A 101,155-nucleotide genomic window follows, 5' to 3' on the forward strand; every position below is an offset into this window, starting at 1 on the left:
CTTTGTGGTTTCCACGAAGCTACTTTGATGTGTCAGAGTGTTTATAACAGACTGAATCCTGGTAAAAAATTCGTATTAAAATATACAACGGTAAGTGGTGTTGACGGATTCGATGGAAGCCGTAAAGAAGCAGAGAAGGCAGTTGTGAAAAAAATTGACTAATTTTGCAGAATTATGTCAGACGTTAATATTAAAATTACCGACAGAGAAGGGGTAACCCACGATGTCGTAGCTCCTACGGATATGTCCATGAACTTAATGGAAATTATCCGTTCTTATGAATTGGCAGAAGAAGGTACTATTGGTGTATGCGGAGGAATGGCGATGTGTGCTTCATGCCAGGTATATGTAATCAATGATCCTGGTCTGGAACCAATGGGAGATGAAGAAGATGCTATGTTGGGTGAAGCTTTCCACGTGAAAGATAACAGCAGATTGGGATGCCAGTTACATATTGCCGATGTCATGGAAGGGCTCGAAGTGGAAATAGCTCCTTATCCTTAGAAAATATTTTTTAATCTTAATAAGAAACCCGTTCGAATTTTTCGGACGGGTTTTGTTTTTTTTTAAGTTTTAGTACTTATATTTCCTCCTTAGAAATCCATTTTCCAACAGTAGGAGCCTGATAATTTTTCATTTTTTCCAGCAGATCATCAATGGTATCACTGATCAAAAGCATATCTCTGTTGACTTGCTTTAAGAACCCTTTATCCACCATGGTTTGGACCAGTTTAATCAGGTCATAATAAAATCCATCAATATTCAGGATTCCGATCGGTTTTTTGTGAAGTCCAAGCTGTGCCCATGTGATCATCTCAAAGAATTCTTCCAATGTACCATAACCACCGGGAAGAACGATAACCCCATCACAAAGTTCATTCATTTTCGTTTTTCTTTCGTGCATGGTTTCCACGATAATAAGTTCGGTCAGGTTTTTATGAGCAATTTCTTTAGATTGTAGAAAGTGGGGAAGGACTCCAATAACGTTGCCACCTTCTGTTAATGCGCCATCTGCGATCGTTCCCATCAAACCAACATCAGCACCGCTATAAATGAGCTGTATGTCTTGTTTTGCCAGGGTCTGTCCCAGCAGAAATGCCTGTTCCTTGTAAATGTCGTGCGAGCCAAAACTTGAGCCGCAGAATACGGTGATACTTTTCATATTATTTGCAAAAATCTTTTAAATAATTCCTAACTTCAAAATCGGTTAAATCTCCGGCTTTTTTGAAACTTGTACATGCCTGTTCATTTTTTCCCACAGCAAGATATGATATTCCTAGTTTAATATATCCGTCATGAAATCTTGAAATAAAGCGATTATCTTTAATGGAGAGATTATCGAGTTTACTAAGGTTTTCGATTGCTTTTTCAAACTGGTTATTATTATAGTATTCAAAACCATTTCCAATAATATGGTATAAATTTTTCTCTGATGTGTCAGTCAAATCCTGAAACAGTTTTAAGAAATGTCTTTCTTCAGTTACTAACATATCTATTCCATAAGGATTTTGAAAATATTTCTCTGCCTGCATTAATGCCTGCACAAATTCTTTATCATATCGAGGAGTACGCTTGTCAAGAATTTTAATATTAGTAATTTTATTATCTTTTGTTAAAATATATTCCATTTTAAAATATAAATCATTCATATCTTTTGAATTTTCCTGATTCATTAATGGGATTATGAAGTTTTCAAAAGTTTTTTCATGATTAAATATCGGATGAATTACCTGATTGGCAACCATTAAACTATCATTGTTTCTAACTTCAATTTTAGGTTTGAATTCCGGATATTTTTTTATGAAATCTTTTTCTTTTAATAATAATGATATTTCATTTCCTTCTTGTAATATGAGATAATTATCTTCAAACCAGTATTTGAACGCACGATTTTCAAGATTTATCTTGTCATTATAAAATTTAGCTTTGAACTTTTGATTATAAATAACTAATTCATCTTGATTGATTATGTAAAAAAGCTTAAAAGAATACTTAGAATTATTTATTTCTAGATTCTTCCCATCTGGTTGTACAATCTTATCTAAAATCCATTCACCTCTTAATTTCTGTGATTGAGAGTAAGTATTAATACAAATGATCAAATAAAGTAATACCAGTAATTTTTTTTTCATGTTTAAAAAATTAAAAATATCCAAAATCATAAGACTTTGGATATTCAATATAATAATTTTAATGTTCTATTTCTGAGGGATATTCGCTAAAATATCTTTCAGGAAACTCCAGAATTTCTGAGTAGAAGGAATGTTCGCTTTTTCATCAGGAGAATGAGCCCCTCTGATTGTTGGTCCAAAGCTTACCATTTCCATTTCAGGATAGTTGGCTCCGATGATTCCACATTCAAGACCTGCGTGACAAGCTACTACATGAGGTTTCTCACTGAATTTCTCCGTATAAAGCTTCTCCATCAGCTGTACAATCTCTGAACCTGGTTTTGGTTTCCATCCCGGGTATGAACCGCTGAATTCCACATTCATTCCAGCTAATTCTGCTACAGATTTCAATTGTTCTGCCACTGAATATTTTGAAGAGTCTACAGAAGATCTTGTAAGGTTTAAGATTTTAAGTTCTCCTCCTTTCAATTCAACTCTTGCTACGTTGTTGGAAGCTTCTACAAGATCAGCTACGTCCGGGCTCATTCTGTATACCCCGTTGTGAAGAGCTTTTAAAGTAAGGATTACTTTTTTAGAATCTCCTTCGGAAATTGCTTTGTCAGAAGACGTGGAGTTCTCAATATTGATTTGGATTCCTGGTTCTACCGTAGCAAATTCTTCTAAGATGTCTTTCTTAAGAATCGTTACATTTTCTATGAATTCCTGAGCGTTTCTTACAGAAATAATAGCAACACCTTCTCTTGGAATGGCATTTCTCAGACCTCCGCTGTCGATAGAAACCAATTCAATATTCTGGTTTTCCAGTCCGCTGTAAAGAAGTCTTCCCAAAATAATATTGGCATTTCCGAAACCTTTATGAATATCCATTCCGGAGTGTCCACCCTGAAGGCCTTTTACTTCAATTCTTACGATTTGTCCTTTTGGAGCTTCTGCAGTATAATTTTGAGTGATTGTTACGTCAACACCTCCTGCGCAGCCAATATCAATCTCATCATCCTCTTCAGTGTCAAGGTTTAATAGAATTTGTCCTGTCAGTTGTCCTGGTTTTAATCCTAAAGCACCTGTCATTCCTGTCTCTTCATCAATGGTGAAAAGAGCTTCCAATGCAGGATGTGGAATATCTGAACTTTCAAGGATAGACATAATGGTTGCTACTCCCAAACCGTTGTCAGCTCCTAAAGTAGTTCCTTTTGCCTTTACCCAGTCACCGTCAATCTCCATTTTGATTCCTTCTGTTTCAAAATCAAAATTTACATCATTGTTTTTCTGGCAAACCATATCAAGGTGCGATTGAAGCACGATAGATTTACGGTTTTCCATTCCTGCAGTGGCAGGTTTTTTAATGATAACGTTTCCTACTTCATCTACGGTAGTTTCCAGTCCCAGATCTTCACCAAATCCTTTGATGAAGGCGATTACTTTTTCCTCTTTTTTTGAAGGCCTTGGAACAGCATTTAATTTGGAGAAGTTTTTCCAGATTATCTGCGGTTCTATATTAGATAATTCCATTGAAATTTATTTTTCTCAAATTTACGAAATAAAAAATGCTTCCGTGAGATACAGAAGCATTTTTGTTGTATGATTTCGCTTTTATTAACATCCACATTCTCCATAGATCGGAGTAGTAAATGTAGTCCCGTCTGGTTTCTCTATAGTCAGAGTCCCTTCAAACAGTAAAGCTTCTTCGCCTTTTATTTTTTTACCTTTTACAGAAATTTTGTAATCATCATTTTCTATTTCTTTGGTAAGCAATTCATCTACCTCCATATCACTTGAAGAGATAAGATTCAGAGCCAGTCTTTTGCCATCCAGCATCATATAAGCAGTTTTTCCGGCATCATCTGCGTAGATGTATCTTTCATTTTCAAAATCTGCCTTGCTTACACCAAAATAGCAGGAGCATTCTTTGATTTCTTTAGGGAATGGAATGGTTCCCACCAGAATATTTCCTGACGAAGGTTTCACTGAAGCAGAATCTTTAGCAACAGACAAAGTGTCGGCAGAAGCAGAAACCGTTTCTTTTTCCTTTTTGCAGGCTACCAATAAAAATGCGGAAAATAAAATGATTAAATATTTCATGTGTTTGTGGTTTTATTATTTTTTCTTATCCTCTTGCTCTTTCAAGAAGTGTCATCATTAATAAAGAAAGAATTACCAAACTTTCTTCCTCATCATCAATATCAATCAATCTGTCCAGCTGGAATCTTCTTCCAAAGAATGAAGGCATTTTTTTAAGCTTAAAATAAGCTTTCCCATCAATACCAGTTACTGTATAAGATGGATTAAGGAAATACCCTGTAAACATTCCGATGATAGGAAGTTCTCCTACAAAGCTGTCCCAGAATCTTACCCATGCACTGTCTTCCTGAACTTTAAACTTAGGCTGATCTTGGGCATCCAGAATATCATAACTTGCTTTCCAGATAGAACGCATTCCTTTTCTTGCTAATCTACCGAAGTTTTTATTGTCAATGAGATCATTCAAAGAATATGAAGCGTTGAAATCAATCCATTTATTAGCTCTGATTCTGAAAAGTTCTTTAGACTTGCTTTCATCATTGAAAACAACAACATCTTCTTTTAACTTGAACATTTTCTGACGAACATATGCTACATAATTTCCATTCTTGTCAGTAATGTTGAAATCACTTGCTAAAGTAGTGATTTTGAATTTGAAATCCAGAGGATAGTTAAGATTGTTAAGTACCATTTTAGTTAATTTTTTTCATATTTTATTTAAGCCGCAAATATAGAGGTTTTTTTAGAGTTCTCAGGTATGGGAGAAATTTAAAATATCATATTGAGACATTGTGTAAATCGGAATCTAGAAGATATTTTTGTGAAAAATAAAATTAAACGCTGAGTTCGCAAGGTTTGTTTGCAGTTTTTATATGTATTGTTCGCAAAGGCACTTCGTTCAGCTGAGATACAAGTTTTCTTATTGTTGAGTGAAACGCCTTTGCGATCATTTTTTTTAACCTTTAGACATCTTAGTGCGTTCAGCGTTAAAAATTTATTATACTGTATTAAAATTCACAAGCGAAGCGAACCGACGATTCACTATTAATTATCAACTTTAATCCTTATTTTTGTACCTATGGATTACCCAAGTAAAGTATTGGCAAAGGCGGTAGATGAGATTTCGGGATTGCCTGGGATTGGAAGAAAAACGGCTTTGAGATTAGCACTGCATTTGTTGAAGCAGCCCAATTCCAGAGCTGTAAGTCTTGGAAATTCTCTGATTAATCTTGTCAACGAAATAAAATACTGCAAAGAATGTCACAATTTTTCGGATTTTGACATCTGTGAAATATGCAGTAATGAAAAGAGAAATGGTGAATTGATCTGTATTGTTGAAGATGTACGGGATGTAATTGCTATTGAGAATACAGGGAAATACACAGGGAAATATCTGATTCTTGGCGGAAAAATTTCTCCAATGGAAGGAGTAGGGCCCGGGCAATTGAATATTCCAAGTATTGAAAAGAAACTGAATGACGGAAAAGTGAAAGAATTTATTTTCGCATTGAGTGCTACGATGGAAGGAGATACAACGGCATATTACATTTATAAGAAATTTAAAAGTTTCAATGTAAACTTTTCCAGCATTGCAAGAGGAATTTCAGTAGGAGATGAACTGGAATATGCTGATGAAATTTCATTAGGAAGATCTATTATCAACAGGTTGCCATATAACGAAAAAGATTAATATGAGGCTGTCTGTTATTATTGTTAATTATAATGTTACTCAATTGCTCAGAAGCTGTCTTTTGTCACTTCAGAAATATATACAAGAGATAGAGTATGAAGTGATTGTCATTGATAATGCCTCAACAGACAGTTCCTGGAAATATCTTATTCCTGAGTTTCCGAACGTACATTTTATTTCTTCTGAAACAAATGATGGCTTTTCAAAAGCAAATAACAGGGCAATTCAGACTGCAAAAGGAGAATATATTTTACTTTTAAATCCTGATACGGAATTTGAAGGATTTTATATGAAAGAACTGCTGGATTTTGCAGATTCTCAGCCTTCTTTCGGGTGTCTGGGAGTAAGAATGCATGATGCAGGAGGGAATTTTCTCCCTGAAAGTAAGCGTTCTGTTCCGGATATGTTTAATTCTTTTGAAAAGCTGTTTACCAATTTTAAAAAGAATAATTCTAAGTCTTATTACAGAAGCGATCTTGAAGAAAATGCAGTGGCTGAAGTAGAAGTTATGACAGGTGCATTTTTATTGGCTAAAAAAGATGTTTACGAAAAAATAGGAGGGCTGGATGAAGCTTATTTTATGTATGGAGAAGATATTGATCTTTGCTATACCTTCTTAAAAAACGGTTACAAAAACTTCTATTATGGTAAAGTTTCTATTCTTCATCATAAAGGGGAAAGCACCATTAAGAATGAAGTATATCTCAAGAGATTTTATGGAGCTATGCAGATTTTCATTGATAAATATTATAAAAAATCTAAGCCTGTACAATATTCATTTTTAAAGGCAGGATTGAAGCTCAGGTATCATATTGAAAAGATCAAGCTAAAATAAAAAAGCAACTCAATTTGAGTTGCTTTTGTTTTATGTAAGATGATATTCTTCTTATTTTGCCGGTGTTGCAGGAACTTGTGCCGGAGTGGTTGTAGAAGTAGCAGGAGCTGACTGTTTTGCAGGAGCTTCTTTCTTCACTGGTTGTTTTTGTGTAGGGGCTACCTGAGATGGCTTACCTGTGATAACAACGCTTATAAGGATAAGAACGATGATAGTTCCGCCTAGAGTCCATGTTGCTTTTTCCATGAAATCATTGGTTCTCTGTACTCCAAACTGTGCAGATGATGCACCTCCGAATGTACTAGAAAGGCCTCCTCCTTTTGGATTTTGTGCCATAACGATGATTACCAATAAAACGCTGGCAACCATAACAAGAACCATCAATAGTGTAAATATAGTATCCATTAATTCTGATATCTTTTTGAATGGGCAAATTTAATCTTTTTTTACTGAATGACAAAAAAAGATGCCGCCAAATGTTGATAAAAATAAAAACGGCAACAATTGTTGCCGTTTTTTCTATAAAAATTGGATGTTGTTATTTAAAATCAGCATCAGTAGCCTTATTTACTTCATAAGACTTTACATTCATGGTCATATCCATTCCCATCTGGCTTACAGAGATGGTGTATGGCATTTTTACCCCTTCTACATCTTTGTAATTAGAGAATGTTGTTGGAATTGTCATTTCCTGACCTTTAGCTTTTACTTTTTTGGTCTCTCCGGTTTTTAATCCTGTTGCAACACTGTAGTAATACGTTGTATCTCCACCTTTAATTGCGTAAGAATCTTCACCTCCGATTTTCTCAATTCCGCCTAATTTATAATCAGCAGATTTTGCGAAACCTAACTCTTCAAAAAGTTCCGGGTTCTTTTGTTTTTCAGCAATTTCTTCCGGTGTGATGTCAACTTTTTGTCCCATTTGCATAGAGTAACCAGTCTTTCCGTCAAATACCTGCTTCTGAACAACCTGTCCCATTGCTGTTACAGTAGTCAGCTCCTTTCCGCCTTGTGCTTTCACGATTTTAAAATCGATGCTTTGCCCTTGCATAGACATTGAAGCGTTTGTAGTATACGAAGTAATTTTAGCTAAATTAGCTTTTCCTCCGATAGCATTGATGTATTTATCTGCAACAGAAGCCACCGTTACACTTGCATCCACTTTTTGTACAGTTGGTTTTGCAACAGGGTTGGCATCTTTATCAAAATATTTTACAGGATAGCCTAATTTTTCCAGTCCTTCAGAAATATCAGATGCTTTACCTGCAATGAAAATTCTGCTTTGGTTTGGTAAAATTGTAGACTTTACAGCATTTGCAACATCTGCAGCAGTTACTTTATCAATAGATTTCAGGTAATTGGTGTAGAAGTCAGCAGGTAAATCCTGAACTTTCTGGTTTAAAGCAAATCTTGCGATAGTAGCAGGCTGCTCTAAAGACATGATGAAAGATCCTTTCAGTTTTGCTTTTGCATTTGCCAGTTCTTCTGGTTTTACAGTAGAAATTGCATTAAGTTCATTCATGAATTCCTTAACTGCTTTGTCTGTAACCTCATTTCTTACACTCGCGCTTGCAGAGAATTGTGGAGAATACTTGCTTGCTACCATACTTGAATACGCACCGTAAGTAAATCCGTTTTTCTCTCTAAGGTTCATGAAAAGTCTCGCTTCACCACCACCTCCAAGGATGTAATTGGCGATTGTTGCAGGGAAGTAGTTGGCATCTTTCATTTTCAGCGTGTTCAGGTTGTTTAGGGAAACAACAGACTGTACAGCAGAAGGAACATCCACTACATTAATCTCTGTTTTAGCAAGATTGGAAGCTGGCTCTAACTGTGCAATAGGAGTATTTGCTTTTTTCCAGCCACTGAAAGCTTTTTCGATCAAAGGCTTTACCTGATCAAATTTTACGTCTCCAACGATTACTAAGTAAGCATTGTCCGGAGCGTAATATTTTTTGTAGGTATTTTGTACATCAGCCAATTGGATTTTGTTGATAGATTCAACGGTTTCAAACTCACCTCTTGAAGTATTTTTTCCATACATCAAAGCATTAGAAACTCTTCCTGCGATTGAAGATGCATTTTTTTCCTCAGATTTTAATCCTTCGACAGCTCTTTCTTTAGAGTTCTGAATTTCTTCAGCAGAGAATTTAGGATTAATAATAGCATCCGCCATTAAGCCTAAAACTTCAGGGAAATATTTTGAAAGGGAGTTGGCAGAAGCACCACCTGAAGAGAAGTTTAGGTTAGCACCAAGATAATCTACTTTTTTGTTGAAATCATCTTTGCTGATATTGGTGGTACCGTTTTCAAACTGTTCAGCCATAATTTCACTTACTCCTGTTACAGCTCCTTCATTGTATGGAGGTCTGTCCATAGAAAGACTGGCATTTACTCTTGGCAGCTTGTTGTTTTCCACAACCATTACTGTAAGACCATTGCTTAGCTGGAAAGTTTTTGGCTTAGCAATGTTAATCGCAGGAGTAGGTCCCGGTTTTGGCATTGCATTAAGATCTATTTTTTGTGCTGAAACCATTCCTGTAAAGAAAAACGCTGCAGCTATATATGTTAATTGCTTTTTCATTTGTAAAAATTTAATTTTTAATAATCATATAGTAACCTTAAAAGTTGAAATGATTACTTTTTCTCAGGTACGTAATTAATGATTATTCTTTGGTTAGAATTAAGATACTTTTTAGCAGCATTTTGAAGATCCTGTTTTGTGATAGATCTGTAAATGTCGATTTCTTTGTTGATCAAATTCGTGTCACCCATCAATACGTGGTTGGTTGCCAATGAAGCCGCAATTCCCTGGATGCTTGAGTTGGCATTTACAAACTGGTTTTCGTATTGGTTTTGAAGTTTTTGATAATCCTCTTCAGAGATTAACGTAGTCTGAAGTTTTTTGATTTCAGCATCAATGTCAGCCTGTAAAGCCTGTTTTGTAGTCTGTCCCATCGGGATCGCGAAGAATGCGAAAATACTATAGTCTTCAAGACCCTGATTGAAAGCAGCTACCTGGAGTGCTTTTTTGTCCTGATCCACTAATTTTTTATATAAAACCGAAGATTTTCCATTACTTAAATAAGAAGAAAGCATATCTAAAACATAAGCATCTTTCTCTTTGTTGGCCGGAGTTCTGTAAGCGAAAACATAAGCAGGAAGCTGAATATTCGGGTCTGTAGCTGTTACTTCTTTTTCCTGAGTGATAGGAGCATCCTTCGGGAAATCTTTTGGATACAAAGTTCCTTTTGGAATTCCTCCATAATAGGTTTCGATCCATTTTTTAGTCTGTTCAGGTTTGATGTCTCCAGCAACGACCAAAGTAGCATTATTCGGAACGTAATACTTTTTGTAAAACGCCTGGAACTCTTCTAATTTAGCAGAGTTCAGATCTTCCATAGAACCAATTGTTGGCCAGTTGTACGGGTGATTGGTAAATAAATTTTTCTGAATTGTTGTGAAAAGGTTTCCATAAGGCTGGTTATCCATTCTTAATCTTTTCTCTTCTTTTACAACCTCTCTCTGTGTGTCTACACCAACCTGGTTGATGACAGCATGACGCATTCTTTCAGCTTCCATCCAAAGTCCAAGCTGTTCGTTATTGGAAGGGAATGTTTCATAATAATACGTTCTGTCATTGGTGGTGTTGGCATTGTTCTGTCCTCCGTTTGAAGAAACAATCTTGAACCAGTCTCCTCTTTTGATATTAGGAGTTCCCTCAAATAGAAGGTGTTCAAAGAAGTGAGCAAAACCTGTTCTGCCTTTTACTTCATCCTTTGCACCTACGTGGTACATTACACCTGTTGTTACAACCGGCGCTGAATTATCCTGATGAAGAATTACGTGAAGACCATTGGGAAGGTCATATTCTTCGAATTTGATTTGCTGTGCATTCAGCATTAGCCCGAAGAAAGCTACGGCAGCAGCAGAAATAAGTCGCTTTTTCATAGAATTTAGAAATTGTTTGTCAATTAGTATGAAAAGTGAATTAAATGTTACAAAGTTTATAGAAATTTATATGTAAATGTGAGTCGGGTTTCGGGTTTCGGGTTTCGAGATTTGAGATTAAAAAAGAATTAATCCGGAAGTGTTTTCTAATGTGCGGCTAATCATTCACCATTCAATTTGCGAAGCAAAATTGACCATTGACAAATACTATCAGTACAATCTTATTACTTCAAATCCCTAACTTCTCTATGAAAGTTTGAATTCTCCTCTGAATACATTAATTTTGTGTTCCCAAAATTTTTTTGCTGTATGGACTATTTGAAAGGACTCAATGAATCACAATATGAAGCCGTTACCTCTTTACAAGGGCCTCTGATGGTGCTTGCCGGAGCAGGTTCCGGGAAAACGCGTGTACTTACCATGCGTATTGCCCATTTAATACACAACGGAATAGATCCTTTCAATATTCTGGCTCTTACCTTTACGAATAAGGCCGCTCGTGAGATGAAAGACCGTATTGCAAAAGTAGTAGGAGACAGCAATGCAAGAAGCTTGTGGATGGGAACTTTTCACTCTGTTTTTGCAAGAATTTTAAGAATTGAGGCTCATTATCTCGGATATCCTTCCAATTTTACCATTTACGATCAGCAGGATGCTTTGAACGTGATCAAAAAAGTTTTGAAGGATATGAATATCGATGCAGATCTTTATAAGCCTAAAAAAGTTCAGGCAAGAATTTCGACCTATAAGAATAATCTGATTACGGTAAAGGCTTATTTCAATAATCCGGAACTGATGGAAGCGGATGAAAAAGCGAATATGAAATTCATCGGGCAGATTTATCAGAAATATGTTGATCAGTGTTTCAGAAACGGATCTATGGATTTTGATGATCTATTGTTGAAGACCAATGAATTATTGACCCGTTTTCCGGAAGTATTGGCTAAATATCAGGACAGATTCCGATATATCATGGTAGATGAGTACCAGGATACCAACCACTCTCAGTATCTTATTGTAAAAGCTTTAGCTTCAAAATTTGAGAATATCTGTGTGGTAGGGGATGATGCACAATCTATTTACTCTTTCCGTGGCGCTAACATCTATAATATCTTAAACTTTAAAAAAGATTATACCGATGCTAAGACCGTATCTCTGGAACAAAATTACCGTTCTACACAGAATATTGTAAATGCTGCCAATGTTGTGATTTCGAAAAACTTACAGCAGTTTAAGAAAAATGTATTCAGTGATAATGAAGAAGGGGACAAGATCAAAATATACCGGTCTCTTTCTGATGCTGATGAAGCCAATTTCGTAGCAGGAAATATCTGGGAACTGCGTAACCGCGATCAGAGAAAGTACAGCGATTTTGCCATTTTATACAGAACAAACTCTCAGACACGTGCTTTTGAAGACGCACTGAGACGTAAAAATATTCCATATAAAGTGTATGGAGGACTTTCTTTCTACCAAAGAAAAGAAGTAAAAGACCTTATTGGCTATCTGCGACTTCTGATCAATGAAAATGACTCAGAAGCATTGATGAGAATTATCAACTATCCTGCAAGAGGAATTGGAGAAACAACTCAGAATAAGCTGATCGTTTTTGCAGATTCTCACAATATTGCGGTTTCAAAAGTTTTGGAAAATCTTCCGATGTATGCACCGCAGCTAGGTCTTAACAACGGAGTTTTAAACAAACTGAACGACTTTTGGTCTATGATAAAAGCTTTTCAGGTATTGCTGAAAACAGAAACGGCTTACAGTGTTGCTATGGAAGTGGCAAAACGAAGCGGGTTGATTAAGTTTTTAAAAGATGATCAGACTCCTGAAGGAATTTCCAGAGTAGAAAACGTGCAGGAATTGATGAACTCTATGCAGGGATTCATTGAAGAACAGATGCAGCTGGAAGATGGAGATCCGAGTCTTTCTAATTTCCTTGAAAATATTGCACTTTCAGCAGATACTCAGGATAAAAACCTGGAAGATGATATGGTTTCGTTGATGACTATTCACCTTTCAAAAGGGCTGGAATTCCCGGTAGTACATTTGGTTGGGCTAGAAGAAAATCTGTTTCCAAGTTTTATGAGTTCTGCTACCAGAGAAGATCTTGAGGAAGAGAGAAGACTATTTTATGTAGCATTGACGAGAGCTGAAAAACAGGTATTCTTCTCATATGCTGTTTCCCGTTTTCAATGGGGGAAAATTACGGATGCGGAACCTTCAAGATTCTTAAGTGAAATTGATGATGAATATATTGAATTCCTTAATCCGGCTCTTGAAAAAAGGTTTATCAATAATTCAGGGGTGAAATCCAATATTTTTGATGAACATCCTTCTGAAATGAAATCTTTCAAAAAGGTTGAGAAAAAGTCAATTGACAGAGGAGATGCTTCAAAACCTGCTCAGGAAGTAAGGAAGCTGAAACCAGTAAGCACGGCTAAAATTATCAATCCAAGCGGAGCTTCTTCTCAGGATATTGAAGTAGGAGATAAAGTGAGACATGACCGTTTTGGAATTGGGGAAGTTAGCTTTCTGGATGGAACAGATCCTCAGAACATCAAAGCAAAGGTTATTTTTATCCATGAAGGAGAGAAAAATCTGATTCTTAAATATGCTAAACTGACTAAGATTTAATTTAAGAACAATACAATATAAAGTGAACGGATTCAATTTTTGGATCCGTTTTTATTTTTTTTAACACAAAGTCCACAATGTGATCATTTGGATATGATTATTTTTTGTTCGCAAAGGCGTTCCACTTAGCAAATATAAATTACTCTGATAAACGAAGTGCCTTTGCGAACATCAAAAATAATAAGCTGCAAAATGTTTTGCGATCATAGCGTTTTGATAAATATATTTTAAACACGAAGTTCGCAATGTGGTTATCACGATCTGTTAATTTTTTTCGATCGCAATGACGTTTCACTCAGCGAAGGAACTTTTCTCTGCTAAACGAAGTGCCTTTGCGAACATCAAAATAATAAGCTGCAAAATGTTTTGCGATCATAGCGTTTTCTGTTTTAGATCTAACATTCTATAAGACAATGTTTTTACTGGAATGTTCTTGAATTTTCTTGAATTTTCATAACTTTAAATTAGGGAATAGAAAGAAACGATAACTATTTTTTATAAAAACAAAGTCTATTGATTTTGTAGACTAATAAATATATTTTACATTTGCACCTTGTAAAAACATAAATGTTAATCAAATTCTAAACTATGAAAAATAAGAAAACTATTCTTTCGGCCTCTGTTTTATTTTTCCTTGGTGTATTTACTTACGGACAGGAAAAAGACAGCATAAAAACAAACAAAGACAGTATAAAGACCAATAATGTAGAAGAAGTAGTGGTATTGGGGTCAAGAGCAGGAGCGAGATCTAAAACAGACAGTCCGGTTCCCGTAGATGTATTCAATGTAAAAGAATCTTCAATAATCCTTCCACAAACCAATATAGGACAAATCCTGAATGCGGTAGCACCTTCATTTACGTCTACCATTCAGACCAATTCAGATGGAACAGACCATTTAGATCCTGCTCAGCTGAGAGGTTTGGGGCCGGATCAGGTATTGGTTTTGGTGAATGGGAAAAGAAGACATACTTCAGCATTGGTGAATGTAAATGGAACACCGGGAAGAGGTACCGTAGGAACGGATTTGAATGCTATTCCGTCTTTTGCATTAAATAGAATAGAAGTATTGAGAGACGGAGCATCAGCACAATATGGATCTGATGCGATTGCCGGAGTAATCAACCTTGATTTGAAAAGAGATACAGGGAAACTGGCAGGACAGATTAGTTACGGAGGGAATTTAACGCCAACAGCTAATGACCATACCGGAGATTTTGACGGACAGAATATTCAGCTGGATCTGAACTATGGGAATAAAATTGGGACTAAAGGAGGTTTTTTTAATATTACCTGGTCTTCACAATTCAGAAATCCAACTTATAGAGCCGGAACAGAAAATGGTCCTATCTATAATGCTTATAATGCGATTGAACAACGTGCATTGAATGACGGTGTGAATCTTTCTTCCCTTTTTACGAATATTGGTAATACGCCAAACTCACAGCAGCTTGTGAATTACATTCATCAGTATGCCCAGAATGTAAGTTATTTTTCTCAGGGTTTACAAAATGATATTCAGGGAGCGAATACCATTTCTGCGCTGCAAAATGTTTTGAAATCTGCTAACTTTACCAGAGAGCAGCTTAATTATTTTACCGATCAGGAATTGGCTTACAGAGGGCAGTCTAGAAAAGACTTCAATATGCAGGTAGGGCAGTCGAAGCTTAATAATCACCAGCTTTTTGTAAATGCTGAAATTCCTGTAAGTGACAATTGGAAAGTGTATACTTTCGGGGGGTACAGCTTAAGACACGGAACTTCGGGAGGATTTTACAGAAGACCAAGTGAAAGCAGAACTTTTACAGGATTATATCCCAGTGGTTACCTTCCACAGATTGGAACAGATATCCAGGATATTTCACTTGCTGCCGGAATCAAAGGAAAATGGGACGGCTGGAATATTGATTTCAGTAACACATACGGTCAGAATTCATTCACCTATAATATTCAAAACACCGGAAATACCTCCTTACGCTTTGCTTCACCAAGAGAATTTAATGCAGGAGGTTTAAGATTTTCTCAAAATACCATCAATTTAGATTTCTCTAAAAAATATGATGTATGGGAAGGAATTAATGTTGCTTTCGGAGCAGAACACCGTTATGAGAATTTTAAAATTACTCAGGGCGAAGAAGCTTCATATGCCATTTATGATGCTTCCGGAAATGTATGGAACGGAAACTCTGTAAGACCTACTGATTTCTTTGGAGCGGCGCTTCCGGGAGGATCACAGGTATTCAACGGGTTTAAGCCTGAGAATGCTGTGGACAAAAACAGACAGTCGGTGGCAGCTTATGCAGATGTAGAATTTAACTTCACCAACTGGTTATTGGTAGATGCGGCGGCGAGATATGAAAATTATTCTGATTTCGGATCGACATTCAATTATAAATTAGCTTCAAGAATCAAGGTTGCTCCTAATTTCAATGTGAGATTTGCCGGTTCTACAGGGTTCAGAGCGCCATCTATTCACCAGATCTATTATAATGTAACGTCTACATTATTTACGAATAATCAACTTTTGGAGGTAGGAACTTTCAGTAATGATTCCCAGTTGGCAGGACTGCTGGATATGCCAAAACTAAAGCAGGAAACTTCAAAATCGGCAAGTGTAGGATTTACCTACAGAATTCCTTCAGCGGGGCTTAGCTTTACAGCAGACGGATATTTTACAAGAATTGATAACCGTATCATTCTTACTGACCAGTTTTTAAGAGCAAATGTTCCTCAGAAAGCACAGGAAGCTTATGATCAATTAGGAATCAATGCCGCACAGTTCTTTACCAACGCGATTGATACGGAAACAAAAGGACTGGATGTAGTGATTTCACATAATGTAAGATTTTCAGGAATAAAACTCGATAATAACTTTGCCATTAATCTAAATAAAACCAAGCAGGTAGGAGATATTCATTCTGCAGGACTTTTACAGTCGCCGCAACTTGAGAAAGTATATTTTTCTGAAAAATCAAGAGTGTATCTGGAAGAAGCTGTACCTAGAGTGAAAGCCAGTCTTTCGCACACCCTTTCATGGAAAGATGCTACTTTTTATCTGAGAAATACGTATTTCGGAAAAGTAACAGGAGCTGATATTATTGATGTAAACGGAGACGGAATCATAGATTTTAATGAACATCAGCCGATCGGAGATAAGATCATTACCGATATTTCTGCTGCTTACCAGTTTACTAAAAACGTAGGATTGACTTTAGGAGTAAACAATTTGTTTGATATCTATCCAACGAAAAACCTTACTGCTTCTACCAATAACGATCAGTTTATCTACTCACGTTCCACTTCACAGTTTGGACAGAACGGAAGATATGTTTTTGCGAGACTTAATTTCAATTTTTAAATAAAAATAACAGATAGTGCTTATAAAAAAACAGTTCAGAATTTCTGAACTGTTTTTTTATTTATGATCAAATGAATTTTATCTTTCCACAAGTTCCTTCACAGGTTCTCCATAATGATCAGTCACTGTTTTGTTGATCTGAAGCAGTTGATACCATTTTCTGAAAGCCCCTATAAACACAATAAGCATAAGAACCATTGCAGTTACCGCTAATGCTGCCAATAGATACTGTCCTTTTGGAATATAGATAGCGGTCACCTGAATATATCCGGCCCAGAATGTAATTCCGGCCATAAAAACACCAGGGACAGCCGAGCATAAAGCATATTTTCCCCTGTTCATTCTTATCAGCATTGTAGTACAGACGATAAGTCCGCAGGCCGCCAATAATTGATTACTGATTCCAAATAAAGGCCAGATGCTGTTTACGTTTCCAGTATATACCAGATATCCCCAGGCAAAAGTGAAAAGAAGACTGCTGATAATAATTCCCGGAATCCAGTTTTTATCATTGAATTTTGGAACTACAGACCCCAGCATTTCCTGTAAGAAGAAACGTCCCACTCTTGTTCCTGCATCAATGGCAGTAAGAATAAACACAGCTTCAAACATAATGGCGAAATTATACCAATACGCGGTTAGCTGATCCATATACGGGATTTTATTAAAGATATGGGCCATTCCTACAGCCAGAGATACTGCACCTCCGGTTCTTCCATAAAGATCAATCCCTATTTTCTGTGAATAATAATCTATGTCTACACCATGCAGGGCAGGATGTGCTGCAAGAAACGAATCATAAGCTTCCTTAGGCGTGTTGATTGCAAAATAATCACCAGGCATCAGTGTACATGCTGCGATAAGTGCCATCAATGCTACAAAACCTTCCACAAGCATTGCCCCATATCCTACAAAAAGTATTTCTCTTTCTTTATTAAGCATTTTTGGAGTTGTTCCCGTAGCAATTACGGCATGAAAACCGGAAATTGCTCCACAGGCAATCACAATAAAAATAAAAGGAAGTACAGGCCCGCCAATGATAGGTCCTCCACCATTAACGAAAGCTGTGATAGCAGGCATCTGTATGGTAGGGTGAATGACAATGACCCCAATTGCCAGCATGATAATAGTTCCTATCTTTAAATAAGTGGAAAGATAATCCCTTGGTACCAAAAGCAGCCACACCGGTAGTACAGAAGCAATAAACCCATATAAAGGAATGGCGATAGAAATTGTTTTAATATCCCACGAAAACAAATTATTCATAGTGGGATTCTGCATCAGACTATGGCCTCCGATGATCCCTGCAATCAAAAGAATACCGCCTAAGATACTTGCAAACAAAACACTGTTCTTTTTATAGCGCATAATCAGTCCCATGATGATGGCAATGGGCATTGTAATGACTACCGTGAAAAGTGACCAGGAGGCCTCATGCATCGCATTGATACATGCCAGTGATAAACCTGCGAGGGTAAGAATCAGGATGAATAAGATTGCAAAACCTGCTACAGTTCCCGTTGCTTTTCCGATTTCTTTAGAAGCAATGGTTGCGAGACTTTGCCCCTTGTGCCTTACAGAAGCAAAGAGTACAACCATATCATGAACTCCACCTCCCAGTACACAGCCAATAAGAATCCATAATGCACCCGGAAGATACCCGAACTGGGCAGCAAGAACAGGTCCTACTAATGGTCCTGCAGCAGCGATTGCAGCAAAATGATGTCCGAAAAGTACATTTTTATTAGTAGCGACATAATCTTTACCATCCGCAAATTCTACAGCAGGAGTCATATTCTGGTCGTTAAGCCTGAGAACTTTATTGGCAATAAAAATACCATAAAAACGGTAAGCTATTGCAAAAATAAGAACAGATGCAAATATGAGCGTAAGCGCATTGATATTGTTTAAAGATTCCATATTGCGTATTTTTATTGATAAATAATTAATTGATTGGTGTTTTTGTTGTTAATAATTTAAACAATAGCCAAGGTAATTAATTCTCAATGAAAAAATATCAATATGTATATCAATCTAGCAAATTTATTGTCGGAATATATTTTATTATATTGATTTATAGTTATTTAAATTGTAATTGGGTAAGTAAATGTATATTACTTCTTTTGTGAAATAACAAACTCCACCATTTCATCAGTAAGTTTATCCAGATAAGCTTTATCAGTTGTTCCAAAACCATGTACTCCGCCATCAACAATGATCAGAGAGTTTTGTATTTTAGATCTGTTTAATTTTCTATGAAGTTTTTTAGACTGACTTAAAGGAACTATTTTATCATTATTTCCCTGAACAATTAAAGTAGGAACTCCTCCTGAAACAAAATATACGGGAGATAAGGTCTTCAGATAATCAATGGCTCTGTCCTGATCTTTTCTGATGTCATATCCGGAAATTCCTTTTACAAGATTTTCCTGTAAACCAACAATTTTTTTTGACATTAATCCTATTATTCCTACCGGAATTGTTCCTAATCTTGTGTGGAAAAGCTTATTAAGATCAGCCGGACCATAATGATCAATCACATAATTTACTTTTGCAGAATAAGATGAAAGTTCCGGACTTCCCAGATAGGTATTATCAGGAGTATAGGCTGCCAGCAGGGAAAGGTGCGCCCCGGCTGAAGCACCGAAAAGACCAATATTGTTAGAGTCAAGGTTATATTTTTCAGCATTCTTTCTAACCCATCTTACGGCATCTTTGGTATCTTCTAAAGGTAAAGGAAAATGGATGCTGTCACTCAAAAGCGTATAATTGATACTGATGACTGCATATTGTTTGGCCATCAGTTTTTGGATGGTGGTTTCAAGATAATTATCTGCATGAACTACTTTGTCGCCCTCTATCCATCCGCCTCCGTGAACGTAGATCAATACCGGGAGTTTTTCAGCAGTAGTATTTTTAGGAATGTACATGTCCAGAGCAAGAGGTTTTCCTTTTCTGTTGGTCTTGTAGACAATATCTTCAGAAACTTTTGCAATCTCAGGAAATAAAGTACTTTTTACAGGAGGAGCCTTAACTGGGGCTTGTGAGAAGTTTTGTGAAAAAAATAAATTTGATATACTTAAAAATAAAACAAAAAACAGGTTTGTAAAAAACCTGTAGATTGATATGTTGTTTATCGATGAATTCATAATAAATTTTTAAGGATGTGTTATTTTACTAATTCCTCAAAAAGCTTACCAAAAGTAGTATTCAGATCTTTGGATTTTCCCGGATGAGGTCTGGAAGTCTGTACCACAGCACTCCTTACAGCCGTCAGCCAGCGAAAACGCTCAGGAATATCAAGAAGTGCAATAGGGCCGCCGTCTTTATCGCCATTGGCAATTTTCTGAAAACTTTCAAGATTCTGGATAATATCTTCATAATCCAGCTTACTGTGCATGAGTTTGAATTTATCAGGACACAAATAGAATTCTACCCTGATGAATTTTTCCCTTTTGGAAAACATGACCAGTCCGATATTGAAAAATTCCTCTCTTTCAACTTTAGGTACCAAGCGTATTACCGCATATTCATATATTTTATCCTCTTGCATTTTTAGCTTCGTTTATAAAGATTTGAGAATTTTCTAATCTGGTTTTCATAAACTGAAAATAGATCTCACGGATTTCGTCAGGCGTTTCATCAGCATCATTCCAGTGTAGCCAGTCTTCAGGAATACTATTGACAATCTCCCTGAAAAGTGTATCATTCAGTACTTCATGGGCAAATTGATCCGCTTCGTCAAGCATTTTGGCCTTAGGAAGAAGGACATGGTCTTTCACATATTTGAAAGGTGTTTTTGCCGCTGTATCAAAATTCTGCCATGAATGGTGGAAGTAAAACGAAGCACCATTATCGATGATCCAAAGCTCTTTATTCCACATCAGCATATTGGTATTCCTGAAAGTACGGTCAATGTTGGTAATAAAGGCATCCAGCCATACTATTTTTGAAGCTAAAAGCGGATCAACATTTACTCCCGGATCATAAGTGATAGAACCGGAAAGATAATGCAGACCAAGATTCAGACCCTCAGAAAACTTTAGGAGATCCTGTATTTCTTCATCGGCCTCCGTTCTTCCGAAATCAGCATCAACATTGATAAAAACAAGTTCAGGGATTTTTAGCCCTAATGCTTCGGTAATCTTTCCACCCAAAAGTTCAGAGATAAGCATTTTTACTCCATGGCCTGCACCACGGAACTTTAATACATATTTGAAATCATCATCAGCTTCTGCCAGAGCCGGAAGAGATCCTCCTTCTCTCAATGGCAGAATGTAACGCATCACGGTTACCGTTCTTAAATTCTGCATGAAGCAAAAATAAGGTTATTTTTTTATAATCTTTTTAGTGAATTCCTTTTCACCTGCTTTATATTGTAAAAAATAAACTCCGCTGCTCAAATGCTGAAGTGGTAGAATATATCCTGAATCTGTTTTACTCAAACGATAATGAACCATTCTTCCGGATGCGTCTGTAAGTGAAAGTATTTCAATTTTCTTTTTAGAAGTGATGTTAACAAGATTTTGAGCAGGATTAGGATAAATTTGAATAGGATTTTCAATAGCTGTTTCTTCTGTATTTAATGTGCTTACAACAACCAGCTTCGTTTTGGCCGTAGTAGCTCCACATGCATCTGTTGTAAGTTTTACATTGTAATTTCCTCCTGTAGCGTAAGTATGTGTCGGATTTTCCAGGGTAGAAGTCGTTCCGTCACCAAAATTCCATGAATAGTTGGTCGCATTCTGTGTGCTATTGGTAAACTGGACTGTTCCTGCTCCGTTCATCTGATAGGTAAATCTGCTGTGAACATCATCGCTCGTTACATACCATTTGCTAAACTGATCATAAACCTCTGTTTTAACAATATCTTTAACCAATTGAGCCTGTACCGGGCTAAGGTTACCATTAAAAGGAATCTGTGTGGGATCTTTTTTAAATATAATGGTGTAAAATGTATATGCTGCAGCCATAGAGCCAATATAACTAGGATGTGATTGGTCCTGATCATACAATTCAATAGCTGGATTCTGTTCTCGGATCGTTCTCCAGACCTTACCTACGGGAGAGATAATCCCTTCATTATTCATAGCCATTTCCATGTAGCGCGCATAGATCAAATCATCCATTCCCTGATATGTACAGACTGAAGGCCAGCCCGGGCAGACCGTCCCATCTCCATTTTTACGACCCCAGGTCATATAAAATATTACATTTCCACATGCATTTGCATTTTTAACAAGATTTGAAAGTTGAAGAGCAAAAGGATATACCTCGTTTTGAACCTGAGAATAAGGAAATGACGGGAGTTGGCTTTGTTCCTGTAATACGACATAATCCCAGTTTCCCTGGTTAATGGTTGAAGTCACATCCGGATTGCCGGCGTGATCCTGAAGCGTGGACCCTCCCGGTGTGTGGCTGTGATGCTCCAGTACATCACCATTAGACGCAGCAATACTTTGGATGAGGTTAGGCAAATCATTAACGTAAGTATAACTGTTCCCGATAAAGAACACTCTTTTGGTCGTCTGACTCAGGATAAAAGAAAAAGCAATTAAAAATAAAAATAGTAGAGTTTTTTTCATAAATTTCAATTTAGATTAAGGTTATAAATATAAATATTATTAAATAAATTTCAATTATATTATGAATTTGATTATTGAGAAGAATATATACTTAGAAAATAAAGAAACAAAAGGGTTTCTTGCTGATGTTTTTTATAAAGACACTGAAGAAAAACTTCCTCTGATAATATTTGTTCACGGATATAAAGGGTATAAAGATTGGGGAGCCTGGAATCTGATGGCTGAAAAGTTTGCGGAAGCAGGTTTTTTCTTCGTTAAGTTTAATTTTTCCCATAACGGAACTACAACGGATGATCCGTATAACTTTGGAGATCTTGAAGCTTTTGGTCATAATAATTATTCCAAAGAGCTTTCTGACCTTGATGTGGTGATTGATCACTTTAGCAAAGACGCGCGTGTGGATGATGAAAAGATCGTTCTGATAGGCCACAGCAGGGGAGGTGGGATCTCTATTATTAAAACTTTTGAAGATGAAAGGATCAATGGCCTGATAACTTTGGCCAGTGTGGATACTTTAGACCGCTTTCCCAAAGAAGAAGCTTTGGAAAACTGGAAAAAGAACGGAGTTTATTATGCTCTGAACGGGCGTACCCAACAGGAAATGCCTCACTATTATCAGTTTTATGAAAATTATGAACAGAATGTTCATCGTTTTGATGTAGAACGGGCTACAGAAATGGCAAAAGCTCATATGCTCATTATTCATGGGACAGATGATGACGCAGTAGAGGTAAAGCAGGCGGAGCATCTTCATATTCTTCATCCGAATTCTGAACTTTTCTTGATTGAAAATGCCAACCATACTTTCGGAGCAAAAGAACCCTGGACAGATACAGATTTACCCAAAGATCTGAATACTGTAACCGAAAAATGTATTAATTTTATCAAAGAAAAATTGAAATAAAACGTTTAAAACAACGTTATTATAAATTAACCACCATATCAGTATAATTATGAAAAAAATGATTGCAGGCGCATTCGCGCTCTCATTATGTGTTATTTCGTGTAAAAAAGAAGCAAAAACAGAATCTTCAGTAAGTACAGATACTTTGGCTACAGTAATGCCTAAAGATTCTGTAATTACAAAAAATGATTCTGTAGCATCACCACCTCCTTCTGCTCCGGCTCCGGACAATATTATCACCAAAAATGTGGGTAAATATCCGCATGATATCAAATTGTTTGAAGATAAAAGCATCACAGAAAGACTGAAAAAGCTTGCGGGAACTCAGTATGATGAAATGGTAAAGAATTTCGATGTAGAAACTCCTATCACATCCGAAAACGGAATTTATAAATTGTCAGGATGCAAACAGCATGACTGTCCGGGATATGCAACACATATCTACTACGACGCCAAGAATGACAATCTGAATGTTTCTATTGATAAAAACGGAAAGGTAACAGACTTTGCTGAAAAAGGGAAAATAACGGTTTCAGAAACATTGAAAGCAAAATAAGAGGTAAGAAAGAAGTTTGGAGTTATTAACGGTATTCGATATCTATTGAAATCAAAATAAGACTATTTTCCAAAAAGTTAATTGGGATAAAAGTTATTCATAACCCTTATCAGCTTTCAGCTTCTAACTTCCTTCCTAAATAAAAAGAAGCCTGAAATTTCAGGCTTCTTTTTTATTATTTAATTGTCAAAATGGTCCATGCTTCTTCCACTTTACTTTCCAGAAGCAGCTTCTGGGCATTAAGATGAATATTGTCATCCGCATGAAATTCTCCGGCAGGTAATACTTCTGTATTGGCAAGCATTCCAAGGTCATTTCCTGTAAATACTTTACTGTATTTAATAGCATCAGGCAGAAGATCAAAGCCAATTCCTTTTGTTACCAAAGGTTTTGGAACTTCAAAAAGGCTGTTTTCATTACTTCTGGAGTACCAGTTACTGCCTAAACGGGCAACCATATCCAGTTTTTTCTGATCCAGATTTCCGGCTTCATTCAGATATTCTTCTCTGATATGAATTTTCTGAACTTCACAGATCACAAGATTTCCGGCACCACCCTGATCTCCTAATGATTTTACCTCTAAAACTTTGCATTCAAAGTTGACAGGGCATTCTTCAATCAGTTTAGGCTGTACCAGATCAGCATCTTTCATGGTAAGTCCGGCTTTAATAAATTCATTGACTCCGGTTTCATATTCTGTAGATGCTAATGAAATCTGCTGTACAATCGGAAAATTTACGGTTCCAATAACAACTTCCGGTACTTCAAGAACATTTTCCAATGTGTGCTTTGTTGTATTGTCACGTACTCTTCTTGATGGTGAAAAAATCAAAATCGGAGGAACCGTACTGAACATATTAAAAAAGCTGAAGGGAGATAAATTGATGGTACCATCTTTATCCACCGTAGATGCCAAAGCAATCGGTCGTGGTGAAACAGCCGTCTGCATGATGGTCTGAAGTTGTACGGAGGTTATCTCGGAGGGGATTACTGTTTTCATATTTTTGCTTTTAACACTTAACTAGGATTAAGTTAAGTATTCAAATGATATTAAAAAGTATGCTTCGACTATGGCTCAGCATGACACCTCTAATACTAACTGTTTTACAGTTTAATTCCAGCGATGTCATGCTGAGCGGAGTCGAAGCATTTAATGATTAATTTTTTATATTAAAGTGTTGGAATAATTTTACCGGAAACTTCACCGAAGCCTACTCTTACACCATCTTTTTCAGCCCATGCTTTCATCGTAACGGTATCATTGTCTTCAATGAATTTTCTTTCTTCACCGTTGCTTAATGATAAAGGATTTTGTCCTCTCCATGTTAATTCTAGCATAGAACCGAAAGATTTTGGATCACTTCCGGAAATGGTTCCGCTGGCGTACATATCACCCACTTCTACGTTGCATCCGTTTACGGTGTGGTGTGCCAGTTGCTGGTTCATATTCCAGTACATGTGTTTGTAGTTGCTTTCGGAGATTAGGTTTTGGTCTCCGTTTTCAGGCTGAAGATAGACTTCAAGGTTGATGTCATAGTTTTGATCCCCTTCAAATTTTAAATACTCTAAAACCTCAGGATCCTGTACTGGTGATGCTGTTCTGAATGGTTCTAAAGCTTCAAGAGTAACCACCCATGGAGAAATAGAAGAACCAAAGTTTTTCGCAAGGAATGGCCCTAGCGGAACATATTCCCAAGATTGGATATCTCTTGCAGACCAGTCGTTGAAAACAACCATTCCGAAGATGGCATCAGCTGCTTCTTTAGTAGAAATACTTTCTCCCATCTCTGTGTTTTTGTTGATGATGAAAGCCATTTCCAATTCAAAATCCAGTTGTTGAGATGGTCCGAACACAGGCTTATCTGCATCAGCAGGTTTCGTCTGACCTTTCGGGCGGTTGATTTCTGTTCCGGATACTACAATTGAAGATGCTCTCCCGTGGTAACCTACCGGTAAGTGCTTCCAGTTAGGCAATAAAGCGTTTGCAGGATCACGGAACATTTTTCCTACGTTGGTAGCATGTTCGATGCTGCTGTAAAAATCTGTGTAGTTCGGGATGTGAACAGGCATCATCATTTTTACTTTATCCAGGTCGTAGAAAGCTTCTTCTATGGTTTTCTGATCTTTTGATAGAGTTGATCCTTCCTGTAATAATGTCTGAATTTTAGTACGAACAGCATTGGTAACGGGTTTACCCAGTTCGATGAATTCATTGATGGTGTATGCTTCAAAAACATTGTCGTCTAATCCTTCAATATCTTCAAAATAACCAAGATCGTACAAAGTAGCAAGATCAATTACCTGATCTCCGATTCTTGTACAGCATCCGATATATTCTTTGTTAAAAACTGCGACTCCGAAAGGAATATTGTGTATAGAAAAATCCGAGTTTGAGGAATAGTCTACAAATGATTTCATAAGTTTAGATTTTAGTTAGATTTAAAATATCACTGAGATATTTCTCAGAACATTTATTTTGCCTTTTTTGAGTAAGATGCTTCATCTATCCATCTGTCTCTGGTATTGACATCGATGAGATACAGAATATTATCCTGCTGGGTCAACAATAATGTTTTCGTAACAGGCATTGGGATTTTTTTATTTTCAAGCATATCTGCTCTTAAAGAAATAATATTTTTTTTCCTGACGATATCACCGGTGAAAACATTAGAACTGCTTTCTCCTGTCGCTTTATCATCGAAAACTTCTACATAAGTGGCATTGTTCCCTTTGATAATAATAAAGTCCCGTTCCGTATGATCTGCCTCATCTTTGATGAAAACGAATTTTTTGTTGTCAATATTTACATTTTCAAGATGCTGATTGATGCCTTTTCTTTGTTCAAGTCGGTTAAGGATTTCATTCAAAGAACCATATTGTGCCTGAAGCCCTAAAGTTCCTAAAAGGGAAATCCCGATCAAAAGTTTTCTCATATACTGTGTTTTATAAAAAAGTTTTGCCAGAATACTGTATTCTGACAAAACCTATATTTTTTAATGTAAAATTAAAGATTACCTCTTCTTTCCTGCTCTCTTTCTAATGCTTCAAATAAAGCCTTGAAATTTCCGGCACCAAAACTCTGCGCACCGTGTCTTTCAATAATTTCAAAGAATAGAGTAGGGCGGTCTTCTACAGGCTTGGTAAAGATCTGTAATAAGTACCCTTCTTCATCATGATCAATAAGTATACCTAAATCCTGAAGTTTTTTAAGATCTTCATCAATATGGCCTACTCTTTCAGGAACCATATCGTAATAAGCCTCTGGTGGAGCAGAAAGAAACTCTACACCACGTTTTTTTAATTCCGTTACAGTGTGGATGATATCTTTTGTAGCTACAGCGATGTGCTGTACGCCTTCTCCTTCGTAGAAATCAAGATATTCTTCTACCTGAGATTTCTTTTTACCTTCAGCAGGTTCGTTGATCGGGAATTTTGCAAATCCGTTTCCGTTGGACATTACTTTAGACATCAAAGCAGAATATTCTGTATTGATCTGCTTGTCATCAAAAGAAAGGATGTTTACAAATCCCATTACTTTTTCATACCATTCTACAGTCGGGATCATTCTGTTCCAGTCAACATTTCCTACGCAGTGGTCTACATACAATAAACCTGCTTCTTCAGGCTTATAATCACTTTCCCACTTTTCATATCCAGGCATGAAAGCTCCGTTGTAATTTTTTCTTTCCACAAACATGTGAACGGTTTCTCCATAGGTATAGATACCAGACATTCTTACCTCACCATGCTCATCAGTTAATGTTACAGGTTCTAAATACGGCTTACCGCCTCTTTTAGTAGTTTCTTCAAAAGCTGCATAAGCGTCATCTACCCAAAGTGCCAAAATTTTTACTCCGTCACCATGTTTTTTTACGTGTTCGTTGATAAGAGAGTCAGACTTAAGTCCTGTTGTTAATACCAATCTGATTTTTCCCTGTTGAAGCACATAAGATGCGCGGTCTCTTACTCCTGTTTCAGGACCCGCATAAGCTACAGACTGAAAACCGAAAGCGGTTTTGTAATAATGGGCAGCCTGTTTTGCATTTCCTACATAAAACTCAATATAATCTGTACCGTTAATTGGTAAGAAATTTTCTGCTTGAGCTATTTTCTCGGCAAATGTAAGTGTTGACATATTTTCTCTTTTACTTTTATTTTATTGGTATGCAAATTACAAAATTCTTAGACATTGCGAAAATATTCCCTTGGAATCATTGAATATATTTAACATAACGTTAAAGAAGAGTTTACTTAAGTATATTTAAGTTTCTTACGTTTGAAATCGGCTACTTACATTTGTGTTACAAAAGACAAATGAAAAAAATATTTCGAAACATGAAAGCCGTAGAGATTCTCTACGGCTTTCTTTTTATATTGTTTAAATTTTTCTGTTTAACAGCCCTGCATCGGGATTATAATTATCCCATATCTTCCAGGTATTATCTATTTTCCGGATGAAGTAGATTTGGGTACTCAGCTGGTTGACAAAATGCTCTTCTCCAGTTTCTCCCACTTTGAACAGAAGATTCCAGAATTCCTGAGACTCCAGTATTTTCTTGTCTGGTTCATCTGTAACGATATGAATATCAAAAACTTCATAGTTAGATCGGTTGTTTTTAGTAACTAGATGAAAATCCTTATCACACAGTTCTTTACTGAATTGTGACGCTCTTTCCAGAAACGGGGAATCATCAAATACCAGATCTTTTAAAAGTTCAGTATTGTGAGTAGGAAACAGCTTATAAAACTCAAAAGCAGCAGCACAGTAATCATAAACCATCTGTGTAAGATGTGACTGATTATCAGTTTCCTCATTGTTCTGTTTTTTATGTCTTACGGATAGAATATAGTCGTTAAGGTCTTTATAGCCTAAGAAAATACAGATTTTATCCAGTGTTTTCAGAAACCTGAGATCATTATGGGTTTTATCCTGATAATCATTTTCAAAAAAACGCTGCAGGGTCACGTGTGAAATGGTATTTCCGATTTCAAATTTTTTTCCTCCTTTCAGCTCTTCCGCTCCAGAGAGTTCATCTTTAATAATTTCGGAAAGAATAATATAATGGCTTCTCTTCCATTCATTCACATTCCCCAAAACAGAATTCCTTACCTTGGAATGCTTTATAACTTCTTCTCGTATCGAATTATATATAGTTTTCAATTTCCTTGTTTTTGAATGAGTTTTATCAAAAATACTGCCAAAAGATTGGCTTTTTTATATGATTTTGCGGGTGTGGGTTCAAAATATGTTTTGATGTTTTAGATAAAAAATAATTTGGAAATCCTTACCATTTGATTATCAGTGTTTAAATCTCTCGAAGGCTGCTCTCTCCAACATTTCTCTGTCGTCCGGATGGGCAATGCTAATGAGTTCCTGCGCTCTTTGTCTAAGGTTTTTCCCATAGAGATAAGCCGTTCCGTATTCAGTAACAACGTAATGAATATGTCCTCTTGTGGTTACCACACCAGCCCCCTGTTTAAGAAAAGGAACGATTCTGGAAATTCCTTTTTTCGTTCTTGCAGTAATAGCAATAATAGGTTTTCCGTCGTCACTTAATGCAGCACCACGCATAAAGTCCATTTGTCCTCCAATTCCACTGTATTGCATTGTTCCTATAGAATCGGCACACACCTGTCCTGTAAGATCTATTTCGATGGCAGAGTTGATGGCAACCATTTTTTTGTTTCTCATGATGTTGATCGGGAAATTTACTTCACTCACATCTCTGAAGGCAAATACAGTATTATCATCTACATAATCATAAAGCTTTCTGGTTCCGAAGCAGAAACTGGTAATAGTTTTATTATCGTTGTACCCTTTATATTTGTTGTTGATCACATCATCCTGAATGAGGTCTATAACCCCGTCACTCAGCATTTCGGTATGTATTCCCAGGTCTTTGTGGTTGGTAAGACATTTTAAAACAGCATCAGGAATCGTCCCGATCCCCATCTGAAGGGTAGATCTGTCTTCAATCAGTTCAGCTACATTTTTTCCTACGAGCATTTCTTCGGGGCCTACTTTTGAGCCATAATCTACTGTTGGAAGTTCCTCTTCATGCCAAACCAGTTTATGAATTCTGCTGATGTGGATCATACCGTCACCATGTGTTCTGGGCATTCTGGGATTAACAATGGCAACAATGGTTTTTGCGGTATCCACTGCTGCTCTGGCAATATCTACAGATGTTCCCAACGTACAGAAACCATGTCTGTCCGGAGGGGATACTGTGACAATTGCTACATCCAGAGGCAGGATGTTTTTTCTGAATAAAATAGGAATTTCACTTAGGAAGACAGGAACAAAATCTCCTCTGTCAGAATTCACTGCATCACGTACAGGTGTGGAAACAAATAAAGAGTTGATGAAAAAGCTGTCTTTGTATTCCGGTTTTGCAATCTCCACATTGCCTTGTTGAGTAATGGAGACCATTTCTACATTTTGCAATCGGTGAGACTGTCTTGCGAGTTCATCAATCAGATAATTGGGAGTACATGCACTGCCGTGGAAAAATACACGGTTTCCGCTTTTTATTGTATATATTGCTTCTTCTGCGCTGATGTAATTATTCATACTTTATCTTTTTATAGGGTGTTCGTAGTATTTTTTTGCCTCATAAAATACCTCTCTTCTTTCAAAGATAATCTTTATAACCTTACCTATTTCAAATATTTTAGGATATTATACAGACTTTTGTCATGCAGAATGAAACAGGTTCAGTTTAAAAGATAAAGGACCAAATGCATTGGCATTCAGTCCTTTTATTCTTGTTTTAAAATTGATTTACTCTTAATTGGCCGTTTCAGCCATTGTTTTCTGCTTCATACTTCCTGTTTCGGAGAATCTTAAATGCCAACTGAATGATTCTTCAAGCAAATGAGGGGTGTGTCCTCCTATTTCACAGGCTCTGTCAAAATAAGATTGTAATTCTTCCTTATATTCCGGATGAACACAGTTGTCAATAATCTTTTGCGCTCTTTCTCTAGGTGCCAGACCTCTTAAGTCTGCCAATCCCACATCTGTTACCAGAATATCAACATCATGTTCTGTATGATCCGTATGAGAAACCATAGGAAGAACGTGAGAAATATTATTGCCTTTTGAAGCGGCCTGAGTCACGAAAATACTTAAATAAGCATTTCTTGCGAAGTCGCCGGAACCTCCGATTCCGTTCATTATTTTCGTTCCTCCGATATGGGTTGAATTTACGTTTCCGTAGATGTCAAATTCAATAGCAGTGTTGATGGCTATGACTCCTAATCTTCTGATCAGCCCCGGAGTATTAGAGATATTCTGAGGTCTTAAAACGAACTTTTCTTTATATTTTGAAAGATTTCCTAAGACTCTTTCGTAGCATTCTTGAGAAACGGTAATGGATGATGCTGATGCAAAGCTTAGTTTACCGGAATCTATCAGATCAAATGTACTGTCCTGAAGCACCTCGGAAAACATCGTCAGATCATAGAAATTACTGTCTTTGAATCCGGTTAGAACTGCATTGGCCACTTTACCGATACCTGCCTGAAGAGGAAGTAATCTGTCTGTAAGACGTCCCAAAAGAACTTCATTTTCAAAGAATGCAAGAAGATGTTTGGCGATAGCTGTCGTCTTTTCGTCCGGTTCTGCGATATCTGCCGGACTGTCTTTACGGTTGGTAAAGACTATGGCTTCAATTTTTTCAGGATCTACCGGAATACTTTTTCTGCCGATTTTGTTCCATGGCGCCACAATAGGAATAACATTTCTGTATGGATAATCTTCAGCCTGGTAGATATCATGGATTCCATAGACTTCTTCCGGAACTTCAGTGTTGATTTCGATGATTACTTTTTTAGCCAAAGCAGCGAAGGTTACGGAATTTCCCACAGAAGTAGTGGGAACAATGCTTCCGTCTCTTTCAATATAAGCCGCTTCGATAATGGCTACATCAATGCTCTGAAGGTTTTTGGTGTGGAGAAGTTCGGCACTTTCACTTAAATGTTGGTCGATGAAGAGAATTTCACCGTTGTTGATCTTGTTTCTTAAGATAGGATCCACCTGGAAGGGCATTCTTTTCTTTAAAACATTGGCTTCTGCCAGTTTTCCGTCGGTACCGTGACCTAGTGAAGCTCCGGTCATTAAAGTGACTTTAAGGTCTTCTGTTTTTCCTCTTTCTGCCAGTGCCGGCAAAATTGCTTTGCTGTCACCTGCTTTTGTAAAGCCGCTGGACCCAATGGTCATTCCGTCTTTAATGATTTTTACAGCATTTTCCGCTGTGGTTACTTTTTGGTGTAGACTTTCTAATCTGATTCTTTCTAACATGTAATATTGATTTTGTTTTAAACCACCATTACTTAGGATGCGTCATGAAAAATAATGATGGCTAATATGTTAACCATACCTCACAAATTTACGAAAAAAGACGCTTTAAATAAAGGATTTAAAGCGTCTTTTGTATGTATTCAGTAATACTTTTTGAATTAAAAGAAAGTATTGCTATTGTTTTATTCTAACCATGAAGTTTTATAAGAAGGATCTTCTACTTTTAATGCTTCTTCAGTGATTTTTAAAGGACGGAACGGATCTACCATTACCGCATATTCTTCTGTGAATTTTTTACCGATACTTCTTTCCATAGCACCTGGGTGAGGACCGTGTACAATTCCTCCAGGGTGAAGGGTAAAGTCCATCAGGTCAATGTGGTTACGGCTCATAAAGTCTCCTTCTGTATAAAATAATACTTCATCAGAATCAATATTAGAGTGATTGTAAGGCGCAGGAATTGCCTGAGGATGATAATCATACATTCTCGCACAGAATGAACACACTACGAAGTTGTGGCCTTCAAAATTCTGGTGAACCGGTGGCGGTTGGTGAATTCTTCCGGTAATAGGTTCAAAGTTTTTAATATTGAATTTATAAGGATAAAAGTATCCATCCCAGCCTACTACATCAAACGGATGTGTTGCGTAGATAAAATCTGTAATCTGGTTTTCTTTTTTAACTTTAATCAGAAATTCTCCTTTTTCGTCAACAGGTTCTTTGTAAGTAGGAGCAATCATATCTCTTTCGCAGAAAGGAGAGTGTTCCAAAAGCTGTCCGAATTCATTTCTGTATCTCTTCGGAGTATAAATAGGAGAGTGGCTTTCTAATACAAAAAAGACTGTATCATCAGACTTCAGCTCTACCTGATAGATGGTTCCTCTCGGGATAATAAGATAATCTCCGGTAGCGAACTCAAGATCTCCTACAAATGTTTTTAAAATTCCGGTTCCCTGATGAACGTATAAAAGTTCGTCACACTCAGCGTTTTTGTAGAAATAATCCATCGATTTTCTTGGCTTAGCCAATCCCATTTTAAGATCATTGTTCATCAAAAGGATTTTTCGGCTGTCCATGAAATCGTCTTCAGGAGTAACATTCATCCCTTTAAACATTCTTGGGGCAACGTTTTTTTCCACGGCTATTTTTGGAGTGACATCTTTCGGCTCACCGATAGATTTAATCTGTGTAGGGCGGTGGATATGATATAACAGAGAAGAAATACCATGGAAGCCTTCTGTACCGAATAGCTGTTCATAGTAAAATTTATCTTCAGGAGACTTAAAGATTGTATGTCTTTTTGGTGGGATATTTCCCGCTAGATGATATCTCATTTTACTTCGTATGTAGTTTCTCAAATTTAATCATTTTTCATGAATTGGCTTACTCTATATTTTTTCGCTAAAGTTTTGTATTTAAAAAATAATTGTTAGATTTGTCTAACAATTAGAATTTCATGAAGCGAATATTATTTTCTATTACTTTTTTATCATCATACTGTTTTGCGCAGGAGACAGACAGCTTAAGTTTGAAACCCAATAAAAGTCTGGATTCTGCCAGAGTTACCAAAAGAGAAATCAAGACAAGTAACATCGAGGATGTAGTGGTTACCGGTACTATAAAACCAATGAGCAGATCCAAAAGTCCTGTCGCTGTAGAGATCTATAGTCAGAAATTTTTTCAGAAAAATCCCACACCCAGTATTTTTGAAGCCATTGCTATGGTGAATGGGGTAAAACCTCAGTTGAATTGTTCCGTGTGCAACACAGGTGATATTCACATTAACGGATTGGAAGGGCCTTACACGATGATTCTAATTGACGGAATGCCAATTGTAAGTTCACTTTCTACCGTATATGGCTTGAGTGGAATTCCAAATAGTCTGGTGGATAGAATAGAGGTAGTAAAAGGTCCGGCATCATCTATTTACGGTTCTGAAGCGATGGGAGGGGTAATTAATATTATTACTAAAAATGCTTTGACAGCTCCTAAGCTAAGTGTAGATATGATGACAAGTACATGGAGTGAGAATAATCTTGATCTCTCCACAAAATTTAACGTAGGAAAGAATGCCGCTTCATTATTAAGTCTAAATTATTTCAGTTTTCAGGAAAGAATAGACCAGAACAAAGATAATTTTACAGATGCCACGTTACAGAGTCGAATTTCAGTTTTTAACAAATGGAATTTTAAAAGAAAGGAAAACAGGCAGGCGAGTTTTGCGATGAGATATCTGTATGAAGACCGTTTTGGAGGAGAAATGCAGTGGAACAAATCTTATCGTGGCAGTGATCAGGTTTACGGAGAAAGTATTTATACCAACAGAGCAGAGATTTTTGGATTGTATGAATGGCCGATGAAGGAGCATATTGTGACTCAGTTTTCTTACAATTATCATGACCAGAATTCATTTTACGGATCAAATCCATTTAATGCAACACAGAAAGTTGCTTTTGTTCAAACTTATTGGGACAGAAGCTTCGGAAAACATGATATCACAGCCGGACTTACTTTTAAAAGAACTTTTTACGATGACAATACTCCGGGAACATTAGCTTCAGACGGAATCACCAACGCACCGATGAAGTCTCCGATCTGGGGCGCTTTTATTCAGGATCAATGGGAAATTAATGATAAAAATACCTTGCTGCTTGGATACCGATATGATTATGATAAAGTACATCATTCTGTGCATTCGCCGAGGTTAGCATGGAAGTTTTCACCTAATCCTTACCATACACTGCGTTTCAATTTTGGAACAGGATTCAGAGTGGTGAACTTATTTACAGAAGATCATGCTGCATTGACTGGTTCAAGGGAAGTGGTGGTAAAAACTGATCTTAAGCCGGAAAGATCAGTAAACGGAAACCTGAACTATATCTGGAAAATCCCTGTAGGAAACCGTTTGGTGAATCTTGATGCTTCTGCATTTTATACTTATTTCAGTAATAAAATTGTGGGGGATTTTGATTCTGATCCCAATAAAATTATTTATGACAACCTTCATGGATATGGAATTTCAAGAGGTGCTTCCCTGAACATTGATTTTGCATTTCAGTTTCCGCTGAGTGTCAATCTTGGAGTGACTTACCTTGATGTGTATCAAAAATTTGATAATGAAAATCAAAAAGCACAGCAGCTGCATGCCCCAAAGTGGAGTGGGACGTACAATCTGACGTATAAATTTCCAAGCAATCTGACCATAGATTTTACAGGACAGTTTTACGGGCCAATGAGGCTTCCTGTTCTGCAGAATGATTATCGACCTGAGTATTCACCATTCTATTCTCTGGCCAATATTCAGGTATCCAAGAGTTTCAAATCAGGATTTGAAGTGTACTGCGGAATTAAGAATTTATTCAATTTTACACCTAAAGATCCTTTGATGAGGCCGTTTGACCCATTTGATAAAAATGTTGATGATCCTGTCAACAATCCTAATCATTATACTTTTGATACCGCATATGGTTATGCTCCAATGCAGCGTATCAGAGGCTTTCTGGGAGTAAAATATACTTTGAAATGAAAAAAATAACTTTATTTTTAATGTTAGTGCCCTGTTTTTATCTGTCTCAGATGAAGACAGGCACTTTTTCTGAATGGGAGGTTCAGCAAAAAAAAGAATCCAGACCTGTAGTGATTCATCTGTATACAGATTGGTGTGCAGTCTGTAAAATTGAATCTTATCGTTTGAGTAAAGATAAAGAACTGGTAGGAATGATGAATGAACATTTTTATTTTATCAATTTTGAAGCGGAGAAGACGAAGGAAACGATTCATTTTCAGAATCAGGAATTTGAATATCTGCAGAATGGAAATTCCGGAATTCATGAATTGGCGCTGGCATTGTCAAAGAATAAAAATCAACCTGTTTATCCTTTGTGGGTATTCTTGGATAAACATCAGAATCTGGTGTATTACCAAGAAGGGCAGATGACGCCTGAAAAAATGAAGCAGAAACTGTTGGAGATCTCTGCTTTGTAAGATATTGTTTTTTTGTTGGGAAACGCAAAGGCGCAAAGAAATTTTATAATATGCTGTTTTAAGGCGCAAGAAAATCAAAGATTTTTAGCAAGGATTAATCTATATAGTATTAGGAACACACAATTTTATCGAAGATAAAATCCTTGCGTCTTAAAAGCGGGTTAAAAGGAAATATCTTTGCGTCTTTGCGTTGTTCAACTTTAAAAGGTCTTCTTTTTATTTCCCACAGATTACACAGATCGCACAGATTTTATAGCGGGTTGAGCTTTTAAAATTTGTGAGAATTATCCCAATCTTTAAATCATTCAATTTTTAAATCTTTTAATTCTCTCCATCTGCATCTATCAATACTGCCAGTTGAATACAAGGCTCATCAGAACGGTTGCTCCACGCATGATTGGTACCTCTTTGAATGACGATATCTCCCGGTTTTAAAAGTGTTTCGCATTCTTCCATGATGAGGTAAAGCTCACCGGAAAGAATGATAATATAATCCAGTGTTGGTGTCTGATGCATCATTGGATGAGGTTCATTCTTTTTCCATTCTATTCCTAAATCTTTATCAGGCGGAACGACTACATATCGAAAGTAAGTGCCATTTTTTGGAGTTTGCGGAAATCCGGTATTGGGAATTCTGTTTTCAAATTCTAAGCTTGCCGGCATTGTTTGGGTATTCCACACATCAGAAATGATGAGTCCTGGAAAATGTTCTACAGCGTTTTCTACCTGTTGGTCTTCAATAATAATTGATTTTCCTTCTTTAATTCCTGTTACGATTCGTCTTGGTATTTTGTTCATAGATTAATGTTTCATGATAAGTTTATGACCCTGGGTCTGATTATTTTTTAAAATAGAGTGTGCCTGCAGAACTGTGTTCAGAGAAAGGTTTCCTACGAGTTTATGTTGTGGTGGAAGAATAGTTTCGTTCTCAATGAGTTTTTTTATTTCCAGTAAACTGTTTTTATAATATTCGTATTTTTTAATCATACCATAGGTATAATTGGAGATATTCATGATCAGCGTTCCTTTATTGAAAAGAACTTCGTGGGCATCTTTATTAACCAAAGCTGTTACGTCTACGTAAGTGCCGTTAATTTTTAAAACATTAGCAGTCACTTCTGACATGTAATTTCCTACGAGATCAATTCCATATTCAAAAGGCTGATCATTATTGGCTTTTAAAAGGTTTTCAATAAGATTTTCATCTTTGTAATTAATGATTTGGTGGTTTTTTAATCCTAAATTGCAAAGCAGTTGTCTATTTTCTTCACTGCCAACGGTTGCTGTGACCTGTCGGATATTATGTGCCAATAAAAGTTTGATCAAAAATGAGCCAACGCCTCCGGCTGCACCAGTGACAAGAATTGTATTTTCTGGATTTAATTTCAGACGGTTAAAGATCTGCAAAGAGGTGAGTCCTGCAGAAGGAATAGAAGCCGCCTGTTCAAACGAAATATTTTTTGGTTTAAAAGAAACAATAGCTTCAGGAACAGCAATATATTCGGCATAAGTACCATTGCTTCCCATGGAGCCGCTGCCACAATAGACCTCATCACCAATCTTAAATTCTTTAACTTCGGAACCTCTGTCAACAACAATTCCGGATAATTCTCTTCCTAATATGGGAGAACTGATCAGCTTCCGTTCCAATTCATTTTCCAGCATTTGGTAGTCTATGGGATTGAAACCGCTTGCTTTAATCTGAATTAAAACTTCATGGTCTTTAGGTTTGGGCTGTTCGGTAAAACCATCTTCCAGATTTCCGTTTTTATTTAAAATAACTGCTTTCATATGTTTTGATTTGATACACAAATGTAAAGAGGGAATAGTTTATATTTGCTACTAGTTAACTAATGGTAACTAGTTACCTTCATGAAACTATTATGGCAAAAATTATTGAAAACGGCATCGAAAGAGAAGCCAGCTGTACTGAAGAATTGTTCGCAATGCGGGACAGTCTAGATGTTTTAGGAGGAAAATGGAAACTGATGATCTTACGGTATCTGACCAACAGACCTGATCAGATGATTCATTTTAAAAAGCTGGAACGCAATATTGAAGGAATCTCTGCAAAAATGCTGAGCAAAGAATTGAAAGAACTGGAAACCAATCTTCTGATCACAAGAACTATTCAGGATACAAAACCTATCACTGTAACGTATGCTGTGACTGAATATGGGAAGTCTGTTTTTCCTGTGACGGAAACATTGGTGAACTGGGGAATACTTCATAGAGAAAAGATCAAGGAATCTATGAATTCTTCGGAATCTTAGACTTCCAATAAAAAATCCTCAGACCCGGAGTAGGGTTGAGGATTTTAAGAATGCTAAATTGTATCCTTATATTAATTTTTATCTAGCCACGACTGTACGAGTTCAGAATGTTCTTCCACCCATTCTTTGGCAGCTGCTTCTTTATTTTTACTCTGTTCCATCTGAACTAAAAGATCAGCCATATTGGTATCATCAAAATGGATTTTAGAAAAGAATTTTGCCAATTCCGGATGATCTTTACCAAAGCTTTTTCTTGAATATGTTTTAATTTGTTCTGATTCTCCAAATATCTTTTTGGGATCATCAAGAAACTTAAGCTTCATTTTACCAAACATCCAGTGGGGCTGCCAACCCGTTACCACAATCCATTGTTTACGTTGTATGGCATTTTGCAACTCGGTGATCATGGCAATGGTAGAGGAATTGATCTGCTGATAATCCAGTTGATAATCAATAATCGCTTTATCAGTTCCGGTGGTTAATCCTGCCCCTTTTTCAATTCCGATAATTCTGTGATTGAATTGATCCTTATGTTGATTAAGTTCTTCAATAGAATTAACAGGAACATATTCCGGAACAACCAATCCTATACGTCCGTTATCATAATTGGTTCCAAGATGAGTTAATCCCGGAAATTTAGCAAGCTTTTTAGCATGCGTGTAAGGAAGCCAGACCCCCATGAAAAGGTCTGTATCTTCATTATTCATCGAAGCCAGAATCATATCTGTAGAGGCTTTTTGAATAATTACATGATAGCCCTGCTGGTCCAGAATAGCTTTTACAACATGGGTCATGGCAACATCTTCCGCCCAGCCATCTACCATTCCGATGGTGATATATTTAGAGTTTTTTATATTTTCACACGAATTTAATGTGGCAAATACCATCATTAAAACTGGTAAAAACAGATATTTTAATTGTTTCATCTTATTGCTTTTTCTTTACAAATCCCTGGGTAATCCTGTCTAGGATAATGGCTAAAATCACAACGGATAATCCACTTTCAAATCCTAATCCGATATCCAGATTATTAATTCCTTCCAGTACTTTTTCTCCTAAACCACCCGCGGCAATCATTCCTGCAATCACTACCATGGATAATGATAAAAGTATGGTTTGATTGATTCCGGTCAAAATCGTTTTCATCGCTAAAGGAAGCTCTACTTTAAACAAAATCTGACGGTTGGTTGCTCCAAAAGCTCTGGCTGCCTCCACAATGTCTTTTGGAACGGCTTCAATTCCCAATGCTGTTAACCGTACCGCGGGCGGCATTGCAAAAATGATGGTTGCAAAAGCTCCGGGTACTTTACCGATACTGAAAAACAGTACGGCAGGAATCAGATACACAAATGCCGGCATAGTTTGCATTAAATCAAGTAAAGGGCGGATGATTTTGTCTGCTATTTTGCTTTTAGCTGCCAGAATTCCGAGAGGAATAGAAAGGATAAGAGCAGTAATGGTTGATACAAAAATAAGTGCCAGTGTTTCCATGGTTTCTTTCCATAATCCCATTAAAAAGATTAAACTCAATCCGGCAGCAGTTACTACCGCAATACCTTTTCCTGCTTTCCATAGCGCCAGTAATGTAAAAAAGAGAATGATTACATAAAAGGGTGTGTTTGTGAGAATCCATTCAATTCCCATGATAGAGGAATTTCCTACATGTTTTATAACATCAAATACAGGTTTCCCATTTTCTGTGAGCCAATTGATTGCAGTTTCTACATATTGACCTATATCTATAGTTTTATTCATCTTATTGGTTGTTTGCGATTTCTTTTAATTCAATAATTTCTTCTTCGTTAAACTTGGTTGCTTCTATGACAAGAGATAACTGGGTGACAAGGCCTAAAAATTTGTTGTCCTCATCAATCACGGCGATGGCTGATTTACTTCCGGAAATCAACGGCAGCATTTCTTCTACTGTAACTTCAGGATAGACCGAAGGAACATTGCTGTTGATAATTGATTCTACTGTAGGTTCTTTCTTTTTGGCAATTCGGACCACATCGTTAAGGGTTACAAAGCCCAGAAATTTATTTTGAAAATCTACTACAGGTAAATTTTCTAATCCGGTTGCTCTCATTTTTCTTAAAGCTCCTTCCGGACCATCTTTTCTGAATCGTACCACGGTGGCTTTATCAAACATAAGAGATTTTGCAGTGATAATTGTTTTACGGTCTACTTTCTCTACGAAAGCTTTCACATAGTCGCTGGCAGGATTGGTTAAAATATCCTCGGCGGTTCCTATCTGTTCTATGACACCGTCTTTCATAATGACGATACGGTCTCCGATTTTAATAGCCTCATCCAAATCATGGGTAATGAAGACAATGGTTTTTTGTAATGTATTCTGCAGTTCAAGCATCTGATCCTGCATTTCAGATTTTATCAATGGATCCAGTGCAGAAAAGGCTTCATCCATTAGTAATACTTCAGGATCGTTGGCCAAAGCTCTTGCCAATCCTACTCTTTGCTGCATCCCTCCTGAAAGTTGGGAAGGATATTGGTTTTCAAAGCCGGTTAATCCTACAATATCCAGTGCTTTCTGTGCTTTTTCATCCCGGGAAGCTTTGCTTTCTCCTCTTATTTCCAATCCGAAACCTGCATTATCCAAAATAGTATGGTGGGGCAGTAATCCGAATTTTTGAAATACCATACTCATTTCCGTTCTTCTTACTTCCAGAAGTTCCTTATTGTTTTTGCCGGTAATATCATCGTCATTGATGTATACTTTTCCTGACGTGGGCTCATTCAGCCTGTTGAGGCAGCGTAATAAAGTAGATTTTCCGCTCCCTGATAATCCCATGATGACAAAAAATTCTCCTTCATAGATTTCAAAACTTGCTTTGTTGATTCCAATGGTACAGCCTGTTTTTTCAAGAATTTCTTTTTTGGAAAAGCCTTTGTCTAAAAGTTCCTGTGCTTTTTCTTTGTTTTTACCAAAAATAATAGTCAGATCTTCAACTTTAAGTTTTACTTTTCTACTGTTCTCATTTTTTTCCATATTCAGAATTTTTGAATTAATAAATCGTATAAAAAATTGTACACCAATTCATTATACACTGTTGGTTTTAGTTGTTCTGCTGATGACGATAGGATAAAATAATTTGTTAAGCTTATAATGATAAAAGCTTTTAACAAAAAAATAGGTACATACAGACCATTTGGCCATATGTTTATTTTTTAATATTTCAATTAGATTATACTCTAGAAAAAGAGTGTATCATGTAAAAAGAAGTTAATCTTTTACATAGATTCTACAATTAAATTACTGATGAGGTAATTACAGATATGTGTACTGAACAACTTGAATTTCTGCATTTCATCAAAATACAGATCATCGTAAAAAACCTGTGTATCAATTTTTTATGACGATGCAAATTTACGAATTATATATTAAATGGATTTTTTTGGACGTAAGAAGCTGGTTTTAAGTCTGGTTATGGAATGAGAGGGTTTACCGTAATCTGTTCCTTTTATTATTAAAGATAAGGGAATATTGATACGATATATTGTAAGAGGATGATTACAGTATAATCAAAGAAATTACTTCAGTAAAACGGCAATAATTGCTAATATTGCGGGCAGTGCCTGTACAAAGAATATTTTTTTTGTAGCAGAAATTGCTCCGTAAATACCAGCCACTGCTACACAACCTAAAAAGAATAATGCCACATTAGTCTGCCATTGCGGATCTTTGATTAAAAATGACCAGATGAGTCCGGCAGCCAGAAAACCATTATAAAGTCCCTGATTGGCAGCAAGTCCTTTGGTGGGTTTAAACATTTCTGCAGGCAAAGCAGCTTTGAATACTTCTTTTCCTTTTGTTTCCCAGGCAAACATTTCCATCCACAGAATGTAGATATGTTCTATTGCGACTAAGGCGATCAAAATTTTTGCAACAATGTCCATGATTTATTGTTTTTTGGAATTGTAAAACTAAAAAAATAAAGTTAAGTTTGAGTATTAATTCTTACAATGGATCCATTCAAAGCACATTTAAATAAATTTATTACCATCACTGATGAAGAATATATTTCTATTGTATCATTTTTCGAGGTATTGAATGTAAAAAAGAAACAAAATCTGGTGCTGGAAGGAGAGGTCTGCCGAACGATGTATTTTGTTGTGAAAGGATGCCTGAGAAAGTTCTTTATCAATGAAAAAGGGGTAGAGCAGACTACAGAATTTGCCATTGAAAACTGGTGGATTACAGATACATTTGCTTATGAAAGACAGATACCAACAGATTTTTCTATACAGGCAGTGGAACATTCTTCTATTCTGGTAATTGATCTGGAGCGTCAGGAAGAATTGTTAAAAAAACATCCTGCCATGGAACGGTATTTCCGGATGATCTATCAAAGAGCGTATGCCGCTTCAGAGCGTAGAATCCGTTATTTATATGAAATGTCCAGAGAAGAACTTTATATGCATTTCAGTACCTTATATCCATGGTTTATTCAAAGAATTCCTCAATATCTTATTGCTTCCTTTTTGAATCTTACTCCGGAATATCTGAGTGAAATCAGAGCAAAATTACGATCTTAAACCAGTTTAAGATTTTTACGGATTATAAGTCGGAAATTTGTCATGTTATTAAAAGCCAATACAATGACAGATACAAAAAATCAATTTCCACAGCTATTTTTAAGACTTGCTCTTGCTGTAACTATGCTTTCTGCAGTGGCAGACCGGTTTGGATTATGGAGCAAAGAAAATTCATCATGGGGAAATATGGCGAACTTTGAAGAATATACAAGACAGCTGACGTTTTTTCTCCCGGAAACAATGAGTACGTTTTCAGCATATGCCGCTACTTTCTTCGAGATCCTTTTTCCATTGATGCTTATTGCAGGGTTTAAAACTAGAATTGCAGCGTATGGAAGCTGTATTCTGCTGTTGATTTTTGCCATATCCATGACTATTGCTTCAGGGCCTAAAGCTCCGCTCAACTATTCTGTATGGGTAGGAAGTGCAGCCGCTCTTTTATTGGCAGTACAACAACATTATTCTTTAAGTATAGATCAATTAACCAAAAAATAATAATATAATGAGCGCAAGATTAAATATTGCAACAGTAGATTCAGCAGCTTATAAAGCGATGATGGGATTAGAAGGGTATTTACAGACAACTTCTTTAACACACATTCAGAAAGAATTAATTAAGATCAGGGCTTCACAGATTAATAAGTGTGCTTTTTGCCTTGATATGCACACAAAAGATGCGATTAAGTATGGTGAAACTCCTCAAAGAATTTTCATTCTGAACGGATGGACGGAAGCAAAAGAATTCTTTACAGAAGAAGAACAGGTACTTTTGGCAATGACAGAGGAAATTACGCTGATTAGTCAAAACGGATTAACTGAAGAAACGTTCCAAAAGGCAAAATCATTCTTTGATGATAACCAGATCGCTCAGATCATTATGGCTATCATTACAATTAATGCATGGAACAGAATTGCAGTGAGTACTCATCTTCCGATTGCAAAATAATGAAGTAATGAAGCAGGGAAATGAAGGTGGAAGTTGATGAAGCCTGCATCATCTACGGATATTTACTTTTTACCAAACGGCCTTTCAATTTTGAAAGGCCGTTTTACTATAAGATGCAAAGTGACAATGTAACACAGTTTAGGTATTATTCTAAAAATAAATTCTAAGGTTCATTTTATTTTTTAAACCAGAATTACATTGTCTCTCTGTTTCTCGGATATAAAAGTTGTTTGAATTTTACCCAACCACAAAAGTCACAAAAGGTTTCATTTTAATCCACTTGAGTTTGCTTAAGTAAGTTTAAAATGAAACCGCATAAAAGTTCACACAAGATGAAAACCAAAGATTTTCACAAAACTTAGGTGTACTTATTACGCATAAGGTCCGGTTCTGAAAAAAGTTAAGTATTTAAAACTTTTGTGCTTAAAATAATGAGTATAAAAGTTTAAACAACCTGATACTGTAAGCATTTAATTTAATAAATTGCTACAGGATTTACATTCACCTGAGTAGAACCTACGTATAAAGGCTGTCCCAATACGAATAAAAATTCCCATACTTTTTGTTTAACCAATGGACGGCTATCAATGAGTTCCAGGTTATAAATTCCTTTTTTAGCCAGCATAAACTGGTTGATAGGGAATTCTTCTTTACTTTTCGGATTAGGATAGACTTCAGAAGCCCATGTGTCTCCTCCAAAAGCTACGATTCCCTGGTCGGCAAGCCATTTTGCAGCATCCATTCCGATGCCCGGTTCCGTTTCTAAGAACTGTTGATTGTTTTTACCGATCAATTCAAGCCATCCGGTATTGAAAAGAATGATGTCTCCTTTTCTTAGGGTAAGTCCCTGTTTCTTTAAAACAGATTTGATATCTTCTACCGTAAATTCTGTTCCTCCAGGTACAATTGCTTTACCATAATGTGCAGTCATATCAAGCACTACACCTCGGGTTACGAAAGGAGGTACTTTTTCCACACCCAATTTTTTTACGCCTTCTACGGTTACAAAATCTGTCGCTTTATTTCCGTTATAGTAAATGTTGTCAATACCGATGTGTCCGATACCGTTCAGCTGTGTTCCCACTCCCGTCCATCCGTTGACCAGTTCGTCATTGAAGGTGAATTTATTAGGACCTATGCTTTTTCCACCCTGTTCTCCAGGCTGAATATTGTATAAATTGAAGCTTCTGTGTCTAAAGGCTGGAAGATTTTTATCAATAGGAACTGCAAGAGCTAATGTTTTACCTTGTTTTACTAATCCAAGGGCTTGTTTTACAACTTCAGGAGTCAGTAGATTAGCGGCTCCGATTTCGTCCTGCGCTCCGTAAGCAGATGGATACCATGATTTATCTTCCGGATTTACAAGGGTCTGGGCATTTAAAGAGATGCTGTTGATAGTCAATAAGGTTGCTAACCCGAATATTTTAATCAGATTATTTTTCATTTTTATGAGGTTTGAGGTTAAGGGGGAGGGAAGCGGAATGCTGGAGGAGGGAGGTTATATTATTGTATTGATAATTAAAGGGATTCTATTATTCTGTAGGTAACAATGAGATTCCTCCTTCGTCGGAATGACAATTGAAGTTAAATTGTAAACCAATCCATTTATTATCCGATATCAATAGCTTACCCCTTCCGGCGTTTACATTAAATTTCGCTCAAAGCTGAGTTTATGAAGCTTAATTCTTCCTGAGAAAGATCAATAGACATTGCTTTTGCATTTTCAATGGCTTGCTGTGCATTTCTGGCTCCTGCCAATATTACGGTAATTGCCGGCTGTAGAGTAGTCCATCTTAATACCAGCTGAGAGAGACTGGCTCCTTTTTCCTGTGCAATAGGTTCAATTTTTTCTAAGAAAGTTTTCACTTTATTCAGATCAAACTGTGAGAAATATCCGTTTCTGTGGTCGTTGTCTTTTAATTGGTTTTCTTTGAAATATTTACCGGTTAAAAGACCTCTTTCCATTGGACTGTATACGATAATTCCTGAATTGTTTTCCAATGAATAGGGAACAAGATCGTTTTCAATAGCACGGTTCAGCATACTGTAAGAAACCTGGTTGCTGGCAAGCTTTAAAGTTCTGTTAGCTTCTTCCATCTGTGCCACGCTATAGTTACTTACTCCTGCAGTACGGATTTTTCCCTGTTGAATTAATAACTCCATAGCTTCCATAGTTTCGGAGATAGGCGTTGTGCTGTCGGGCCAGTGGAGCTGTAAAAGGTCAATATAATCTGTTCCTAATCTTTTTAAGCTTTCTTCAACTTCTTTGATGATGTTTTCTTTGGAAGCTAATTTATATACGGGAATTGTTTTTCCTTCATCTTCAGCATCAAAGAAAAATTCTCCTTTTCCTTTATTACTTCCGTCCCATACCAATCCGAATTTTGTTAAAAGCTGGATTTTTGAACGGTCTTTTCCTTTGATCGCTTCACCAATCATTTCTTCACTCAATCCGAACCCGTAGAATGGTGCTGTGTCGATAGAAGTTACTCCATGATCCAATGATGCATGAATAGAATTGATAGAATCCTGCTTTTCATTACCTCCCCACATATTTCCTCCGATTGCAAATGCTCCGTGTGTGATTGCTGATAATTCTAAATCGGTATTTCCTAATTTTCTGTATTCCATTTTGTTATAAAATTGTTATGTAAACCACCCCGTCAAAAATTCTTTGAATTTTCGCCACCCCTCCAGAGGAGGGAAATTCTCGATGTTTCAATTGTAGTATCATGAAAATCAGATATTTTCAAAAACTTAAGTGTTCTTATCAACAGTCTGTATTATAACTTTATTTACTTAAGTGTTTAAAACTTTTGTGACTTTTGTGGTTAAAAATTATTTGTTATTTATTTAATTCTTTTAAAATAGCTTCTCCAACGCTCTTTGCAGATTGAGGATTCTGTCCTGTAATCACTCTCTGATCAGCTACTACATGGTTCTGCCAAAGTCCTGATTTTTCAAATTGCGCTCCTCTTTCTTTCAGTTTGTTTTCTAATAAAAAAGGAACTACATCCGTTAATTTTACTTCAGCTTCCTCTTCATTGGTGAAAGCATTGATTTTCTTTCCGTCTACAAGGTATTTCCCATTATTCAGTTTGATATTCACAAGACCTGCAGGACCATGACATACACCTGCTACAATACCTCCGTTTTCATAAATTTTTGAAGCGATATCTGCCAGTTCCTTATTGTCTGCAAAATCCCACATGGCTCCATGTCCACCTGCATAAAATATCGTTGAATATTCTTTCGGGTTCACCTGAGATGGGGTCATAGAATGGTCAATTTTGTTCTTGTATTCTTTGTTTTCCCAAAACTCTTTGTTTACAGGGTCTTTCAAATCAAATCCGTCCACCGGAGGAGTTCCGCCTTTCGGGCTTACAAAGTCAATTTCATATCCTGCTTTGTGAAGAACTTCCCATGGGTGAGAAACTTCTCCCAAATAATATCCTGTATCTTCACCAGTACTTCCTTTTTTATCGTGGCTGGTTACGACAAATAAAATTTTCTTTTTCATATTTTTTGATTTTTTGGTTTGTGCCTGAGCGAATCCTATTGTGAAGATTGCCAGCATTAAAAACGCTAATTTTTTCATGATTAAATGATATTAGTGATATAAATCTGTGGTTTTTCCTGAAGCTTTTCATCTACCAAAGCCCCGAAAGCCTGGATGTAAGGCTGTTGATTGTGCTGATCCAGCCCTTCTTTACTCTTCCAGATTTCATAGAAAACAAATTCGTTTTTGTCTTCAATTCCCTGATGAAGGCTGTAAAGCTCACATGCTTCTTCTTTTATTGTCTCTTTTACCATATTCTGAAGAACTTCCAGTACTTCTGTCTGATGTTCTTCTTTAGCTTTTATAATTGCTGTAAGGTGAATTTTCATATTAAATAAAATTTTCAATTGAGTTATAGATAGGTTTCCAATCCAGTTCTGTTCTGGCTTTGTCTGCATTACATCTGCTGTTGGATGCAAAGCCGAAGTATCCGCCCGCAGGACCGAAATTATCAACCGCATCCTGTATGCTTAAAGATTGGCCTGGTTCCAGATTATATTTTTTACTGATAATTTCTGCAATGTTTCTTAAAGATGAAGCACCGTTTTCTGCATAATAGATAGAACCTCCTTTTGCTTTTTCCAGGGCCAGTACATACAAATCTGCCAAATCTTCAATATGTAAGTTGGACCAGATATTTTCCCCTTCTCCAAAATAAACACCGTGTCCTTTTTTCTGAGAAAAATTAACCAAAGCCGGAATCTGGATACTGTCTTTTTTTATTCCCAGACCTTCTCCATAAACCATAGTAGGAACAATAACGATACTTCTTATATCTTTTTGAACAGACTGAAGAACATAATTGTTGATAAGTACTCTTGAAGCCATTTCCAGTCTTGGAACCAGAGGGAAGTCTTCTGTATACACAAAATCACTTCTCTTTCCATTTTCCTTTCCACCGAAAATAGCAGATCCGGAAGTAAATATGAATGTTTTATGGCTTCCTTCCATTGCTTTGATGAAATTATCCACAGCATAAGCATCATCGGCAGAATCAGCATTATGGATTACAACATCAACATTGGCAACAGCTGTTTTTATAAGATCTTCATTGTGAATATTCCCAATAATGGTTTTGATACCCAGTGATTCCAGTTCCTGTACATGAGCTTCGTTACGAACTAGTCCGGTTATTTCATAATTTCTGTCAAGCAGTTTTTTAGCGATACTACCTCCTATATAGCCGGTAATACCTGTAATCAGTACTTTTTTCATGATACTAATTCTGGTTTTAATTCTTTTTCAAATACATTTCTTACATGTTCTCTGTAAAGCTTCATATCACGCTCTATATTGGCATTCTTCTCTACATCATGGAAGTGAAAACTTTCCATTTTCTCTAATGAAACAAAAGCATTCATTCTATGGAAACCAAATAACGGTCCATCATCTACACTTGTTTCACTGAAAAATTCTCCGGGAAGCGTGAAAGCTGTTGCAGGAGCATTCCAACTTGTAGTCAGCATATATTTTCTGCCGCCAAGCATTCCTCCAGTTCCGTAGTTGATTTCTGGATTCTCAGCATTTCTTCCGTCACTCATATAAATTCCTTTTGCATGACCTGCTGTGAAAACTTCATCAATATATTTTTTCAATCCGTTCGGAAGCTGGAACCACCAGATAGGAGTATGATAAATGATGTAATCTGCCCAGACGAACTTTTGCACTTCTTCATTTTTGTCATAATTTTCACTTACATTGGTGATTTTTACTTCTACATTATCAAATTCTTTAAGAACTGCTAATGTATTTTCTGCGATAGTCTGATTATATTTTCCTCCGGAATGTCCGAAATTTTGTCCTCCGTTGATGATTAGTACTTTTTTCATTTTTTTATGATTGTTTAAATTTTACTCTGCAAAGTTAGGAGGGATGTTTGTATAATAAAAATAATATAAATTATAGTGAAGTATTATTTTAATTATAGTTTAATTGGTTCGGGATTTAGAGTTTAAAGTGAATAGTGAATGGTCAATTCGCTTCGCTTGTGAATTTTTGTGAGCATGCTGATTTCACGATTGACTTTGCGCAGCAAAAATTCACCATTGTCCATTTCTCTTTTTCATGGTAAAATGTCATATCATATCTGAACTGAGATTCCCTTCTGTCATGTAAATTTGTTTAACAAATTGAAGGATAATGATACAGATCGCGGTTTTTAGTGATGTACATGGAAATCTTCCTGCTTTGGAAGTAGTGTTGAAAGATATTGAGCGGAGAGGAATCAGACAGAAGTTCTGTTTAGGAGATCTTGTGGACTTTGCTCCTTGGGGAAACGAGGTTATTGAAAAAATCAAAAGTCTGAATATTCCCTGTCTGATGGGAAACCATGATGAAAGAATTGCCTTTGATATCCCTGTTGTTCCTTTGTCCAAGCATTCAGAAGAAGAAACGAATGCCCGATTTATAGCTATTGATCATTCTAAAAAACATATTACAGAAGAGAACAAGAAATTTTTATCAGAGTTGCCTTTTCATTTAAAATTAAACTATAAAGTAGGAGAGAAGCACTGGAATATTCAATTGGTTCATTCCGGTCTTGAAAGTAATGATACGTATCTCTATGAATCAGAAAATGATGAGGTTTTTGAGGATATGCTAAAAGACTCTGGGGCTGATGTTGTGGTGATGGGGCATACCCATCTATCGTTTAAAAAACAATTTGAAAATAATGAATGGGCTGTCAATTGTGGTTCTGTAGGCCGTTCTAAAGAAGAGAACAGACTGGCTTCTTATGTCATATTCACTTTAGATGAAGAAAAAATTACTCCAGAAATTATACAATTATCATATCCGATTGATGAAACGGCCCGTGGGATAAAGGAAAGCGGGATTCCGGATTATTATGCTTCCTTTCTAAAGAATGAAAATATATTAATATTATAATTATTTTGTAAATTTGCATCAGAATATTAATAATTAAATCATGGTCAATTTAGAATGGTATCGTACTTTTAAAGCGATTTATAAAACCGGAACATTGACGGGCGCTGCGGATGCTTTATTCATATCACAGCCGGGAGTGAGCCTGCATTTGAGTTCATTGGAAGCTTATGTGGGTTACAAACTATTCGATAGAACCGGTAGAAAAATGATCCCCACAGAACGAGGGAAAGTATTATTTAATGCCGTTGCTGAGCCTATTACCAAACTGGAAGATGTAGAAAAAAACTTTCAGAAATCTACAGAAAAGCATACCCCTACCATTAGCGTGGGAATGTGTTTTGAAACTTTTCAGACGACTTTGGAGCAGTATGTTTCTTCATTGCCTTTTAATCTGATTATCAGTTTTGGAGAATATCCGGAAATGCTGGATCAGCTGGATAAAGGAATTCTGGATCTTATCATTACGCCGAAAAAAGGTTCTTCACCCAATATCGAACATGAAGCATTCTCTTCCGAGCAGATCGTTCTGGTAGGAGGGAAAGATGTGGATAAAGCTGCTTTCAATAAATTGTTAAAAACAAAAGATATAGAGCAGATTGAAGAATGGCTGAAGAATGAAAAATGGTACGGAACCACCGGAGATATGGAACATCTTTTTCAGTTTTGGATATTGAATTTTGGTCATAAGCCCAATTTCCGCCCCAATTATATTGTTCCCAACATGAACTCAATCATTCGTTGTCTGAAAGGTGGAACAGGATTGGCAGTTGTTCCTGATTTTCTATGCAGAAGCGATATAGAAAGCGGTGAAGTTCAGTTAATCTGGGAAGGAAAGAAGAAATTTGAAAATACATTATACTTCGGATGTCGTAAGAAAACCAATTATCAGACTGAAATTGAACATATTAAAGGTTTATTTCGTAAGGTGATGAACTAGTAAAATCATATCTTTCATCTGTAAACCGTTTTCATAAATAGGAACTGGATAGTTTTTAATAAAAAAATCTTTCAGAATTCCATTTTTGGTGAATCCGTTTTTCTCATAAAATCTGATCTGTTGGAATCCGGTATCCGACGTTCCGACAGTCAGTGTTTTATAATGATTTTCTTTGGCAATTTCTTTTGCTTTATCCATGAGAATCCCTCCGATACCTTTGCTTCGGTAACTTTCAATCACAGCAACATTTTTAATTTCAAGCTCACTATTGCTTTTTTTGTACAATGCCATCACCGCAATATTTTCGATGTCGTTATGTAAAAGATAGATATCAGATTTGAAAATATATTGATTGATTGCTTCTTTGGTTTCATCTGCCAACAACAAAAGATGATAAGGAATCTCCGAATCAGAATGTAATAGATTGAAAGTAAAATTTTCCATTTACAGACTCATATGAATAAGTGGATAATCCTTTCCTGAGCTATCTTTTTCTGATCTTCCAATCTTTTTGAATCCCATTTTTTCATAAAACCCGATGGCTTGAGGGTTTTGTTCATTCACATCCACTTTGGTAAGACCGGTTTTTTCTTTCATAAACTGATAAAGAGTTTTTCCGTAGCCTTTTCCACGAGTGTCATTATGTATGAAAAGCATTTCCAGATTGCCTTCGGCTACGGATGCAAAACCTTTAGGTTCATTGTCCTCAGTAATTAAATAAACTTCTAAATTAGGCAGATAATCTCTCGGAATAACTTCTTTAAAATAATTGAAATCCTCTTCTGCAAGAAAACTGTGAGTTGCTTTTACAGCCGATTCCCATATTTCCATAATTGTCGGATAATCTTCTGCTGTGGCCAGTCTGATATTTTGTAACATGATTTTTAACTTTAAACAAAAATAGATAAAATAGTATTGGAATACCAGCCGGACCGTAAATCAACAACCGGCAATTAACAAAAAAAACTAGCAGCCAGCAACAAAAAATAAAAAATTGAAAGCAGGAATTACCTCATTACGTACCCATTTTTTAAGGCAAACAGTAAAATTGGTAGGCTGAGTTTTCGATTTTTTGTCGCAAATTTGTTTATCACTTTATATTAATAACTAAAATAAAGATTTATGCAAAAGAAAACCTATGCAGGACAGCCTGTGGTAACTTTAAATAACGGAGTGGATATTCCTGCTTTAGGCTTTGGTGTATGGCAGATGGAAGACCTGAAAGAATGTGAAAATGCTGTAATCAAAGCTATTCAGAGCGGATATAGAATGATTGATACTGCTGCTATTTATCAGAATGAAACTGCTGTAGGAGTGGGGGTAAAAAATAGCGGTGTAAACAGAGATGAACTGTTTATCACATCAAAAGTATGGGTTCAGGATCATGGGTATGAAAAAGCGAAAAGTGCTTTCCAGAGAACGTTGGACAGATTACAGATGGATTATCTTGATATGTATCTTATCCACTGGCCATACGGAGATTTTCTGGGAACATGGAAAGCTTTGGAAGAGCTGTATCAGGAAGGAAAGATTAAAGCTATAGGCGTATGTAATTTCACGGTTGAGAAACTTGAGGAATTAAAGGCTAATTCAACAGTGCTGCCAGTTATCAACCAAATAGAACTACATCCGGTATTCCAGCAAAAAGAATTGCAGGTGTACGACAGAGAAAATAATATCATAACACAGCCTTGGAGCCCGCTTGGAAATGGTAATGCCAACCTTTTAAGCAACCCTGATCTGAGAGCGATTGCTGAAAAATATGGTAAAACTGTGGCTCAGGTAATTCTAAGATGGCATCTTCAGGAAGGATTCGTAGTGATTCCAAAATCTGTGACACCGTCGAGAATTGAAGAAAACTTTAATGTATTTGATTTTGAACTTACAGAAGATGAAATGAATACCGTTCGTTCTTTAGATACAGGAAAAAGATTATTCTTTGATCCTAAAGATCCTGAATGGGAGCAAAAAATGCTGAATTCCGTAGCGGATATTTAATCTTCAGATTGATCAATAAATAATTCCCGCAGTTTTCATGAATGTACAGATTAGGAATCTGAGTTATTGTGAAACCTGTGGGATTTTAAATTAATAATACTCCATGACTGCACAAGAATTCATAGAAACACTCTCGTTATTCAAAAATGAAAAAGAACTCAATAAAGCTGAGAAGTTTTTCAAAGGAAATGACGGGATTACAAAAAGCTTCGGAGTGAAATTCGGAGATGTTTTTAATATGGCTAAAGAGTTTTCTGCAATGTCTTTGGAAGAGGTCAACAAACTTCTTGACAGTGATTTCTATGAAATAAGAATGGGTGCGGTGAGTATTATGGATTTTCAGGCCAGAAATAAAAAAACGACTGAAAATCAGAAAAAAGACCTCTTTGATCTGTATTTGAATCGTCATGACCGTTTGAACAACTGGGATTTTGTAGACAGGGCCGCCAGAAGTATTATTGGGGAATATCTTATAGACAAACCCAGAGATATCTTATATAAGCTTGCTTATTCCGAAAGTCCATGGGAAAGAAGGACAGCCATTGTAAGCACTCATGCCTTTATCAGGAAAAATGATGCAGAGGATACTTTTGCTATTGCAGAAATTCTTGTTCATGACCCGAATGAACTGGTAAATAAAGCGGTAGGAAGCTGGGTAAGAGAAGCCGGAAAAAAAGACAAAAAGAAATTACATGATTTTCTTACCACATATGTGAAAACCATGCCTGCTGTTACATTTTCTTATGCCACGGAGAAGCTTGATGCAGAATTAAAGCTGTACTATAAAGAACTCAGAAAAGCAAAATAAATCTTACTTTGTTCAATGGGTAATAGATGTTGATCAACAACCTTAAACTCAAAAAAACCTGAACTTTAAACTATATTCTGAGCAATATCATGTCATTGAACAGAAGGTGTTGTCTCATTCTTCGTACCTTTTTAATAAAAAATAATTCTTATGTTTTGGCCGGATACAATCAGTAAAAAACTGGGGATACAATACCCTGTCATTCAGGCTCCGATGTTTGGAGTGAGTACAGTACAGATGGCTGCTGCAGCTGCAGAAGCAGACTGTCTGGGTTCACTGGCACTGGCTGATCTTTCTGCGGATCAGTCTGTAGAGCTTATCAGAGAAATGAAAAAAATGACGGATAAACCTTTTGCTGCGAATATTTTTGTTCATCACATTCCTGAAGTGACGGATGTTTTAAAAGAAAAGTTTGTCAAAACAAAGCATTTTCTTGAGCATCTGGCCGAAGAAAATAATATTGAAGTAGCATTTCCTGAACTTGAGATGATCAGTATAAATGGTTATCATGAGCAGGTGGATGCCATCATTCAGGAAAACTGTAAAATTTTAAGCTTCACATTCGGAAATCTGGATGATCAGAGTATTCAGAAATTAAAAGAAAACGGCGTTACCCTTATTGGAACCTGTACGTCTGTAAATGAAGCTTTGCAACTTGAAAAATCGGGTATTGATATTATCTGTGTTCAGGGAATAGAGGCGGGAGGCCACAGAGGAAGTTTTGAAGCAGAGCATATTCCGCAGATCGGAGGGTTATCTTTACTGTCACAGGTATATGATCATGTGAATGTCCCTTTAATCTATGCAGGAGGAATTTATGGTGCCAGGACATTACAAGCCGTTAAAGATTTAGGAGCAAAGGGTTTTCAGGTGGGTAATCTTTTATTGGCTTCACAGGAAAGTGCTTTACAGCCTTTTGAAAAGGAAAGACTGAAAAAAGTGAAGGAAGAGGAAATTGTTTTAACGAAGAGCTTCTCCGGAAGATATGCCAGAGGAGTGAAAAATCACTTTATAGAAACGGTTGAAAACTCAGAATATATTTTGCCCTATCCTTATCAGAACAAATTGACCAATGTATTGCGTAAAGCGGCAAAATCTCAGCAAAATTCTGATTTTGTAGGAATCTGGGTAGGGCAGTCTATCCATCCTTACAGTGAACTTTCTACAGAAGAAATTTTAAAAAATCTGATCAAAGAATGTGAAAGATAGATCAATATGTTTTCAATTTGCTGTTAATTTTCTATTTTCGTGAAATATAAAAACTAAAATCAACGAAAATATACATGAAATTTTCAGAGGGAATTCAGAGATCACTTCCGTTCGGCTACCTGTTTCTTGTCGTAATGGGAATATTAAAAGAAAGTGTCTTCTATTACCAGATAGGCATTAATATTCTAAAATATTCAACAATCATGGACATTCTGATCAGTCCAATTGCTACCTTAACTGCTCATCCGGTAATATTGATTGCCCTCATTGGTATCATTGTATTTTCATTTGCTTTTCCGTCCTATTTATCAAAACAGGCCAATAAAAATAAACGATGGGCATTACAAATGGCTTCTCTTAAAGAACATGAAACTATGAGTAAGGAAGCCATTGAAAATCATTTTACCAATATGTTCGTAAGATTCCTGGCCATGATGCTATTGTCTTTCTTTGTGGGAATTGGGATAGGTGAAGGGATGACATTAACAAAAAGAATAAAAGAGAACAAGCTTAAATATGACTATAAATTAAATTATAGTGATGAAAATTCTGAACTGGTACATCTGATAGGATCAAACAGTATGTATTACTTCTATCTGGCAAAAGGAAACAAAACGATAAAAATCTCGCCGGTAGGATCTATAAAAAGTATTGAGCTGATCAACAACAAAAGATTGAATAATTAGAAATAACATTGAATAAAAAAGCTTCAGAAATATAATCTGAAGCTTTTTGTTTATTTTGTTAAATCGAGACCGCCAAAATTTCCGGAACTCATCATTAAATAAACACCATCCGTTTTATCCAATGTATTCCAATAGGCATGAAGATCTTCAGCGTTTGTAAAAACCTTCAAATTTTCATTCTTGAATTTTTCTTTGATAAATTCTGGTGATATAGGTTCCATTCTTTTGATCTTCAAAGCATCTTCCGAATAGAAAACGATGGCTTCATTCAGACCGTCCATTGCATGGTCATATTGCTCAAGAAAGGCCGGATTTAAGCTGGAATACGTGTGCAGCTCCAGAAATCCATATTTCTTATCATTTTTAAATTGCTCTGTGAACGCCTTTACAGCAGCCTTCACTTTGCTTGGTGCATGAGCAAAATCTTTATAAAGCGTTCCTTTATCTTCTCTTTCCACTTTTTCAAGACGTTTGGATGCCCCTTTGAAGCTCATGATAGCCTCATAAAAGTCTTCGTCCATAATGCCAAGCTGTCGGCAGATATGTCTAGCTCCTTCCATATTCAATAGGTTGTGGGCTCCAAAAACAGAAAGGGGAACATCTCCCATTTCAGTTTTTAAATACACTTTACCATTACTGATTTCGTATTCAGGAGTTTTGTAAGGGATTTTTCTGAAATAGTTCTCTGCATTTTCCACTACTTTCACTACTTCCGGATCTTCTTCATTGTATACCAGAACTCCTCCCGCTGTAATACTTGCCACAAACTTTCTGAACTGATCAATATAATCATCAAATGTTTTGAAAACATTGATATGATCCCATGCAATACCACTCATTAAAGCAATATTCGGCTGATACAGTAAAAATTTAGAACGAAGATCAATAGGAGAAGAAAGGTATTCATCACCTTCCAAAACCATAAAGTCATTATCCTGAGTCAGTTTTACCATACAGTCGAAACCTTCAAGCTGAGCCCCAACCATGAAATCCACATCTTTCTGGTGGAAATTCAAAACATGTAGGATCATTGAAGTAATAGTTGTTTTGCCATGTGATCCGGCAATCACAACTCTTGTTTTATTTTTAGACTGCTCGTATAAGAATTCAGGATAAGAATATATTTTCAGACCCAATTCTTTTGCTTTTGCCAATTCAGGATTATCCTGGTGTGCATGCATCCCAAGAATAACAGCATCAATATCCGGAGTGATTTTTTCCGGGAACCAGCCCATTTCCTGAGGCAGAATTCCTTTCTTTTCCAGACGGGATTTTGAAGGCTCAAAAATAGCGTCATCAGAACCTGTCACCTGATATCCTTTGTCTTTTAATGCAATCGCGAGATTATGCATGGCGCTTCCGCCAATAGCAATGAAGTGGGTTTTCAATTGTATTTACTGTTTTTTAACATTAGTATTAATGATCTGCTGGAAAGCTTCAAGAATATTTTTCCAGTTGGTCTGATAATTTGAAATAATCATGCTGGCATCCGATTTACTCCCTTCATTAGGACCTTTCTTGACATTAATGGATGTTGAAACGTTGTCGTAGATCTTTTTACGGTCTTCCTGTATTCTTCTGAAATTGTTCTGAGAAAGAACCTGATCCAGTTTCTTCAAATCCTCATCAGAGATCTTAAAATCCTGCTTGTATTTCTTGCCCTGCCCTTCAAAAGAGTAGTGTACATTATTTCCTTTTATAAGAAGATTTTCATATACCGGAGCATAGCCTCCACTTTTCGAATAGCTGATATCAAAATCCGAATATACTTTTTGGCTGTTGCATGAAACTAATACTATGATTGCGAATAAGATTCCAAGTATTTTGTTCATAATTTTTAATTTACTTTAATTATTTGAGTCCTTTTGTTCTAATTTTTTAGCTTTAAGTTCTTCATCATAACTGTGTAATAGGTTGAAATCTTCTGTCTGCTCAATGGCAGTCATGATTTTCAATAAAATTTCCGGTGCTTTTTCATTATCATAATCAATATCCAAAGGAGCTTTGAATTCCATCGTAGGTTTTACACCGGTTACCTTTACGCGGAGTCCTTTTTTATCAAAAGCTCTTCTGAATCCGTTTATTTTGATCGGAATCACAATAGGACGCTGGTTCTTTACCAGTTTGGCCGTTCCTCTTCGTCCCTGTGCAAAAGCGGAAGTAGTTCCTTGAGGGAAAGTCGCTACCCAGCCATTGTCCAATGCTTTCATAATATTGTCTACCTCACTCATGTCTACCATTCTGTTGACATTTTTTCCTTCTGCTCTCCAGGTTCTTTTTACCGTTACAGCACCTGCAATTTTGAAGATTTTAGGAAGAATACCTTTATTCATGGTTTCTTCTGCTGCTACATAGTAAAAATCGATCTTTGGGTTCAAGAGGTAGATCGGGTTTTTTATTGTGTTTAGATATCCGTTATTTACAGCACAGAAAGCATGATACATTGCTGCCACATCTGCAAAATAGGTCTGATGGTTGGATACAAAAAGTACGTTAGAATCCGGAAGATCCACAAGGTGTTCTGTTCCGGTTATTTTTAACTTATTAAAGCCGTTGAATCTTCTGTATGATACAACTCCTAAAATAAAAATAATAAACCTTTTCAAAAAATAAGGTGTTCCGAATGCATCGGTGAAAATATTTTTCTTCGCCATCTCTCAATTAAACACGGTAGTGCAAAGTTACATTTTTTTCAGCAACTGGCTGAATTCACTTAATATCATCGCTGTAGCACCCCAGATAATGTATCCGTTGAAATTGATAACAGGAACTTCATGTCCGCTTGCATTAGGTAATGCCATGATTTCGGGGGTGTCTGACAGATTTAGAAAGGAAGTGATAGGAAATTCTATGGTTTCCACAGCTTCCGTTTGCTGAAGAACGAAGGCGGGATTCTTTTTAGTATAAGAAATATAGGGATACACATAAAAATTGCTCGGTGGAATATAAATAGGAGACATTTCTCTGATGATTCTTACATAATGTTTGTCTATTCCGATTTCTTCAGAAGTTTCCCGAACTGCGGTTTCTGCAAAATCTCTGTCCATCTCTTCGCGCTTTCCTCCAGGCAGGGAAATCTGCCCGCTGTGCCTGTCATGCTCATTAATGGTTCTTTGAATCAATGGAAAATACCACTCGTTGTCTTTCAGATATAAAACGATATTGACAGCCGCAAATTTGGGATTCTTTGCCAATACTTCATCATAAGTAAAAACGGGACGGTAGGGAGGTGAGAAAACCCCATGTGCATGCTCACCGGGAAGTTCTACACTTTTTATTTTTCGTAATAAATCTTTTCCAAAATTTTCCATACCTCAAATTTAACAATATATCTTGAAGAAATAAGAGCCTTAACATTAATTAACCTATGTGATATTAGGATGAAAAGATGTGGAGTTGTGGATTTTGTTTTGCCAATGAAAGGTGAATTATTGTTAACCTTAAAGATTTTAAAACCCGGAACTGTGAAGTTTTAATGCTTTTGATGAATCTGAAAAAATGAGTGAAAATAATGGTCAGAGAATGTTCAATATTCACCACTGAATGAGCTACTTATGACTTTTGAAAAGCCACCGTATTTTTCCGTAACTGAAAATAATGACTTCCGTACAACGGCAAATAGTGACCTTTACAACTAGAAACAGTGACTTTTGAAATTTACACTTTGATGGTGGTTTTTCATTTTGATACAGAGGCTACCTTTGCCTTACTATTAACCAATTAATTTTTACTAAGATGAAAAATTTACTTACAGGTGTACTTACACTATTCGCCATGAGTTTCGGATTTGCACAATTCAATATTGATGTAACTACCCAAACAGGAAACTTAAATGTTGCTACTGTGGATCAGACTGGTCTTTTGAACATCAACTCTTTGACACAGACAGGAAATCGTAATACTGCAGACATTGATCAGGTAGGTATTTTGAATGTTAATACTGCACAAAGTATCGGAAACAGAAACTCTATAGACGTAGATCAGGTGGGTATTGGAAACTCAAACGAAGTAATGCAGATGGGAAACAGAAACTCTGCTTCAACATGGCAACTTGGAGTTCTTAACTCTACAGAACAAACTCAAATAGGAAGAAGAAATGATGCTTCTTCGGTACAGGTAGGATTAGATAACTCTGTTGTTCAATATCAGGACGGAAGAAGAAATGACGCTTCAGCTATTCAGGTAGGTAGCGGTAACGAAGCATTTCAAGTTCAGTTAGGAAGAAGAAATGAAGCCAGCGGACTTCAGATAGGAGCCAATAATATCCTTGTTCAGTATCAGGATGGTAATGATAACAGTGCTACTCATGTACAGGCAGGAACAGGTAATATCGCAGCTTCAGTTCAGGTAGGAGATGATAATACTTCTGTGGGAGTACAGGCAGGTAATGCAAATCAACTTTATCAGTTCCAGTTAGGTGATTCCAATACAGCAATTGACCTTCAAATGGGTAACGGAAACTTTACCTGGGTAACTCAGACTGGTGACTCTCATATTCATGTAGGAACTCAGATGGGTAACGGAAACTCAATGATTGTGAATCAATCCAATTAAGCCCTATAACACATACTGTAAATCTTAGAAATTGTAAAGGAGAAACTACAGGGTTTCTCCTTTTTTACCTCCGGTTTTCTTTGTTTGTGACAGTATCTTTAACACGTAGAGGCCATGTTTACTTTAAGATGGAGTGTTTTTGCTCTTTTCATAATATTGCCATTGCAGGCACAGGAAATAGACTGGGATAAGATCAACAGCAATACAATCTTTAATCTTATAGCCAGGCAGCAGATTGATCAGACTTCATACGGTACCAATATCATTCAGATGGGTGATTATAACAATGCCGAGCTTTCTCTTAATGCCAGAACTAATATTGCCGTAAAACAACTGGGAGACTTTAATACGCTTTATTTTATCAATTCATTTACAGATAAAGAAACTAAAGCTGCCATTACCGCACAAGGAAACAATAATATTATTGATGTCACGGGAAGCAACAGTATTTCGGATGGAATTCAGATCAATGTAAAGGGAGACAATAAAACAGTTTTCATGAGAAACTATTAAAATACAAATGATGAAACTTTTATATTCCCTTAGCCTGAGCACATTTTTTAGCTTCCTGTCTGTATGGACTTATGGACAGGAAGATAAAAAAGTAAATGCAAGAATAGAGAGCAGCCTCCTTGAAAATCAGATTATACTGAAAGCAATTGTAATGAATAATACTACCGTTTATAAGGAGCTGAATTACCTTTTGGTTTCTATTAAAAAAGGAAACGGCGGGAATCTTTCAAACAATCAGCAGAGTGGCAAATTTTCTGTTAATCCCAATGAAGTCAAAATACTATCGGAGATCAGTGTCAATCTTGAATCTAAAGATGCCTTGAAAGCTTTTCTTTATATCAGGGATGAAGAAACCCAAAAACTGGTCGCCAAAGACAGTCTGGAGCTTAACAGTGATCTTTTTAAAAAGAAAACAGCAAAAGTAGAAGAGGATGCGGCTTATGAACTGAGAGGGCTTACTATTGATGAAACCAAAACCAAGGTTGGAAAAGATTTTTATGATCTGTTTTACATGCAATACAGCCAGCTTCCGGATAAAAGCAGCAGTGCCGTTACGATTACAGAACTTCCTCTTCGCGGAACAAGCGGCCAGATCAATATTCAGATTGAGGATAAAATTATTTACAGTTTTATGACCAATCCTGCGGAAGATTATTTAAAAGAACAGCTGGTCTACAGCTTAAAATATATCAAAGAATTTAATGCCAAGAAAAACCTTATAAAAAATGAATTTATCTACTAAAAATGTCCGCCATGAAAACCTTTATCATTATTTTGACCTTTATTGCGGGTATTTTCTACGGAAAATCTCAGCAGCTCGTCTACAAACCGGTGAATCCGGCTTTTGGAGGAGATACGTTTAATTATCAGTGGCTTTTAAGCTCTGCTAATGCACAAAATCAATTTGATGAAAAAAATGATTTCAGCGATCTGCTGGATCGTGTAAATTCTCTTGACAGCTTTACCCAGAGTCTCAACAGACAAATTCTCAGTGAACTTTCAAGAAAACTGTTTGATGAACAGTTTGGTGATGGAAATATAAAGCCGGGAAATTACCTTTTCGGATCGCTTTACTTACAGATTACCAATACTAATCAGGGACTTTTAATCAATATTTTGGATACCAGCAATGGCGATCAGTCCGAGATCGTAATTCCGAAATAGGAAATAACTAAAAATAAACTTACCATGACAACCTACACTTACACCAGAATCTTTTTCTGTAGTTTCCTGCTATGCATTCTGCAGGCTTGTAGTTCAATATTTGGTTTACCTTCGGATCCCGAAAAACCAACAATGGGTGAGGTTACTTCCTCTACCGCAGAATTGAAAAATCTTCCCCTTCCCAAAGAAAAAATTGTAATAGGGGTCTACAAATTCCGAGACCAGACCGGCCAGTACAAACCTTCCGAAAACGGAAACAACTGGAGTACGGCAGTCCCTCAGGGAACTACTACCATTCTTATCAAGGCATTAGAAGACAGCCATTGGTTTATCCCTATTGAAAGGGAAAACATTGCCAATCTTCTCAATGAAAGACAAATCATCCGTTCCACAAGACAGGAATATATAAAGGATGCAGATAAAAACAGTCAGGCACTTCCTCCTCTTTTATATGCCGGAATTCTTCTTGAAGGCGGCGTAATCTCCTATGACAGCAATATTCTCACCGGAGGACTTGGAGCAAGGTATTTCGGAATCGGTGCTTCCACACAATATCGCCAGGATAGAATTACTATTTACCTTCGTGCTGTCTCTACCCTTAATGGAGAAATTCTTAAAACAGTTTATACCTCTAAAACCATTCTTTCAACCAGCGTAAACGGAAGTTTTTTCAGATATATTGATACAGAAAGACTTCTGGAAGCTGAGGTTGGACTTACCCAAAATGAACCCGTTCAGCTTGCTGTAACCGAGGCTATTGAAAAAGCGGTAAAATCTCTTATTGTAGAAGGAATAAGAGATAAAATATGGGGAAAAGCAGTAGATTCCAATGGAGGATACCAGACTTTAATCAATGAATATAACAGAGAACAGGAGCAAAATGACGGAAGAGCAGTGGGCGGCAAATATCCGGAGAACTACAGACAGAAAGTTTCCATATTTGCTAATGTTGAAGGGCAGAAAGTGAAAGATGATTATGTAGGTCCTAAAATGAACGTTGGAGGCAAAATAGGATTCAAATATTTTCTTACTCCCTACCTGAATTTAGAACTGAATGCCAGTTATTTTACGCTGGAAAATTCAAATATTGTAAAAAGAAACTATTTCGGTCCCGAAGTGAATCTTGAATATGTGCTTTTTCCTAAATACAGATTCAGTCCATACGTTTATGGTGGAGCAGGGGCTATGTACTCGAAATACAAACCTCAATATAAAGCACAATTCGGGGGAGGTCTGGAATATATGATCAGTCGGAATGTTTCACTGAGGGCCTCAGCTCAATACGATCTGGGCTTCAAAGATGACTGGGAAGGCCTTGTCAACGGAAAAAGAAAAGATCAGGCTTTACGCTTCGGTATAGGAATCAACTTTTACTTCGGAAACAAATAAAAACACGAATTATGAAAACTTTAATTAAAATACTCAGCATATTCATCTTAGCTTTTTGTCTGTTTTCATGCAATGAAGACCTTGTAGAACAGGCTCAAACAGGAACATTAAAAGGAAAAGTCGTAAAAAGAGGCAGTAATGTGCCGCTTTCCAATGTGAAGATCTTTACCAATCCTACAACACAGACGGTTTTCAGTGGTACAGACGGTTCTTTTGAAATAGCAGGCATGCCGGTAGGAAATTATTCTGTAAAAGCAGAGCTTTCAGGATATATTACCAGCTTTCAGTCTGTCAATATACAAAATCAAAATCAAGTGGTAACGGCAGTTTTTGAAATGGATGATGATACATCATTGAATTCTCCTCCCGCCACGCCACAGTTGCTAAGTCCGATAGATAACGCAGTAAATCAACCTTTGAGCGTCGAATTAACCTGGAGCGCAACAGATCCGGATACAGCGGATGTTTTAAAATACAGTTTGGCAATTAAAAATAATCTTGACACTAATGTGATTCAGGTTAATGATTTGACAGCTAACCATTATACGCTTTCAAATCTGAAGTTTGGTGTAAGTTACTTCTGGCAGGTGTCTGTTTCGGACGGCATTCACCAGCCAGTTTTAAGCTCTATCAGTAAATTTACCACCAATACGGTACCGGCCAACAGGTATCATTATACTCAAAAGCAGAATGGAAACTTTGTAATTATCTCCAGTGATGATCAGGGAAATAACTTCCAGTTTACCAGTTCTTCCTATAATAGCTGGCGACCACGTAAGAACAATAATGCAGGCCTCATTGCTTTCCTTCGTACAGAAGGCGGAAGTACCCATATTTATACAGCCAATCCTGACGGTTCCAATCCTTTTAAAGTAACTACTGTTGCTGTAGCAGGTTTTAATAATTATGAAATGGATTTTGCCTGGAGTACAAACGGTAAGGAGCTTATTTATTCTAACTTTAATAAATTATACAGGATCAATAAAGACGGCAGCGGTCTGAGTCTGGTATATACTACTCCTGACGGAAGTATGATATCCGAATGCGACTGGAGCTATGATGGTAGTAAAATAGCATTGAAAACTAATGACTATAACGGTTATAACACCAAAGTTTATGTTATAGACATGACAGGAAGCGTCCTTAAAACTGTTTTGTCCGGTTCTCCGGGAGCCAGTGGCGGGCTGAATTTCTCCGTAGACGGGCAGCTTCTTCTCTTTACCCGTGATGTCTCAGGATATCTGGACGGTAGCGGAAACTACCGACAGCTGGATTCACATATTTTCATTTACAATCTTGTCACAGATGTCATAAGTGATATTTCCGCCGAAAGCGAAAAAGTGATGGGAACCAATGATCTTGACCCAAGATTCTCACCAAATAATGCACAGATCATTTTTATGAACACCTCCAATGATAATATTTCGCAAAGAAATGTAATGGTCATTGATCTCAACAGTAGTTTGACGGATCTTACCCGAACAGCGCTTTTCAGCAACGGGGAGATGCCGGATTATGAATAAGGTTCAAGGTTTAATGTTTTTAAGTTCAAAGCTTAATCTTGTTTAGCCACTTTTCATTATTTAATGACTGGCTTTGAAGACAAGTAGGCTAATGATATTAAATGTCCAGGGTTTTAAAGTTTAGTTTAAAGTTCCAAGTTGTGAGTCAGGGATTAGAAATTTGGGTTGTTTGCAGATAAACAATAAAGTCAAAGTTATATAAGCTTTTTCATAGCTCAATTTCTGATCTCTATGTCTCACTTCTGATGATCTTGCAATGAATAAGGATTAATAATAAGTTGCGCCTGATTTTAACAACAAGAACAAATTCAGGCATAAAAAAATTCCAGACTATAAAGTTTGGAATTTTTTGAGTTTTTCATGGGAGAATTTCAGTCGATAATATGATTCTCAATAGCATATTTTACAATTCCGACTGAGTTTTTCGCATTGAGTTTCAAAAGAATTCTTTTTCGGTGTGTTTCTACCGTATTGATACTGATAAAGAGTTTTTCAGAGATATCTTTACTGCTGCATCCGTCGCAGATCAGTTTAAGGATTTCCATTTCACGGCGGGTGAGTGGTTCTTTGATGTGCGGGCTTTGTTTTCCCTGTTCGCTGCTGATGAAATTCATCATTCTTTCCTTTGCATGATCACAGATATAGATTTCATTAAGGAGTAAAACATTAATGGATTTCAGGAACTCATCATATGTACAGTTTTTGTCCAGATATCCTTTTATGCCTTTGTTGAAGAGTTTTCGCATATCTATCACGTCATAAGAGCTTCCTATGACGATGATTTTGGTGTTTTTATGTTGAGAAATAATACTTTCTACCAACTTGCAGATTTCTGTAAGCATAAGCATGTTGGAACTCATGACAAGCATTTCTGATGGTTCTTCTTTTAAGTGTTTGGAGAGGGTTTCTAAAGAATTACAAATGTCAATGGTACTAAAAATTTTGCTTTGTGTAAGCAGTCTTGATAATCCCTCTGTATACAGCATGGGTTCATCAAAAATGGTCAATCTTGGTTTCATCATGGTCTGTTTTGTTTATATAAAAATAGTAAAAAAACTTTACATTTTGAATAAAATTGGCATATATTTTAAAATTATTATATTTTTATTGATGGTAAAACATTATTTTTATTGATTTTTTATTAAATAATTCTCTTTAAGTGGAGTTTTTTAGAGTTATTACTGTTAAAACATAATGTTCATCGTTGTTTTCGGAATTTAATTTCAGATGTGGTACTATTTAACTAACGTGGTAGGGATATGCTTTACCGGAAAATTAACCGAGTTGGCAATGAAGCAATATTCGTTTGCTTTATGATGAAGCTGTTCTGCTTTTTCAACCATTGATTCTTCAGCAACTGTTACTTTAGGATGCAAGGTTACTTCCGTAAAATGGCCGCTTCCGCTGCTTGTTTCTTCCATTATACCAGTAGCTTCATCAGTGTATTCTGTTACAATAATACCGGCTTCAGAGCAAAAGTGCAGATACCAAAGCATATGACAGGAGGAAAGAGAAGATAAAAGCATTTCTTCCGGATTATGTTTTGTTCTGTCACCACGAAATGCCGGATCCGATGAACCTTCTATAACAACTTTGTTTTCTGCTGAAATCCTGTGGCTTCTTTCATAGTCTCTATATCCGCTGGTGCCTGTTCCCTGGTTTCCTGTCCATTGGATGTTGATTTTGTAATGGTGGTTTTTCATAGATAAAAGATAAAAGATAAAAGATAAAAGATAAAAGATAAAAGATAAAAGATAAAAGATAAAAGATAAAAGATTTTGTTGTTAAAATTCAATTGGGGTTGGCTTTAGCCAAAATATATAATGAGAAAAGATAATAAAAAAACCTTCAGTACAACTGAAGGTTTTAAATTTTTTAATTAGAGAATTCTATTAATTCTTCTTTTTTGGCATTGTAGATTTTGTATTCTAAATATTTAAAAGAATCTCTTGGAACGATGGTTACCCATTTTTTGTATTTGATAAACCATTTCATTTGGATACTTTTAATGCCTTTGGTAAGGTAGGCTTCCACAAACGGGTGTACATGCAGGTAGATTTTTCCTTTTTCTTTCTGCAGGATGTTTCTTAAGGTTTCACCCATTCTTTCCACGATAACAATAGGAGCTACAATTTCTCCGTCTTTGTTCGGGTTTTCTTCTTTGGTATCGATCTGTTTTTCCGGACGGTTTCTTTGTCTGGTAATCTGGATCAGTCCAAATTTACTTGGAGGGAGGATTTTGTGGCGTGCTTTGTCGCGTTTCATTTCCTCTTTCAGATGCTCGTAGAGATCTCTTCTGTGATCAGAATTCGGCATGTCTATGAAATCTATAACGATGATCCCTCCCATATCGCGGAGGCGAAGTTGTCTTGCGATTTCAGTAGCAGCCATTTTGTTCACTTTCAGTGCATGTTCTTTATTGACAGCAGTTCCGGTGGTAATATTGTTACCGGAGTTGACGTCAACGACGTGAAGTGCTTCTGTGTGTTCAATAACAAGATAGGCGCCTTTGGAACTTGGAATGTTAACGTGCTTTCCGAAGCTCTGTTTAAGCTGTTTTTCAACATTGTAATATTCCAGAAGAGGAATATGGGAATCATAAAACTGGACAATATTTTTCTTTTCAGGAGCAATTACTTCCACGTAATTTTTCATTTCGTTTACCATTTGCTCATCATCGCAGATGATATTGACGAAATCCTGATTAAAATTGTCTCTTAAAATAGCTGAAGCTTTGTCTTCTTCGCTTAAAACTTTGGACGGAACTTTATTTCTCTGGATATTTTTAAAAGTGCTTTCCCATTTCTGAACCAGTTGGTTCATATCATTGTGAAGATCCGCTACTTTTTTTCCTTCGGCTACTGTTCTGATGATAACTCCGAAACCTTCAGGTTTAATGCTGTCGATAAGAGTTCTCAGTCTTTCCTTTTCTTCAAAGCTTCGGATCTTTTTAGAAATAGAAACTTTATTGTCGAAAGGGATCAGAACCAGAAAACGTCCTGTCAGAGAGATTTGGGTAGAAATTCTTGGGCCTTTTGTAGAAATGGGCTCTTTAGTGATTTGCAGCAGAACGATATCATCCTTGGCGATCACTTTATCTACCGTTCCGTTTTTGTCTATTTCGGGTTGTATCTCGAAATTCTTTAAGCTTGAAGTGCTTTGTTTTTTAGAAATAGTATCTTTTAAAAACTTTCTGTATGTAAGATACTGAGGTCCCAGATCCTGATAATGCAGAAATGCATCCTTGTCATATCCGATATTTACGAATGCTGCATTCAGATTGGGTGCTAGTTTTTTTACTTTTCCTATAAACAGATCTCCAACTATAAAATCGCTTTTGTCCTCTTGCTCATGAAGTTCACATAGTCTTCCGTCTTCCAGTAATGCAATCTTTGTAAGATCATCTTCATGCGAAACTATTAGTTCTTTCTTCATTTTTTATTAAGATAAAATTGTTAAGATTATAGGAAGTGGATGTTTTTCTCGATTAATTCATCTATTAAATATAATGATTTTGAATGAAAACCATTATATGTTTGTTAAAATAATATTTGAAACCCTCCGTTTTTCCGAGGAATCTTATAGTTGCAAACAAAAATATAGTCAGTGAACTTTAGAAACTAAAAACCACCAACTATATTATTATATTGTAAATCTCGAGAAGAGGAGATTATTTTTTCTTATGTCTGTTTGCTCTTCTTCTTTTCTTTCTTTTGTGAGTCGCAACCTTGTGTCTTTTTCTTTTCTTTCCGCTTGGCATAATTTTAATTTTTTAGTAACTAGTTAATATTCAGTTAATGTTCTTATTTTACTGCAACTTTAGTTTTTACTTTCTCAACAAAAGATTTTGAAGGTTTGAAAGCAGGAATGTTATGAGCAGGAATCTCAATTGCAGTGTTTTTAGAAATATTTCTTCCTGTTTTAGCAGCTCTTGTTTTAATGATAAAAGATCCAAAACCTCTTAGATAAACGTTATCCCCATTATACATAGAAGTTCTGATCTCCTGCATAAAAGCTTCTACAACTTTCTGTGTTTCATTCTTTTCTGTTCCCAACTTATTTGAGATGGTGTTTACCAATTCTGCCTTTGTCATTTCCTTATTTTAATTTTAAATTTTAGGTGTGCAAATTTAGTTAAAAAAATTGAATACTAGCAAATTAGTGGCAAAATATTTTTATTCAAACTGTTGAGCTTTTAATGTATATACTATATTAAGGCAGGGTAGCAATAATTTAACAATAAAATAATCTAGCGGTATAAAGGTACAAAAAAAATAATGAACAAAATTTAATAAATGCCGATAGCGATAGCTTCTGCAGGGTTTTTCTTACTTTATATGGTGTATTTGTAAACCCTCCTCAATCTCTATCAGTAATCAGGAATTTTAAATTTTAAATCTGAAATCAGAATTTTTATAAACTGGAATTGTAATATCCGTTTTCTACGCAGAAACGTATAAGGTGAAGCTTGGTTTTCAGTCCCAGCTTTTCTGTAAGCCGGTTGATATAAGTGTCAATAGTTCTTGTACTCAGGTTAAGTTTTTCTGCAATTTCTTTATTGCTGAATCCCTCATAGCAGAATCTCATCAGCTGTATTTCAGCTGGAGAAAGCTCTTCCTGGCCTTTTTTCTGCCTGTCCATATATTCCTGTACCGCAAGTGGCTGCTGCTCCCATTCTTTGGAATATGCCTGATAGTCAAAGTCTTCAGAAGCAATGCTTCCCTTGATAATATCTTTTATAATTGTGCTTTTTTTCTGACAGTAATAGATATTAGGAATTTTTGAAAGAATTTCAGCCATATCTTCCTGATAAGTGCCGGAATAGGTAATGATAGGTGTTTCAGAGTTGTTTTTCCGGATATATTTGATTGCTTCAATTCCGCTTAAAACGGGCATAAATAACTCAATGATGAACACATCTTCCTGCCTCCTGTAGATTCTGTTTACCAGCTCGTGTCCATTGTTACAGTCATTCAGAAGCATATAGAAAGGATTCTCCATGAGTGTTTTGATCATTATTTTTTTAAAATAAAAATCACTGTCAGCAATAGAAAAACGTACGGTATTAGATAATATTTTACTCATTCTTAATATCGATTTGGCGAATGATATTTGAAATTTAGAGGTCTAATTTATGAAAAACTTATCAAAGTGAAAATTAATATTAATTTAATCAGGGTTTTCACGAATCAGGCCTGGGGAAATTACGTATTGTGCATAAATTTTTTTTTTCATACTTTCACAGGCCAAACAAATCGCAAATTATGTCTTCTAACAGGGAAAAAAAATTAAACAAATCTGACGTCAGAATAGGCATTTGGAAGTTTATTCTGTCTTTTGTCGTTTTGTCGGTTGTAACTTTTGCGTGCTTATTTCTCTTCTTTAAGAGTTATGACATACAACGTGAAGGGATCAGTCGGGATGCTGAAGCCTATAAAGAACTGATGCTTCGAAGCGACGTGCTGAAAGATCACATTGATGATATTTATGACAAAATGAACCAGCTTAGTATTAATAAGGTGGAGAATGACGTATTCCTCAGAACCAGCATTATGGATAATGTGAGAGATGCCAAAAATATTATGGGCAAAGACAGTGCGCAGAGCTTTAAACACTATGCTATACTGATGAAGCAAATAGGGCCTATGATGACTTTAAAGGCTAAGATCATTGAAGTGGAATATAAGAAGAAAACCGTTTTAAGGGATCTTGATGAATGTATGGGTAAAATAAAAGTAACCAATAACGAGCTTAGAAAAGACCCTACAAGAAATTTCACAGGAAGTAGAAGAAGAAGATAAAAAGAAAAGATATGCAAGGACAAATCACATTATCGAAGAAAGAAAGGCATTATCAGTTTTTTTATTTAATACTGATGCTTGTGACTGCTATGTTATTTTTGGGAGTAATCTTTTTAAAAGGATTTGTATCTCCATTTTCTGATGAAGATGTAAGAGGGATTCAGAATCTTGAACAGAAAGCTGAATTCGAGCATCATCAAAAAATTGTTATCCCGATCATGGACAGTACTTATACGATGATCACAAAACTTACCGATGACGGTCCACAGCCTTTTGTAGAAAATAATATTCAGCTGGGGGTTAATGACCTTAACAGCTATTTTAGCAATACGGATGTCGTTGATATCCGAAAAGATGCCTATCCTCAGATTGCAAAATTCTATAAAATGTACTTTGATGACAAAAAAGTTATTTCAACCACCTCAGAAGACATTAAAGTTTTTCAGAAACAGGTGGATGAATGCAGAATCGGATTTAAGGATAAGCAAAATAAGCTTTATCAGCGTGAGCAGGACCTGAAAGCGAGGGTACAATAAGCAATAAATACTAGGAACTTTACATAAAACACATCACAATTATTAACTATGAATTATTTTCAAAAGAACAAGAAAAACATTATTATCGGTGTTGTTGCAACTTTGCTCATCGCAGCATTAGTTGCTCTATGGCTGCAGAAAAAAGTTATCCATTCAGCCGATGATATTGTTGGGGTGGTTTATCCGTCTTCACTGGCGGTAGGAGACACGCTTTTATTCGAAGATAAGACCCAGTTTGCGAAAACCAAAAGATGGAATTTCGGAGACGGTACTACTTCAGATAAAAACAGTGGGATTCACTTCTATAATAAACCGGGGTACTATCAGGTAAGTTTGATCGTTGACAATAAGTATACGAAATCTTTCCCTGTAATGGTAAGCGCAAGAAGCGTTCAGAAAGCAAAAGATACTGCAAAAACTACAACTACTATCGAAGCAGCAGCTCAGGCTATGCAAAATGAAAGTGTATCTTTCCGTGCCATTTCTGAAGCAAAAGTATTTGCATGGAAATTCGGAGAAACAGGAAATACAGATTCTAAAGATAAGTTTGCAATCTATTCTTACAAAAAGCCCGGAGACTATGTGGTAACACTGTATACTGAAGAAAGTCAGGAACCTATTTATCACCATATCAAGATCCTTCCAGCTTATGATGCTCTTGCAGAAGAGGAAGTCTCAGTAGAAGATTCTTACGCAAGGGTAGATAGTGATTTCAAATATCACCTGCAGCAGATTGCAAATGGAAACAGTTTCAATATGCATTACAACTACTTGTTGAAAACCTATCTGTGTAACAATGAAAATACAGTAGTAAAGGTAAATGACAGCAAAGTAAACAATTTCTACATGTATTGTGCAGGTCTTCAGTTTGACAAAAACACGGTGATTCAGACTGTGAAAGTGAACCTTGATGATAAACAGGAGTGTGTAACTAAAGTAGAAATCAACCAAAGCAAATAATATCATCCGGTTTTTACGGATGCGCCAATCATTAAAGATAAAATAGGATGAAAAATAAATTTCCTCAAGCAGCATATTATATAGGGTTATCAGTATTATTGACGAGTTGCCAGGTAAAACTGCCGTCAAAGAAAACCCCGGAACCGTCACAGTACGGGCAGGTGGACGCTTCCCCTGTCGTTAACGGTTATCCTAAAAAGTCAGCGCCATGGATCGTTATTTCAGACAGATCGAGAAATACGGCTTATCTGGATAAAGATGATGAAAAATCTTACAAAGAAGTAAAATTCCTTGAACCTTTAATGGTTTTAAAACATAGAGACGGAATGGTAAAAGTAGCGGAATATGTTCCGGATGCTTTAATGAAAAAAGTTTCATCAAAATCCATCAAAACATACGGATGGATTCCTGAATCTGACCTTCTTCTCTGGAACAATGCTTTAAAAAGCGAAAAAACAGGATATCCTGTAAGAGTAGCCGTAGTGCCAAGTAACAGCGAAGTTATCAGAAATGCCGAAAGATACTATAAAAATGACTCTATTATGGTGTTTAATTCACCAAGTCTTATAGAAACAGCTAATGTAAAAATTCCAAACGGACAAATTGTATATGTCTACAAACAGGCTGAAAACAACAAGCGATTTTTGGTAGGTAAAAAACCTTCAATTGATATAGACAGCATCGGTAAAGGTCTTTACGGATGGGTAAGTTCTAACGTGATTTCCAGTTGGGGAGAACGTTCTGCCATAAAACTGAAAAATACAACAGGAATCAATGACTCTGCTTTAGGTATCTATGAAGGATACCCGGGAGGATCAGGATCAGATGCTGAAAATAAAAAAGCAATTCTTCTTACAGACGTTAACAAAAGAACGCAGCTTGAGAATATTTTTCCTGTAAATCTTCCATTGGAACAAGCTCCAACTCCGGATTCAAAAACAAAATATTTTACCAATATTTTAGATTACAGCAAAAATTTTGTATCAAATGTATTGGGTGAGCCTATTTATTTTGACCGTTACAGAGAGATTACAGAAAGAGATAAAAATATCAATATCGTTTTCGCATTGGATGTAAGTGCAGGAAATGCACCTTATGCACCTATTGTAAAATCATTACTACAGGATCTTCAGCTTAGATTTGAAAAACCATCTTATTTTAGCAATGTTAAATATGGAGTGGTGTTGTACAAAAATAATCCTTGCGGGGAAAATATTTCTGTATCCAACTTAAGTGCAGACTACAGCAAAATGACAGCGTTTATTGATCAGAAGACGAATGAGATGAATTGTGCTAGCAATAACGGGTATCAGCCGGTAGGTGAAGCTCTTACTGCAGCAGGGAACCTTCTTTCAAACGTACCTGATGAAACCAATATTGTAGTCACTGTGGGAACTTCTGCCAACCAAAGTGGAAATATGTACAGTGTGATCAGTTCACTTACTCAGGCTCAGGCAAGACTGATTATGTTCCAGACGAGTGCAAGATCTTCAGATACTTACAACGATTTCGTATTGATGGCAGAAAATGTTGTTACCAATACGGCCAAAAATATTGCTGAACTTAAAAAACAAAAGATCATCAACCAATATGATGTTCTTACAAAGAATAACTTCAGTCTGGTAGAAGGTGATGCCGGATTCTTCTCGTTGGCTTACCCTAAACAGAGTATGTCTCAAGGGTTTGTGATCTTCCCGAAAAAAGGTGATATTACAACGCCAGGATTCCTGAAAAAGTCTGTTGACAGCCTTATTTCACAGGTTACTTTAGACAACCAGAATATTGATAAATCACTTAATGAATATTTCCACTCATCAGTAGGTGCTGGAAAAACAGACGTTGATGTGAAATACAAATATCTTTATCCGGGACTTACCAATCCGGTTTCTGCAGGAATTGCGGCACAGTTGATCAACTATGGAAGCCCATTCCTTGTAAAAGGATATATTCCAAAAGATCTGAAAGATTTTACTCCGGGAATAGAAAAAGGAATTCTTATCTCGGAATCGGAATATGATAACTTAAAAGCTTTCTATACCGAAGTATACAGAAATACTGAGGCAGACCGTCCAAGCTTTAATCAGGCGAAAGCAGTGAAAGAATATGTGAAGCTGCTGAAGAAATATAACCCTACTATAAAATTCCTGGATAAAGGCGCTCTTTACGAGCAGCCAATGTCTTACGCTATTGGAATGAGTACAGGTTTTGATCTTTCTGAAGAAGAGCTGATGGCTAAATACAAACTGAAAGGCTGGAAAAAATCGAAAATTGTTCCTAGCGAAACTGTAAAAAATTATTTCTACCACTACAAAAATCTAGCAGACAGAATGCTTGCCAACAGAAACAACCCGGCTGTAAAAATTCAGCAGAACGGGCAGACTTTCTACTGGCTTAATGAATACTTTACACCGTCAAGAATTCCGACAGAACAACCGGAATATACGAAGCACTAAGAATTTATTTTTATCATATCAAAAGCAGGAGTACACACTTCTGCTTTTTTTGTGTCCAGACACAGGAAGTAAAAAGTTTGAAACACTTAAACTTTGAATTCAAAATTCACAGAAAAGCGAATTGACAAGTCATAATTCACCTTTAATTTCTCATTTATCTCTCTTTATGGTGTAAAACTATTTTTTATCTTAAAATTGGGATTTAATTTAAAGTACTGTATTGATGGGTGTTGTGATGTTGTGTGTAAATCTATTGTCGTAGAATTACGACAAGAAATCGTAGAACTACTACAATTTCTCAGATTTATATTGAAAAGTTTTTTTTAGCGAAAAAGAGCCTCTATATTTGCTAAACAATCACCGAATCACAAAATATTACTAACGATTAAAATTTACTAATCATGGCCGAAAGAAATTCAAGAGGAATCTTAAAATTCAACAACGGTGAAGGACAGAAGCTGTTAAAAATGAACTACAGCGTATCCAGATCTACAGATGTATCAGGACGTGTAGCATCAGATCCTTCTAATGCACTTATCAAAGTAACAGTAGAGGCTACTGAGAAATCTGATATTCTTGAAAGTTTGCTAAATGGTAAATACAAACCTACAGTAGGAGAAATCACTTTCAACAAATCTCACGAAGAAGGAACACTGATTACTTTGAACTGGCAGAACGGATATGTAATTCAGCATCAGGTTGATTTTGATGCAATAGACAGTAATAGCATGCTGATCAGCTTTGTAGTAAGTGCTGAAACTATTGACTATGGTACATCTCAGTACGCTGGACTTTGGCCGTCAAGCTAAAATTTACACACATTATCAACATTCATAAGAAAAAAGACTGTCCCTATTTAAGGCGGTCTTTTTTTGCCTGAATGAAAACTTATACCAGAAAATTTTACTCTAACATACTTATATAATCTCTGTTATATAAAATATTGTTATCTTTAATACAAACACAAAGCATATGAAAACCGAATCAAAGACAAAAGGATCTTCTTTCCGTCCGTCACAAAATGCAGACGGAATATCCGAGAATCATCATGCAGGAATCAACCGACTGGTTAAATTGTCACTGGTTGTGGAAGGTAAAATTATTAAGTACTATAAACATTTCACTCTTAAACAAAAAGCTAGCCACCACCACGAGTTCAGTCTTACTCTTGCCCATGATGCATTGGGAGACAGACAGAGCCACACCCTTGAAGAAGCTAATAAATTTTTGGGAAAACGCCTTACTGCCGTTATTTCTTACAAAGATATTGAGAAAAGTCCCGAAAGAAACTTTGTCGGGATCATTACCAAAGTAGGATTCAGCCAGGAGAAAATGAGTCTTGGAAATATTGTGCTTTCCGGATACAGCCCGACAATTTTACTGGACGGAGCCCCGCATATCCAGAGTTTTGGCGGCGGACAATCTGTCAATATGGGAATTATAGCTGAAGAAGTAATCAAACAGGGAATTGATAAAGAACGATTTGATATAAGGATTGATACAAACGATTATTCCCAGATCATTTACAGCAGCCAATATAATGAAACCCATTACAATTATCTGGCAAGGATGGCAGAAGCTTATGGAGAACAATTTTATTATGATGGAGAGGTACTGCACTTCGGAAAACTTCCTCCACAGAATAAACCTATCAAACTGCTTTACGGAAGCAATGCAGATCATGTAAAAGTAGAGCTAAAAGCTGTACATACAAAACCTCAATACTACGGCTACAACAGCAGTAAAAACGAAAAACTGACTTCCGGAGAAACTCCTGTAAGTCATTTGGGCGATCTTGCCAATACTGCATACAGTCATAACGATAAAATATATAAAACTCCGGCACTTCAGATAGCACCTATTAAAGCGACAACTCATCTGGATGTAGAACACTCCCAAAGAAGTACTTCAGGAAGCGAAGCGGTAAATGTATTTTCCGTTTCCGGATCTACAACAGTTCCGTTTTTACATCCGGGATGTATTGTGGATATTCACATGAGAAAGCCGGACAGCAATGAAACGTCATATTTTACCAAAGTGATGGTAACAGAAGCTGTTCATGAAATTGATACCATCGGACATTATTCAGGAACTTTTGAATCTATTGCAGCAGATACTGGTTTTTTACCTAAACCGGAATTTAATGTACCTGCTGCACAACCACAGATTGCAACCGTAATTTCAAATACCGATCCGGAGGGGCAGGGAAGAGTTCAGGTGAGATTTGACTGGCAGATGAATGATACCACCCACTTTGTCCGCGTCATGAGCCCTGATGCGGGAGGAACAGATCAGATAACTCAAAACCGTGGGTATGTAGCTATTCCTGAAGTAGGAGACCAGGTGATGGTCAATTTTGTTCACAGCCACCCTGACAGACCTTTTGTGATGGGAGGAATGTTTCATGGCGGAATAGGTCTTGGGGGAGGTGCAGACAACCGCGTAAAGTCTATCCAAACGAGAAGCGGCCACAGAATTGTTTTCACAGAAGATGAGAGTATCATTATTACAGATAAAAGCGGTAATGAGATTCATTTGGATACTACCGGAAGCAATATTAATATTACAGCACCGGAAACGATTAATATTAATGCAAAAAATATAAATATAAGTGCTTCAGAGAATATTACATCTACAGCAGGATTAAATATTACAGAAGGGGCAGGAGTAAATCATATGAGTACCGCCGGAGGAATGATGATGCAGAATGCTGTGTTGGATTATTCTTTAATGGCTGCTAATATTTTGAAAGTGGCAAAAGGAGATATTTCTTCTGAGTCTACAAATGTGAAAAGAAACGCAAGTAAAGATATAGAAGTTATTTCTGCTGAAGGTACGATTCATCATAATGCCCAGAAAGAAGTAAAAAATAATAGCGGAGAAAAAGGAGCTAACTATTAATTTGATATCATGGGAAATATTACAGAAATAGCAGGTGGAAAGATATCTGAATTATCAACCCAGGAGATTGAAAATAATGCCGGAAACTTTATCAGTAATTTCGCTTCAAAATTTATAAAACAAAAAGGTGATCAGCAAGGAGTTACTTATGACAATCCTCCTGGGGATGAAAGAAAAGTTAAAAATTCAATAAAAGGACTGGCCATTTTCCGGAGGAAAAGCAATTATTCTGCTCAACCAGACTTTGGCTTTGATTGGTATGCAGGAGAAAACTACGAGACAACGTATAGTGAGCCGTTTAATTATGAAAACCTGGTGCTGGATGGGGTTGACAGCCTTAAAAAAGAATATGCTCCCCATTTAAAACATATTTCTTTGGGAGAGTTTGGTTATATTAACGTAGGTTCCAATAGTGGAAAATCAGGGTTGAATATCAATGGGAAACCCTATTTTGTTCCCTGGTTTTCTGGTTTTGCAAAAGACGGATCGGGCAGTAGCAAGAGCTATGAACTTGATGTATTTTTCAATATTGAAGAACCTGTAGAAGGAAGAATAGATATAGACAGTGATGCCAAAGAGATAGAAATAGAATTTACAGATGAAGGGGGCAGCAGCTTTGAAATATCAGAAAGTACTCCAAAACAGTTCAGTAAAAATATTAAAATTACATTTTTAGATTATATTGCGGAAAGTACATGTATAATCATTACATTTCATAAAAAGTCTGAAGAAGAAAAAGCTGAAGAAAAACAATGGAAAGAAGATAAGGCTGCAGGAAAAAAAGTAGATTCAATGCCAACCATTTATATCACCGCAGGTGAATTGATGGGAATGCTTAATGTTTACAATAACAGTATAGAATATGATTTGAATGTCCGTTATGTAAAAGTTCACTTTAAAGGCTGGATCAAAGTGGACGGATATGATGAAAAAATATATCTGTCAAAAAGAAACGGCACTTCCTTACCTGATTATTTCGAAGATAAAGATATTATTAAAAGACAACAGAAGCTCCAGAAACAAAAAGCCGAACTTGAAGCCGAATTGGCGGAGGTGCAAAGTGGTAAAACAGGCTGGTTCAGCAGCAGTGAAGAAACATTACAGAAAAAAATTGTTGAGAAAAATGAAGCTATTCTTAAAATTGATATTCAGAATAAAGCGAGATTAAAAATAAACCAAGAACTGAACACTTATGAATTTAATACGTTAGAAACTAAGTTTAGCAGTTCATTTCTCAAAACTTATGAACAAAAAATTAAAGATACTTTCTCTCAAACATTAAGCCACTTCAAAATAGATAAAGAAGAGTATCTGGAGGCAGATTTTGATAATATGGATGATGATCTGTATTTGAAAAAAAATGGTGCAAGCTGGGAATTGATGGAAGACGGAATATTTTCTGATAAAGGAGATGCAGGATATGTGCAAAACTATTTGGAAAAAATATACAGGGAAAATAATCCCGGTTATGAAGATACCATTGTATTTTTTGTTCCTTTTGATATTGATGATTTATTTGGTAAATCTGAAAGCATAATGGCCGGTGCAGATAATGTGATCGTAGGACCAGCAATTATGGCAAAAAAGGATTGGATAACCATTCCTCATGAAGTAGCACACTCGTTGGGTCTGGCCCATTCTTTTCCTGATTCGGGATCAAATAAATTTGCAGGATTTTTTGAAGATTTTGTAAAAGCAGGGCATCTCTTCAAGCAAGGAAAAACAGAAAATGTAATGGATTATATTTATGGAGATGTATTGATCACTTTTTGGAAATGGCAATGGGATAGGATTCATAAAGACTCGGATGATATGAAAGCAATAGATAAATTGAAAAAAAATGAAACTGAAAAATAAGAAGTCCATCATCTTTAAGATGTTAGTTTTTATTGGCATAGTAATAAGTTGTCATTCAAATAGTCAAAATATGCAGGAATATAATAAAGAGGTTGAAAAGTTCAGCACCAGAGAACTGTACCCCAACCAGAAGAGTGCTTATGAGAAAAATGGAGATCTGGTATTGTTTTATCTACCCGGCAAACTGCATGAAAGGTATGCGAAAGTTGATCTGAAATCGCATGTTTTTGATATAAAGTATTCAATGTTTCTGAATACGGATGATCTGTTGGAGATTAATCATTTCAAATATTTTTTACCCAAAAAGTATTCTACTTTTTATAAATATCCTATTGGAAGAAGCGGAACGGCAGGAGGTGATTTCTTTACACTTATAGAATTTAATGAGCTTGGGCTCGTTAAAAGTATCGAAAAAAATCTTCCGGATGCCAAAAACAAATATCTGTATCACTACAATAAGTATGGTCAGTTATTGCGGATAGCTGAAGATAAAATGATTGATAAAATCTTATTGGAGAATATATATGATGAAAACGGAAGACTCATTTCTCAAAAGAAGAATACCAGAGATATACAGTCGGAAAGAGAATTTTCTTATGATAAAAATGATAATATTCTGGTAGAAAACATAAAAGAAAAAATAATAGCACCTAACGGTAAAGTGGTAAAAAATGAAACTTATACTTTGCACTATCGATATGGCAGTAAAGGACAAATAGTAAGAAAATACACTGAAAATGAAAATCATGTTGTTGAATTTCAGTACGACCCGACAAGTGATACTCTTATGAATATTGTTGAATATTACGGAATTTCAGATAAAGGGGATGCGAAAAAATGGGTAAATCATTTTACGAAGACAACTTACACCTATAATAAAGATCAGATTACGGGAGAGAACAAGTATGAATATAATATTGTAAATGCTTCGGTTCTTGCAGATAAAAAATGGACCCCAATATCTGTAGAACAACAGAAAGCATTAGCCTGGAAGAAATTTAAAGAAGAATCTGAAACACCACTGTCAGAAATTGAAAAAAAATATCAATATGAGACAAGTGCAATTCATACTGAAATCAATACCTATAATTTTTCCAACCAGTTTAAGAATGGAAAAACAGAAATAAATAAAGAACTTGTCGATTCGGAAAAAATTAAGTTTATACTGGACAATAACGGAAGGATAACTCAGAAAGAAATTAGTAATACCAAAAAAAATAGCTCAGAAGTGCAAGTGTTTTATTATTAAGCTTCTCTAAAAATGAATATCTTACAACGGTTTTAAATAATGTCTGATTATTAAAAATGATCAATACAAAACCTGCTTTTTGTAAAAGCACCTTAAACTAAATAACCTCAAACCTCAATGAACAAAATCACGGATCACTTAAAATATTTATCCAAACTATCCGCAGCATTCGTCCTCAGTATATTTAAAATTTATGCAATAGGACTTATTTCCACCATTGTTACCCTGATCCTGGGAATTTATATTTTGTCTGATCGTTTAGGCCCGTCATTGGGACATACAGGAGCTGTTGCATTTTTAATAACGACAATTAAAGCGAAGCCTGTTTCGGCAGTTATATTTTATTTGTTGATGATTATTGCTCCGTTTTTAACCATTGTTTTTGCTTCAAAATATGCAATGTCTGTAGTGATCAGTAAACTCCTTCAGGATCATTCCAAAACTATTGTAGTGCCGTTTATAGATAAAGTAATTGGGATTTTTAAAGCGAAACAGCCAACAGTAATTCGTACAAGTGCTGATTTTGCAATCGCTAAAGTAAAGCTCCTGAATGAGTTTAGAAACAGTTCAGAAAACAAAATACTTAAACGAATTTTAGGCTATGCTTTAAATAAAATAAAATTCGACGAACTGAACCTGGGAGATGAGAATGCAGACTTTTCCGAAATTATCAAAACTACATTGATTGAAAAATTGCATGAACTGGCAGAACCATCAGCGATGTTATTTTATATCTACATCGGACTGCAGTGGATCAGTTTGATTTTATTATACTTTTTGAATATTTAAAAGTAAAAAGAAGACTTAGAATGGAAATTTGTTATAAGATTCAACCACCAGAATCAGGTGTAAAAACAAAAAAACACCGTTGTTACTTCTCTAATTGAAGAATTAACTATCTTTATATCGTTTAGAATAAAATAATTAATTTTAGCTACACAAAAAGAAGGACTTTTGATTCTCTTACGGAAAGGGATGAAAAATACAGACAATACCATCAAATCTGCATCGTAAAACAGAACGCAAATATATTAATATAAGAAAATTATAAATGGGAGTACTAGTAACCAACGAAACCGTAAAGCAATTATTTCACATTGCTCAGTCGATAGCGAAGGAAAATTATAATGGAACCTATGGAGGCCCGCATATTCTGCAGGCTTTAATGCATAAAGATATCGGACTTAATGAATTTCTGAAAAGTATAGATAAAGACCCCGGTTATTTCTATGAATGGGCAGACGTCCGCATTGAAGAATACCCTAAAACAAATCATCTTCCCGATGAAGTAGGTCAGGATGATGCGATAGATACCCTTGTAGAAGAAGCTGATGACATCCGCTTAAAATTAGGACTGGATGAAATTACTCCTATCTGTCTCCTTACAGCCATTGTAAAACCACAGGTTGTATTCTCACTTCAGCAGCTGAAATCACTTCCGCTGAGAGAACATGAGATTTTCAATCTATATAGAAAAGATACACCGTTTACCGTTTCAGAAGATGGTGATTTCTCATCATTGTTTTCAAATGGTGCAGACTATTCAGATTCTTCATTTCCTTCCATTAAAAGCTATTGTGTAGACAGAACGGCACAGGCAAGAAAAGGAGAAATTGAAAATATCATCGGTAGAGATAAAGAACTCAGAATGCTGGTAGAAATTCTTTGCCGCAGAAGCAAACCGAATGTAATTATCATCGGTGAACCTGGAGTAGGAAAAACAGCATTGGTAGAAGGGTTTGCTACTGAAATCATCAAAGGAAACGTTCCCGAAATGCTTAAAAACGGAACCCTTTTAGAACTGGACACCGGAGCATTACTAGCCGGAACCTCTTATAAAGGTGAAATTGAAGACCGTCTGAAAAAAGTAATCAATGAATGTAAGAAAATTGAAAAAGCCATTCTTTTCATTGATGAGATTCATACCCTTTTAGACCCCAAAGGAAGCATTGGAAACGTTGCCAACCTTTTGAAGCCCGAGCTTGCCCGAGGTGAAATTACCGTAATTGGAGCTACAACACAGGAAGAATACAGAAAAATTATAGAGCCGGAACAGGCTTTCAACCGTCGTTTTGAGGTTTTAACCGTGCATGAGCCGGATGAAAAGACCTGCGTAAAAATGATTGATGTACTTCTTGATGGTTACAAAAAACACCATGGTATTGAAGTTGAAAAAACTGCGATTCCGGAATGTGTACGTCTGGCTAAAAGATATGCAAAAGGTAAAAAATTACCCGATGCCGCTATTGATTTATTAGACAGAACAATGGCAGCCATCAAAATGCTTGATGAATTGTCAGAAAAAGAACTCAACAGCTGGAAAGAAAGCTATGATGCTATTTTAACAGAAGAATATGCAGACACCAAAGATAAAGCAGACGAATTGATCTGGACTTACAATCTTCTAAGAGATAAAATAAGCCCAATTCTTTGGGGTTCTTTAAGTGAGCAGCCTGCCATTGACAATTCTATGCCGGTAGATCAGATTCAGAAAATCATTGAAGATACTTATGCAGAGCTTCTACATCATGCCGCCAAAAAAAGAGAAAAAGTAGACAGACTTGAGCTTGCCGCTGTAATGGCTGCTAAAACCAATATTCCAATCGGGAAGATTCAGGCCCAGGAAAAGGAAAAACTCCTGAATATGGAATCTCTTCTGCTGAACAGAGTAGTAGGACAGGATCATGCATTAAAAATCCTCTCCGATGCTATTGTTGAAAACCGAAGCGGATTAAATAAGCCAGGACAGCCTATCGGGTCATTCTTCCTTCTGGGACCTACCGGAACCGGTAAAACAGAGCTGGCAAAATCAATGGCAGAATTACTTTTTAATGATGAAAAGGCGATGGTGCGTTTTGATATGTCAGAATTTAAAGAAGAACATTCTGCAGCCTTACTATACGGAGCGCCTCCGGGATACGTAGGATATGAAGAAGGAGGTATGCTTGTTAATAAAATCAGACAGCAACCCTATACCGTTGTTTTATTTGACGAAATTGAAAAAGCTCACCATTCAGTTTTTGATGTATTCCTTCAGATTATGGACGAAGGAAAAGTACACGATAAATTGGGTAAAGAAGGAGATTTCAGCAATGCATTGATCTTATTTACCTCCAATATCGGAAGTGAAGAAATTGTAAAACAGTTTGAAGAAGGAAAAATTCCGGAATCATCTTCACTGATGCAGATTATGTCAAATTCAGGACGATTCAGACCTGAGTTTTTAGCAAGAATTACAGAGATCATTCCTTTTGCACCGATTACAGAATCTATTGCAGAAAGAATCTTTAATATTCAGTTGAAATCACTTCACACTTCATTAACAAGATTGGGAATTGCTTTAAAAATAAGTGATGATGCAGTAAGAAACCTTGCATTAGGAGGATTCAGCAGCAAATATGGAGCAAGACAGATTTCTGGAGTAATCCGTGCCCAGCTTGCCAGACCAATCTCTAAAATGATTGTTAGAGAAGAAGTAAAATCCGGCCAGACCATTCATGTAGATTGGAATAAAGACGAAGAAAAAACAAGCTGGAAAGTAGATTAATTAGGAAGCGAAAGGGCAAAAAAATACATTTGCCTTTTTGCTTATAAATACAAATAAAATGAAAACCATTGTCAGAAATATTTTTACAGGCTTACTATTATTAGGTGCTGTTATTGGTGTAAACGGACAGTTTCTTGCTGCTTCTGATACTTCCGAAAGCAGTGTGAGAAAATATAAGGGCATCATTAATGCCAATAAAGACCTTGTAGAATTTATTGAACAGCTACTTCTTCAGAAAGGGCTTCCCAAGCATTTGAGAAACCTTGCGCTGATAGAATCTCATTTCGACAGAAATATCACTTCCGGAGCCGGAGCAGTAGGAATATGGCAGCTGATGACTGCCCATGCTAACCAATATGGACTTACGGAGCAAAACCGTACCGATGTTTATAAAAGTACGAAAACAGCTGTTATCTCATTAGCAAATCTCTATAAGAAATATAACAATTGGGTAACCGTTGTAGCAGCTTATAACTGCGGTGAAGGAAATATTGCCAAAGCCATGGAAGCTGCAGGCTCCACTCAATATCACGAATTTTCCAAATACCTTCCTGGTGAAACCATTAACCATGTGAAGAAATACCTCAATGCATGCTATGCTACCGGAGAACTTCAGAGTGTTTTAAGTAACTACAATTCTTCAAGAATCAACAAGATTTTCTTTGAGGACGGAAACAGAAGAGTGATGACTGCTGCGCTTTCAGAAACGGAGATCAATGCCGGATTCAACCTGAAAGTTGTTGCTGATGAACTTAAGGTAGATATGGATAAAATCCTCACCTGGAATCCCGGTATCGTGGAAGAACTGCAGAAAAAAGGAGAAAGTCCTTTCTATCTTCCGGTCGATCTGATGCCAGATTTTCTCTTGAGAAAAAATAAAATATTGGTCCGTTCCATCAAAGAAGGAGCAAGTACTCAGCAGTAAATAATTTAAATACAAATAAAATGGCAACCGGTTTGGGCTGGTTGCTATTTTTTTATATGAAAGATTGATGTGTTAAAAAAAGGCCAACTTTATATTAAAGGAATCTTAATATTTCTCACTCAGGTGGAAAATTTTTATTTTTATTATTGTTTTTCAATAAGTTGAAATCCTTTGTTGATGGTATTTTGAATGGGTTTGTTAAATCCAATATCGTAGAATTACGACAAGAAATCGTAGAACTACTACAATTTTTCAGATTTATATTGAAAAGTTTTTTTTAGCAATAAAGAGCCTCTATCTTTGCTAAACAAATCACCGAATCACAAAATATTAACGATCAAAATTTACAATCATGGCAGAAAGAAATTCAAGAGGAATCTTAAAATTCAACGGAGGAGAAGGACAGAAGCTGTTAAAAATGAATTACAGTGTATCCAGATCTACAGACGTATCAGGACGTGTAGCATCAGACCCTTCTAACGCATTGATCAAAGTAACTGTAGAAGCTACTGAAAAATCTGACATCCTTGAAAGCTTGTTAAACGGTAAATACAAGCCTACAAAAGGAGAAATCACTTTCAACAAATCTCACGAAGAAGGAACATTAATCACTTTGAACTGGGAGAACGGATACGTAATCCAGCACGAAGTAGACTTCGATGCAGTAGATAGCAACAGTATGCTGATCAGCTTTGTAATAAGCGCTGAAACCATTGACTACGGTACTTCTCAGTACGCTGGACTATGGCCTTCAGCAGGGACTAATTAAGCCTATTCATCATCTTAGTAAAAATAAAATTGGTACAGAACAGTACACTCATCCGAGTATACTGTTCTGTTTTTTTATATAGATCAAACCGTTTACGAAAAGCGTAATGAGATAATAGGATTTTGTAGTCCCAACCTGTACATATCTATTGTGAATAAATAGAACAATTTTGATTTCCTGTAAAGCAATCTTTTTAATACATTATTTCTCTTATTGGTGTAGTATTTAATAAGTTTTTCTTATTTCTTTATGATGTTTAATAGGTTTATTTATAATGTGTTATGCTTGTTTTTAAGTCTATTGTCGTAGAATTACGACATGAAATCGTAGAACTACGACACCAAATCGTATAATTACTACACTTTTTCATATTTCTGTTGAAATGCTTTTTTTTCAAAACCAAGGGAGCTATCTTTGTTATATAATTATTGAATAACAATTTATTACTAACGATTAAAATTTACAATCATGGCAGAAAGAAATTCAAGAGGAATCTTAAAATTCAACAACGGTGAAGGACAGAAACTGTTAAAAATGAATTACAGTGTATCAAGATCTACAGACGTATCAGGACGTGTAGCATCAGATCCTTCTAATGCATTAATCAAGGTTACGGTAGAAGCTACTGAAAAGTCAGACATCCTTGAAAGCTTGTTAAACGGTAAATACAAGCCAACAGTAGGAGAAATTACATTCAACAAATCTCACGAAGAAGGAACATTAATTACTTTGAAATGGGAGAACGGATATGTAATTCAGCACGAAGTAGAATTCGACGCAATAGACAGCAACAGTATGTTGATCAGTTTTGTAGTAAGTGCCGAAACTATTGACTACGGTACTTCTCAATATGCTGGATTATGGCCAGGTAAATAATCCAATACAATTTAAAGAAAAGAGGAACAGCATACCCATGGGTATGCTGTTTTTTTATCCATAACAATCTTAATTATCTATAAAAAACCAAAATTTTCACACCAATTCTAATTGTCAAATGGTGAATATTGCTTCAAAAAGTAAATACCCTTACAAAAACTCACGGGCGAAGAAAAATTAATGATTCATTATTCATCGTCTGAACACCTGAATCCCTTCCCCGGACTGCCAACTTTTACTCCTATTTTCTTATATTTGTTCATTATTCAAAATATGGACGCAACACAAGATAAAAGGCTGTTTCTCATCGATGCCTATGCGATGATTTTCAGAGGATATTACGCATTAATCAGGAATCCGAGACTCACCAGCAAAGGACTGGATACTTCTGCTATCTTTGGTTTTACCAATTCTTTGATCGAATTGATCAGAAGAGAAAAACCTACCCACCTGGCAGTAGTTTTTGACGTAGGACAGGCTAGTGTAAGAACTGATGACTATTCGGATTACAAAGCCAACAGAAGCGAAACTCCTGAGGCGATTAAAATTGCTGTTCCATACATCCACAGAATTCTTGAAGCCATGCATATTCCACGATTGGGAGTTGAAGGATATGAAGCTGATGATGTCATTGGTACCATTGCGTGCAAAGCAGAAAAAGAAGGATATACTACTTTCATGGTAACACCGGATAAAGATTTTGCACAGTTGGTTACCGATAAAATTAAAATTTATAAGCCAGGCTTAAAAGGTGGTGATATAGAAATTCTTGGAGTAGAAGAAGTAAAAGCAAAATACGAGATTGAAGACCCTAAGCAGGTTATCGATTTCCTTGCGATGATGGGAGATGCGGTAGATAATATTCCGGGACTGGAAGGTGTGGGAGAGAAAACGGCAATGAAATTCCTTAAAGAATTTGGAAATATCGAAACCTTATTAGCCAATACCGATAAGCTGAAAGGAAAGCTGAAAGAGAAAGTGGAAGCTTCTGCAGAACGTGGGATCTTATCTAAAAAATTAGCAACTATTATCTGTGATGCCCCTGTAGAATTCCATCAGGAACAGTATGATCTGGAAACTCCGGATTTTGAAAAAGTAAAAGAAGTTTTTGATGAAATAGAATTCAGAAGACTTTACGAAAATCTTTACAGAGCTTTTGCTCCTGCTCCAACAGAAACAATGGTTGTGAGCGAGGTTGAAGTGAAGCAGACTCCAGCCGGGACAGAAATAAAAGGACAGGTAATGCAGCTTGATCTTTTTGCCAATTTTGAGGAGCTGGAACAGGCTACTTCTACAAAATCTACCATTGAGCAGAACGATCATCTTTATCAGTTTATTGATAATCCGAAAGCACAGAAAAAACTGGTCGACAATCTTTTACAGCAAAAAGTTGTTTGCTTTGATACGGAAACTACTTCATTAAACGAACTGGAAGCAGAATTGGTGGGAATGAGTTTCTCTTATAAAAAAGGACTTGCCTATTATATTCCGCTTTCTGAAGACAGAGTAGAAGTGTTGCAGACATTAGAGATTTTCAGACCGTTTTTTGAAAAAGAAGACCTGCTGAAAATTGCTCACAATCTGAAATACGATTATAAAGTTTTAAAACAATACGACATTACCGTTAAAGGGGCAATGTTTGATACCATGATTGCCCATTACCTTTTGAATCCGGATGGAAGACATGGTATGGATTACCTTTCAGAAGTATTTCTGAATTACAAACCAGTATCCATAGAAACCATCATCGGGAAAAAAGGGAAGAAACAGGGCAGCTTCAGAGATGCAGATCTTAGAACACAGACAGATTATGCTGCAGAAGATGCAGACATTACTTTTCAATTGTACGAACTTTTTGCACCACAGCTGAAAAAAGAAAATCTTGAAGAGCTTTTCTATAATATTGAAATGCCTCTGATGGAAGTTCTGGCAAAAATGGAGCTGGCAGGTATTTCTCTGGATGAAAAATGGCTGGCGCAGGAAAGTGTAGATCTTGAAAATGACCTGAAGCAATTAGAAACCACAATTTTTGAACTTTCCGGAGAAGAATTCAATATGAACTCACCCAAACAGCTGGGAGAAATCCTGTTTGAAAAAATGCAGCTGGATCCGAAAGCCAAAAAAACAAAGACGGGACAATATGCAACTTCAGAGGATGTTCTTCAGAAGCTTAGTTCAAAACATGAGATCATCAAGCATATTCTGGAATACAGAACCTATCAGAAATTAAAATCAACCTATGTAGATGCTCTGCCTTCTCAGATTGATAAAGACGATAACAGGGTACACACCAATTTCTCACAGACTACAGCCGCTACAGGCCGTCTGGCGAGTGTAAACCCGAACCTGCAGAATATTCCGATCCGAACAGTGAGAGGACAGCAGATTCGTGGAGCCTTTGTTTCAGGAGAAGGGAAGAAAATTATTTCTGCCGATTATTCACAGATTGAACTTCGTTTAATAGCTGAAATCTCGGGAGAGGATAATATGATCAAAGCGTTCCAGGACGGAGAAGATATTCACGCTTCCACTGCTGCAAAACTCTTTAAAATTCCTTTGGAAGAAGTTTCTAAAACCCAGAGAAGTCAGGCTAAGACCGTCAACTTTGGTATTATCTACGGACAGGGAGCTTTTGCATTGGCAGAGCAGACCGGATTATCCCGTACAGAAGCCAAACAGATGATCGAAGCTTATTTTGAAACCTATCCAAAACTGAAAGAATACATGGCAGAACAGGTGAGTAAAGCTCGTCAGTTAGGGTATGTAGAAACTATTTTAGGAAGAAAACGTCACTTAAAAGATATCAATTCCAACAACTTTGTGGTAAGAGGCCATGCTGAAAGGAATGCTGTAAATGCACCAGTTCAGGGAAGTGCTGCAGATGTTGTAAAGCTTGCCATGATTAAAATAGACAAGGAACTTGAAGAACAACAGTTAAAAACAAAAATGCTGCTTCAGGTACACGACGAATTGGTATTTGAATCTCCGGTAGATGAAATTGAAGCCGCTTCAAAACTTATCAAAACCGAAATGGAAAATGCCTTAAAAACGCAGGTTCCGTTATTAGTAGAGATTGGAGTAGGGGATAACTGGCTAGAAGCGCATTAATCAATACTATAAATCATAACTTAAATAAAAAACTTCCGTCCTTTGGGCGGAAGTTTTTGTTTTATAGAGTCAGGAGGTCTTTTTTTTCTACAGAATCATATGCATTATGAATTATTGCCGTTTGGCCCAATATAGTACAGATTGGTATTCAATATTCCTTAATAGAGATAACCGGCTTTGAAAGTTTCAAGTTTTATTTGCAGATCCTGTTTTATCTTCTCATTAATTGTTACCCATTGATGAGAATTATCAAGTTTGAAATCTTTGTATATACCTAGTAATTCCTCAAAATTAGCTTTGAAAAGATTTAATTTCTCAAATATTCCGTTTTCAAAAAGCTCAGTATATTCATCAAACCGGTAAAGAAGAAACTGTTCTTCGGTGGTAAGCTGTTCTTCGTAAGAAATATGGGTGGCGGTTTCAAAGATATTTTTTAAAACTACTTTATGCTCATGCAGCAGACCATATAAAATTCCCAATATAGCTCTGGATGTGATTTCAGAATCTGAATCAAGAATATTTTTGTTTAAGATCTGTATGATATCGTGTGTGTATGCACAAGTGGAAAGCTCAATGAATACGTATTCAGATTCATTCTCAGACGCCAATATGGAATCAGCCCAGCTAATGACCTTCTCTTTTTTGATCACACCATAATCCAAAAGGATTACAAAAACCTTCAGCAGATTCCCGTAATCCTTTATTGAAGCTCTTTTCATGTAAGGCTAAATATCATATTCTATTTCACCCACATAGTGCAGTGAAAAATCATCATTTTCTACAGAAACAGGATTCGGGATTACAAATCTTGTGGCAAAAATGATGGCATTTACAGGAGTATCAAGACTAAGCTCATTCAGTTTGTTTTCCAGGATTGGAAGCCATTGGTCTGCGTAAGAATATTCTGCAAACTTGTCATAGAGTCCAAGATTTTCATCCTCAAAGCCGTATTCTATGAAGTCATCGTCAAACCATTTAATATTCTGTGATTCTGCGAACTTTGAAACGTACTGGTCGTCAGTTTCCTCTTCTATATAATAATTTTCATCCTCTTCTACAAAAGCATAAAAGTCTTCTTCATTCTTGAAATATCCTAACCAGAAGTGTGAAATTTCTTTATCCATAATAATCTTTTTATTCTAATCTTTTTGATTGTTTACTTGTATCAATAGCTTTTTCAAGCCGTGAAAGCCTTGTCTTTTCCTGTTTGGCGCTCATAATCCAGTGTATGATCACTTTTTTATAGGAAGGAGCCTGACTTTCAAAAAAATCCCAGGCAGACTGATGATTCTTAAACTGTTTTTGATAAACAGGATCAAGAGCAATATCTGCTTTTTCATGGGAATAAATTCCGGATTTGTTCTCTTTTCTGAGTTCAAATGCTTTTTGCCCTGCAGGAGTCATTAGCCCTGCTTTGGTAAGTTCTTCAACTTTCTTTATATTGATGTTGCTCCAGATACTGGAAGATTTTCTTGGCGTAAAACGTATAGAATAACTTTCGTGATCTATAGATTTTCTCACACCGTCTATCCAGCCAAAACATAAAGCCTGATCTACAGATTCAGACCAGCTCATTGAAGGTTTTCCACTTCCGGTTTTATAGAATCCTGTTAAGAGTTCTTTCTCATCTTCATGGTGCTTCTCAAGCCATTTTCTGAATGCTTCTTTTGTCGAAAAAAATGTAGGTTTCATAGCTCCTGTACTTGCCATTTACATTTAATCTGTAATATTACGAAAGTTTTCAGTCAAATAAAACCTTCTTGCCTTTAACAAAGTTGAATGATAGCCCTAAGATAAATTTTTTATTGTAATTTTATTCTACGTTTAAATTATAAAAAATGGATTTTCTTCAGGACCATTACGCTGTCAAAAATGAATTACTACTTATCCTTATTTCTGTTATTTTAGGACTGTTTATTGGTGCTGAACGAGAATATCGTAATAAATCTGCGGGCCTCAGAACATTTATACTGGTTTGTTTCGGGGCTTGTCTCTTTACTATTCTTTCCATAAAAATAGGCGTTGAGAATCCGGATCGCCTTGCCGCCAATATCATCACCGGAATCGGATTTCTGGGAGCAGGCGTGATATTCAAAGGAGATAATAAAATAGAAGGGATTACTACGGCAACTACCATTTGGGCAACGGCTTCTATTGGAATGGCCGTGGGTTCCGGATATGTCTATATTGCATTGTTGGGAACCGCTTTGGTATTAATCATTTTGAGTGTATTGACTTACCTGCAGAATTTCATTGATAATTATAATAAAGTAAGGGAATACAAAATTGCTGTGACAGGCTCTGCAGATATTAAATACTGTGAAAATATATTTAAAGAACATCACCTGAAATATCTGATGATCAAACAACAATATTCATCGGAAAGTTTAACCGTTATCTGGCGTCTTACCGGAAAAAATACCCGTCATGAAGAAGTAATCAGACGTCTGGTAGATGATCCAAAAATTAAAGCTTATCAGTTTTAGAGGATATAAAAGCAAAAAAATAAAGGCCTGAGCCTTTATTTTTATTTTTTCTTGAATACATAAAGATCCTTGTTGGGACCGTCAATTTCTTTTCCTTCCATATCCAGCTGGATCAGCATGTTTTCACCCACTTTATATTTATAGTTTGCTGTTTTTCCTTTTAAAGTGATCATACTTCCTGTAGCATCCCAAGTGAAAGATCCTTTATCCTGATTCTTTGAATTTCTATCAAGATATTCTTCAGAAATACTGAATGTTTTATCATTATTCAATGTTAAAGAAGTTTTGATTCCCGGACAGTCTGCACAAGGAACAGTCGCTTCATAAGTACCGGCCCAGTCCAATGCATTTTCAGAAGTGTCACCAGCTGCTGTAGGGGTAGCTTTAGTGATACTGTCTGTAGCAGCGGGTTGAACGGCTGTTGCAGAATCAGTGATTGTACCTGTTGTTTCAGTCGTTTCTTTTTTAGAACATGAAGCAAGGAATAAAACCGCTCCCATTCCCAACACAAGCATTTTGCTTTTCATCATAATAATTGATTTAAGTATGTTTTTAATAATAAAGTTACTTCCAATCAACAAAAACTAAGCCAGAGGGGAAATAGTGAATGGTCAATGGTGAATTCGCTTCGCTTGTCAATTTTAATGTATTTATGATCACCTGGAAGTTCCGTCTCGTCATAAACATTCACCATTCACTTGTAAAGCAAAATTGACTATTCACGATCAATCTTTTCAAAAAAGACCTCAGAGCAACTTTTCCGGCCGTTTTATAAGGTCTATTCTTATTTTTCTTTGTAAATTCGGGCAAAATTTTGATTATGACAAAAAAGATACTTTTATCTGTATTTCTTTTGCCAGCTGCAATGGCATTTGCACAACAATATGGAGGAATGTGGATTCCTACAGAGCTGAATGAAAAGGAAATGAAGGATTTGGGAATGAAGATTTCTGCAAAAGATATTTTCAACCCTCAGAAACCAAGCATAAAGGATGCGGTAGTACAGTTTAACGGTGGATGTACTGCAGAGATTATTTCACCTAAAGGACTGCTTTTAACCAATCATCATTGTGGTTTCGGTCAGATTCAGGCGCATTCTACCGTTCAGAATGACCTTCTTTCAAACGGATTCTGGGCAAAAAATCCACAAGGAGAACTTCCTAATCCGGGAGTAAAAGTAGATTTTATTGTAGATATAAAAGAAGTTACTGATCAGATTTTGGAAGGTACAGACAACCTAACGGAGCCTGAACTTACCAAAAGGATCAACAACAATATTGAGGTGTACAAGAACTCTCAGAAAATTGAATCTTACCAATCAATAATGGTAAAGCCTATGTATTATGGGAACAAATACTATGCTTACACCATTGAGACATATAAAGATATCCGTCTTGTAGGAGCCCCTCCTCAAAGCATCGGAAAATTCGGAAGTGATACAGACAATTGGGTTTGGCCTAGACATACCGGAGATTTCTCTATGTTCAGAATCTATGCAGACAAGAATAACAAGCCTGCGGAATATTCAAAAGACAATGTCCCTTACGTTCCGAAACACTACTTACCGGTTTCTATAAAAGATAAAAATGAGAACGATTTTACTTTTGTATTCGGTTTCCCTGGAAAAACTACAGAATATCTTCCTGCAGTAGGTGTAGAGAAAATCATGAAGGATATTGATCCTGCAAGAATTGCAGTACGTGATGTTGCTTTGAAAACATTAGACGAAAAAATGCGTGTTGATAATGAAACCCGTATCAAATATGCTTCAAAATATGCTTCTGTAGCGAACTATTGGAAAAAATGGATTGGTGAAGTAGAAGGATTGAAAAAATCCAATGCGGTAGAAAAGAAAGTAATGTATGAAGGTTCTTTGGTCGCTAAAAATTCGGAGATCAAAAATACATTGGACCAGTTGAATAAACTGTATAATGATCAGGCTCCTTATGCTTTAAACAACGCATATTACACAGAAGTGGTAAGAAACGCTGAGACTTTGAAGCTTGCTGGTGATTATTATGATTTTGTAGCTTCTGTAGAAGCCGGAAGAATGGATGAAAAGGAACTTACAAAATTAAAAACAAAACTAACTTCTTTCTACAAAGATTACAGTGCAGAGCTTGATGCTAAAGTAACCGCAAAATTATTGGCTTTATACGTTAATAAAACAGCACCACAGTTTTTACCGGCAGGTTTCAGCAAATATAAAGATGAAAGCCCGAATATCTCTGTCATAGAAGATATGTCTAAAAACTCTATCATCACAGGAAGAACTGCTGTGAATGGAGGAACATTAACTACAGATATTGACAAAGCATTTTCTAACCAGGATAAGCTGATCAAGACTTTAAAGAAAGATCCTATTTACCAGCTGTATGTTTCTATGAAAGAAACGTATATGAAAACTGCAGATCCGCAATATACTTCAATGCAGGCAAAAATTGATGCTTTACAGAAAAAGTTCATGGCACAGCAGATGCAGACGGATAAAGACAGAAAATTCTTCCCGGATGCTAACTCAACGCTTCGTGTAACGTATGGTAAAGTAAAAGGATCTACCCCTAGAGATGCGGTTTCTTACGGATATCAGACCCATCTGGCAGGAGTTATGGAAAAATATATTCCGGGAGATTACGAATTTGATGTTCCAAAGAAACTGATTGACCTTTACAACAAAAAAGATTTCGGAAACTATAAAGATAAAACAGGTGATGTTCCTGTAGGATTCACTGCAACGAACCATACAACAGGAGGAAACTCAGGAAGCCCTGCTCTTGATGCCAACGGAAATCTTGTAGGATTGAATTTTGACAGACAGTGGGAAGGAACAATGAGTGATATCAACTATGATCCGCGTTTCAGCAGAAACATCATGGTAGATACAAAATATATCCTTTTCATCATCGAGAAGTTCGCTGACTCAAAGTGGCTTGTTGATGAAATGAAGATTATAAAATAATTTTTAAAAGTTATACCTTTAAGAATCTATTTGAACTGAGTTTTGAATAGATTCTTTTTTATTTTAAATAAGATGAAAGACAGGATCATCAACGTTTTGGCAGCTTTTGAATCGGGTAATATCGGGAAATCTTTTCCGTTGGATTACTGTTTACCGCTTTATCATAGTGTCTCCGACAGAGAACTTCCTCATATAAAACATGTGATCCGTTATAAGAATACAAAACAGTTTGAAGAAGATCTCGATCATCTGGCAAAGAATTTCAGGTTTGTAGACTGGCAGGAATTTAAAGATTATATGTCCGGTGATTTTAAACCTAAGAAAAAAATTGCTCTGCTTACGTTTGATGACGGCTTCAGAGAATTTTATGATATTGCTGCTCCTATTTTGGAACGAAAAGGAATTTATGCCTGCAATTTCGTAAACCCTGCTTTTATAGATAATAAAGATATGATGTTCCGATGCAAGGCCAGTCTTCTTGCTGATGCTGTTGAAAAAATTAAAATCATAAATCCCGAAATTTATTTTATCTTATCACTAAAAAATACGGACAGACACATTTTACAAAAGAAGATTTTACAAATTAATTATCAGGAAAAAGATATTCTGGATCAGCTTGCTGAAAAGCTTGAAGTGGATTTTAATGCTTATTCAAAAGAATTTAAGCCCTATTTAAGTACGGAAGAGTTAAAAGAGCTTACCAGAAAAGGTTTTGGAATCTCTTCTCACAGTTGGGATCACCCGAAATATGGAGATTTGTCTTTGAAAGAGCAGATGGAAACTACAGATAAAACCTTTGCCTATTTAAAAGAAAATGGTTTCCTCTATGAAAGTTTTGCATTTCCGTTTACTGATTTTGAAGTTCGGAAAGACTTTTTTGATGAACTTTTTAAAAATGAAGAAATCTACTGCAGCTTTGGGTGCGCAGGAATAAAACTGGATAGTGTGAAGAGAAATTTTCAAAGAATTCCAATGGAAATGGGGGAGAACGGAGAACAAATACTGAAAAAAGAAACGGCTTATTTCAAACTGAAAAAACTGATTAATAAAAATACCATTCTGAGAAAATGATAGCGCTGAAAACATTCAACAGAAAAGAACTGGAAGATTTTATATCATCCGGAGCGTTCCTGCAATATGATTTTCTTCCTATTACAAAACATCGTGCGCTGTCACATATTCAGAATCCCAAAGCATCAGAGGAAGATACCCTTCTTATTCTGGCATTCTTGGAAGAAAAACTCATTGGATATGTCGGATGTTTCCCGGATAGTTTTACTGTTGATGGAAAAGAAATCCGGTATGCCTGGCTAAGCACGTTGTATGTAAACCCCGAGTACAGAAAAAAAAGACCGGCAAAAGCATTGCTGAAAAAAGTTTTTGAAGAATACGAAGGCAGAATTGCCATTACAGAATTTACCAAAGAAGCAGAAGCCCTCTACAATATTATGGGTGTTTTTGAATATGTTTTTCCTAAAGAAGGAGAGCGGTATTACTTCAGAACCGATGCCACTAAAATGATTCCTGAAAAAAAACCGGGAACACAACCATTAAAGCCACTTTTTCAGACTTTGGATGCTGCGGCCAATTTGTTACTCTCAATAAAGAGTTTACCAGTACAGAAACCAGATTTCAAATATGAAATTCTTCATCGTATTGATAAAGAAAGTGCTGATTTTATGGCTGGATTTTCAGGGGTACGCAATGCGGATGAAATCAATACTTTTATAGATTATCCTTGGGTTTTAGAAGGTAAAAAAGATGAGAAATATCTCTTTTCAAGTTTTGCTGATACATTTACATACTTTTGGATTAAGATTTTCGATCATAATAATCAACTCAATACCTGCTTACTATTGCAGCTCCGCGACGGATATCTTAAAATTCCTTATCTCTTTTCAACTTCTGATTTAGCTGAGGTTGTCTGGTTTTTAAATTACTTCATCGTTACCCATAAAGTGAAAGGATTTACAAGTTATCAGACCAGACTGAATGAGGCAATTCAACAATCAAAAGCATTTTCTTATATCTATAAACGGGATTTCAAAAGAGAATATCTGTTTCATAAACAGCTGTTGGAATTACTTCCTGCCAATTTTAATCCCAATTATCAGGATGGTGATGGGGATTGTATGATGACGTAATAAAATTATAAATGATGAATTATGAATTATCACTGATCAATTATCATTCATCATTTATTAAAAACAAACCGCCCGATAATGTTATCAGGCGGTTTGTTTTTTAATGTCCGAAAATATCTTTCAGACTCACTTCTTTAAATGTCCCCATTTTATTGACGGCTTCCATATTCAGATTTTCTTTTTTACCGATAATGGCTGTATTAAAATCTATGGATTTTACTTCTGTCTGATAAAAATGTCTGATATCTTCAAATTTAAGATCCTGGATCTGCTTGTAAATATCTTTCCTGAAATCATAATGAATATTCAGTTTCTTCAACCTTAATGTATTGAAAAATATATTATTTCGGGTAACCCTTGTTGAGGCAATCTGTTTCAGAGCTGCATTTCTTGCGTTCTCAAACTGAATAGGCACTTCAGGAAGTTCGGTCATCAGTTCATTCAGCGTATCCACAGCAATCATGAGTTTGTCAGGCTGAGTTCCGATATAAGTCGTTACATAATCAGGATGATTGAGTTCAGAGTTAGCGGCATAAGAAACATAAGCAGAATAAGCAAGACTCTTACTTTCACGGATTTCCTGGAAAACAATTGAAGATAATCCACGTCCAAAATATTCATTAAATACATTGATCTTTCCAAAATGAAGCGGATTCACCATATTTCCCTTTCCAATCTTGCTCATTTCCATCTGAACCATATCATAATTGATGAAATTTACATTTCCTCCTGTGGCAGGCTCTGGATATTGTTTAGCTTCCGGTATCTGAAGACTTTCAATTTCTGTATACTGACCAATATATCCCTTGAAATTTTCAAAGTCTTTGCCATAGAAGAACACCTGATATGGATATTTGAAAAGCTTTTTCATTCTGTCAGTAAATACTTCAGAATTGCTGCTTTCAAGTTCTTCTTTAGAGATGACGTCCGTAAAGCGTGAGTGCGCACCCAATTTGGTATAATTGGTCAAAGCGGTCATAATACGGTTTTTATCTTTCTTAATAGCCTGGCGGTTTTCCAATACTGTCCCCACAAACTGATTGTAGATCTCCTGGTCTGGTTTCACATCATGCATCCAGTGCTGCAGAAGAGCAATTCCTTTTTCTATATTTTCTTCCAGTCCGCTGAGAGAAATGATCAACTGGTCATTCGTAGTTTTAAAATCATTGCTGATTCCGATTTTAAAAAATTCCTTTTTTAAATCTTCAGGTGAAAGAGCATTCGTACCCAGGTATTGCAGCAATTGAGTTGAGATTCCCAAATCTCTGTCATTGTCACTTCCAAAAGGGAAAATGAAATGAAGCTGGGCAATATCATTGTATTTATTCTTTACGAAACTTAATTTTTTCCCGTTAAGCTCATCAGTAGCAATCTCTTTCTGATAGTCGAGAAATTCAGGCTTAATATCCTCTGTTTTATCCGCTAAAATCTCTTTTAAAAACTCAGACTGAGCATCACGGTTAATTTTAACAGGCGTAATACCTGGATTTTCAACCCTGATCAGCATGTCGTTGACCCCTTTTTCTTTATTGACAACAACATAGTTTTCTTTAAAAAAATCCTTGGCAAAATTCACTACATCTTCCTTCGTAAAAGCAGCATATTCATCCATTTCATTCAGTTCCTGCTCCCATGTTCTCCCTTTTATATAAGAATCATACAGATTTGTAGCAAGACCTTCGGCTGTTTCAAGGCCCTTCATTCTCTGAATTTTAAAATCATTGATGATGGCTGGAAGCATCCAGTCTGGGAAATCACCCTTCTTTATCAGTTCAATTTCCTCCAGAACCATGTTCTTTGCTTCCTCAAGAGTTTGGGTTTCTTTAGGTACGGCTACAATAGAAAAATATCCATATTGTCTTAAACCTACAGAAAATGCCTGAGCCCAAAGCATTTTTTGAGTCTGATTGATATGCAGATCAAGCAATCCGGCTTCACCTCTGTTGCTGAGTATATTGGCAACAACATCTGCAAGCATGGCATCCCTTGTTCCATAGCTTTCTGTTCTCCATGCCAGCTGAGTGCGTGGAGTAGTAGGGCTTTTCACCGTTCTTGTTACAACTTCTGTAATGGGTTGCTCAATTATTGGTGTCTTTTGCGGAAGCTCCTTATATGGTAAGGTGCCAAAATATTGATCTACTAAATGAATAGTCTCTTCAAAATCAAGATCACCAACCAACACCATAGCATAATTATTAGGAACATAGTATTCGTCAAAATATTTGTGAATAGCCTTCATGGAAGGATTTTTTAAATGCTCGGGTTTTCCCAGTGTTGTCTGTTGGCCGTTAGGGTGCGTAGGGAAAAGCGCATCCATCAATTCGTAGCTTACAAGCCTTGTGTCATTATCCTGAGCTCTGTTAAACTCTTCATACACAGATTCCAGTTCCGTATGAAAAAGACGAAGCACAATCTCAGAAAATCTTTCCTTCTCTATTTTCAGCCACTTTTCAAGTTCGTTGTTTGGTATATTATTTTTATATACCGTTTCATCAAACCAGGTATGGGCATTCGTTCCGGTAGCTCCCAAAGAAGAAATAGCTTTGTCATATTCATTGGCAATGGCATATTGGCTGGCTTCCTGAGAAATTTCATCAATCTTTTTATAGATTTCCTTTTTCTTTTCAGGATCCTGTACTGCTTTATGCTCTTCATACAATGCTGAGATCTGATTCAGAAGTTCTTTCTCTTTTTCCCAGTTTTGAGTTCCTATTTTAGAAGTTCCTTTAAACATCATATGCTCAAGGTAATGAGCCAGTCCTGTGTTATCAGCCGGATCATTATTGCTTCCGGTTCTTACGGGAATAAAAGTCTGTATCCTCGGAGCATCGAAATTTTGAGCAAGAAAAACTTTCAACCCATTTTTCAAAGTATAGATTCTGACATTATTTTCGTCGTGTGTTATCGTAATATATTCGTATTGGCTTTTATCAGTATGAACCGTTTCCTTATATTTTCTGTCTGTCATATAAAACTCATTTCACTCCTTAGAATCCGGAATGCACTACAAATGTATGAAATCAAAAAAAATGTTGGCCGGTTTTTATCACTATTACATCTATTGTTATAGTTGAAAAGGTAAATCATAAGAATGAAATACCCATTGTAGAAAGGAATAAAAGCTGTTGCCAGACAATTTTTCTTTTATATAATATCTTTCATTATTATATATGTGTAAACCTTTACTATTCTTTATTATATATGATCTTTTCAGGAGCTTATTCCTGCTATCCATTTTTACTCCTCGCGCCTTTGCTGTTACCCTGAGCGAAGCCGAAGGGTCTCCAATCGCTTACTGCGGGGTACCCATTCCTATCAGGGCTAGAGGAGGGGGTAATTATGAATTATAAATTATGAGTTATGAATTATAAGTGTGAATGATAAATGATGAGTTTTCACAAATGAAATACCCTGTCAGTCTATATATACATGATCATCTGTGTAAATCTGCGCCATCTGTGGTTAAACAAATACTCATTCCATAGGAACAGGCTTTAGTCAAAACTTATCCTTGTACTATATATATTATAATGTATCTTTCATTACTCATTACTCATTACTCATTACTCATTACTCATCCTCTCTCCAACACCCTCTAACCCTCAAACCCTCCAACTCACCAGCCCTCTC

General features: G+C 36.3%; 93 protein-coding genes (1 of these 93 running past the window's edge). 44 read left to right on the forward strand and 49 right to left on the reverse strand.

What is annotated here, in order from left to right:
* Window positions 1-162 carry the final stretch of an NAD(P)/FAD-dependent oxidoreductase gene (locus tag FW780_RS19400; RefSeq protein ID WP_047373677.1) on the forward strand. The gene continues 894 nt to the left of window position 1, outside the view, so 162 of the gene's 1,056 nt are visible here — the last part of the coding sequence; its start codon lies beyond the left edge, outside the window; it ends in the stop codon at window positions 160-162.
* Window positions 163-174: 12 nt separating this feature from the next.
* Window positions 175-504 (forward strand): 2Fe-2S iron-sulfur cluster-binding family protein, encoded by a 330-nt coding sequence (locus tag FW780_RS19405; RefSeq protein ID WP_149835272.1) that lies wholly within the window; start codon window positions 175-177, stop codon window positions 502-504.
* A 76-nt stretch (window positions 505-580) separates the two neighbouring features.
* Here FW780_RS19405 and FW780_RS19410 read toward each other — a convergent pair whose 3' ends face one another.
* From FW780_RS19410 to FW780_RS19430, 5 genes are all read right to left on the reverse strand, one after another.
* Window positions 581-1,162 carry an LOG family protein gene (locus FW780_RS19410; RefSeq protein ID WP_149835273.1) on the reverse strand — a complete coding sequence of 194 codons (582 nt, stop codon included), beginning with the start codon at window positions 1,160-1,162 and terminating at the stop codon, window positions 581-583.
* Between the two features lies 1 nt (window position 1,163).
* A complete protein-coding gene (locus FW780_RS19415) occupies window positions 1,164-2,132 on the reverse strand; it encodes a tetratricopeptide repeat protein (protein ID WP_149835274.1) in 969 nt (322 codons plus the stop codon).
* 66 nt (window positions 2,133-2,198) lie between these two features.
* Complete coding sequence (locus tag FW780_RS19420; protein WP_149835275.1) at window positions 2,199-3,641, reverse strand: aminoacyl-histidine dipeptidase; 1,443 nt, start codon at window positions 3,639-3,641, stop codon at window positions 2,199-2,201.
* A gap of 84 nt (window positions 3,642-3,725) precedes the next feature.
* Window positions 3,726-4,211 (reverse strand): hypothetical protein, encoded by a 486-nt coding sequence (locus FW780_RS19425; RefSeq protein WP_149835276.1) that lies wholly within the window; start codon window positions 4,209-4,211, stop codon window positions 3,726-3,728.
* 25 nt (window positions 4,212-4,236) lie between these two features.
* Entirely contained in the window at window positions 4,237-4,842 is a 606-nt protein-coding gene (locus FW780_RS19430) for an LURP-one-related/scramblase family protein (protein ID WP_149835277.1), read from the reverse strand.
* Between the two features lie 387 nt (window positions 4,843-5,229).
* Here FW780_RS19430 and recR point away from each other — a divergent pair, with 387 nt between their 5' ends.
* Together recR and FW780_RS19440 are read left to right on the forward strand one after the other, a co-directional pair.
* Entirely contained in the window at window positions 5,230-5,841 is a 612-nt protein-coding gene (gene recR / locus FW780_RS19435) for a recombination mediator RecR (RefSeq protein ID WP_034697032.1), read from the forward strand.
* Entirely contained in the window at window positions 5,837-6,676 is an 840-nt protein-coding gene (locus tag FW780_RS19440; protein WP_149835278.1) for a glycosyltransferase family 2 protein, read from the forward strand. Before recR ends, FW780_RS19440 begins: the two co-directional genes overlap by 5 nt.
* Window positions 6,677-6,727: 51 nt before the next feature.
* Here the strand turns inward: FW780_RS19440 and secG are convergent, their stop codons facing one another.
* The 3 genes from secG to FW780_RS19455 form a co-directional block, all read right to left on the reverse strand.
* Window positions 6,728-7,081 (reverse strand): preprotein translocase subunit SecG, encoded by a 354-nt coding sequence (gene secG, locus FW780_RS19445; RefSeq protein ID WP_149835279.1) that lies wholly within the window; start codon window positions 7,079-7,081, stop codon window positions 6,728-6,730.
* Between the two features lie 133 nt (window positions 7,082-7,214).
* Window positions 7,215-9,260, reverse strand: coding sequence for an insulinase family protein (locus FW780_RS19450; RefSeq protein ID WP_149835280.1), 2,046 nt, complete (start codon window positions 9,258-9,260; stop codon window positions 7,215-7,217).
* A 53-nt stretch (window positions 9,261-9,313) separates the two neighbouring features.
* Window positions 9,314-10,627, reverse strand: coding sequence for a M16 family metallopeptidase (locus FW780_RS19455; RefSeq protein WP_149835281.1), 1,314 nt, complete (start codon window positions 10,625-10,627; stop codon window positions 9,314-9,316).
* 309 nt (window positions 10,628-10,936) lie between these two features.
* Between FW780_RS19455 and FW780_RS19460 the strand changes: the two genes are divergently transcribed.
* A complete protein-coding gene (locus FW780_RS19460; RefSeq protein ID WP_149835282.1) occupies window positions 10,937-13,267 on the forward strand; it encodes an ATP-dependent helicase in 2,331 nt (776 codons plus the stop codon).
* 588 nt (window positions 13,268-13,855) lie between these two features.
* Window positions 13,856-16,624 (forward strand): TonB-dependent receptor plug domain-containing protein, encoded by a 2,769-nt coding sequence (locus FW780_RS19465; protein ID WP_149835283.1) that lies wholly within the window; start codon window positions 13,856-13,858, stop codon window positions 16,622-16,624.
* A gap of 78 nt (window positions 16,625-16,702) precedes the next feature.
* On the opposite strand, the gene FW780_RS19470 is transcribed toward FW780_RS19465, so the two are convergent.
* The 5 genes from FW780_RS19470 to FW780_RS19490 all read right to left on the reverse strand — a co-directional run bounded on the left by FW780_RS19470 (window position 16,703) and on the right by FW780_RS19490 (window position 22,209).
* Window positions 16,703-18,544, reverse strand: a complete 1,842-nt coding sequence (locus FW780_RS19470; protein WP_174774479.1) for a carbon starvation CstA family protein — start codon at window positions 18,542-18,544, stop codon at window positions 16,703-16,705.
* A gap of 194 nt (window positions 18,545-18,738) precedes the next feature.
* Complete coding sequence (locus tag FW780_RS19475) at window positions 18,739-19,773, reverse strand: alpha/beta hydrolase (RefSeq protein ID WP_149835284.1); 1,035 nt, start codon at window positions 19,771-19,773, stop codon at window positions 18,739-18,741.
* A gap of 20 nt (window positions 19,774-19,793) precedes the next feature.
* The gene (locus FW780_RS19480; protein WP_149835285.1) at window positions 19,794-20,177 is read right to left on the reverse strand and encodes a DUF3037 domain-containing protein; all 384 of its coding nucleotides are present in this window, start codon (window positions 20,175-20,177) and stop codon (window positions 19,794-19,796) included.
* Complete coding sequence (locus FW780_RS19485) at window positions 20,164-20,937, reverse strand: HipA family kinase (RefSeq protein ID WP_149835286.1); 774 nt, start codon at window positions 20,935-20,937, stop codon at window positions 20,164-20,166. Before FW780_RS19485 ends, FW780_RS19480 begins: the two co-directional genes overlap by 14 nt.
* Before the next feature lie 15 nt (window positions 20,938-20,952).
* On the reverse strand, window positions 20,953-22,209 hold the full coding sequence (locus FW780_RS19490; RefSeq protein ID WP_149835287.1) for a PKD domain-containing protein: 1,257 nt from the start codon (window positions 22,207-22,209) through the stop codon (window positions 20,953-20,955).
* A 61-nt stretch (window positions 22,210-22,270) separates the two neighbouring features.
* Here FW780_RS19490 and FW780_RS19495 point away from each other — a divergent pair, with 61 nt between their 5' ends.
* Both FW780_RS19495 and FW780_RS19500 read left to right on the forward strand, forming a co-directional pair.
* On the forward strand, window positions 22,271-23,113 hold the full coding sequence (locus FW780_RS19495) for an alpha/beta hydrolase family protein (protein WP_149835288.1): 843 nt from the start codon (window positions 22,271-22,273) through the stop codon (window positions 23,111-23,113).
* A gap of 49 nt (window positions 23,114-23,162) precedes the next feature.
* On the forward strand, window positions 23,163-23,669 hold the full coding sequence (locus tag FW780_RS19500) for a hypothetical protein (protein ID WP_149835289.1): 507 nt from the start codon (window positions 23,163-23,165) through the stop codon (window positions 23,667-23,669).
* A 175-nt stretch (window positions 23,670-23,844) separates the two neighbouring features.
* Here the strand turns inward: FW780_RS19500 and FW780_RS19505 are convergent, their stop codons facing one another.
* From FW780_RS19505 to FW780_RS19540, 8 genes are all read right to left on the reverse strand, one after another.
* Window positions 23,845-24,669, reverse strand: a complete 825-nt coding sequence (locus tag FW780_RS19505) for a flavin reductase family protein (protein WP_149835290.1) — start codon at window positions 24,667-24,669, stop codon at window positions 23,845-23,847.
* A gap of 170 nt (window positions 24,670-24,839) precedes the next feature.
* On the reverse strand, window positions 24,840-26,087 hold the full coding sequence (fahA, locus tag FW780_RS19510) for a fumarylacetoacetase (RefSeq protein ID WP_149835291.1): 1,248 nt from the start codon (window positions 26,085-26,087) through the stop codon (window positions 24,840-24,842).
* A gap of 53 nt (window positions 26,088-26,140) precedes the next feature.
* On the reverse strand, window positions 26,141-26,602 hold the full coding sequence (locus FW780_RS19515; protein ID WP_047424524.1) for a hypothetical protein: 462 nt from the start codon (window positions 26,600-26,602) through the stop codon (window positions 26,141-26,143).
* A gap of 71 nt (window positions 26,603-26,673) precedes the next feature.
* Window positions 26,674-27,804 carry a 4-hydroxyphenylpyruvate dioxygenase gene (gene hppD, locus FW780_RS19520; RefSeq protein WP_149835292.1) on the reverse strand — a complete coding sequence of 377 codons (1,131 nt, stop codon included), beginning with the start codon at window positions 27,802-27,804 and terminating at the stop codon, window positions 26,674-26,676.
* Window positions 27,805-28,047: 243 nt separating this feature from the next.
* Window positions 28,048-28,830 (reverse strand): hypothetical protein, encoded by a 783-nt coding sequence (locus FW780_RS19525; RefSeq protein ID WP_149835293.1) that lies wholly within the window; start codon window positions 28,828-28,830, stop codon window positions 28,048-28,050.
* Window positions 28,831-28,968: 138 nt separating this feature from the next.
* Window positions 28,969-30,243, reverse strand: a complete 1,275-nt coding sequence (locus FW780_RS19530) for an acetyl-CoA hydrolase/transferase family protein (RefSeq protein WP_149835294.1) — start codon at window positions 30,241-30,243, stop codon at window positions 28,969-28,971.
* A gap of 216 nt (window positions 30,244-30,459) precedes the next feature.
* Window positions 30,460-31,971 carry a succinate CoA transferase gene (locus tag FW780_RS19535; protein ID WP_149835295.1) on the reverse strand — a complete coding sequence of 504 codons (1,512 nt, stop codon included), beginning with the start codon at window positions 31,969-31,971 and terminating at the stop codon, window positions 30,460-30,462.
* Between the two features lie 182 nt (window positions 31,972-32,153).
* The gene (locus FW780_RS19540) at window positions 32,154-33,305 is read right to left on the reverse strand and encodes a homogentisate 1,2-dioxygenase (RefSeq protein WP_149835296.1); all 1,152 of its coding nucleotides are present in this window, start codon (window positions 33,303-33,305) and stop codon (window positions 32,154-32,156) included.
* Window positions 33,306-33,427: 122 nt separating this feature from the next.
* Between FW780_RS19540 and FW780_RS19545 the strand changes: the two genes are divergently transcribed.
* Together FW780_RS19545 and FW780_RS19550 are read left to right on the forward strand one after the other, a co-directional pair.
* On the forward strand, window positions 33,428-35,497 hold the full coding sequence (locus FW780_RS19545; RefSeq protein WP_174774480.1) for a TonB-dependent receptor plug domain-containing protein: 2,070 nt from the start codon (window positions 33,428-33,430) through the stop codon (window positions 35,495-35,497).
* Entirely contained in the window at window positions 35,494-35,955 is a 462-nt protein-coding gene (locus FW780_RS19550) for a thioredoxin fold domain-containing protein (protein WP_149835297.1), read from the forward strand. The genes FW780_RS19545 and FW780_RS19550 overlap by 4 nt, the downstream gene beginning before the upstream one ends.
* A 321-nt stretch (window positions 35,956-36,276) precedes the next feature.
* Here FW780_RS19550 and FW780_RS19555 read toward each other — a convergent pair whose 3' ends face one another.
* A complete protein-coding gene (locus FW780_RS19555) occupies window positions 36,277-36,753 on the reverse strand; it encodes a cupin domain-containing protein (protein WP_149835298.1) in 477 nt (158 codons plus the stop codon).
* Between the two features lie 3 nt (window positions 36,754-36,756).
* Window positions 36,757-37,746, reverse strand: a complete 990-nt coding sequence (locus FW780_RS19560; RefSeq protein ID WP_149835299.1) for an NADP-dependent oxidoreductase — start codon at window positions 37,744-37,746, stop codon at window positions 36,757-36,759.
* Window positions 37,747-37,838: 92 nt separating this feature from the next.
* Here FW780_RS19560 and FW780_RS19565 point away from each other — a divergent pair, with 92 nt between their 5' ends.
* Window positions 37,839-38,228, forward strand: coding sequence for a winged helix-turn-helix transcriptional regulator (locus FW780_RS19565; protein WP_149835300.1), 390 nt, complete (start codon window positions 37,839-37,841; stop codon window positions 38,226-38,228).
* A 71-nt stretch (window positions 38,229-38,299) separates the two neighbouring features.
* Here the strand turns inward: FW780_RS19565 and FW780_RS19570 are convergent, their stop codons facing one another.
* From FW780_RS19570 to FW780_RS19585, 4 genes are all read right to left on the reverse strand, one after another.
* Window positions 38,300-39,154 (reverse strand): glycine betaine ABC transporter substrate-binding protein, encoded by an 855-nt coding sequence (locus FW780_RS19570; protein ID WP_149835301.1) that lies wholly within the window; start codon window positions 39,152-39,154, stop codon window positions 38,300-38,302.
* Window position 39,155: 1 nt separating this feature from the next.
* Window positions 39,156-39,983 carry an ABC transporter permease gene (locus tag FW780_RS19575; protein ID WP_047382701.1) on the reverse strand — a complete coding sequence of 276 codons (828 nt, stop codon included), beginning with the start codon at window positions 39,981-39,983 and terminating at the stop codon, window positions 39,156-39,158.
* 1 nt (window position 39,984) lies between these two features.
* A complete protein-coding gene (locus FW780_RS19580; protein WP_149835302.1) occupies window positions 39,985-41,235 on the reverse strand; it encodes a quaternary amine ABC transporter ATP-binding protein in 1,251 nt (416 codons plus the stop codon).
* 542 nt (window positions 41,236-41,777) lie between these two features.
* A complete protein-coding gene (locus FW780_RS19585) occupies window positions 41,778-42,143 on the reverse strand; it encodes a DUF1304 domain-containing protein (protein ID WP_047382705.1) in 366 nt (121 codons plus the stop codon).
* 66 nt (window positions 42,144-42,209) lie between these two features.
* Between FW780_RS19585 and FW780_RS19590 the strand changes: the two genes are divergently transcribed.
* The 3 genes from FW780_RS19590 (at window position 42,210) to FW780_RS19600 (ending at window position 43,728) form a co-directional block, all read left to right on the forward strand.
* A complete protein-coding gene (locus FW780_RS19590; protein ID WP_149835303.1) occupies window positions 42,210-42,782 on the forward strand; it encodes a Crp/Fnr family transcriptional regulator in 573 nt (190 codons plus the stop codon).
* Between the two features lie 63 nt (window positions 42,783-42,845).
* Window positions 42,846-43,277 carry a DoxX family protein gene (locus FW780_RS19595; protein ID WP_241676949.1) on the forward strand — a complete coding sequence of 144 codons (432 nt, stop codon included), beginning with the start codon at window positions 42,846-42,848 and terminating at the stop codon, window positions 43,275-43,277.
* 7 nt (window positions 43,278-43,284) lie between these two features.
* Entirely contained in the window at window positions 43,285-43,728 is a 444-nt protein-coding gene (locus tag FW780_RS19600; RefSeq protein ID WP_149835305.1) for a carboxymuconolactone decarboxylase family protein, read from the forward strand.
* 475 nt (window positions 43,729-44,203) lie between these two features.
* On the opposite strand, the gene FW780_RS19605 is transcribed toward FW780_RS19600, so the two are convergent.
* The 6 genes from FW780_RS19605 to FW780_RS19630 all read right to left on the reverse strand — a co-directional run bounded on the left by FW780_RS19605 (window position 44,204) and on the right by FW780_RS19630 (window position 49,116).
* Window positions 44,204-45,172, reverse strand: a complete 969-nt coding sequence (locus tag FW780_RS19605; RefSeq protein WP_149835306.1) for a cyclase family protein — start codon at window positions 45,170-45,172, stop codon at window positions 44,204-44,206.
* A 203-nt stretch (window positions 45,173-45,375) separates the two neighbouring features.
* Window positions 45,376-46,359 (reverse strand): aldo/keto reductase, encoded by a 984-nt coding sequence (locus FW780_RS19610; protein WP_149835307.1) that lies wholly within the window; start codon window positions 46,357-46,359, stop codon window positions 45,376-45,378.
* 214 nt (window positions 46,360-46,573) lie between these two features.
* Window positions 46,574-47,326: a type 1 glutamine amidotransferase domain-containing protein gene (locus FW780_RS19615; protein WP_206669039.1), complete on the reverse strand. Its 753-nt coding sequence runs from the start codon at window positions 47,324-47,326 to the stop codon at window positions 46,574-46,576.
* A 2-nt stretch (window positions 47,327-47,328) separates the two neighbouring features.
* Complete coding sequence (locus FW780_RS19620; protein WP_149835308.1) at window positions 47,329-47,616, reverse strand: putative quinol monooxygenase; 288 nt, start codon at window positions 47,614-47,616, stop codon at window positions 47,329-47,331.
* 1 nt (window position 47,617) lies between these two features.
* Window positions 47,618-48,502, reverse strand: a complete 885-nt coding sequence (locus FW780_RS19625; RefSeq protein ID WP_149835309.1) for an NAD-dependent epimerase/dehydratase family protein — start codon at window positions 48,500-48,502, stop codon at window positions 47,618-47,620.
* Window positions 48,499-49,116 (reverse strand): NAD(P)H-dependent oxidoreductase, encoded by a 618-nt coding sequence (locus FW780_RS19630; protein WP_149835310.1) that lies wholly within the window; start codon window positions 49,114-49,116, stop codon window positions 48,499-48,501. The genes FW780_RS19625 and FW780_RS19630 overlap by 4 nt, the downstream gene beginning before the upstream one ends.
* 310 nt (window positions 49,117-49,426) lie before the next feature.
* Here FW780_RS19630 and FW780_RS19635 point away from each other — a divergent pair, with 310 nt between their 5' ends.
* Together FW780_RS19635 and FW780_RS19640 are read left to right on the forward strand one after the other, a co-directional pair.
* Window positions 49,427-50,173, forward strand: a complete 747-nt coding sequence (locus tag FW780_RS19635; protein WP_149835311.1) for a metallophosphoesterase family protein — start codon at window positions 49,427-49,429, stop codon at window positions 50,171-50,173.
* Window positions 50,174-50,213: 40 nt separating this feature from the next.
* Complete coding sequence (locus tag FW780_RS19640; RefSeq protein WP_149835312.1) at window positions 50,214-51,110, forward strand: LysR family transcriptional regulator; 897 nt, start codon at window positions 50,214-50,216, stop codon at window positions 51,108-51,110.
* Here the strand turns inward: FW780_RS19640 and FW780_RS19645 are convergent.
* Both FW780_RS19645 and FW780_RS19650 read right to left on the reverse strand, forming a co-directional pair.
* Window positions 51,087-51,554, reverse strand: coding sequence for a GNAT family N-acetyltransferase (locus FW780_RS19645; RefSeq protein ID WP_149835313.1), 468 nt, complete (start codon window positions 51,552-51,554; stop codon window positions 51,087-51,089). The two genes, FW780_RS19640 and FW780_RS19645, sit on opposite strands and share 24 nt — an antisense overlap.
* Entirely contained in the window at window positions 51,555-51,989 is a 435-nt protein-coding gene (locus tag FW780_RS19650) for a GNAT family N-acetyltransferase (RefSeq protein ID WP_149835314.1), read from the reverse strand.
* Window positions 51,990-52,232: 243 nt separating this feature from the next.
* Here FW780_RS19650 and FW780_RS19655 point away from each other — a divergent pair, with 243 nt between their 5' ends.
* From FW780_RS19655 to FW780_RS19670, 4 genes are all read left to right on the forward strand, one after another.
* Complete coding sequence (locus FW780_RS19655; protein ID WP_149835315.1) at window positions 52,233-53,108, forward strand: aldo/keto reductase; 876 nt, start codon at window positions 52,233-52,235, stop codon at window positions 53,106-53,108.
* 103 nt (window positions 53,109-53,211) lie between these two features.
* Complete coding sequence (locus tag FW780_RS19660; protein WP_149835316.1) at window positions 53,212-53,916, forward strand: DNA alkylation repair protein; 705 nt, start codon at window positions 53,212-53,214, stop codon at window positions 53,914-53,916.
* A gap of 150 nt (window positions 53,917-54,066) precedes the next feature.
* The gene (locus FW780_RS19665) at window positions 54,067-55,125 is read left to right on the forward strand and encodes an NAD(P)H-dependent flavin oxidoreductase (RefSeq protein ID WP_149835317.1); all 1,059 of its coding nucleotides are present in this window, start codon (window positions 54,067-54,069) and stop codon (window positions 55,123-55,125) included.
* A gap of 74 nt (window positions 55,126-55,199) precedes the next feature.
* Window positions 55,200-55,811 carry a hypothetical protein gene (locus tag FW780_RS19670; RefSeq protein ID WP_149835318.1) on the forward strand — a complete coding sequence of 204 codons (612 nt, stop codon included), beginning with the start codon at window positions 55,200-55,202 and terminating at the stop codon, window positions 55,809-55,811.
* 50 nt (window positions 55,812-55,861) lie between these two features.
* Here the strand turns inward: FW780_RS19670 and FW780_RS19675 are convergent, their stop codons facing one another.
* From FW780_RS19675 to FW780_RS19690, 4 genes are read right to left on the reverse strand one after another with little or no spacing between them, the layout of a single operon-like run.
* Window positions 55,862-57,199 carry a UDP-N-acetylmuramate--L-alanine ligase gene (locus FW780_RS19675; RefSeq protein WP_149835319.1) on the reverse strand — a complete coding sequence of 446 codons (1,338 nt, stop codon included), beginning with the start codon at window positions 57,197-57,199 and terminating at the stop codon, window positions 55,862-55,864.
* Between the two features lie 6 nt (window positions 57,200-57,205).
* Window positions 57,206-57,643, reverse strand: coding sequence for a hypothetical protein (locus FW780_RS19680; protein WP_149835320.1), 438 nt, complete (start codon window positions 57,641-57,643; stop codon window positions 57,206-57,208).
* A 15-nt stretch (window positions 57,644-57,658) separates the two neighbouring features.
* Window positions 57,659-58,465, reverse strand: coding sequence for a lysophospholipid acyltransferase family protein (locus FW780_RS19685; RefSeq protein WP_047373745.1), 807 nt, complete (start codon window positions 58,463-58,465; stop codon window positions 57,659-57,661).
* A 27-nt stretch (window positions 58,466-58,492) separates the two neighbouring features.
* Window positions 58,493-59,122, reverse strand: coding sequence for an NUDIX hydrolase (locus FW780_RS19690; protein ID WP_149835321.1), 630 nt, complete (start codon window positions 59,120-59,122; stop codon window positions 58,493-58,495).
* Window positions 59,123-59,546: 424 nt separating this feature from the next.
* On the opposite strand from FW780_RS19690, the gene FW780_RS19695 reads away from it, so the two are divergent.
* The 6 genes from FW780_RS19695 to FW780_RS19720 all read left to right on the forward strand — a co-directional run bounded on the left by FW780_RS19695 (window position 59,547) and on the right by FW780_RS19720 (window position 64,954).
* Window positions 59,547-60,365 (forward strand): hypothetical protein, encoded by an 819-nt coding sequence (locus FW780_RS19695; protein ID WP_149835322.1) that lies wholly within the window; start codon window positions 59,547-59,549, stop codon window positions 60,363-60,365.
* Window positions 60,366-60,479: 114 nt separating this feature from the next.
* On the forward strand, window positions 60,480-60,878 hold the full coding sequence (locus FW780_RS19700; protein WP_149835323.1) for a hypothetical protein: 399 nt from the start codon (window positions 60,480-60,482) through the stop codon (window positions 60,876-60,878).
* A 7-nt stretch (window positions 60,879-60,885) separates the two neighbouring features.
* The gene (locus tag FW780_RS19705; protein WP_228460185.1) at window positions 60,886-61,620 is read left to right on the forward strand and encodes a curli production assembly/transport protein CsgE; all 735 of its coding nucleotides are present in this window, start codon (window positions 60,886-60,888) and stop codon (window positions 61,618-61,620) included.
* A gap of 11 nt (window positions 61,621-61,631) precedes the next feature.
* Window positions 61,632-62,042, forward strand: coding sequence for a curli production assembly/transport component CsgF (locus FW780_RS19710; RefSeq protein ID WP_077414270.1), 411 nt, complete (start codon window positions 61,632-61,634; stop codon window positions 62,040-62,042).
* A gap of 24 nt (window positions 62,043-62,066) precedes the next feature.
* The gene (locus FW780_RS19715; RefSeq protein WP_149835324.1) at window positions 62,067-63,431 is read left to right on the forward strand and encodes a CsgG/HfaB family protein; all 1,365 of its coding nucleotides are present in this window, start codon (window positions 62,067-62,069) and stop codon (window positions 63,429-63,431) included.
* An 11-nt stretch (window positions 63,432-63,442) separates the two neighbouring features.
* Window positions 63,443-64,954 (forward strand): carboxypeptidase-like regulatory domain-containing protein, encoded by a 1,512-nt coding sequence (locus FW780_RS19720; protein WP_149835325.1) that lies wholly within the window; start codon window positions 63,443-63,445, stop codon window positions 64,952-64,954.
* 371 nt (window positions 64,955-65,325) lie between these two features.
* On the opposite strand, the gene FW780_RS19725 is transcribed toward FW780_RS19720, so the two are convergent.
* The 5 genes from FW780_RS19725 to FW780_RS19745 all read right to left on the reverse strand — a co-directional run bounded on the left by FW780_RS19725 (window position 65,326) and on the right by FW780_RS19745 (window position 70,039).
* Window positions 65,326-65,976 (reverse strand): response regulator transcription factor, encoded by a 651-nt coding sequence (locus FW780_RS19725; RefSeq protein ID WP_241676950.1) that lies wholly within the window; start codon window positions 65,974-65,976, stop codon window positions 65,326-65,328.
* Window positions 65,977-66,189: 213 nt separating this feature from the next.
* Complete coding sequence (locus tag FW780_RS19730) at window positions 66,190-66,657, reverse strand: OsmC family protein (protein WP_149835326.1); 468 nt, start codon at window positions 66,655-66,657, stop codon at window positions 66,190-66,192.
* A 172-nt stretch (window positions 66,658-66,829) separates the two neighbouring features.
* Window positions 66,830-68,389, reverse strand: a complete 1,560-nt coding sequence (locus tag FW780_RS19735; RefSeq protein WP_149835327.1) for an Rne/Rng family ribonuclease — start codon at window positions 68,387-68,389, stop codon at window positions 66,830-66,832.
* A gap of 368 nt (window positions 68,390-68,757) precedes the next feature.
* A complete protein-coding gene (locus FW780_RS19740) occupies window positions 68,758-69,048 on the reverse strand; it encodes an HU family DNA-binding protein (protein WP_002984212.1) in 291 nt (96 codons plus the stop codon).
* A gap of 319 nt (window positions 69,049-69,367) precedes the next feature.
* Window positions 69,368-70,039 carry a response regulator transcription factor gene (locus tag FW780_RS19745; RefSeq protein ID WP_149835328.1) on the reverse strand — a complete coding sequence of 224 codons (672 nt, stop codon included), beginning with the start codon at window positions 70,037-70,039 and terminating at the stop codon, window positions 69,368-69,370.
* Between the two features lie 179 nt (window positions 70,040-70,218).
* On the opposite strand from FW780_RS19745, the gene tssO reads away from it, so the two are divergent.
* The 14 genes from tssO to polA all read left to right on the forward strand — a co-directional run bounded on the left by tssO (window position 70,219) and on the right by polA (window position 89,936).
* Entirely contained in the window at window positions 70,219-70,755 is a 537-nt protein-coding gene (tssO, locus tag FW780_RS19750; RefSeq protein ID WP_149835329.1) for a type VI secretion system TssO, read from the forward strand.
* A gap of 11 nt (window positions 70,756-70,766) precedes the next feature.
* A complete protein-coding gene (locus tag FW780_RS19755) occupies window positions 70,767-71,291 on the forward strand; it encodes a type VI secretion system transmembrane protein TssO (RefSeq protein ID WP_149835330.1) in 525 nt (174 codons plus the stop codon).
* Window positions 71,292-71,339: 48 nt separating this feature from the next.
* On the forward strand, window positions 71,340-72,251 hold the full coding sequence (locus FW780_RS19760) for a PKD domain-containing protein (protein ID WP_149835331.1): 912 nt from the start codon (window positions 71,340-71,342) through the stop codon (window positions 72,249-72,251).
* Between the two features lie 47 nt (window positions 72,252-72,298).
* Window positions 72,299-74,704: a type VI secretion system protein TssR domain-containing protein gene (gene tssR, locus FW780_RS19765; RefSeq protein ID WP_149835332.1), complete on the forward strand. Its 2,406-nt coding sequence runs from the start codon at window positions 72,299-72,301 to the stop codon at window positions 74,702-74,704.
* A gap of 401 nt (window positions 74,705-75,105) precedes the next feature.
* Window positions 75,106-75,513: a type VI secretion system tube protein TssD gene (tssD, locus tag FW780_RS19770; protein WP_149835333.1), complete on the forward strand. Its 408-nt coding sequence runs from the start codon at window positions 75,106-75,108 to the stop codon at window positions 75,511-75,513.
* A 163-nt stretch (window positions 75,514-75,676) separates the two neighbouring features.
* Window positions 75,677-77,605 (forward strand): type VI secretion system Vgr family protein, encoded by a 1,929-nt coding sequence (locus FW780_RS19775; RefSeq protein WP_149835334.1) that lies wholly within the window; start codon window positions 75,677-75,679, stop codon window positions 77,603-77,605.
* A gap of 9 nt (window positions 77,606-77,614) precedes the next feature.
* Entirely contained in the window at window positions 77,615-79,462 is a 1,848-nt protein-coding gene (locus FW780_RS19780) for a hypothetical protein (RefSeq protein ID WP_149835335.1), read from the forward strand.
* Between the two features lie 70 nt (window positions 79,463-79,532).
* Window positions 79,533-80,711, forward strand: coding sequence for a hypothetical protein (locus tag FW780_RS19785; protein ID WP_149835336.1), 1,179 nt, complete (start codon window positions 79,533-79,535; stop codon window positions 80,709-80,711).
* A 117-nt stretch (window positions 80,712-80,828) separates the two neighbouring features.
* Entirely contained in the window at window positions 80,829-81,500 is a 672-nt protein-coding gene (locus tag FW780_RS19790) for a hypothetical protein (RefSeq protein ID WP_149835337.1), read from the forward strand.
* Between the two features lie 262 nt (window positions 81,501-81,762).
* A complete protein-coding gene (locus FW780_RS19795; protein ID WP_149835338.1) occupies window positions 81,763-84,258 on the forward strand; it encodes an ATP-dependent Clp protease ATP-binding subunit in 2,496 nt (831 codons plus the stop codon).
* 58 nt (window positions 84,259-84,316) lie between these two features.
* Window positions 84,317-85,183, forward strand: coding sequence for a lytic transglycosylase domain-containing protein (locus tag FW780_RS19800; protein WP_149835339.1), 867 nt, complete (start codon window positions 84,317-84,319; stop codon window positions 85,181-85,183).
* Between the two features lie 352 nt (window positions 85,184-85,535).
* A complete protein-coding gene (gene tssD / locus FW780_RS19805; protein WP_149388303.1) occupies window positions 85,536-85,952 on the forward strand; it encodes a type VI secretion system tube protein TssD in 417 nt (138 codons plus the stop codon).
* A gap of 468 nt (window positions 85,953-86,420) precedes the next feature.
* Window positions 86,421-86,828, forward strand: coding sequence for a type VI secretion system tube protein TssD (tssD, locus tag FW780_RS19810; RefSeq protein WP_149835340.1), 408 nt, complete (start codon window positions 86,421-86,423; stop codon window positions 86,826-86,828).
* A 273-nt stretch (window positions 86,829-87,101) separates the two neighbouring features.
* Window positions 87,102-89,936 (forward strand): DNA polymerase I, encoded by a 2,835-nt coding sequence (gene polA / locus FW780_RS19815; protein ID WP_149835341.1) that lies wholly within the window; start codon window positions 87,102-87,104, stop codon window positions 89,934-89,936.
* Between the two features lie 158 nt (window positions 89,937-90,094).
* Here the strand turns inward: polA and FW780_RS19820 are convergent, their stop codons facing one another.
* The 3 genes from FW780_RS19820 to FW780_RS19830 are packed head-to-tail and all read right to left on the reverse strand — an operon-like array spanning window position 90,095 to window position 91,628.
* Complete coding sequence (locus FW780_RS19820; RefSeq protein WP_149835342.1) at window positions 90,095-90,655, reverse strand: hypothetical protein; 561 nt, start codon at window positions 90,653-90,655, stop codon at window positions 90,095-90,097.
* Between the two features lie 6 nt (window positions 90,656-90,661).
* Window positions 90,662-91,060, reverse strand: coding sequence for an immunity 22 family protein (locus FW780_RS19825; RefSeq protein WP_149835343.1), 399 nt, complete (start codon window positions 91,058-91,060; stop codon window positions 90,662-90,664).
* A gap of 10 nt (window positions 91,061-91,070) precedes the next feature.
* Window positions 91,071-91,628: a YdeI/OmpD-associated family protein gene (locus tag FW780_RS19830; RefSeq protein WP_149835363.1), complete on the reverse strand. Its 558-nt coding sequence runs from the start codon at window positions 91,626-91,628 to the stop codon at window positions 91,071-91,073.
* Window positions 91,629-91,774: 146 nt separating this feature from the next.
* Here FW780_RS19830 and FW780_RS19835 point away from each other — a divergent pair, with 146 nt between their 5' ends.
* The gene (locus tag FW780_RS19835; protein WP_149835344.1) at window positions 91,775-92,422 is read left to right on the forward strand and encodes an MgtC/SapB family protein; all 648 of its coding nucleotides are present in this window, start codon (window positions 91,775-91,777) and stop codon (window positions 92,420-92,422) included.
* A 41-nt stretch (window positions 92,423-92,463) separates the two neighbouring features.
* Here the strand turns inward: FW780_RS19835 and FW780_RS19840 are convergent, their stop codons facing one another.
* Window positions 92,464-92,952: a copper resistance protein NlpE gene (locus tag FW780_RS19840; protein ID WP_241676951.1), complete on the reverse strand. Its 489-nt coding sequence runs from the start codon at window positions 92,950-92,952 to the stop codon at window positions 92,464-92,466.
* Window positions 92,953-93,242: 290 nt separating this feature from the next.
* Between FW780_RS19840 and FW780_RS19845 the strand changes: the two genes are divergently transcribed.
* From FW780_RS19845 to FW780_RS19855, 3 genes are all read left to right on the forward strand, one after another.
* Window positions 93,243-95,381, forward strand: a complete 2,139-nt coding sequence (locus tag FW780_RS19845) for a S46 family peptidase (protein ID WP_149835345.1) — start codon at window positions 93,243-93,245, stop codon at window positions 95,379-95,381.
* A 72-nt stretch (window positions 95,382-95,453) separates the two neighbouring features.
* The gene (locus FW780_RS19850; RefSeq protein ID WP_149835346.1) at window positions 95,454-96,452 is read left to right on the forward strand and encodes a polysaccharide deacetylase family protein; all 999 of its coding nucleotides are present in this window, start codon (window positions 95,454-95,456) and stop codon (window positions 96,450-96,452) included.
* Window positions 96,449-97,525 carry a GNAT family N-acetyltransferase gene (locus tag FW780_RS19855; RefSeq protein WP_149835347.1) on the forward strand — a complete coding sequence of 359 codons (1,077 nt, stop codon included), beginning with the start codon at window positions 96,449-96,451 and terminating at the stop codon, window positions 97,523-97,525. Before FW780_RS19850 ends, FW780_RS19855 begins: the two co-directional genes overlap by 4 nt.
* Window positions 97,526-97,625: 100 nt before the next feature.
* On the opposite strand, the gene FW780_RS19860 is transcribed toward FW780_RS19855, so the two are convergent.
* Window positions 97,626-100,493: a M16 family metallopeptidase gene (locus FW780_RS19860; protein ID WP_149835348.1), complete on the reverse strand. Its 2,868-nt coding sequence runs from the start codon at window positions 100,491-100,493 to the stop codon at window positions 97,626-97,628.
* Between the last annotated feature and the right edge of the window lie 662 nt (window positions 100,494-101,155).

The organism is Chryseobacterium sediminis (assembly GCF_008386505.1).
Lineage (GTDB): Bacteria > Bacteroidota > Bacteroidia > Flavobacteriales > Weeksellaceae > Chryseobacterium > Chryseobacterium sediminis.

Bases quoted from the DNA above. Each gene is read 5' to 3' on its own strand.
- FW780_RS19640 (WP_149835312.1), top strand. From the start codon at position 50,214: ATGGTCAATTTAGAATGGTATCGTACTTTTAAAGCGATTTATAAAACC.
- FW780_RS19575 (WP_047382701.1), bottom strand. From the start codon at position 39,983: ATGAATAAAACTATAGATATAGGTCAATATGTAGAAACTGCAATCAAT.
- FW780_RS19550 (WP_149835297.1), top strand. From the start codon at position 35,494: ATGAAAAAAATAACTTTATTTTTAATGTTAGTGCCCTGTTTTTATCTG.
- tssD (WP_149388303.1), top strand. From the start codon at position 85,536: ATGGCAGAAAGAAATTCAAGAGGAATCTTAAAATTCAACGGAGGAGAA.
- FW780_RS19795 (WP_149835338.1), top strand. From the start codon at position 81,763: ATGGGAGTACTAGTAACCAACGAAACCGTAAAGCAATTATTTCACATT.
- FW780_RS19855 (WP_149835347.1), top strand. From the start codon at position 96,449: ATGATAGCGCTGAAAACATTCAACAGAAAAGAACTGGAAGATTTTATA.
- FW780_RS19830 (WP_149835363.1), bottom strand. From the start codon at position 91,628: ATGAAACCTACATTTTTTTCGACAAAAGAAGCATTCAGAAAATGGCTT.
- FW780_RS19720 (WP_149835325.1), top strand. From the start codon at position 63,443: ATGAAAACTTTAATTAAAATACTCAGCATATTCATCTTAGCTTTTTGT.
- FW780_RS19580 (WP_149835302.1), bottom strand. From the start codon at position 41,235: ATGGAAAAAAATGAGAACAGTAGAAAAGTAAAACTTAAAGTTGAAGAT.
- tssO (WP_149835329.1), top strand. From the start codon at position 70,219: ATGTCTTCTAACAGGGAAAAAAAATTAAACAAATCTGACGTCAGAATA.
- FW780_RS19695 (WP_149835322.1), top strand. From the start codon at position 59,547: ATGAAAAATTTACTTACAGGTGTACTTACACTATTCGCCATGAGTTTC.
- FW780_RS19625 (WP_149835309.1), bottom strand. From the start codon at position 48,502: ATGAAAAAAGTACTGATTACAGGTATTACCGGCTATATAGGAGGTAGT.
- FW780_RS19650 (WP_149835314.1), bottom strand. From the start codon at position 51,989: ATGTTACAAAATATCAGACTGGCCACAGCAGAAGATTATCCGACAATT.
- FW780_RS19785 (WP_149835336.1), top strand. From the start codon at position 79,533: ATGCAGGAATATAATAAAGAGGTTGAAAAGTTCAGCACCAGAGAACTG.
- FW780_RS19500 (WP_149835289.1), top strand. From the start codon at position 23,163: ATGAAAAAAATGATTGCAGGCGCATTCGCGCTCTCATTATGTGTTATT.
- FW780_RS19415 (WP_149835274.1), bottom strand. From the start codon at position 2,132: ATGAAAAAAAAATTACTGGTATTACTTTATTTGATCATTTGTATTAAT.
- FW780_RS19470 (WP_174774479.1), bottom strand. From the start codon at position 18,544: ATGGAATCTTTAAACAATATCAATGCGCTTACGCTCATATTTGCATCT.
- FW780_RS19655 (WP_149835315.1), top strand. From the start codon at position 52,233: ATGCAAAAGAAAACCTATGCAGGACAGCCTGTGGTAACTTTAAATAAC.
- FW780_RS19730 (WP_149835326.1), bottom strand. From the start codon at position 66,657: ATGAAAAACCACCATTACAAAATCAACATCCAATGGACAGGAAACCAG.
- FW780_RS19605 (WP_149835306.1), bottom strand. From the start codon at position 45,172: ATGAAAAATAATCTGATTAAAATATTCGGGTTAGCAACCTTATTGACT.
- fahA (WP_149835291.1), bottom strand. From the start codon at position 26,087: ATGAAATCATTTGTAGACTATTCCTCAAACTCGGATTTTTCTATACAC.
- hppD (WP_149835292.1), bottom strand. From the start codon at position 27,804: ATGTCAACACTTACATTTGCCGAGAAAATAGCTCAAGCAGAAAATTTC.
- FW780_RS19490 (WP_149835287.1), bottom strand. From the start codon at position 22,209: ATGAAAAAAACTCTACTATTTTTATTTTTAATTGCTTTTTCTTTTATC.
- FW780_RS19710 (WP_077414270.1), top strand. From the start codon at position 61,632: ATGAAAACCTTTATCATTATTTTGACCTTTATTGCGGGTATTTTCTAC.
- FW780_RS19460 (WP_149835282.1), top strand. From the start codon at position 10,937: ATGGACTATTTGAAAGGACTCAATGAATCACAATATGAAGCCGTTACC.
- FW780_RS19535 (WP_149835295.1), bottom strand. From the start codon at position 31,971: ATGTTAGAAAGAATCAGATTAGAAAGTCTACACCAAAAAGTAACCACA.
- tssD (WP_149835340.1), top strand. From the start codon at position 86,421: ATGGCAGAAAGAAATTCAAGAGGAATCTTAAAATTCAACAACGGTGAA.
- FW780_RS19850 (WP_149835346.1), top strand. From the start codon at position 95,454: ATGAAAGACAGGATCATCAACGTTTTGGCAGCTTTTGAATCGGGTAAT.
- FW780_RS19485 (WP_149835286.1), bottom strand. From the start codon at position 20,937: ATGCAGAATTTAAGAACGGTAACCGTGATGCGTTACATTCTGCCATTG.
- tssD (WP_149835333.1), top strand. From the start codon at position 75,106: ATGGCCGAAAGAAATTCAAGAGGAATCTTAAAATTCAACAACGGTGAA.
- FW780_RS19825 (WP_149835343.1), bottom strand. From the start codon at position 91,060: ATGGATAAAGAAATTTCACACTTCTGGTTAGGATATTTCAAGAATGAA.
- FW780_RS19775 (WP_149835334.1), top strand. From the start codon at position 75,677: ATGAAAACCGAATCAAAGACAAAAGGATCTTCTTTCCGTCCGTCACAA.
- FW780_RS19425 (WP_149835276.1), bottom strand. From the start codon at position 4,211: ATGAAATATTTAATCATTTTATTTTCCGCATTTTTATTGGTAGCCTGC.
- FW780_RS19430 (WP_149835277.1), bottom strand. From the start codon at position 4,842: ATGGTACTTAACAATCTTAACTATCCTCTGGATTTCAAATTCAAAATC.
- FW780_RS19755 (WP_149835330.1), top strand. From the start codon at position 70,767: ATGCAAGGACAAATCACATTATCGAAGAAAGAAAGGCATTATCAGTTT.
- FW780_RS19670 (WP_149835318.1), top strand. From the start codon at position 55,200: ATGAAATTTTCAGAGGGAATTCAGAGATCACTTCCGTTCGGCTACCTG.
- recR (WP_034697032.1), top strand. From the start codon at position 5,230: ATGGATTACCCAAGTAAAGTATTGGCAAAGGCGGTAGATGAGATTTCG.
- FW780_RS19555 (WP_149835298.1), bottom strand. From the start codon at position 36,753: ATGAACAAAATACCAAGACGAATCGTAACAGGAATTAAAGAAGGAAAA.
- FW780_RS19800 (WP_149835339.1), top strand. From the start codon at position 84,317: ATGAAAACCATTGTCAGAAATATTTTTACAGGCTTACTATTATTAGGT.
- FW780_RS19450 (WP_149835280.1), bottom strand. From the start codon at position 9,260: ATGAAAAAGCAATTAACATATATAGCTGCAGCGTTTTTCTTTACAGGA.
- FW780_RS19505 (WP_149835290.1), bottom strand. From the start codon at position 24,669: ATGAAAACAGTAATCCCCTCCGAGATAACCTCCGTACAACTTCAGACC.
- FW780_RS19780 (WP_149835335.1), top strand. From the start codon at position 77,615: ATGGGAAATATTACAGAAATAGCAGGTGGAAAGATATCTGAATTATCA.
- FW780_RS19480 (WP_149835285.1), bottom strand. From the start codon at position 20,177: ATGCAAGAGGATAAAATATATGAATATGCGGTAATACGCTTGGTACCT.
- FW780_RS19760 (WP_149835331.1), top strand. From the start codon at position 71,340: ATGAATTATTTTCAAAAGAACAAGAAAAACATTATTATCGGTGTTGTT.
- FW780_RS19515 (WP_047424524.1), bottom strand. From the start codon at position 26,602: ATGAGAAAACTTTTGATCGGGATTTCCCTTTTAGGAACTTTAGGGCTT.
- FW780_RS19585 (WP_047382705.1), bottom strand. From the start codon at position 42,143: ATGGACATTGTTGCAAAAATTTTGATCGCCTTAGTCGCAATAGAACAT.
- FW780_RS19845 (WP_149835345.1), top strand. From the start codon at position 93,243: ATGACAAAAAAGATACTTTTATCTGTATTTCTTTTGCCAGCTGCAATG.
- FW780_RS19680 (WP_149835320.1), bottom strand. From the start codon at position 57,643: ATGAACAAAATACTTGGAATCTTATTCGCAATCATAGTATTAGTTTCA.
- FW780_RS19615 (WP_206669039.1), bottom strand. From the start codon at position 47,326: ATGAAAAAATTAGCGTTTTTAATGCTGGCAATCTTCACAATAGGATTC.
- FW780_RS19715 (WP_149835324.1), top strand. From the start codon at position 62,067: ATGACAACCTACACTTACACCAGAATCTTTTTCTGTAGTTTCCTGCTA.
- FW780_RS19465 (WP_149835283.1), top strand. From the start codon at position 13,856: ATGAAAAATAAGAAAACTATTCTTTCGGCCTCTGTTTTATTTTTCCTT.
- FW780_RS19545 (WP_174774480.1), top strand. From the start codon at position 33,428: ATGAAGCGAATATTATTTTCTATTACTTTTTTATCATCATACTGTTTT.
- FW780_RS19610 (WP_149835307.1), bottom strand. From the start codon at position 46,359: ATGGAATACAGAAAATTAGGAAATACCGATTTAGAATTATCAGCAATC.
- FW780_RS19735 (WP_149835327.1), bottom strand. From the start codon at position 68,389: ATGAAGAAAGAACTAATAGTTTCGCATGAAGATGATCTTACAAAGATT.
- FW780_RS19405 (WP_149835272.1), top strand. From the start codon at position 175: ATGTCAGACGTTAATATTAAAATTACCGACAGAGAAGGGGTAACCCAC.
- tssR (WP_149835332.1), top strand. From the start codon at position 72,299: ATGAAAAATAAATTTCCTCAAGCAGCATATTATATAGGGTTATCAGTA.
- FW780_RS19635 (WP_149835311.1), top strand. From the start codon at position 49,427: ATGATACAGATCGCGGTTTTTAGTGATGTACATGGAAATCTTCCTGCT.
- FW780_RS19790 (WP_149835337.1), top strand. From the start codon at position 80,829: ATGAACAAAATCACGGATCACTTAAAATATTTATCCAAACTATCCGCA.
- FW780_RS19840 (WP_241676951.1), bottom strand. From the start codon at position 92,952: ATGATGAAAAGCAAAATGCTTGTGTTGGGAATGGGAGCGGTTTTATTC.
- secG (WP_149835279.1), bottom strand. From the start codon at position 7,081: ATGGATACTATATTTACACTATTGATGGTTCTTGTTATGGTTGCCAGC.
- FW780_RS19595 (WP_241676949.1), top strand. From the start codon at position 42,846: ATGACAGATACAAAAAATCAATTTCCACAGCTATTTTTAAGACTTGCT.
- FW780_RS19475 (WP_149835284.1), bottom strand. From the start codon at position 19,773: ATGAATTCATCGATAAACAACATATCAATCTACAGGTTTTTTACAAAC.
- FW780_RS19570 (WP_149835301.1), bottom strand. From the start codon at position 39,154: ATGAAACAATTAAAATATCTGTTTTTACCAGTTTTAATGATGGTATTT.
- FW780_RS19540 (WP_149835296.1), bottom strand. From the start codon at position 33,305: ATGAGATATCATCTAGCGGGAAATATCCCACCAAAAAGACATACAATC.
- FW780_RS19455 (WP_149835281.1), bottom strand. From the start codon at position 10,627: ATGAAAAAGCGACTTATTTCTGCTGCTGCCGTAGCTTTCTTCGGGCTA.
- FW780_RS19630 (WP_149835310.1), bottom strand. From the start codon at position 49,116: ATGAAAAAAGTACTAATCATCAACGGAGGACAAAATTTCGGACATTCC.
- FW780_RS19590 (WP_149835303.1), top strand. From the start codon at position 42,210: ATGGATCCATTCAAAGCACATTTAAATAAATTTATTACCATCACTGAT.
- FW780_RS19685 (WP_047373745.1), bottom strand. From the start codon at position 58,465: ATGGCGAAGAAAAATATTTTCACCGATGCATTCGGAACACCTTATTTT.
- FW780_RS19820 (WP_149835342.1), bottom strand. From the start codon at position 90,655: ATGAAAAGAGCTTCAATAAAGGATTACGGGAATCTGCTGAAGGTTTTT.
- polA (WP_149835341.1), top strand. From the start codon at position 87,102: ATGGACGCAACACAAGATAAAAGGCTGTTTCTCATCGATGCCTATGCG.
- FW780_RS19410 (WP_149835273.1), bottom strand. From the start codon at position 1,162: ATGAAAAGTATCACCGTATTCTGCGGCTCAAGTTTTGGCTCGCACGAC.
- FW780_RS19600 (WP_149835305.1), top strand. From the start codon at position 43,285: ATGAGCGCAAGATTAAATATTGCAACAGTAGATTCAGCAGCTTATAAA.
- FW780_RS19665 (WP_149835317.1), top strand. From the start codon at position 54,067: ATGTTTTGGCCGGATACAATCAGTAAAAAACTGGGGATACAATACCCT.
- FW780_RS19860 (WP_149835348.1), bottom strand. From the start codon at position 100,493: ATGACAGACAGAAAATATAAGGAAACGGTTCATACTGATAAAAGCCAA.
- FW780_RS19690 (WP_149835321.1), bottom strand. From the start codon at position 59,122: ATGGAAAATTTTGGAAAAGATTTATTACGAAAAATAAAAAGTGTAGAA.
- FW780_RS19705 (WP_228460185.1), top strand. From the start codon at position 60,886: ATGATGAAACTTTTATATTCCCTTAGCCTGAGCACATTTTTTAGCTTC.
- FW780_RS19740 (WP_002984212.1), bottom strand. From the start codon at position 69,048: ATGACAAAGGCAGAATTGGTAAACACCATCTCAAATAAGTTGGGAACA.
- FW780_RS19620 (WP_149835308.1), bottom strand. From the start codon at position 47,616: ATGAAAATTCACCTTACAGCAATTATAAAAGCTAAAGAAGAACATCAG.
- FW780_RS19660 (WP_149835316.1), top strand. From the start codon at position 53,212: ATGACTGCACAAGAATTCATAGAAACACTCTCGTTATTCAAAAATGAA.
- FW780_RS19560 (WP_149835299.1), bottom strand. From the start codon at position 37,746: ATGAAAGCAGTTATTTTAAATAAAAACGGAAATCTGGAAGATGGTTTT.
- FW780_RS19645 (WP_149835313.1), bottom strand. From the start codon at position 51,554: ATGGAAAATTTTACTTTCAATCTATTACATTCTGATTCGGAGATTCCT.
- FW780_RS19530 (WP_149835294.1), bottom strand. From the start codon at position 30,243: ATGAATAATTACATCAGCGCAGAAGAAGCAATATATACAATAAAAAGC.
- FW780_RS19835 (WP_149835344.1), top strand. From the start codon at position 91,775: ATGGATTTTCTTCAGGACCATTACGCTGTCAAAAATGAATTACTACTT.
- FW780_RS19420 (WP_149835275.1), bottom strand. From the start codon at position 3,641: ATGGAATTATCTAATATAGAACCGCAGATAATCTGGAAAAACTTCTCC.
- FW780_RS19725 (WP_241676950.1), bottom strand. From the start codon at position 65,976: ATGATGAAACCAAGATTGACCATTTTTGATGAACCCATGCTGTATACA.
- FW780_RS19495 (WP_149835288.1), top strand. From the start codon at position 22,271: ATGAATTTGATTATTGAGAAGAATATATACTTAGAAAATAAAGAAACA.
- FW780_RS19700 (WP_149835323.1), top strand. From the start codon at position 60,480: ATGTTTACTTTAAGATGGAGTGTTTTTGCTCTTTTCATAATATTGCCA.
- FW780_RS19745 (WP_149835328.1), bottom strand. From the start codon at position 70,039: ATGAGTAAAATATTATCTAATACCGTACGTTTTTCTATTGCTGACAGT.
- FW780_RS19565 (WP_149835300.1), top strand. From the start codon at position 37,839: ATGGCAAAAATTATTGAAAACGGCATCGAAAGAGAAGCCAGCTGTACT.